The organism is Streptomyces sp. NPDC102360, assembly GCF_044766085.1.
Classification (GTDB): domain Bacteria; phylum Actinomycetota; class Actinomycetes; order Streptomycetales; family Streptomycetaceae; genus Streptomyces.
In genome coordinates, this window is sequence record NZ_JBIWLG010000001.1 from 1308100 (window position 1) to 1422530 (window position 114431).

Annotated in this window: 100 protein-coding genes and 2 pseudogenes (2 of these 102 only partly in view); 61 read left to right on the forward strand and 41 right to left on the reverse strand. The window is 71.3% G+C overall.

Annotation, left to right across the window (positions count from 1 at the left end; translation table 11 throughout):
* On the forward strand, nt 1-40 hold the 3' portion of the coding sequence (locus tag ACIRHA_RS05915) for an aspartate/glutamate racemase family protein (protein ID WP_403840327.1). Its footprint begins 650 nt before the window's first position; only the last 40 of its 690 coding nucleotides appear in the window; its start codon lies off the left edge, out of view; the stop codon is at nt 38-40.
* A 67-nt stretch (nt 41-107) separates the two neighbouring features.
* The gene (locus ACIRHA_RS05920) at nt 108-551 is read left to right on the forward strand and encodes a nitroreductase family deazaflavin-dependent oxidoreductase (RefSeq protein WP_403840329.1); all 444 of its coding nucleotides are present in this window, start codon (nt 108-110) and stop codon (nt 549-551) included.
* A 319-nt stretch (nt 552-870) separates the two neighbouring features.
* On the opposite strand, the gene gndA is transcribed toward ACIRHA_RS05920, so the two are convergent.
* The gene (gene gndA, locus ACIRHA_RS05925; protein WP_403840332.1) at nt 871-2310 is read right to left on the reverse strand and encodes an NADP-dependent phosphogluconate dehydrogenase; all 1440 of its coding nucleotides are present in this window, start codon (nt 2308-2310) and stop codon (nt 871-873) included.
* Between the two features lie 113 nt (nt 2311-2423).
* Between gndA and ACIRHA_RS05930 the strand changes: the two genes are divergently transcribed.
* Nucleotides 2424-3395, forward strand: coding sequence for an acetylxylan esterase (locus tag ACIRHA_RS05930; protein ID WP_403840334.1), 972 nt, complete (start codon nt 2424-2426; stop codon nt 3393-3395).
* Between the two features lie 87 nt (nt 3396-3482).
* Nucleotides 3483-4559 (forward strand): transglycosylase family protein, encoded by a 1077-nt coding sequence (locus ACIRHA_RS05935; RefSeq protein WP_403840336.1) that lies wholly within the window; start codon nt 3483-3485, stop codon nt 4557-4559.
* A gap of 27 nt (nt 4560-4586) precedes the next feature.
* Here the strand turns inward: ACIRHA_RS05935 and ACIRHA_RS05940 are convergent, their stop codons facing one another.
* The gene (locus ACIRHA_RS05940) at nt 4587-5588 is read right to left on the reverse strand and encodes a DMT family transporter (RefSeq protein WP_403840338.1); all 1002 of its coding nucleotides are present in this window, start codon (nt 5586-5588) and stop codon (nt 4587-4589) included.
* A 299-nt stretch (nt 5589-5887) separates the two neighbouring features.
* Between ACIRHA_RS05940 and glgA the strand changes: the two genes are divergently transcribed.
* Both glgA and glgC read left to right on the forward strand, forming a co-directional pair.
* Nucleotides 5888-7045, forward strand: coding sequence for a glycogen synthase (gene glgA / locus ACIRHA_RS05945; RefSeq protein WP_403842120.1), 1158 nt, complete (start codon nt 5888-5890; stop codon nt 7043-7045).
* Nucleotides 7046-7062: 17 nt separating this feature from the next.
* Complete coding sequence (gene glgC, locus ACIRHA_RS05950; RefSeq protein WP_403840341.1) at nt 7063-8280, forward strand: glucose-1-phosphate adenylyltransferase; 1218 nt, start codon at nt 7063-7065, stop codon at nt 8278-8280.
* 3 nt (nt 8281-8283) lie between these two features.
* On the opposite strand, the gene ACIRHA_RS05955 is transcribed toward glgC, so the two are convergent.
* Nucleotides 8284-8907 (reverse strand): TetR/AcrR family transcriptional regulator, encoded by a 624-nt coding sequence (locus ACIRHA_RS05955; protein ID WP_403840343.1) that lies wholly within the window; start codon nt 8905-8907, stop codon nt 8284-8286.
* Nucleotides 8908-9042: 135 nt separating this feature from the next.
* On the opposite strand from ACIRHA_RS05955, the gene ACIRHA_RS05960 reads away from it, so the two are divergent.
* The 5 genes from ACIRHA_RS05960 to ACIRHA_RS05980 all read left to right on the forward strand — a co-directional run bounded on the left by ACIRHA_RS05960 (nt 9043) and on the right by ACIRHA_RS05980 (nt 17698).
* Nucleotides 9043-10593, forward strand: coding sequence for a long-chain fatty acid--CoA ligase (locus ACIRHA_RS05960; RefSeq protein WP_403840345.1), 1551 nt, complete (start codon nt 9043-9045; stop codon nt 10591-10593).
* An 18-nt stretch (nt 10594-10611) separates the two neighbouring features.
* A complete protein-coding gene (locus ACIRHA_RS05965) occupies nt 10612-11811 on the forward strand; it encodes an acyl-CoA dehydrogenase family protein (RefSeq protein WP_403840348.1) in 1200 nt (399 codons plus the stop codon).
* A 66-nt stretch (nt 11812-11877) separates the two neighbouring features.
* Entirely contained in the window at nt 11878-13098 is a 1221-nt protein-coding gene (locus tag ACIRHA_RS05970) for a M20 family metallopeptidase (protein ID WP_403840351.1), read from the forward strand.
* Complete coding sequence (locus tag ACIRHA_RS05975) at nt 13095-14543, forward strand: MFS transporter (RefSeq protein WP_403840354.1); 1449 nt, start codon at nt 13095-13097, stop codon at nt 14541-14543. Before ACIRHA_RS05970 ends, ACIRHA_RS05975 begins: the two co-directional genes overlap by 4 nt.
* Before the next feature lie 35 nt (nt 14544-14578).
* Nucleotides 14579-17698 carry an ATP-binding protein gene (locus tag ACIRHA_RS05980; protein ID WP_403840356.1) on the forward strand — a complete coding sequence of 1040 codons (3120 nt, stop codon included), beginning with the start codon at nt 14579-14581 and terminating at the stop codon, nt 17696-17698.
* Here ACIRHA_RS05980 and ACIRHA_RS05985 read toward each other — a convergent pair.
* Nucleotides 17679-18473 (reverse strand): ABC transporter permease, encoded by a 795-nt coding sequence (locus tag ACIRHA_RS05985; protein ID WP_403840358.1) that lies wholly within the window; start codon nt 18471-18473, stop codon nt 17679-17681. The two genes, ACIRHA_RS05980 and ACIRHA_RS05985, sit on opposite strands and share 20 nt — an antisense overlap.
* Nucleotides 18470-19438 carry an ATP-binding cassette domain-containing protein gene (locus ACIRHA_RS05990; protein ID WP_403840360.1) on the reverse strand — a complete coding sequence of 323 codons (969 nt, stop codon included), beginning with the start codon at nt 19436-19438 and terminating at the stop codon, nt 18470-18472. The genes ACIRHA_RS05985 and ACIRHA_RS05990 overlap by 4 nt, the downstream gene beginning before the upstream one ends.
* Nucleotides 19439-19656: 218 nt before the next feature.
* Here ACIRHA_RS05990 and ACIRHA_RS05995 point away from each other — a divergent pair, with 218 nt between their 5' ends.
* The 4 genes from ACIRHA_RS05995 to ACIRHA_RS06010 all read left to right on the forward strand — a co-directional run bounded on the left by ACIRHA_RS05995 (nt 19657) and on the right by ACIRHA_RS06010 (nt 28091).
* Nucleotides 19657-22329 (forward strand): PA14 domain-containing protein, encoded by a 2673-nt coding sequence (locus ACIRHA_RS05995; protein WP_403840362.1) that lies wholly within the window; start codon nt 19657-19659, stop codon nt 22327-22329.
* Between the two features lie 150 nt (nt 22330-22479).
* A complete protein-coding gene (locus tag ACIRHA_RS06000; RefSeq protein ID WP_403840363.1) occupies nt 22480-24834 on the forward strand; it encodes a GH92 family glycosyl hydrolase in 2355 nt (784 codons plus the stop codon).
* A gap of 177 nt (nt 24835-25011) precedes the next feature.
* Complete coding sequence (locus ACIRHA_RS06005) at nt 25012-26379, forward strand: wax ester/triacylglycerol synthase family O-acyltransferase (RefSeq protein WP_403842122.1); 1368 nt, start codon at nt 25012-25014, stop codon at nt 26377-26379.
* A gap of 167 nt (nt 26380-26546) precedes the next feature.
* The gene (locus ACIRHA_RS06010) at nt 26547-28091 is read left to right on the forward strand and encodes an SDR family NAD(P)-dependent oxidoreductase (RefSeq protein WP_403840366.1); all 1545 of its coding nucleotides are present in this window, start codon (nt 26547-26549) and stop codon (nt 28089-28091) included.
* Nucleotides 28092-28256: 165 nt separating this feature from the next.
* Here ACIRHA_RS06010 and ACIRHA_RS06015 read toward each other — a convergent pair whose 3' ends face one another.
* Nucleotides 28257-29096 (reverse strand): SDR family oxidoreductase, encoded by an 840-nt coding sequence (locus ACIRHA_RS06015; RefSeq protein WP_403840368.1) that lies wholly within the window; start codon nt 29094-29096, stop codon nt 28257-28259.
* Between the two features lie 193 nt (nt 29097-29289).
* Nucleotides 29290-30027 (reverse strand): SDR family NAD(P)-dependent oxidoreductase, encoded by a 738-nt coding sequence (locus ACIRHA_RS06020; protein WP_403840370.1) that lies wholly within the window; start codon nt 30025-30027, stop codon nt 29290-29292.
* A gap of 84 nt (nt 30028-30111) precedes the next feature.
* Between ACIRHA_RS06020 and ACIRHA_RS06025 the strand changes: the two genes are divergently transcribed.
* A complete protein-coding gene (locus tag ACIRHA_RS06025) occupies nt 30112-30747 on the forward strand; it encodes a TetR/AcrR family transcriptional regulator (RefSeq protein WP_403840372.1) in 636 nt (211 codons plus the stop codon).
* Nucleotides 30748-30786: 39 nt separating this feature from the next.
* Here ACIRHA_RS06025 and ACIRHA_RS06030 read toward each other — a convergent pair whose 3' ends face one another.
* Nucleotides 30787-31350 carry an HD domain-containing protein gene (locus ACIRHA_RS06030; protein WP_403840374.1) on the reverse strand — a complete coding sequence of 188 codons (564 nt, stop codon included), beginning with the start codon at nt 31348-31350 and terminating at the stop codon, nt 30787-30789.
* Nucleotides 31351-31480: 130 nt separating this feature from the next.
* Between ACIRHA_RS06030 and ACIRHA_RS06035 the strand changes: the two genes are divergently transcribed.
* From ACIRHA_RS06035 to ACIRHA_RS06050, 4 genes are all read left to right on the forward strand, one after another.
* Nucleotides 31481-31849: a hypothetical protein gene (locus tag ACIRHA_RS06035; protein WP_403840377.1), complete on the forward strand. Its 369-nt coding sequence runs from the start codon at nt 31481-31483 to the stop codon at nt 31847-31849.
* A 59-nt stretch (nt 31850-31908) separates the two neighbouring features.
* Nucleotides 31909-32670, forward strand: coding sequence for a DsbA family protein (locus ACIRHA_RS06040; protein ID WP_403840380.1), 762 nt, complete (start codon nt 31909-31911; stop codon nt 32668-32670).
* Nucleotides 32667-33509 (forward strand): cytochrome c biogenesis CcdA family protein, encoded by an 843-nt coding sequence (locus tag ACIRHA_RS06045; RefSeq protein WP_403840383.1) that lies wholly within the window; start codon nt 32667-32669, stop codon nt 33507-33509. The genes ACIRHA_RS06040 and ACIRHA_RS06045 overlap by 4 nt, the downstream gene beginning before the upstream one ends.
* 469 nt (nt 33510-33978) lie before the next feature.
* Entirely contained in the window at nt 33979-34155 is a 177-nt protein-coding gene (locus tag ACIRHA_RS06050; protein WP_267072111.1) for a hypothetical protein, read from the forward strand.
* 83 nt (nt 34156-34238) lie between these two features.
* Here ACIRHA_RS06050 and ACIRHA_RS06055 read toward each other — a convergent pair whose 3' ends face one another.
* Complete coding sequence (locus ACIRHA_RS06055; RefSeq protein WP_403840386.1) at nt 34239-35882, reverse strand: amidohydrolase; 1644 nt, start codon at nt 35880-35882, stop codon at nt 34239-34241.
* Nucleotides 35883-35941: 59 nt separating this feature from the next.
* Complete coding sequence (locus ACIRHA_RS06060; RefSeq protein WP_403840388.1) at nt 35942-37423, reverse strand: APC family permease; 1482 nt, start codon at nt 37421-37423, stop codon at nt 35942-35944.
* Nucleotides 37424-37572: 149 nt separating this feature from the next.
* Here ACIRHA_RS06060 and ACIRHA_RS06065 point away from each other — a divergent pair, with 149 nt between their 5' ends.
* Complete coding sequence (locus ACIRHA_RS06065) at nt 37573-38283, forward strand: TetR/AcrR family transcriptional regulator (RefSeq protein WP_403842125.1); 711 nt, start codon at nt 37573-37575, stop codon at nt 38281-38283.
* 54 nt (nt 38284-38337) lie between these two features.
* Here the strand turns inward: ACIRHA_RS06065 and ACIRHA_RS06070 are convergent, their stop codons facing one another.
* Entirely contained in the window at nt 38338-39021 is a 684-nt protein-coding gene (locus tag ACIRHA_RS06070; protein WP_403840391.1) for a FadR/GntR family transcriptional regulator, read from the reverse strand.
* Nucleotides 39022-39222: 201 nt separating this feature from the next.
* On the opposite strand from ACIRHA_RS06070, the gene ACIRHA_RS06075 reads away from it, so the two are divergent.
* From ACIRHA_RS06075 to ACIRHA_RS06110, 8 genes are all read left to right on the forward strand, one after another.
* A complete protein-coding gene (locus ACIRHA_RS06075) occupies nt 39223-40353 on the forward strand; it encodes a sugar ABC transporter substrate-binding protein (protein WP_403840394.1) in 1131 nt (376 codons plus the stop codon).
* Nucleotides 40350-41882: a sugar ABC transporter ATP-binding protein gene (locus tag ACIRHA_RS06080; protein ID WP_403840396.1), complete on the forward strand. Its 1533-nt coding sequence runs from the start codon at nt 40350-40352 to the stop codon at nt 41880-41882. The genes ACIRHA_RS06075 and ACIRHA_RS06080 overlap by 4 nt, the downstream gene beginning before the upstream one ends.
* 16 nt (nt 41883-41898) lie before the next feature.
* A complete protein-coding gene (locus ACIRHA_RS06085; RefSeq protein WP_403840398.1) occupies nt 41899-42930 on the forward strand; it encodes an ABC transporter permease in 1032 nt (343 codons plus the stop codon).
* Nucleotides 42931-42992: 62 nt separating this feature from the next.
* Nucleotides 42993-44363, forward strand: a complete 1371-nt coding sequence (locus tag ACIRHA_RS06090) for an L-fuconate dehydratase (RefSeq protein ID WP_403840401.1) — start codon at nt 42993-42995, stop codon at nt 44361-44363.
* A complete protein-coding gene (locus ACIRHA_RS06095) occupies nt 44360-45139 on the forward strand; it encodes an SDR family NAD(P)-dependent oxidoreductase (RefSeq protein WP_403840403.1) in 780 nt (259 codons plus the stop codon). Before ACIRHA_RS06090 ends, ACIRHA_RS06095 begins: the two co-directional genes overlap by 4 nt.
* 5 nt (nt 45140-45144) lie before the next feature.
* On the forward strand, nt 45145-46143 hold the full coding sequence (locus ACIRHA_RS06100; protein WP_403840406.1) for an aldo/keto reductase: 999 nt from the start codon (nt 45145-45147) through the stop codon (nt 46141-46143).
* Complete coding sequence (locus tag ACIRHA_RS06105) at nt 46140-46454, forward strand: L-rhamnose mutarotase (RefSeq protein WP_403840408.1); 315 nt, start codon at nt 46140-46142, stop codon at nt 46452-46454. The genes ACIRHA_RS06100 and ACIRHA_RS06105 overlap by 4 nt, the downstream gene beginning before the upstream one ends.
* A gap of 29 nt (nt 46455-46483) precedes the next feature.
* Nucleotides 46484-47350: an amidohydrolase family protein gene (locus ACIRHA_RS06110; RefSeq protein WP_403840411.1), complete on the forward strand. Its 867-nt coding sequence runs from the start codon at nt 46484-46486 to the stop codon at nt 47348-47350.
* Here ACIRHA_RS06110 and ACIRHA_RS06115 read toward each other — a convergent pair.
* A complete protein-coding gene (locus ACIRHA_RS06115) occupies nt 47311-48720 on the reverse strand; it encodes a lipase maturation factor family protein (RefSeq protein ID WP_403840414.1) in 1410 nt (469 codons plus the stop codon). The two genes, ACIRHA_RS06110 and ACIRHA_RS06115, sit on opposite strands and share 40 nt — an antisense overlap.
* Nucleotides 48721-48795: 75 nt before the next feature.
* Between ACIRHA_RS06115 and ACIRHA_RS06120 the strand changes: the two genes are divergently transcribed.
* Together ACIRHA_RS06120 and ACIRHA_RS06125 are read left to right on the forward strand one after the other, a co-directional pair.
* Nucleotides 48796-50898 carry a SpoIIE family protein phosphatase gene (locus tag ACIRHA_RS06120; protein WP_403840416.1) on the forward strand — a complete coding sequence of 701 codons (2103 nt, stop codon included), beginning with the start codon at nt 48796-48798 and terminating at the stop codon, nt 50896-50898.
* 13 nt (nt 50899-50911) lie between these two features.
* Complete coding sequence (locus tag ACIRHA_RS06125) at nt 50912-51775, forward strand: Fpg/Nei family DNA glycosylase (protein ID WP_403840417.1); 864 nt, start codon at nt 50912-50914, stop codon at nt 51773-51775.
* A gap of 4 nt (nt 51776-51779) precedes the next feature.
* Here ACIRHA_RS06125 and ACIRHA_RS06130 read toward each other — a convergent pair whose 3' ends face one another.
* Entirely contained in the window at nt 51780-52439 is a 660-nt protein-coding gene (locus ACIRHA_RS06130) for a zf-HC2 domain-containing protein (protein WP_403840420.1), read from the reverse strand.
* 79 nt (nt 52440-52518) lie between these two features.
* Between ACIRHA_RS06130 and ACIRHA_RS06135 the strand changes: the two genes are divergently transcribed.
* From ACIRHA_RS06135 to ACIRHA_RS06150, 4 genes are all read left to right on the forward strand, one after another.
* The gene (locus tag ACIRHA_RS06135; RefSeq protein ID WP_403840423.1) at nt 52519-53262 is read left to right on the forward strand and encodes a LytR/AlgR family response regulator transcription factor; all 744 of its coding nucleotides are present in this window, start codon (nt 52519-52521) and stop codon (nt 53260-53262) included.
* A 208-nt stretch (nt 53263-53470) separates the two neighbouring features.
* Nucleotides 53471-53812: a hypothetical protein gene (locus ACIRHA_RS06140; protein ID WP_403842128.1), complete on the forward strand. Its 342-nt coding sequence runs from the start codon at nt 53471-53473 to the stop codon at nt 53810-53812.
* The gene (locus ACIRHA_RS06145; RefSeq protein WP_403840425.1) at nt 53809-55389 is read left to right on the forward strand and encodes a cation acetate symporter; all 1581 of its coding nucleotides are present in this window, start codon (nt 53809-53811) and stop codon (nt 55387-55389) included. Before ACIRHA_RS06140 ends, ACIRHA_RS06145 begins: the two co-directional genes overlap by 4 nt.
* Nucleotides 55386-56579: a sensor histidine kinase gene (locus ACIRHA_RS06150; protein ID WP_403840427.1), complete on the forward strand. Its 1194-nt coding sequence runs from the start codon at nt 55386-55388 to the stop codon at nt 56577-56579. Before ACIRHA_RS06145 ends, ACIRHA_RS06150 begins: the two co-directional genes overlap by 4 nt.
* Before the next feature lie 44 nt (nt 56580-56623).
* Here the strand turns inward: ACIRHA_RS06150 and ACIRHA_RS06155 are convergent, their stop codons facing one another.
* The 4 genes from ACIRHA_RS06155 to ACIRHA_RS06170 all read right to left on the reverse strand — a co-directional run bounded on the left by ACIRHA_RS06155 (nt 56624) and on the right by ACIRHA_RS06170 (nt 59951).
* Nucleotides 56624-57145 (reverse strand): hypothetical protein, encoded by a 522-nt coding sequence (locus tag ACIRHA_RS06155; protein ID WP_403840429.1) that lies wholly within the window; start codon nt 57143-57145, stop codon nt 56624-56626.
* Between the two features lie 147 nt (nt 57146-57292).
* The gene (locus ACIRHA_RS06160; RefSeq protein WP_403840431.1) at nt 57293-57829 is read right to left on the reverse strand and encodes a sigma-70 family RNA polymerase sigma factor; all 537 of its coding nucleotides are present in this window, start codon (nt 57827-57829) and stop codon (nt 57293-57295) included.
* 129 nt (nt 57830-57958) lie between these two features.
* A complete protein-coding gene (locus tag ACIRHA_RS06165; protein WP_403840433.1) occupies nt 57959-59380 on the reverse strand; it encodes an amino acid permease in 1422 nt (473 codons plus the stop codon).
* 109 nt (nt 59381-59489) lie between these two features.
* Complete coding sequence (locus ACIRHA_RS06170) at nt 59490-59951, reverse strand: universal stress protein (RefSeq protein ID WP_403842131.1); 462 nt, start codon at nt 59949-59951, stop codon at nt 59490-59492.
* A 99-nt stretch (nt 59952-60050) separates the two neighbouring features.
* Between ACIRHA_RS06170 and ACIRHA_RS06175 the strand changes: the two genes are divergently transcribed.
* A complete protein-coding gene (locus ACIRHA_RS06175) occupies nt 60051-60875 on the forward strand; it encodes a polysaccharide deacetylase family protein (protein WP_403840436.1) in 825 nt (274 codons plus the stop codon).
* Between the two features lie 21 nt (nt 60876-60896).
* Here the strand turns inward: ACIRHA_RS06175 and ACIRHA_RS06180 are convergent, their stop codons facing one another.
* The 4 genes from ACIRHA_RS06180 to ACIRHA_RS06195 all read right to left on the reverse strand — a co-directional run bounded on the left by ACIRHA_RS06180 (nt 60897) and on the right by ACIRHA_RS06195 (nt 63587).
* The gene (locus tag ACIRHA_RS06180; RefSeq protein WP_403840438.1) at nt 60897-61556 is read right to left on the reverse strand and encodes a class F sortase; all 660 of its coding nucleotides are present in this window, start codon (nt 61554-61556) and stop codon (nt 60897-60899) included.
* Nucleotides 61557-61572: 16 nt separating this feature from the next.
* Nucleotides 61573-62079, reverse strand: a complete 507-nt coding sequence (locus ACIRHA_RS06185) for a hypothetical protein (RefSeq protein ID WP_403840441.1) — start codon at nt 62077-62079, stop codon at nt 61573-61575.
* 158 nt (nt 62080-62237) lie between these two features.
* Complete coding sequence (locus ACIRHA_RS06190) at nt 62238-62999, reverse strand: hypothetical protein (RefSeq protein WP_403840444.1); 762 nt, start codon at nt 62997-62999, stop codon at nt 62238-62240.
* Nucleotides 63000-63026: 27 nt separating this feature from the next.
* Nucleotides 63027-63587 (reverse strand): hypothetical protein, encoded by a 561-nt coding sequence (locus ACIRHA_RS06195; RefSeq protein WP_403840447.1) that lies wholly within the window; start codon nt 63585-63587, stop codon nt 63027-63029.
* 250 nt (nt 63588-63837) lie between these two features.
* Here ACIRHA_RS06195 and ACIRHA_RS06200 point away from each other — a divergent pair, with 250 nt between their 5' ends.
* The 3 genes from ACIRHA_RS06200 (at nt 63838) to ACIRHA_RS06210 (ending at nt 68175) form a co-directional block, all read left to right on the forward strand.
* A complete protein-coding gene (locus ACIRHA_RS06200; RefSeq protein ID WP_403840449.1) occupies nt 63838-64818 on the forward strand; it encodes an SCO0930 family lipoprotein in 981 nt (326 codons plus the stop codon).
* 304 nt (nt 64819-65122) lie between these two features.
* Complete coding sequence (locus ACIRHA_RS06205; protein ID WP_403840451.1) at nt 65123-65938, forward strand: SAM-dependent methyltransferase; 816 nt, start codon at nt 65123-65125, stop codon at nt 65936-65938.
* Between the two features lie 86 nt (nt 65939-66024).
* Nucleotides 66025-68175 (forward strand): putative bifunctional diguanylate cyclase/phosphodiesterase, encoded by a 2151-nt coding sequence (locus ACIRHA_RS06210; RefSeq protein WP_403842134.1) that lies wholly within the window; start codon nt 66025-66027, stop codon nt 68173-68175.
* 146 nt (nt 68176-68321) lie between these two features.
* Here ACIRHA_RS06210 and ACIRHA_RS06215 read toward each other — a convergent pair whose 3' ends face one another.
* A complete protein-coding gene (locus ACIRHA_RS06215) occupies nt 68322-69215 on the reverse strand; it encodes a LysR family transcriptional regulator (protein WP_403840454.1) in 894 nt (297 codons plus the stop codon).
* Nucleotides 69216-69347: 132 nt separating this feature from the next.
* Between ACIRHA_RS06215 and ACIRHA_RS06220 the strand changes: the two genes are divergently transcribed.
* The 5 genes from ACIRHA_RS06220 to ACIRHA_RS06240 all read left to right on the forward strand — a co-directional run bounded on the left by ACIRHA_RS06220 (nt 69348) and on the right by ACIRHA_RS06240 (nt 74604).
* Nucleotides 69348-70019 carry a succinate dehydrogenase gene (locus ACIRHA_RS06220; protein ID WP_403840456.1) on the forward strand — a complete coding sequence of 224 codons (672 nt, stop codon included), beginning with the start codon at nt 69348-69350 and terminating at the stop codon, nt 70017-70019.
* Between the two features lie 5 nt (nt 70020-70024).
* On the forward strand, nt 70025-71983 hold the full coding sequence (locus ACIRHA_RS06225; protein ID WP_403840458.1) for a fumarate reductase/succinate dehydrogenase flavoprotein subunit: 1959 nt from the start codon (nt 70025-70027) through the stop codon (nt 71981-71983).
* Entirely contained in the window at nt 71980-72726 is a 747-nt protein-coding gene (locus tag ACIRHA_RS06230; protein ID WP_351330881.1) for a succinate dehydrogenase/fumarate reductase iron-sulfur subunit, read from the forward strand. The genes ACIRHA_RS06225 and ACIRHA_RS06230 overlap by 4 nt, the downstream gene beginning before the upstream one ends.
* A 271-nt stretch (nt 72727-72997) precedes the next feature.
* Nucleotides 72998-73774 carry a GNAT family N-acetyltransferase gene (locus ACIRHA_RS06235; protein WP_403840460.1) on the forward strand — a complete coding sequence of 259 codons (777 nt, stop codon included), beginning with the start codon at nt 72998-73000 and terminating at the stop codon, nt 73772-73774.
* Nucleotides 73771-74604, forward strand: a complete 834-nt coding sequence (locus ACIRHA_RS06240) for a lysophospholipid acyltransferase family protein (RefSeq protein WP_403840462.1) — start codon at nt 73771-73773, stop codon at nt 74602-74604. Before ACIRHA_RS06235 ends, ACIRHA_RS06240 begins: the two co-directional genes overlap by 4 nt.
* Here ACIRHA_RS06240 and ACIRHA_RS06245 read toward each other — a convergent pair.
* Nucleotides 74577-76952 carry an ATP-binding cassette domain-containing protein gene (locus tag ACIRHA_RS06245; protein ID WP_403840465.1) on the reverse strand — a complete coding sequence of 792 codons (2376 nt, stop codon included), beginning with the start codon at nt 76950-76952 and terminating at the stop codon, nt 74577-74579. The genes ACIRHA_RS06240 and ACIRHA_RS06245 overlap by 28 nt on opposite strands.
* 179 nt (nt 76953-77131) lie before the next feature.
* Here ACIRHA_RS06245 and ACIRHA_RS06250 point away from each other — a divergent pair, with 179 nt between their 5' ends.
* Nucleotides 77132-78754, forward strand: a complete 1623-nt coding sequence (locus tag ACIRHA_RS06250; protein ID WP_403840468.1) for a phosphodiester glycosidase family protein — start codon at nt 77132-77134, stop codon at nt 78752-78754.
* Nucleotides 78755-78827: 73 nt separating this feature from the next.
* The gene (locus ACIRHA_RS06255; RefSeq protein WP_403840471.1) at nt 78828-79817 is read left to right on the forward strand and encodes an alpha/beta hydrolase; all 990 of its coding nucleotides are present in this window, start codon (nt 78828-78830) and stop codon (nt 79815-79817) included.
* Here ACIRHA_RS06255 and ACIRHA_RS06260 read toward each other — a convergent pair.
* Both ACIRHA_RS06260 and ACIRHA_RS06265 read right to left on the reverse strand, forming a co-directional pair.
* Nucleotides 79814-80821: an MsnO8 family LLM class oxidoreductase gene (locus tag ACIRHA_RS06260; RefSeq protein ID WP_403840473.1), complete on the reverse strand. Its 1008-nt coding sequence runs from the start codon at nt 80819-80821 to the stop codon at nt 79814-79816. The genes ACIRHA_RS06255 and ACIRHA_RS06260 overlap by 4 nt on opposite strands.
* A gap of 55 nt (nt 80822-80876) precedes the next feature.
* On the reverse strand, nt 80877-81095 hold the full coding sequence (locus tag ACIRHA_RS06265; RefSeq protein WP_403840475.1) for a dodecin: 219 nt from the start codon (nt 81093-81095) through the stop codon (nt 80877-80879).
* Nucleotides 81096-81252: 157 nt separating this feature from the next.
* On the opposite strand from ACIRHA_RS06265, the gene ACIRHA_RS06270 reads away from it, so the two are divergent.
* Both ACIRHA_RS06270 and ACIRHA_RS06275 read left to right on the forward strand, forming a co-directional pair.
* Nucleotides 81253-81777, forward strand: a complete 525-nt coding sequence (locus tag ACIRHA_RS06270; RefSeq protein ID WP_403840477.1) for a hypothetical protein — start codon at nt 81253-81255, stop codon at nt 81775-81777.
* Between the two features lie 173 nt (nt 81778-81950).
* Nucleotides 81951-83231, forward strand: coding sequence for an extracellular solute-binding protein (locus tag ACIRHA_RS06275; RefSeq protein ID WP_403840479.1), 1281 nt, complete (start codon nt 81951-81953; stop codon nt 83229-83231).
* Between the two features lie 40 nt (nt 83232-83271).
* On the opposite strand, the gene ACIRHA_RS06280 is transcribed toward ACIRHA_RS06275, so the two are convergent.
* The gene (locus ACIRHA_RS06280; protein ID WP_403840481.1) at nt 83272-83859 is read right to left on the reverse strand and encodes a TetR/AcrR family transcriptional regulator; all 588 of its coding nucleotides are present in this window, start codon (nt 83857-83859) and stop codon (nt 83272-83274) included.
* A gap of 137 nt (nt 83860-83996) precedes the next feature.
* Here ACIRHA_RS06280 and ACIRHA_RS06285 point away from each other — a divergent pair, with 137 nt between their 5' ends.
* On the forward strand, nt 83997-84863 hold the full coding sequence (locus ACIRHA_RS06285) for a class I SAM-dependent methyltransferase (protein WP_403840484.1): 867 nt from the start codon (nt 83997-83999) through the stop codon (nt 84861-84863).
* Between the two features lie 20 nt (nt 84864-84883).
* Here the strand turns inward: ACIRHA_RS06285 and egtD are convergent, their stop codons facing one another.
* The 4 genes from egtD to egtA are packed head-to-tail and all read right to left on the reverse strand — an operon-like array spanning nt 84884 to nt 89254.
* A complete protein-coding gene (gene egtD / locus ACIRHA_RS06290; protein ID WP_403840487.1) occupies nt 84884-85858 on the reverse strand; it encodes an L-histidine N(alpha)-methyltransferase in 975 nt (324 codons plus the stop codon).
* Nucleotides 85855-86610, reverse strand: a complete 756-nt coding sequence (gene egtC / locus ACIRHA_RS06295) for an ergothioneine biosynthesis protein EgtC (protein ID WP_403840489.1) — start codon at nt 86608-86610, stop codon at nt 85855-85857. The genes egtD and egtC overlap by 4 nt, the downstream gene beginning before the upstream one ends.
* Nucleotides 86610-87959, reverse strand: coding sequence for an ergothioneine biosynthesis protein EgtB (gene egtB, locus ACIRHA_RS06300; RefSeq protein ID WP_403840491.1), 1350 nt, complete (start codon nt 87957-87959; stop codon nt 86610-86612). The genes egtC and egtB overlap by 1 nt, the downstream gene beginning before the upstream one ends.
* Complete coding sequence (gene egtA / locus ACIRHA_RS06305; RefSeq protein ID WP_403840493.1) at nt 87956-89254, reverse strand: ergothioneine biosynthesis glutamate--cysteine ligase EgtA; 1299 nt, start codon at nt 89252-89254, stop codon at nt 87956-87958. Before egtA ends, egtB begins: the two co-directional genes overlap by 4 nt.
* 307 nt (nt 89255-89561) lie before the next feature.
* On the opposite strand from egtA, the gene ACIRHA_RS06310 reads away from it, so the two are divergent.
* On the forward strand, nt 89562-90422 hold the full coding sequence (locus ACIRHA_RS06310) for a TIGR02452 family protein (RefSeq protein ID WP_403840495.1): 861 nt from the start codon (nt 89562-89564) through the stop codon (nt 90420-90422).
* Here ACIRHA_RS06310 and ACIRHA_RS06315 read toward each other — a convergent pair.
* Nucleotides 90407-90862, reverse strand: coding sequence for a type II toxin-antitoxin system PemK/MazF family toxin (locus tag ACIRHA_RS06315; RefSeq protein WP_403840498.1), 456 nt, complete (start codon nt 90860-90862; stop codon nt 90407-90409). The genes ACIRHA_RS06310 and ACIRHA_RS06315 overlap by 16 nt on opposite strands.
* A gap of 71 nt (nt 90863-90933) precedes the next feature.
* On the opposite strand from ACIRHA_RS06315, the gene ACIRHA_RS06320 reads away from it, so the two are divergent.
* Entirely contained in the window at nt 90934-92004 is a 1071-nt protein-coding gene (locus ACIRHA_RS06320; protein WP_403840500.1) for a glycosyl hydrolase family 18 protein, read from the forward strand.
* A 97-nt stretch (nt 92005-92101) separates the two neighbouring features.
* The gene (locus ACIRHA_RS06325; protein ID WP_403840502.1) at nt 92102-93154 is read left to right on the forward strand and encodes a LacI family DNA-binding transcriptional regulator; all 1053 of its coding nucleotides are present in this window, start codon (nt 92102-92104) and stop codon (nt 93152-93154) included.
* A gap of 93 nt (nt 93155-93247) precedes the next feature.
* On the opposite strand, the gene trxA is transcribed toward ACIRHA_RS06325, so the two are convergent.
* The gene (trxA, locus tag ACIRHA_RS06330) at nt 93248-93661 is read right to left on the reverse strand and encodes a thioredoxin (RefSeq protein WP_403840505.1); all 414 of its coding nucleotides are present in this window, start codon (nt 93659-93661) and stop codon (nt 93248-93250) included.
* A gap of 154 nt (nt 93662-93815) precedes the next feature.
* On the opposite strand from trxA, the gene ACIRHA_RS06335 reads away from it, so the two are divergent.
* Entirely contained in the window at nt 93816-95243 is a 1428-nt protein-coding gene (locus ACIRHA_RS06335) for a dihydrolipoyl dehydrogenase family protein (RefSeq protein WP_403840507.1), read from the forward strand.
* A gap of 84 nt (nt 95244-95327) precedes the next feature.
* On the opposite strand, the gene ACIRHA_RS06340 is transcribed toward ACIRHA_RS06335, so the two are convergent.
* Entirely contained in the window at nt 95328-96713 is a 1386-nt protein-coding gene (locus ACIRHA_RS06340; protein WP_403840509.1) for a glycoside hydrolase family 32 protein, read from the reverse strand.
* A gap of 162 nt (nt 96714-96875) precedes the next feature.
* Between ACIRHA_RS06340 and ACIRHA_RS06345 the strand changes: the two genes are divergently transcribed.
* Both ACIRHA_RS06345 and ACIRHA_RS06350 read left to right on the forward strand, forming a co-directional pair.
* On the forward strand, nt 96876-98210 hold the full coding sequence (locus ACIRHA_RS06345; protein WP_403840511.1) for an oligosaccharide MFS transporter: 1335 nt from the start codon (nt 96876-96878) through the stop codon (nt 98208-98210).
* 76 nt (nt 98211-98286) lie between these two features.
* On the forward strand, nt 98287-99216 hold the full coding sequence (locus ACIRHA_RS06350) for a carbohydrate kinase (protein ID WP_403840514.1): 930 nt from the start codon (nt 98287-98289) through the stop codon (nt 99214-99216).
* 103 nt (nt 99217-99319) lie between these two features.
* On the opposite strand, the gene ACIRHA_RS06355 is transcribed toward ACIRHA_RS06350, so the two are convergent.
* Nucleotides 99320-100354: a LacI family DNA-binding transcriptional regulator gene (locus tag ACIRHA_RS06355; RefSeq protein ID WP_403840517.1), complete on the reverse strand. Its 1035-nt coding sequence runs from the start codon at nt 100352-100354 to the stop codon at nt 99320-99322.
* Nucleotides 100355-100516: 162 nt separating this feature from the next.
* On the opposite strand from ACIRHA_RS06355, the gene ACIRHA_RS06360 reads away from it, so the two are divergent.
* Nucleotides 100517-101584: a LacI family DNA-binding transcriptional regulator gene (locus ACIRHA_RS06360; RefSeq protein ID WP_403842137.1), complete on the forward strand. Its 1068-nt coding sequence runs from the start codon at nt 100517-100519 to the stop codon at nt 101582-101584.
* Nucleotides 101585-101632: 48 nt separating this feature from the next.
* On the opposite strand, the gene ACIRHA_RS06365 is transcribed toward ACIRHA_RS06360, so the two are convergent.
* Genes ACIRHA_RS06365 through ACIRHA_RS06380 form a run of 4 tightly spaced genes read right to left on the reverse strand, consistent with a single transcriptional unit; the run spans nt 101633 to nt 106276 of the window.
* On the reverse strand, nt 101633-103054 hold the full coding sequence (locus tag ACIRHA_RS06365) for a glycoside hydrolase family 32 protein (RefSeq protein WP_403840519.1): 1422 nt from the start codon (nt 103052-103054) through the stop codon (nt 101633-101635).
* Complete coding sequence (locus ACIRHA_RS06370; protein ID WP_403842140.1) at nt 103051-103875, reverse strand: carbohydrate ABC transporter permease; 825 nt, start codon at nt 103873-103875, stop codon at nt 103051-103053. Before ACIRHA_RS06370 ends, ACIRHA_RS06365 begins: the two co-directional genes overlap by 4 nt.
* A gap of 23 nt (nt 103876-103898) precedes the next feature.
* The gene (locus ACIRHA_RS06375) at nt 103899-104843 is read right to left on the reverse strand and encodes a carbohydrate ABC transporter permease (RefSeq protein WP_403840522.1); all 945 of its coding nucleotides are present in this window, start codon (nt 104841-104843) and stop codon (nt 103899-103901) included.
* Nucleotides 104840-106276 carry an extracellular solute-binding protein gene (locus ACIRHA_RS06380; RefSeq protein WP_403840524.1) on the reverse strand — a complete coding sequence of 479 codons (1437 nt, stop codon included), beginning with the start codon at nt 106274-106276 and terminating at the stop codon, nt 104840-104842. The genes ACIRHA_RS06375 and ACIRHA_RS06380 overlap by 4 nt, the downstream gene beginning before the upstream one ends.
* 284 nt (nt 106277-106560) lie before the next feature.
* On the opposite strand from ACIRHA_RS06380, the gene ACIRHA_RS06385 reads away from it, so the two are divergent.
* The gene (locus tag ACIRHA_RS06385) at nt 106561-108114 is read left to right on the forward strand and encodes a glycoside hydrolase family 32 protein (RefSeq protein WP_403840527.1); all 1554 of its coding nucleotides are present in this window, start codon (nt 106561-106563) and stop codon (nt 108112-108114) included.
* Nucleotides 108115-108258: 144 nt separating this feature from the next.
* On the opposite strand, the pseudogene ACIRHA_RS06390 reads toward ACIRHA_RS06385, so the two are convergent.
* Nucleotides 108259-108683 (reverse strand): annotated as a pseudogene (locus tag ACIRHA_RS06390) (DUF1206 domain-containing protein); the annotation flags it as partial.
* A gap of 818 nt (nt 108684-109501) precedes the next feature.
* The gene (locus ACIRHA_RS06395) at nt 109502-110179 is read right to left on the reverse strand and encodes a GntR family transcriptional regulator (RefSeq protein ID WP_403840530.1); all 678 of its coding nucleotides are present in this window, start codon (nt 110177-110179) and stop codon (nt 109502-109504) included.
* 109 nt (nt 110180-110288) lie between these two features.
* On the opposite strand from ACIRHA_RS06395, the gene ACIRHA_RS06400 reads away from it, so the two are divergent.
* From ACIRHA_RS06400 to ACIRHA_RS06415, 4 genes and pseudogenes are all read left to right on the forward strand, one after another.
* A complete protein-coding gene (locus ACIRHA_RS06400) occupies nt 110289-111455 on the forward strand; it encodes a mandelate racemase/muconate lactonizing enzyme family protein (protein ID WP_403840533.1) in 1167 nt (388 codons plus the stop codon).
* A gap of 170 nt (nt 111456-111625) precedes the next feature.
* Complete coding sequence (locus tag ACIRHA_RS06405) at nt 111626-112972, forward strand: cation:dicarboxylate symporter family transporter (RefSeq protein ID WP_403840536.1); 1347 nt, start codon at nt 111626-111628, stop codon at nt 112970-112972.
* Between the two features lie 75 nt (nt 112973-113047).
* Nucleotides 113048-113414 (forward strand): annotated as a pseudogene (locus ACIRHA_RS06410) (NAD-dependent malic enzyme); the annotation flags it as partial.
* Between the two features lie 36 nt (nt 113415-113450).
* Nucleotides 113451-113567, forward strand: coding sequence for a hypothetical protein (locus ACIRHA_RS06415; protein WP_403842142.1), 117 nt, complete (start codon nt 113451-113453; stop codon nt 113565-113567).
* 101 nt (nt 113568-113668) lie between these two features.
* On the opposite strand, the gene ACIRHA_RS06420 is transcribed toward ACIRHA_RS06415, so the two are convergent.
* A protein-coding gene (locus ACIRHA_RS06420) for an alpha/beta fold hydrolase (RefSeq protein ID WP_403840538.1) crosses the window boundary here: on the reverse strand, nt 113669-114431 show its 3' portion. It continues 59 nt past the right edge of the window; the window shows 763 of its 822 coding nt (coding positions 60-822); its start codon lies beyond the right edge, outside the window; it ends in the stop codon at nt 113669-113671.

Below are 114431 nucleotides of genomic sequence, written 5' to 3' on the forward strand. Positions count from 1 at the left end.
CGCCGCCGCCTCGGAATGCGCGGGCGCCAAGAGCGTTTAGGTTGAAGGGAGTTGTCCGAGGCGGTACAGGAGCCCCGGACAGGAATCCCGAACAGGAGGCAGCGCACATGACCGACCATGACACCGAAACCGTCGTCAGCCCCACCGGCTGGGTCGCCGAGCAGGCCCGCACCTACGAGGAGTCCGGCGGCACCAAGGGCACCACCATGCAGGGCGCCCCGTGCCTGCTCCTCGACTACGAGGGCCGCAAGACCGGCCAGTGGCGGCGCACCGTCCTGATCTACGGCACGGACGGTGACGACCAGCTGATCGTGGCCTCGTACGGCGGCTCGGACCGGCATCCGGAGTGGTACCTGAACCTTCAGGCCAACCCCGAGGTCCGGCTGCGCGTGGGCACCGAGCGGTTCGCGGCGCGCGCCGAGACCCTGTCGGCGCAGGACAAGGCGCGGGTGTGGGACTCCCTGGTGGAGCTGTTCCCGCCGTACGCGGAGTACCAGAAGAAGACGAGCCGCGACATTCCCGTCGTACGGCTGCGCCGCACCGACGGCTGAGACCCGGCCGCAGGCGTGGACTCGGCGGGCGTGGGCACGCGAGCCGGGAGACAGTGGAGAGGTCCCCTCCGAACCGTTGGAGGAAGCAACGATGACTCAACCGTTCCCCGATCCCGTCCCGCCGACCCCCACGCCAGGCCCCGGCCCGGGACCCGGTCCCGGGCCCGACCGGCCGGAACCCGGCCCGCTGCCGGACCCGTTCCCGACGCCGGTGCCCGAGCCCACACCGCGGCCCTCGCCGTCCCCGACGCCGCCACTGCCGGACCCGGACCCCGACCCGCACCCGCCGGAGCCCGAGCCGTCACCCGCCTAGCAGGCGCTACGCGTCGACCTCGGAGCGGTCGCCGCCCCACAGCGTGTGGAACGAGCCCTCCCTGTCGACCCTGCGGTACGTGTGCGCGCCGAAGAAGTCCCGCTGCCCCTGCGTGAGCGCGGCCGGCAGGCGCTCGGCGCGCAGCGCGTCGTAGTAGGCGAGCGCCGCCGCGAAACCAGGCGTGGGCACACCCTGCGTGGTCGCCGCGACCAGGACCGAACGCCAGTCGTCCTGCGCCGCGGCGATCTCGTCGGCGAAGCTCTTGTCGGACAGGAGCGAGACCAGGTCCGGCTCCGCCTCGTACGCCGCCGTGATCCGGTCGAGGAACGCGGCGCGGATGATGCAGCCGCCGCGCCAGATCCGGGCCACCGCGCCCGAGTCGATGTTCCAGTCGTACTGCTCGCTGCCGGCGGAGATCTCGTGGAAGCCCTGCGTGTACGACACGATCTTCGAGGCGTACAGGGCCTGTTCGACGCGGTCGGCGAAGGCCGCGGCCTCCGACTCGCTCAGCGTCACGGCCGTGGGCCCCGCCAACTCCCGTGACGCGGTGCGCAGTTCCGCGTGTCCCGACAGGGAGCGCGCGAACACCGCCTCCGCGATGCCGGACACCGGCACGCCCAGGTCGAGCGCGATCTGCACCGTCCAGCGGCCGGTGCCCTTCTGCTCGGCCTGGTCCTGGACGACGTCCACGAAGGGCTTCCCGGTCGCCTCGTCCACGTGCGAGAGGACCTCGGCGGTGATCTCGATCAGATAGGAGTCGAGGCGGCCCGTGTTCCAGGTGCGGAAGATGTCGGCGATCTGCGCGGGGGAGTATCCGGCCACATCGCGCAGCAACTGGTAGGCCTCGCCGATGAGTTGCATGTCGGCGTACTCGATGCCGTTGTGCACCATCTTCACGAAGTGGCCCGCCCCGTCGGGGCCGACGTGCGTCACGCAGGGCGCGCCGTCCTTCGCCTTGGCGGAGATCTTCTCCAGCATCGGGCCCAGGGACTCGTACGACTCGACGCTGCCGCCGGGCATGATGCTCGGCCCGTGCAGCGCGCCCTCCTCGCCGCCGGAGACGCCCGTGCCGACGAAGTGGATGCCCTGCTCGCGCAGCTCCTTCTCGCGGCGCCGGGTGTCCGCGAAGTGCGCGTTGCCGCCATCGATGATCATGTCGCCCGGCTCCATGAGCGGCGCGAACTCCTTGATCACCGCATCGGTCGGCTCGCCCGCCTTCACCATGACGACCAGGCGCCGCGGCCGCTCGAGCGCGGCCACGAACTCCTCGGCGCTCTCGGTCGGTACGAAGATGCCCTCCTCGCCGAACTCCTCGATCAGCGCGTGCGTGCGGGACGCCGTGCGGTTGTGGAGGGCGACCGTGTAGCCGTTGCGGGCGAAGTTCCGGGCGAGGTTGCGCCCCATGACAGCGAGGCCCGTGACACCGATCTGGGCTGTAGTGCTCATGCGTGTCGCTCCTGGATTGGGAAGTTGAAAGATTCTGTTCAGACGGGATGGGGCTCCGGGTTAGGTTTGCCTCCGATCCCCACCGTGGACTCTCTACGAATTTGGAGCCGTGCGTGCCTCATTTCGACCTGTCACTCGACGCGTTGCGCACTTATCAGCCGGAGTTGACGGCCCCCGACGACTTCGACGCCTTCTGGGAGAAGACCCTCGTCGAGGCCAGGGAGCACGACCTGGACGCACGCTTCGAGCCCGTCGACGTCCCGTACACGGCGGTCGACGTGTTCGACGTTACGTACGCGGGCTTCGGCGGGCATCCCGTGAAGGGCTGGCTGGTCCTTCCGGCAGGCACGAACGAGCCGCTTCCGGCCGTCGTCCAGTACATCGGCTACGGCGGCGGCCGCGGCCTTCCGCACACCCACCTGCAGTGGGCGGCCGCCGGGTTCGCGCACTTCGTGATGGACACGCGCGGGCAGGGCAGCGGCGGCAGCGTCGGTGACACCCCCGACCCGGTCGGCTCCACGCCGTCCCAGCCGGGCTTCATGACGAAGGGCATCCAGGACCCGCACGAGTACTACTACCGCCGCGTGTACACGGACGCCGTGCGCGCCGTCGACGCCGTCCGCTCGCACCCGCTCGTGGACGCCTCGCGGGTCGCCGTCATCGGTGGCAGCCAGGGCGGCGGCATCACCATCGCAGTCGCGGGACTCGTGCCGGATCTGCTGGCGGCAGCCCCTGACGTGCCGTTCCTGTGCGACTTCCGGCGCGCGGCCACGCTCACCGAGCGTCACCCGTACCGGGAGATCGCGCTCTACCTGAAGGCGCACATCGGCGAGGACGAGCGCGCCTTCCGCACGCTCTCCTACTTCGACGGCATCAATTTCGCGGCGCGCGCCACGGCGCCGGCGCTGTTCTCCGCCGCCCTGGAGGACCTGACCTGTCCGCCGTCGACGGTCTTCGGCGCGTACAACCACTGGGCGGGCGCCGACAAGTCGATCGAGGTGTACGCGTTCAACGACCACGAGGGCGGCGGCCCCTTCCAGCAGGCCGCACAACTTCGCTGGATTCCTGGGCACTTGAGGGGCTGAATCCCGCCAAAGTGGCTCAGGGCTCTCTTGTCCACCTCCGTAGGAGCGGCTAATTTGCCGCTCCTACGTGTGGCTGAGGGGGCATTCATGGCGTTACGCGGCCGGCACCGCCGGTACCAGCCGAGCCGGGTCAACCGGGCATCGCTCACCGTGACTGTGGGCGGCGTGGGCATGGCCATCCCGATCATCGGCGCGGGCACGGCTCAGGCGGCGGACGCGCACACGTGGAACAAGGTCGCCGCGTGCGAGTCCTCCGGGAACTGGAACATCAACACCGGCAACGGCTTCTTCGGCGGCCTCCAGTTCACCCGCTCCACCTGGGCCGCGTACGGCGGCACCGCCTACGCGGCGCGCGCCGACCTCGCCACGAAGGACCAGCAGATCGCCGTGGCGGAGAAGGTGCTCAAGGGGCAGGGGCCCGGCGCCTGGCCGGTGTGCTCGCAGCGCGCCGGCCTCAGCCACAACGCCGCCGCGCCGGACGTGCGGCCGCAGACCACGCCGCAGTCACGGGCGGGGCGCGCCCAGATGTACCGCGTCATCAGCGGCGACAGCCTCTCCGGCATCGCGGCGGAGCGGTCCGTGAAGGGCGGCTGGCGTGCGCTGTACGCGGCGAACCGCGCCACGATCGGCGCCGACCCGGACCTGATCACCCCTGGGCAGCGCCTCGCGGTGCCGGGGAAGGCGCAGGCCGCGAAGAAGACGGAGAAGAAGGCCGCGAAGCCCGTCGCCAAGAAGGCCGACACGGCGAAGGCCACCACGCACAACGTCGTCGCCCCCGTCGCCGCGTCCCTCGGCACCCCCTACCGCGCCGCCGGTTCCTCCTGGTCGAAGGGGTACCACACGGGCGTCGACTTCGCGGTGCCCACCGGGACCTCCGTGAAGGCCGTCGCCGCCGGACACGTCGTCTCGGCCGGCTGGGGAGGCGCGTACGGCTACGAAGTGGTGATCCGGCACGCCGACGGCAAGTTCAGCCAGTACGGGCACCTGTCCGCGCTGTCCGTGAAGAGCGGCCAGCGCGTGGTGGCGGGCCAGCGCATCGCCCGCTCCGGCTCCACCGGCAACAGCACGGGCCCGCATCTGCACTTCGAGGTGCGGACGGGGCCCGGCTTCGGCAGTGACGTGGACCCGCTGGCGTATCTGCGGGCCCGCGGCGTCAGGATCTGAATCCCGCATCCGGCCCGACAGCAGGCGTCAGGACCGGATGTCCTCGGCCGTCCAGCCCCCGCACGGCGGCTCCTGCCGGGCTCCCGGCGTGCGCGGCGGCAGCGGCACCGAGTCGAGCCCGGCCGGGCTGTCCGGCACCACGGGCGGGATCGCCGGTGACGCTCCGTGCGGGACGGCGGCGACCGAGGTGCCCGCCCGGCGGCCGCGCCCGATGCGCTCCGTCGTCAGCAGGATCAGGCCGCCCGCCGCGACGACACCGCAGCCGAGCGCGAGCACCGTGCCGATCGTGCCGTACCGGAACGATTCGCCGAACATCGTGAGGCCGATGGTCGCCGCCACCACAGGGTTCACGACCGTCGCGGTCGCCAGGGGCGCGGCGAGCCCCGCGCCCCGGTAGGAGGCCTGCGACAGCAGCATCCCGGCCCCGGCCAGGCCGGTGATCGCCAGGAGCGTGGCGAGCTGTTCCAACGGCTGTCCGGTCCAGTTCTCGGTCACGGACTTCGTGAACACCGACGCCATGCCGAACGCGCCGCCGGCCGCCACCGCGAGCAGCACCGCGCGCACCACGGGGTGCCGGTGCGCCACGCGGGCCGTCGACATCAGGGCCAGCACGCCGCCCGCCGTGATCAGGCCGACGAAGAGGCGCTGCGTCCCGTCCAGCGACTGCTCGGTCGTGGAACCGGTCAGCGAGAGCAGTCCCGCGAGCCCGACCGTCGCCATGATCGCGCCGCGCCAGGCCGTCGCCCCGGCCTTGCGGCGCACCAGGAGCGCCGACATCGGCAGCGCGAGCACGATCGTGAGGGCGCCCAGCGGCTGCACGACGCTGAGCGGGCCGAAGGCGAGCGCCGCGACGTGCAGCAACGCGCCCAGCCCGTTCAGTCCGCCTGCGCCCCACCACGCGGGCCGGCGCAGCGGGGCGTACGCCGCCTTGGGCGACGTCGCGGCCACGCGCTCCTGTACGATCGCCCCGCCCGCGTACGCGACGGCGGAGACGAGCGAGAGCAGCACGGAAAGCACCAGGTCGCTCATGTGGCGCCCCTGGGGGTGCGGTGCGGCGCGCGGTCGCTTCTCATACCCTCCACGATCGCTCTTTTCCGCCCTCCGTGTCGTCCGACTTGAGCACGCATTGGGTCCTACTCCCGTTGGAGTAGGCCGCGTCCTGATTCATCCCCAGGGCGGGTGCCCCAGGGACCAGCGGGAGACTCGGGCCCAGTTGGCGTCCGCGCCCTTCCGCAGGGGCCCCTCCATGGGTGACCATGGGGTGCGCTTTAGACCAGCGATCCGGAGCGAGTGTCGCCGACCGACGATTACGGGGGCCGCGCGTGCGTGTGGGACTGCTGACCAGGGAGTACCCGCCGGATGTCTACGGCGGCGCCGGAGTGCACGTCGAGTTCCTGGCGCGCGAGCTGCGCCCCCTCGTCGACCTCGAGGTGCACACATGGGGCGAGGGGACGGCCGACGGTGTGCGCCGGCACCGGGCCTGGCCCACGCTCGACGGGGCGAACGACGCGCTGCGCACCCTCTCCGTGGACCTGTCCATCGCCGCGGCCCTCGAAGGCCGCGAGATCGCGCACTCCCACACCTGGTACACCAACCTGGCCGGGCATCTGGCGGCGCTGCACCTCGGGATCCCGCACGTGCTGACCGCTCACTCCCTGGAGCCGCTGCGCCCCTGGAAGGCGGAGCAGCTGGGCGGCGGTTACGCGCTGTCGGCGTGGGCGGAACGGACCGCGATCGAGGCCGCCGACGGTGTGATCGCGGTGTCGCACGCGATGCGCAAGGACATCCTCGCCTGCTATCCGGCCCTGGAGCCCAAGAAGGTCCGTGTCGTGCACAACGGCATCGACGTCTCGCTCTACCACGCCGACGCGGGCACGGACGTGCTGAGCCGCTACGACATCGACCCGCAGCGCCCCTACATCCTCTTCGTCGGCCGCATCACCCGGCAGAAGGGCGTGCCCCATCTGCTGCGCGCGGCGAAGCAGCTGACGAAGGGCGTGCAGATCATCCTGTGCGCGGGCGCTCCCGACACTCCGGAGGTCGGTCGCGAATTCCGGGAGCTCGTCGACGAGTTGAAGGCCACGCGTGACGGGGTGCGCTGGATCCCGTCCATGCTGCCGCGCACCGATGTCATCCAACTGCTCACGCACGCCTCGGCGTTCGTGTGCCCCTCCGTGTACGAGCCGCTCGGCATCGTCAACCTGGAGGCGATGGCCTGCGGCACCGCCGTGGTCGCCTCGCAGGTCGGCGGCATCCCCGAGGTCGTCGCGGACGGCGAGACGGGGCTGCTCGTCCCGTACGAGGCCGCGGACCCGGAAGGCTTCGAGGCGGGGCTCGCGGACGCCCTGAACCGGGTCGTCGCGGATCCGGACGCGGCGCGGGCTATGGGCGAGGCGGGCAGGGAGCGGGCGGCGGCAGCGTTCGGCTGGGACGCGATCGCCCGGCGCACGGTCGACGTGTACGAGGAGATCCTCAACGGCACATGAATCACAGGGGGGTTGGGATGCGCGGCGGACCTTCGGTGCTCGGGATCGTACTGGCAGGTGGGGAGGGCAAGCGGCTGATGCCGCTCACCGCGGACCGGGCGAAGCCCGCGGTGACCTTCGGCGGCACCTACCGCCTGGTCGACTTCGCCCTGTCCAATCTCGTCAACGGCGACATCCTGCGCATCTGCGTCCTGACGCAGTACAAGTCGCACTCGCTGGACCGGCACGTCACGACCACCTGGCGGATGTCGAGCCTGCTCGGCAACTACGTCACCCCGGTCCCCGCCCAGCAGCGACTCGGTCCGCGCTGGTACTCGGGAAGCGCCGACGCGATCCTCCAGTCCCTCAACCTGGTCCACGACGAACAGCCCGACTACATCGCGGTGTTCGGCGCCGACCACGTGTACCGGATGGATCCGCGGCAGATGCTCGCCCAGCACATCGAGTCGGGCGCGGGCGTCACGGTGGCGGGCATCCGGGTGCCGCGCCGTGAGGCCTCGTCCTTCGGGATCATCACCCCGGCCCGCGACGGCACACGTATCGACGCGTTCCTGGAGAAGCCCACCGACCCGCCGCCGCTGCCCGGCACTCCGAACCAGGTCTTCGCGTCGATGGGCAACTACCTGTTCACCAGCAAGGTCCTCGTCGACGCGCTCCAGACCGACGCCGAGGACGCCAACTCGGCTCATGACATGGGCGGTTCGATCGTCCCGATGCTCACCGAGCGCGGCGTCGCCCAGCTCTACGACTTCGACGGCAACCACGTGCCGGGGGAGACGGACCGCGACCACGGCTACTGGCGCGACGTCGGCACCCTCGACGCCTACTACGAAGCCCATATGGACCTCATCTCGGACACCCCGGTCTTCAACCTCGACAACCGGCGCTGGCCCATCTACACCCACCCCGGCCAGCTGCCGCCCGCCAAGTTCTGCGCGGGCGGCATCGCGAGCGAGTCCATCGTCAGCCCCGGCTGCGTCATCCGCGGCCAGGTCACGCGCTCCGTGCTCTCACCGGGCGTCGTCATCGAGGACGGCGCCGTCGTCCAGGGCTCCGTCCTGCACGACAACGTACGGGTCGGCAGGGGAGCGGTGGTGCGCGGCGCCGTCCTCGACAAGAACGTCGAGGTCCCGGTCGGCGCGACCATCGGTGTCAATCCGAGCCGGGACGCGGAGCTGTACACCGTGTCGAAGACGGGCGTGATCGCGCTGGGCAAGGGGCAGGCGGTGCACTGAGCGCTATGCGGGGTCGGGGGCCGGTGGTTCGCCCTCGAAGCCGTTGGCCCAGTAGCGGCCGCGCAGCGACAGGTCGAGGAGCATCCGCGTCGCCTCCTCCGGGGGCATCGGGCGCGGGTCCTCCTCCAACCACCAGCTCAGTACGGCGAGTTGTTCGCCGACCCAGGCGCGCGCCAGGACGTCGACGCTGATCCGGGGTGAGACCCCCTCGTGCTCCGCGCGGGCCCGGAAGACACCGGCGGTCGCCTCCGTCTGCGCCCGCGTGAACTGGCGCAGCGCCCGGCCGTCGCCCTCACCGCGCAGGATCATCCGGTAGGCGTCCCGCTCCTCGTCGGCGTGCCGGAAGATCTCCAGGGCCGGCTTGCCGGTGAAGCCCGTCTCGGAGGCGCTGACGAGGGGGCGCAGCCGGTCCTGCAGCTCGTCCAGCAGATCGGTCACCACGCGGTCGAGCAGGTCGTCCTTGTCCGTGTAGTGCTTGTAGAAGGTGGCCCGGCCCAGGTCGGCCCGCTCCGTGATGTCCTCCACGGTCACCGTCGCGTAGCCCCGCTCAAGGGACAGCGACACCAGCGCGTCGCGCAACAGGCGTCGGGTGCGGCGTACTCGGCGATCGCCCGCTTCCGGCGGCATGGTCCGACTCCTCTCGCGTCCCCCGGTCGATCTCGGAAGCGTACACCCGATCATTGACACCCCGAAGGTTTGTAGACACGCTGTCTCCAACTGGTCGCCATGGCGATTTGAGCCGACGAGCGTGGGAGCAGCCCGTTGAACCTGGGCACGTACATCACTCGAAGCAGCACCTTCTGGCCGGAACGCGAGGCCCTGATCTGCGGTGAACGCAGGCTGACCTACGGAGAGCTGGAGCGGATCACCAACCGCCTGGCCTCCGCGCTCATCGGGCGCGGACTCGCCCCGGGGCAGGCGGTCGCGACGTACGCGGGCAACTGCGCGCAGGCCGTCGAGACCGAGATGGCCCTGTCCAAGAGCGGCCTCGTGCGGGTGCCGATCAGCCCGCGGCTCTCCGTCGACGAGGTCGCGCACATCCTCGACGACGCCGACGTGCGCGTCCTGTTCGTCGACGGGGAGCGCGTCGAAGCCGCCCGCGCCGCCCTGGAGCGCGCGTCGGTGGACTGCCTCCTGGTCGACTACGGCGACCAAGAGGCCCTCGCCTACGAGGAGTTGCTCGCCGAAGGAGGTGAGGGGGCCGTCGCCGTCGAGGTCGACCAGCATGACGCCGCCGTCCTCAACTTCACCTCCGGCTCCACCGGCAAGCTGAAGGCCGCCGTGCAGACCCACGGCAACCGGCTCGCCAACATGCGCAAGCGCATGATGAGTTCCGACGCCTCACCCGCGACCCGCGAGTGCTACCTCGCCGCCGGACCCATCACGCACGCCCCCGGCATGCCGCTGCTCGCTCTGCTCGCCTCCGGCGCCACCGTCGTCGTCCTGCCGCGCTGGGACGCCGAGTTGTTCCTCGCCGCGGTCGAGACCGAGCGGATCACCTCGACGTTCCTGGTGCCGACCATGCTCGGCATGGTGCTCGCCCACCCGAAGACCGCCACCGCCGACCTGTCCGGCCTCCGGTCCCTGCACATCGGCGGCGCCCCGGTCTCACCGCAGCGGCTGCGCGAGGCCGTCGAGGTGTTCGGGCCGATCGTCATGCAGGGCTACGGCCAGGTCGAGACGACCAGCGGCATCACCGTGCTCACCCGCGAGGACGTCGTCGCGGGCACCACCACCGACCCCGACCTGCTGCTGTCCTGCGGGCGGCCGGTCTTCGACACGGAGATACGCGTGGTCGACGAGGCGGGCGCCGCGCTGCCCGCCGGGAGCATCGGCGAGGTCGTCGCCCGCGGTCCCGACTGCGTGACCGCGTACTGGCACGAAACCGAGTTGTCCGCCGAGACCTTCAAGGACGGCTGGGTGCACACCGGTGACCTGGGATATCTGCGCGAGGACGGCTACCTGTTCATCGTCGACCGCAAGAAAGACATGATCATCTCCGGTGGCTACAACGTGTACTGCAGCGAGGTCGAGGCCGTCCTGTACGCCCATCCCGCCCTCGCCGAGGCGTGTGTCGTCGGTGTGCCCGACGAGAAGTGGGGCGAGGCCGTCAAGGTGGTCGTCGTGCGCAAGCCCGGCGCCGAGGTCAGTGAGGGCGAGGTCATCGACTTCTGCGCCGAACGCCTCGCCCGCGTGAAGAAGCCGCGGTCCGTGGAGTTCGTGGACGCGCTGCCCGTCAACCGCAACGGGAAGATCGACCGCCGCGCCGTCCGCGCGCGCCACTGGGTCGGCGCCGAGCGCCGCGTGCACTGACAGGAGACGAGCACCACCATGACCTTCACCCTCACCCCCACGTACGACGACAATCCCCGGCTCCAGGACCTGGTGGGCCGACTGCGCGAATACCTCGACGGCGAACTCGCCGACTACGAGAGCGAGTTGGGTCTCTCCCCGGAGGGCGGGTACACCCGCGTCCAGCTCGAACCCGTCTGGCGGCGCAGCCGCGCACTCGGCTTCTACGGCATCCACCTGCCGAAGGAGCACGGCGGCCAGGACCTCACGTACACCGAACTCGCGGCCCTGAAGGAGGAGGTGGGTGCCTCCGGGCGGAATTTGCAGCACAGCGTGCTCGGTGACATGGGCGGGCCGCTGCGCGCCGGTTCGATCCTCCAGTACGCCACCGACCGCCAGATCGAGACGTATCTGAAGCCGGTCATCCGCGGCGAACGGGCCTGCTGCTTCTCGCTCACCGAGACCGACGCCGGCTCCGACGTACGCGCCATGAACACCCTCGCCACGCCCGAAGGCGACGGCTGGCGGATCACCGGACACAAGGTGTTCTCCTCCGCAGGGCCGTTCGCCGACTTCTCCGTCCTCATCGCACGGATGGCGCCCGAGCCGGACGCGCCCGAGGACGCCAAGCCGGCGTTCTCCGCGTTCCTCGTCGACCTCGATACCCCCGGCTGCACAGTGCTGCCCGGCGAGACGCCGATGTCCGGCGAGCACATCGAGAGCGACATCGTGCTCGACAACTGCCGTGTCGAACCCGGGCAGTTGCTCGGCAAGGTCGGCGACGGTCTGCGCATCGGGCTCGGCCGCGTCACCACCAACCGGCTGCTGCACTGCCCGACCGTCCTCGGCCAGGCCCGCCGCGCCCTCGCCCTCACCGTCGACTTCGCCCGCACCCGGCAGGTCTTCGGCGCACCGCTCGGCGCGCTCCAGTCCATCCAGCACAAGCTCGCCGACATGGCCACCTCGTACTACGCGGCGCGCAGCATGACGTACGACGCGCTCGCCGATCTCGACGCGGGCAGGGAACCACGTACGGAAGCCTTTATGTGCAAGCTGTTCGTCGCCGAGAACGCCTTCCGGATCGCCGACGAGGCCGTGCAGATCCACGGCAAGGCGGGCCTCGTGCGCGGCGCCGAAGTCGAGTCCATCTTCCGGAAGTTGAGGATGTTCCGCGTGCTCACCGGATCCTCCGAGATCCAGAAGAACGGGATCGCCCGGCAGCTGCTGCTGCCCGGCTGACAGGCGCGGCACCACGGCGCCACCGCACGTTCCGCTGTGCTCACCCCCTCAGGAGGTTGCTCCCGCATGTCGCCCGTAACCGCACCGTCGTACACCGAGCGCGCCCACGACCTGCACCCCGAACTCGTGGCGCTGCGCCGCGCCCTGCACCGCGAACCCGAACTCGGCCTCCACCTCCCCCGCACCCAGGAAAAGATCCTCGCCGCACTGGAAGGACTGCCCCTGGAGATCACCACCGGCAAGGACCTCAGCTCGGTCACCGCCGTCCTGCGCGGCGGCGCGCCCGGCGGCGCCGTCCTCCTGCGCGCCGACATGGACGCCCTGCCCATCACCGAGAACAGCGGAGTCCCCTACGCCTCCGAGCTGCCCGGCGCGATGCACGCCTGCGGCCACGACCTGCACACGGCCGGACTCGTCGGCGCCGCACGGCTGTTGGCCGAACGCCGCGAACACCTCGAGGGCGACGTGGTGTTCATGTTCCAGCCCGGCGAGGAAGGCTTCGGCGGCGCCCGCGTGATGATCGACGAGGGCCTTCTGGACGCGGCCGGAAAGCCACTCGACGCGGCGTACGCGCTGCACGTCGCCGCCGACCGGCTGCCCGGCGGCATGGTCTCCAGCCGGGCCGGCACCGTCACCTCCGCCTCCGACGTGCTGAGCGTGACCGTGCGCGGCCAGGGCGGCCACGGCTCGACCCCGCACGGAGCCAAGGACCCGATCCCCGTGGCCTGCGAGATCGTCACCGCGATCCAGACCTGGGTGACCCGACGCTTCGACATCTTCGACCCGGCCGTCGTCACCGTCGGCACCTTCCACGCGGGCACCCAGCAGAACGTCATCCCCGACACCGCGACGTTCGAGGCCACCGTGCGCAGCTACTCCGAACCCGCGCACGCACGCCTCATCGAGGGCCTGCCCCGCCTGGTGCGCGGCATCGCCGAGGCACACGGCGTCGAGGCCGAGGTGACGTACACCGTGCAGTACCCGGTCACCGTCAACGAGCCGGACGAGACCGGCTTCGCGCTCGACACCGCCCGCGAATTGTTCGGCGCCGAGCAGGTCCACGAATCGCCCAAGCCGGCCAACGGCTCCGAGGACTTCGCCTTCGTCCTCCAGCGCGTGCCCGGCGCAATGCTGCTCGTCGGCGCCGCCCCCGAAGGCGCCGACCCGGCCCGCGCCGCCGTGAACCACTCGCCGCGCGCCGTCTTCGACGACCACGTGCTGCCGCGCCAGGCCGCGCTGCTCGCCGCGCTCGCCGAGGGCCGCCTCGCCCGGGGAGCCGCCGCATGAGCGCACCCACCGCGTCGCCGGCGGGCAATGTGCGCGCCGTGGTCGGCCTGCTCGTCGCCTTCGAGCTGATCAGCGGCTTCCTCCAGGGCGCCGCCGTGCCCCTGGTCCCCGAGATCCAGCACTGGCAGGGCATCGGCACGGGACAGGCCCAGTGGATCACCTCGGTGCAGTACCTGGCCGCCGCCGTCAGCGTTCCGGCACTCGGCCGCCTCGGCGACCTGTACGGACACCGGCGCATGATCCGGATCGCGCTCGGCACCATCGCCGTCGGCGCCCTGCTCGTGGCGTGCGCGCCCAACCTCGGTGTGCTGCTGCTCGGCCGCGCCCTGATGGGTCCCCTCGCCGCCCTCCTTCCGCTGGAGATCGGTCTCGTACGCGACCGGCTCAGCGTCGACGGCGGGCGCCGGGCGGTCGGCCTCCTGGTCGGCTCGCTCACCCTCGGCTCAGTGCTCGGCCACGCGCTGGCCGGACCGCTGCTCGCGCTCCTCGGCGAGTTGCGCCCCACCCTGTTCGCCCTCGCCGCGCTGGCCGTCGCGTGCGTGGCGCTGTCCTTCACCGCGATCCCCGAGTCCCGCACGCGGGCGAGCGGGCGGATGGACTGGTCGGGTGCGGCCCTGCTCGCTGTGGCCCTGGTCCTGCTGCTCGGCACGGTCTCCCGTGGCTCCGGCTGGGGCTGGGCGTCGGCGCCCACACTGGGCGGCCTCGCCGCGGCCGTCGCCCTGCTGTACGTATGGGCCCGCCTCCAACTCCGCAGCCCCGATGCCCTGGTGGACGTGCGCGCCCTCGGCCGCCGCGCGAGCGCCCCGTACTACGCCTCCGGGTTCGCGCTCGGCGCCGTCCTGCTGGGCGGACAGACCGTCGCGGTCAGCTTCATGGCCACTTCACCGGACGGGACCGGCTACGGGTTCGGCCTCGCGGCCTGGCAGATCAGCCTGTGCGGGCTCATTCCGCACCTCATGGCCTTCCTCGGCTCCTCGCTGTGCGCGAACCTCGCGGAACGGATCGGCTACCGCCGCCTGCTCCTGCTCGCGTTCACGCTGCTGACCTGCGGATACGGCGGGCTGATCGCGCTGCACACGGGCCTGGTGCCGTTCACCGTCGCCAACGCCCTGGTGGGCTTCGGCGTCGGCCTCGCGCTCGGCGGGTTGCCCACGGTGATCGTGGAGAGCAGCGCGGCCGACCGCACGGCCAGCGCCACCGCCGTCTACAACAACTTCAAGACACTCGGCGGCAGCGTCGGTGGCGCCGCGTTCGGTGTCGTCCTCGGCGCACTGGTGATCGGCTCGACGAACACCCCGACCTTGTCGGCGTACGTGACGATCTGGAGCTGCGCCGCGGTGGCCTGCCTGGCGGCGGTCGGCATGCAACTCCTGGCACGCCCGCCCCGGTCCACGCCGACGGGGCCCGCGGCCCCGGTCGCGTCGGCCCCGCGCTCGACCGCCTGAGACCCGCACCCCGCGCCCTTGGCTAACCTGCACGGATGACCACCGACCTGACCCTCCTGCCCCGCGTCGCCCACCGCGGGCAGGAGGTCACCGCGCCCCGGCTGCGCGGCCTGCTCGCCCTCCTCGCCGGCGAGCCGCGCACCGGATGCAGTACGGAGCGGCTCGTGGCAGGGCTGTGGCCGAAGGAACTGCCGCAGCGGCCGGGCAAGGCGGTGCAGGTCCTCGTCGCGCGGGCACGGGCCCAGCTGGGCGCCGACGTCATCGTGAGCACGCCGACCGGATACCGGCTCGGCCTCACCGAGGACCAGGTCGACAGCTCCGCGCTGCTGCGGCACGCCGCCGTGTGCGCGGAGCGGGCCAGGGCCGGGGACCACGCCGGCGCGCTGGCCGCGGCCGAGACCGGGCTCGCCCTGTGGGAGGGCGCCCCGGAGGAGGACGGCGACACGGACGATCCCGTGACCGCGCTGCGCGCCGAACGTGCCCCGGTCCGCCGGGACCTCGTCCGCGCGAGAGCCCTCGCACTCGCCCGTCTCGGCCGGTACGCCCAGGCGGCGGGGCCGCTTGCGCAGACCCTCGCGCGGCTGCCGCGCGACGAGGAGGTGCTCGCCGAACTGCTGCGCGCCGAGGCGGCCACGGCGGGCCCGCCCACCGCGCTGGCCCGCTACGAGACGTACCGCCGTGGACTGCGGGAGGAGCTGGGGGCCGACCCCGGAAGCCAACTCCGCGCTGTCCATGACGAGTTGTTGCGTGACGAGCCGTCCGTCGTCCGGCACGGCGTACCCCACGAACCGAACCAGCTCCTCGGCCGCGACCAGGACATCGCCGCGGTGGAGCGGCTGCTGGGCGACGCGCGGGCCGTCACCGTCGTCGGCCCCGGCGGCCTCGGCAAGACCCGGCTCGCGTACGCCGTGACCCGCCGCGCCGGGCAACGCGTCGTGCACGCCGTGCCGTTGGCCGGCGTCACCGCGGACGCGGACATCGCCACGGAGGTGGCCTCCGCGCTCGGCGTGGGGGAGGGGCGGCACGGCGCCGTCGGCGGGCCCGCGCCGGTCGACCCGGTGTCCGGCATCGTCGGGGCCCTCGGCGCCGGACCCGCGCTGCTGGTCCTCGACAACTGCGAGCACGTCGTCGCGGGCGTCGCCGACCTCGTCCAGGCGCTGCTGTCCCGCGCCCGCGAGCTGCGCGTGCTCGCCACCAGCCGGTCGCCGCTGGGGCTCACGTCGGAGGCCGTGTACGCGCTGCCGGAACTGGGGCCCGACACTTCCGCCGAGCTGTTCGTGCAGCGGGCCAGGGCCGCGCGGCCCGGCGTCGACCTGCCTCCGGCCACGGTCGCCGAACTGTGCGGACACCTCGACGGGCTGCCGCTCGCCGTCGAGCTGGCCGCGGCACGGGTGCGGACCCTGTCCGTGCCGGAGATCGCGCGCCGCCTCGGCGACCGCTTCGCCCTGCTGCGCGGCGGCGTGCGCGACGTGCCCGAGCGCCACCGCACCCTGCACGCCGTCGTGGAGTGGAGCTGGAACCTGCTCGCGGACGAGGCCCGCGCCGCCATGCGCACGCTGTCCGTCTTCCCCGGCGGGTTCTCCGCGGACGCGGCGGAACGGGTCCTCGGCGAGAACGCTCTGGTCGTGCTGGAACAGCTCGTCGAGCAGTCGCTGCTGACCGTCGCCGACACACCGGCAGGGGTCCGGTTCCGGATGCTGGAGACCGTACGGGAGTTCAGCGCGGCCCGGTGCGCGGAATCCGGCGAGGAGGAGCGGGCTGTCGGCCAACTCTGCGCCTGGGCGGGGGAGTTCGGTGTCCGTCAGCACGACACACTGCTGGGCCCGCGATCCCCGGACACCCGGGAGCTGATCAAGTCCGAGCAGGACAACCTCGTCGCCGCCCTCCGGTACGCCCTGGCCCGCGGGGAAGGGTCCACCACCGCCGCCGTCACCGCCGTGCTCGCCGCCCTGTGGTCCACCGACTCCGACTTCGCCCGCCTCTCCGCCCTCGCGGCCGACACCGGCGCCCCGCTCTCGCACTACCACCCCGAACCCGAGTACGTCGAAGTGGCCCGAGCCGCGGCCGTGTTGTGCGCGGCGAGCCTCATCGTGGACCACGCCCCGCGTGTCCTGCGCCACCTCGTCACCCTGCGCCGGCTGGCCCCGGCCCCGCCGGACACGCTGCTGCGTGCCATCGCGGTCGTGCTGGTCGCCGTACCCGAGATGCGGCCTCCCGGCTACGACGTCCTGCGCGAACTCTGCGACAGCCAGTACCCGTTGGTCGCCTCCGTCGCCGAGAGCGTCGCCACCTACGTCTGGGAGTACGAGCACGACATCGGCCGCACGCTCGCCTCGGCGCGGCGGGTCGTCGACGTCCTGGGGCCGGTCGACAGCCCGCCCCTGGAGGTCATGGGCCACTCACGGCTGAGCCAGCTCTGCCTGACGACGGGCGACGGCGACGCCGCGTACCGGTACCTCGGGGCGGCCCGCGAGGCACTGCCCCGGTTCGGCGACGAGAACGACTACGTAGGCATCCGCTGGGGCTTCGCGCTCGCCTGCCTGCAGCGCGGGGACCCGGACGAGGCCGAGACCTGGCTGCGGCGGGCGGAAGCCGATGGCACCGCGCAGAAGGACCCCTTCTACAGCCCCGACCTGGGGGTACGCGCCGAGATCGCGCTCGCCCGCGGCGACATAGGGGCCGGGCTCGAACTGTGGCGCCGCGCCGTCGCCCGGCTGCCGGTCGCCGGAGCGCAGTACGACGGAGAGCCGTGGCACGACCCGTGGGCTCTGCAGATCCAGGCGACGGCGGTGACGGCGCACGCGTACGCGGGCCACCTCGCCCCGGTCTCCGACACGGTCGACCGGCTGCGCGCCGTGCTCGCCGGACCGGCCGCCGCCCATGTGGCGCTCCCCGTCCTCGGCACCGTGCTGCACGCGCTCGGCGCGGCCGGGCTCACGGACCGTACCCCCGGAGCCGTACGCACTATCGCCCTGGCCGAACGACTGTGGGTGCTGCGGGACTTCCACCCCACGATGGCGGCGGACCGGGCCAGGCGGGCGGCCGAGGACACCGACCGGGCGGCGTACACCGACGCGGTCGCCGAGTACGCCGCCCTGGGACGCGACGAGCTGCGGGACGCGGCCCGCGCGCCCGCTACACCGGATCGCGGTTGAACAGCGCCCGCGACCAGAAGAACCCGAGCGCGGTCAGGCCCAGGCACCAGGCGACCGCGAGCCACCCGTTGTTACCGATCCCGGTGCCGAGCAGCAGCCCGCGCAGCGTCTCGATGAGCGGAGTGAACGGCTGGTACTCGGCGACCGGCTGGAACCAGCCGGGCATCGCGTCGATGGGCACGAAGGCGCTGGAGATGAACGGGAGGATGATCAGCGGCATCGCGTTGTTGCTGGCCGCCTCGGCGTTCGGACTGGCCAGGCCCATCCCGACGGCCACCCAGCTCAGCGCCACGGCCACCAGCACCGTCAGGCCGAACGCCGCCAGCCACTCCAGGGCCGTCGCGTCCGTGGAACGGAAGCCGACGGCCACCGCCACGGCGCCGACGACCAGCACACCGGCGACCGCCTGCAGCACGCTGCCCACGACATGCCCGATCAGTACGGACCCCCGGTGGATGGCCATCGTACGAAAACGGGCCATGATCCCCTCCGTCATGTCCATCGAGACGGAGATCGCGGTTCCGGCAGGAGTGGCACCGATGGTCATCAGCAGGATGCCCGGCACGAGATAGCCGATGTACGCGGTGCGGTCGGCCGGACCGCCACCGATCCCCGCGCTCATCACGTCGCCGAAGACGTACACGAAGAGCAGCAGCAGAACGATGGGGGTCAGCAGGATGTTCAGGGTGAGCGACGGATAGCGGCGGGCATGCAGGAGGTTACGGCGCAGCATCGTGGACGAGTCGCGCACGGCGAGGGACAGGGGGGTGCTCATCGGGAGGCCTCCTCGGCAAGGGCGGGGCGGTCGGTCAGGGCGAAGAACACGTCGTCGAGGTCGGGGGTGTGCACGGACAGTTCGTCCGCCTCGACGCCGACGGAGTCCAGCCAGTCGAGGACCGAGCGCAGCTCGCGCTGGGTGCCGTCGCTGGGGATCCGCACGGTGAGCGCCTCGTCGTCCGTGGTGACATCGCGCAACGCGGCGAGGGCGGCCCGGTAGCCGGCCGGGTCGGTGAACCGCAGCCGCACATGGCCGCCCGGCACGAGGCGCTTCAGCTCCTCGGCGGAGCCCGTGGCGGCGATCCGACCCTCGCTCAACACGGCGATGCGGTCGGCGAGTTCATCGGCCTCGTCCAGGTACTGCGTGGTGAGGAAGACGGTGACGCCGTCGGCGACCAGGTCGCGGATCGTGCGCCACATCGTGTGGCGGCTGCGCGGGTCGAGCCCGGTCGTCGGCTCGTCGAGGAAGAGGATCCGCGGGGAACCGACCAGCGTCATGGCGATGTCCAGGCGGCGAGTCATCCCGCCGGAGTACGTCGACGCGGGCTTCTTCGCGGCCTCGGTGAGGCCGAAGCGGTCGAGGAGCTCGGCGGCGAGCCGACGGCCCTCGCGCCGGGGCAGATGGTGCAGATCCGCCATGAGGTGCATGTTCTCCTCGCCGGTGATCAGTCCGTCGACGGCCGAGAACTGCCCGGTCACACCGATCGCCGCGCGCACCGCCTGCGGGTCGGCGGCCAGCTCGTGGCCGCCGACGAACAGCTCGCCCGCGTCGGCGGTGACGAGCGTGGAGAGGATCTTGACGGCGGTGGTCTTGCCCGCGCCGTTCGGCCCGAGCAGCGAGAACACGGAGCCGGCCGGTACCGCGAGATCGACGCCGTCGAGGACGGTCTTGTCCCCGTAGGCCTTGCGGAGCCCCTTCGCCGCGATGGCGAGGGGATGAGGTGCCGTTGTCGTGGTGGTCATGCGGCAGAGAGTGCGGCACGGCGGACTCAACCCGGTTTCACCGTGGTTTCAGCCGGGACGGCCGGCCGTGAAGCCGATGGCTCGTTCCCGCGGTCTTGCCGCAGGCGCTCGCCCGTGCTGTGATGCCAACTGCCCGTCCTCTCAACAATGTTCAACGAAGTCCAACGCAATACACCGCAGTTGCACAGACCTGAGCGGCGAGCCGCCACTCTTCCTCGATGCGTCCCAGTACTGGAGGATCCGTGCGCACCAGAAGCCTCAGAAGTCCCGGAGAACCTCGAACCCTCAGACGTCGCGCAAGACACCTGTCCCTCCTCCTCACCGCGGCCCTGGGCCTCAGCGTGCTCGCGGTGGCCCCGTCCGGCGCCGCGGCCACCGCGGACGACGACCCCGTCGTGCCGCACGGCCTGAAGGGCGAGTACTACACCCAGTCCGCCGCCGGAGCCTTCGACTTCGACGAGCTCAAGGCCACCGGCTTCGACCCGCAGATCGACTTCAACAGCCTGGAGTCCCGCCTGTCGTCCGCGACCGGGAAGGCGGACGACGCGAGTGTGCGCTGGACCGGAAAACTGGTGCCGGAGAAGTCCGGGCCGACAACGTTGTCTATGATCGGTGACAACGGCTTCCGGCTGTGGGTCGACAACAAGCTGGTCATCGACCACTGGGTCGACGACTGGGACAAGGAACAGACCTCACAGCCCGTCGAGCTGACCGCGGGCAAGGCGGTCGACATCAAGGTCGAGTACTTCGAGCACTACGGCGGCTCCAACCTGCACCTGCGCTGGACCGAACCCGGCGCGCAGAAGAAGGCCATCCCGTCCTCCGCGTTCCGGCTGCCCGACGACTGGAAGTACGACGGCGCCATCGGCACCACCGTGCTCGGCGACGGACGCACGCTGAAGCTGGACTTCGCGCAGAAGCTCGGCGCGGTCCCCGCGGACGTGGGCGACCACCTGAACGCCGTGATCGGCGGCGCCAAGTGGCCGCTGAGCGGAGTCAAGGCCGACCCGGACGACCCACGGGCCCTCGTCGTCGGCCTCAAGGAACCGGTCGTCGGCAACAAGGACGGCGACGCCTCCGGCCAGGCCGACGTCACGTACGACGGCAAGGGCGGACTGACCGGCAGCGACGGCACGGCCGTCGGCTCCTTCTGGTCCAGCGGCCCCAACCACTCGACGCACGAGCTGAGCACCAAGTGGGGCGACGACGTCACCCCGGCCAACGCCCATCGCGAGTATCCGCGGCCCCAGCTCACCCGCGACAAGTGGAAGAACCTCAACGGCAGTTGGCAGTTCGCGGCAGCCAAGGAGGGTGAGCAGCCGCCGGTCGGCAAGAACCTCGGCGAGAAGATCCTCGTGCCCTACCCGGTCGAGTCCCAGCTCTCCGGCGTCCAGCGCCACGAGGACCGCATGTGGTACCGGCGCACCTTCACCGTGCCCGCCGACTGGAAGGTCGGCGACAAGCAGCGGCTGCGGCTCAACTTCGGTGCCGTGGACTGGAAGTCCGAGATCTACGTGAACGGCACGAAGGTCGCCGATCACAAGGGCGGCTACGACAAGTTCAGCGCCGACGTCTCCGACGCCCTCAAGCCGGGCCGCACCCAGGAACTGATCGTCGGCGTCTACGACCCGACCGACGCGGACAACGCCGAGAACCCGCCGATGGGCAAGCAGCGCCTCGACCCCAGCGGCATCTGGTACACGCCCTCCTCGGGCATCTGGCAGACCGTGTGGATGGAGCCGGTCGCCGCCGACCACGCCACCGACCTGAAGGTGACGCCGAATGTGAAGACGGGCGAAGTGGCCGTGTCCGCCACGGGAGTTCGTGACGGCGTTCCGGTCACGGCGACGGCGTACGCGGACGGCAAGAAGGTCGCCACCGCCACCGGTACCTCCGGCGCGCCGCTCACCCTGAAGATCGCCAAGCCGCATCTGTGGTCGCCCGACGACCCCTTCCTGTACGACCTCAAGGTGAGCGTCGGCGCCGACAGGGTCGGCAGCTACTTCGGGATGCGCTCGATCTCCGTCGAGAAGGTGAACGGCACCCCGCGCACCATGCTCAACGGCAAGCCGATGTTCATGATGGCCACCCTCGACCAGGGCTTCTGGCCGGACGGCCTGCACACCGCGCCCAGCGACGACGCGCTGGCGTACGACCTGAAGATGCACAAGAAGATGGGCTTCAACTCGGTCCGCAAGCACATCAAGGTCGAGCCCGACCGCTGGTTCTACTGGGCCGACAAGCTCGGCCTGATGGTCTGGCAGGACATGCCGGCGATGGAGGCCGGGACGAACCCGTCGACGGCGGCGCGCGCCGAGTACGAGCGCGAGATGAAGACCATGATCGACCAGCACATCAACCACCCCTCGGTCGTCATGTGGGTCACCTTCAACGAGGGCTGGGGCCAGTACGACGAGGGCCGCATCGCCGAGCAGGCGAAGTCCTGGGACCCGACCCGCCTGATCAACGGCCAGTCCGGGCTCAACCTCGGCCGCGACGGCGGCGCCGGCGACATCATGGACGAACACGGCTACCCGAGCCCCGCCCTGCCACCGCACCCCGACGGCGAACGGGCCCTGGTCGCGGGCGAGTACGGCGGCCTCGGCCTCGCGGTGCCGGGCCACGCCTGGTCGGTCCAGCAGTCCTACGTCGACGTGGACCCGGCGACGTACACGGACGACTACCTCAAGAAGCTGGACGAGGTCCACAAGCTGGCCTGCAAGGGCGGCAACGGCGCCGTCTACACGCAGATCTCCGACGTCGAGGGCGAGCTGAACGGCCTGCTCACCTACGACCGCCGGGTCGTCAAGCCGGACGTGAAGCGCGTGCACGACGCCCAGCAGGCGCTGATCCGCGACGCCTCGCAGGACACCGTGGCGAACTGCTCCTGATCCGTACGTCCCTGGGGCGGGCCCGTGCGCACGGGCCCGCCCCTCGTTCCCAGGGCGTCCGGACTCCTGGCGGCCCGCGAAGTCTTGACGGGCCGTCGGGCCGCACGAAGAATGATCGCCCACGCCGACAACGTTGTCGAAGGATGCAGGATGCGTAGACGCACCACAGGAAGACCCGTCCGCCGCACGTTGGGCGTGCTGGCGGCTGCCGCGGCCCTGCTCGGCGCGGGGCTCGCCGCGCCCGCCGCGGCCTCGGCCGCCGCCGAGGGCGGCCAACTCACCGACCTCGTCAACCCGTTCATCGGTACGGAGAACGAGGGCAACACCTATCCGGGCGCCGCCGTGCCCTTCGGGATGGTGCAGTTCTCGCCCGACACCGGGCACAACACCGGCTACGACTACTCGGAGAACCACATCCGAGGGTTCTCCACCGTCCATCTCTCGGGCGTGGGCTGCGGGTTGGGCGGCGATCTGCCGGTGCTGCCGACCGTGGGTGACATCGGGAGCACGGACTACGCGAAGTACGCGGCCGAGTTCAGCCACGACGACGAGAAGGCCTCGCCCGGCTACTACAAGGTGGGCCTGAAGTCGGGTGTGGACGCCGAGTTGAGCGCCACGAAGCGGACCGGGGTGCAGAAGTACACGTTCCCGGCCACCGACAAGGCCAACGTGATGATCAACGCGGGCCAGTCGCTGCACAAGACCGTGCACACCAAGGTCGACATCCTCGACAGCCGGACCGTGCGCACCTCCATCACCGGCAGCGGCTTCTGCCAGGACACCAAGCAGTACACGCTCCACACGATCACCAAATTCGACCGGCCGTTCAAGACGAGCGGCACCTGGAAGGGCGACACCGTCACCGAGGGCTCCAGGTCCTCGGCCGCGGACGCCGAGCGCAACGGCGCGTATCTCCGCTTCGACACCAGCAAGGACCGCACCGTCGAGGCGACCACCGCCATCTCCTACGTGGACGCACACGGCGCGGAACTCAACCTCCGTGCGGAGGGCGGCCGTTCCTTCGACTCCGTGCGCGGCGCGGCGCGGTCCGCGTGGGAGGACCGGCTCGACGATGTCAAGGCGCAGGGCGGCAGCGAGACACTGCGCCGCACCTTCTACTCCTCGCTGTACCGCTCGTTCCTCGCGCCGAACATCGGCAGCGACGTCGACGGCCGCTACACCGGCTGGGACCAGAGGATCCACCGCGCCAAGGGGTTCACGTACTACCAGAACTGGTCGCTCTGGGACACGTACCGCACCCAGGCGCAGCTCCTGTCGCTGCTCGCCCCGCACGAGTCGCGGGACATGGCCCTGTCGGTGATCCGGATCGACAAGGACAGCGGCTGGCTGCCCAAGTGGGGCTACGGAACGGTCGAGACGAACATCATGACCGGCGATCCGGTCACCCCGTTCCTCACCAACGCCTACCAGCAGGGCCTGCTCAAGGGGCATGAGGAGGACGCGTACCGGGCCCTGAAGAAGAACGCCGACGGGGTGCCGCCGGCCGACTCCGCCCCCGTGGGCCGCGAGGCCAACAAGGAGTACCTGGCCGACGGGTTCGCGCCGTACATCAAGGACCGCGAGCACGTGAAGCCCGGTGACTCCGATTACGACCACGGTGCCTCGGCCACCCTGGAGTACGCCCTGTCCGACGCCATGCTCGGCCAGATGGCGAAGGAGCTGGGGCACGACGAGGACGCCGCCCGCTATACCGAGCGGGCGCAGAACTACCGGAAGATCTTCGACGGTTCGACCGGATTCTTCCGTGCGCGCGACGCGTCGGGCGCCTTTACGGGGCCCGACGACCCGGCGAAGAGCGAAGGGTTCCACGAGGGCACGTCCTGGCAGTACCAGTGGCTCGTGCCGCAGGACCTGCCCGGCATGGTCGGCTTGATCGGCGGAAAGGAGGCCGCGAACAAGCGGCTCGACTCGTTCTTCGCGTACGACGAGCTGGTCAAGGACCCGGCCAAGACCGCCCGCGAGGTGTGGGTCAACGGCCCGTACGACTACTACAACGCGGACAAGTACAACCCGCAGAACGAGCCGGACCTGATCGCGCCGTACACCTACCTGTCGACCGGGCAGCCGTGGAAGACCACGGACGTTGTCCACGCGGCACTCACCCTGTTCACCGACACCCCGACCGGGATGACCGGCAATGACGACCTGGGCACGATGTCCGCCTGGAACGTCCTGTCGTCGATCGGGATCTTCCCGGTGCAGCCCGGTACGGACACGTGGAGCCTGTCGACGCCCGTCTTCGAGCGGGTCGACGTCAAGCTCGACCGGCGCTACTACCCGAAGGGCGCGCTGACCGTTCGGGCGCCCGGTACTTCGGAGGGCAACCGGTACATCCAGTCGGCGCGGGCGGACGGTGCCGCGTACGACAAGACGTACCTGACCACAAAGGATCTGCGGGGCCTGCGGAACCTGTCCTTCACCGTCGGCGGCGAGCCGTCGGCATGGGGGACCGGTCCCGACGCGGCGCCGCCGGCCCTCAAGTGACCTAAAAGACACGTCACTTGAGTCGTCTTCTGCGCCACATGAGACCCGCCTCTCCCAGAGGGGCGGGTCTTCATCAGTTGTTAACGCAGAGTGGCATGATCGTACTTGACCGTAATCGACTGCTGGCGATTGACTGCGGGCTCACCGTCGTCGACGCGAGAGCCCTTCATGACCTCTCTGAGTTCGGACTTGCTCGCTCCACTCGACCTGACTTTCTGGAACATCGAGACCGCCGAACACCCCATGCATCTGGGGGCGTTGGGCGTGTTCGAGGCCGACGACCCCGGCGCCGCCCGGCACGCCTTCGAGCTGCTCGCCACCCGCGCCGCGGGCGTGGCGGGCCTGCGCATGCGGATCGCCGGCGTGCTCGTACCGGTCGGCGGCGCGGCCCGCGTGCCGGCCGCCGACTTCGACCCGCTCGACCACGTGTGGCTGGCCGGGCCCGTCGACGACTTCCACGCCGCCGCGGGTGCGCTCATGGAGCGCCCGCTCGACCGCGGCCGCCCGCCGTGGGAGGCGCACGTACTGCCGGCCGCCGACGGCGCGTCGTTCGCCGTGCTCTTCAAGTTCCATCACGCCCTCGCGGACGGGCTCCGCGCCCTGACCCTCGCCGCGGGCGTCATGGACCCCATGGACCTGCCCGCCGGGCGCACCCCGAAGGACGCGCCCGCCGCGCGCCGCGGCCTGCGCCTGCCGTTCCCCGGCCTGCGCGAGATCACGCTCGGTGACCTCGACCCGCGCCGCTACCCCGACCATGTCCGCACGCTGGTCGGCAGCGCCACGCAGGCCGCGTCCATCGGTGCCTCCGTCGCCCGCGCCACCTGGGGCGTACGCACGTCGCCCGCGCTCACCTCGAAGGCCAGCGGCACCCGGCGCACCGCCGGGGTCGTGCTCGACCTCGACGACGTGCACCGCATCCGCAAGACGGTCGGCGGCACGGTGAACGACGTGCTGATCGCCGTGGTCGCCGGAGCCGTGCGGCGCTGGCTCGACGAGCGCGGCGACGGCACCGAGGGCGTCGAGCCCCGCGCCCTCGTCCCGGTCTCCCGGCGCAGGCCCCGCACGGCCCACCCGCAGGGCAACCGGCTCTCCGGCTACCTGGTCCGGCTGCCCGTCGCCGAGCCCGACCCGGTGGAGCGGCTGCGGCTCGTACGGGCCGCCATGAACCGGCGCAAGGACGTCGGTCCCACGCGCGGCGCGGGCGCCGTCGCCCTGCTCGCCGACCATGTGCCGCCGCTCGGCCTCCGCCTGGGCGGCCCCCTCGTCGGCCAGAACGCCCGCCTCCTCTTCGACCTGCTGGTCACGAGCGTCCCGCTGCCCAGCCTCGGCCTGAAACTGGGTGGCTGCCTGCTCACCGAGGTCTTCCCGCTGGCGCCGCTGGCGCAGGGGCAGTCCCTCGCCGTCGCCGTGTCGACGTACCGCGGGCGGGTGCATTACGGGCTCGTCGCCGACGCGAGCGCCGTACCGGATCTCGATGTGCTGGCGCGGGCGGTCCGGGAGGAAGCGGCCGCGCTCGGGGCGGCGTGCGAGAAGGCGGCGAACTGACGGAGCCGCTGGTGCTGACGGCCGTCATTTGGGTCGACGCCGCTCCCGCCAGTATCCTCCGGATCTGGCGGGATCAACCGAGCGACCTGTAAGGTGCCGCCTTTTGGCAGCCGCGCGGCACTCAAGGATTCCTCGCGGCACGAGCGACACGAGGAACAGCAGCGGCGATGACCGTGACAGAGGACAACCAGGCCGCCGAGCCCGCCGAGGCCACGGGGACCCCCGAGGGCACGACAGCCGCCGAGAACGGCGGCGTCGTCGCGTACGGCCCCGGCATCGACCCCGAGCGGCTCGCCGTCTGCCTCAGCGTGCTGGAGGAGCTCGACGAGATCGACGTCGACCACCCCGACGCGATCACCGTCCGCCGCGCCACCGCCGGCATCTACCGGACCGTGAAGCAGCGCCGCCGCCAGGACCGCCGCGCCGCCAAGACCGCCCACGACAAGGCGGTCACCGAGGCCACGGCGACCGGCTCGGCGCAGCGCATCGACGACGAGACCGAGGGCATCCTGCCCTCCTCGCAGACCGAGGAAGGCCGGCTCGCGGGGATACTCCAGCGCCCCCGCTCCTGCTACACCTGCAAGACCCGGTACGTGGAAGTCGACTACTTCTACCATCAGCTCTGTCCCGCCTGCGCCCGCCTGAACCGGACCAAGCGCGACGCCCGCGCCGACCTCTCCGGCAAGCGCGCCCTGCTCACCGGCGGCCGCGCCAAGATCGGCATGTACATCGCGCTGCGCCTGCTGCGCGACGGCGCGCACACCACGATCACCACCCGGTTCCCCAAGGACGCCATCCGCCGCTTCAAGGCGATGGAGGACTCGACGGACTGGATCCACCGCCTGGAGGTCGTCGGCCTCGATCTGCGCGACCCCGGACAGGCAGTCGCCCTCGCCGAGCAGGTCGCCGCCGCGGGCCCGCTCGACATCCTCATCAACAACGCGACGCAGACCGTGCGCCGCCTGCCCTCCGCCTACGCCGCGCTCGTCGACGGCGAGAGCGCGCCGCTGCCCGCGGGAGAGCTGCCGCCGCACCACGTCATCGGCGCCTTCAACTCGGGATCCGTCGACGGCATCGCCGCGCTGCCCATCGGCACGAGCGGCATCGACGCCCAGAAGGTCGCCGACCTGGCGCTCGTCGCGGGCAACGCGAGCGTCGAGCGGCACCTCGACGGCTCCGCGATCGACGCGGGCGGCCTCGTCCCCGACGTCGTCGAGTCCAACACCTGGGTGCAGACCATCGACCAGATCTCCCCGGTCGAGCTGCTCGAGACCCAGCTGTGCAACTACACGTCGCCGTTCATCCTGATCAGCGCGCTGCGCCCGGCCATGTCCGACGCCGCGAAGAAGGCGGAGAGCGGACGCGCGTACGTCGTGAACGTCTCGGCGATGGAGGGCGTCTTCGGCCGCGGCTACAAGGGCGCGGGCCACCCGAACACCAACGCCGCCAAGGCGGCCATGAACATGGTGACGCGCACCAGCGCCCACGAGATGTTCCAGGCCGACGGCATCCTCATGACCTCCGTCGACACCGGCTGGATCACCGACGAGCGCCCGCACTACGACAAGCTGCGCCTCGCCGAGGAGGGCTTCCACGCCCCCCTCGACCTGGTCGACGGCGCGGCCCGCGTCTACGACCCCGTCGTGCGCGGCGAGGCCGGCGACGACGTGTACGGCGTCTTCCTGAAGGACTACGAGCCCGGCAAGTGGTAAAGAGCCTGTGAACAAACCCCCGTCTGCGCTGCGGCGTCCGGCACGCACGCTCGCGGCGTTGCCGAAACGCCCGAGTAGCTCCGCTACTAGAGCGCTCCGGCGCCTTGCGATCGCACGCACCGGACGCCGCAGCGCCCGCCCTTCGGGCGGACGACGGGGGTTTGTTCACAGGCTCTGACGCAGCTGCCGGTGGACGGCATCGTTCGACGCGCCGCCCGCTGAGGCGGCGCGCACCCGCGTACCGCCGTCCACCAGCAGCTCCGCGCCGGTTATCCAGGACGCCTCGTCCGACACCAGCCAGCGCACCGCGCGTGCCACGTCCTCCGGCTCCCCGATCCGCCCGGACGGAAGCCCCGCCGCAGCCGACTCCTCGGCCCGCTCCCACACGAAGCGGGCCATCTCGGTGCGGACGAGGCCGGGGGAGACGGAGTTGACGCGCACCAACGGGCCCATCTCACCCGCCAGTTGAGCGGTGAGGTGCAGCAGCGCCGCCTTGCTGGTGCCGTACGCGCCGACGTTCGGGCCGACATGGCCCGCGCCCTCCGTGCACACGTTGACGACGGCGCCGCCGTGCTCGCTCATCCACGCCCGCCACGCGCACTGCACCAGTCGCAGCGGCGCCTCCACGTTCATCGTGAAGGCCGTGCGCCAGATCTCCGGGTCGGCGTCCATGAGCGGGCCGTAGGGCTGGTTGGTCGCGGCGTTGTTCACGACGATGTCGACCCGCCCGAACTCCGCCATCGCCCGCTCCGTCACCTCCCACAGATGCGCCGGATCGGCCACGGACCCGGGCACCCCCACCGCCTCCGCGCCGCGCGCCCGCAGCGCCGCGACGGCCTCCCGCACCCCGTCCGGATCCCGGGCGGTCACGCACAACAGGGCGCCGTGGTCGGCGAGTTCCTGTGCGATCGCGCGGCCGATGCCGCGCGAGGCGCCGGTCACGACGGCCGCCCTGCCGTCGAGCACACGCGTGTGACCCGTGGGGGCCGTCGAGGACGCAGGCATGCGCGTACGGTCTCACGAGCGACCGGTGGATGACGATGTGTCAGCCGTGCATGGTTCGTGGGTCGTTTGTGGAGGCGGGTCCGGCGCCTGTCCGGCGGATCGTGCGACTGCCGCGTGTCGTGCGGTGTCCCCGACGGGGTGGATGAGCATCCAGCGGGGGCGCGGGATCCGGATGCGCGGCACCGGCCGTCGTTCAGGCCCGGGTGGAGCCGCCGTCCGCGAAGAGTTCGGCGCCGGTGACGAACGACGAGGCGTCCGAAGCCAGGAAGAGGGCGGCCTCGGCGATCTCCTCGGCGTCGGCCAGCCGCCCCAGTGGCACGACGGCCTCGGCGAACGTCTCGACGTCCGGCCCCACGGCGCCCAGCAGGCCCGGGGTTCGCGTAGGTCCAGGGCTGAGCACGTTGACCCGGAATCGGCGCTCCCGGGACTGCCGGGACCAGTTGTGCACGAGGTTGCTCACCGCCGCCTTCGAGGCGCTGTAGACCTCGAGTTGCTCATTGGGCCGCACGCTGTTGCTCGACCCGATGACCAGGACGGAGGCGTTCTCCGCCAGCAGCGGAAGCGCCTTCTGGACGGTGAACAGAGTGCCCTTGATGTTGACGGCGAGCGTCAGGTCGACGTTCGCCTCGGTGTGGGCGCCGAGTGAGGCGTCCGCGGCGAGTCCCGCATTGGCCACCAGCACGTCGATGTGCCCGGCCTCGTCGCGGACTCGCGCGTAGAGCGCGTCCAGGTCGGCCAGGTCCGCGACGTCGGCCCGTACGCCGGTGGCCGCCGGACCCATCTCCTTGACCGCCGCGTCGAGGCGGTCGGCGTCCCGGCCGGTCACGAAGACCCGTGCGCCCTCCCGGATGAAGCGGTGGGCGATGGCCAGCCCGATCCCGCTGGTTCCTCCGGTGATCACGGCCACCTTCTCCTGCAGTACGCCTGACATGTCGAACCCCTTGAGTTGTGGAATCGATCGTCCACAACCTAGGCAGTAATGGACGATCGAGTCAAGAATGGATAGGCTGAGAACATGCCGAGACCACGCGCATTCGACGAACGCCAAGTCCTGAAGCGGGCCCGCGAACAGTTCTGGGCGACCGGCTACGTGGGAACGCGGATGGACGACATCGCCCGGGCGACCGGCCTTGGCAAGGGCAGCCTGTACGGCGCGTTCGGCGACAAGAGCAAGCTGTTCCACCGCGTGTTCGGCGACTGGTGCACCGCGGTGGTCGAGGTGGCCGAGGGGCGGCTGGCGGGTGGCCCGGACGCGGAGGCCCTGGCCCGGCTGTCCGGATACGTGCGCCTCATGGCGGAGTACACCGCCTCCGACACCGAGCGCCGCGGGTGCCTGCTGGCCAAGGGCGCGGCGGAAATGGCCGAGCACGATCCGACGGTCGCCGGGCGGTCGGCCGAGACCATGACGGCGCTGCTGGCCCTGCTGCGGACGGAGATCAGCGCCGCCCAGCGCCACGGCGACATCGACGGCGGCGCGGATCCGGAGCGGTTGGCGGCCCTGCTGCTGACGGTCGTCCGCGGTATCGAGGCGGTGGGCAAGGCCGGCCTCGACCCGCAGACACTGCGCGACATCGCGGACACCGCACTGGCGGTCCTGCCCGAAGGGCCGAACCGCCGCGCGACCGGGCGTGGTCCGGCCCACGAGACCTGACGCGGTGTCGTCAGGGCCACCCGAACCGCTGGGCGGCGCCTACCGCACGTACGAGGCGTGGGCGGCCGCCACGAGTTCGAGCACCGGCCGCCAGTCCTCCAGGTCCCCCGCGTCGAGGCCCACCACCTTGCCCGCGTCGTCCGCCTGCCGCACCGTCACCGCGTCCTCGGCGTGCGGATCCGCCTCGAACGCCGCCACCTCCCACGGCGTCATCGGTCCGCCCTGAACGCCCAGCGTCAGCGCGCTCTGCGCGGACAGCCCGCGTCCCGGCTCGGTCGTCGCCAGATACCGCTTCGCCGGCACATGCAGCTGTACGAGCCGTGCCACCCGCTCGCCGAGCAGCCCGCGCACCGCGTCCGCCGCCCGGTCCGCGTGCCCCGCGTCGTCGCCCGGGCAGAGCAGATGCCCGATGTCGTGGACGAGCCCGGCGACCTGCAACTCCTTGTCGCTGGGCCGGGAGCGGCGCAGCAGCGCCGCCGTCTGCAGCGCGTGATCGTGCAGATCGACGGGGTCCCCGCTGCGGTCCGGGGCGTCCCAGGCGCCCCGACAGGCGTTCAACGAGGCCATCAGCTCCTCGACGGTGCGCAGTTCGACGCGTTCCATGGATGACTCCTCCCGAAGCTCTTCCGCAGCCTGTCCAAAAGCAGACCATGATGAACCGAGGCCGAGCCGACCCACCGGTCAACAGGACGTGAACGCTGTCCCCTTTCGCCCATGGTGCAGAATTGCCCGCATGCGCCGCCTCACCGTTCCCGCTCTCCTGGTGACCTTCCTGGTCACCGTGGTGGGCGCGGCATGGGGCAGCGACTTCCGCGGCGCGCCAGTCGAGCCGGCCCCGGCCCTCGCGTCCGTGCAGCAGCTGTCGTCGCCCGGCGGCACGACCGACTGCGCCCCGCAGGGACAGCACGCCCCCGACAGCCGCCAGGGCGTGCCCACGCGCGGCACGAGCGCCCACGAACTCCTCGCCCCGCTCGCGTACGCGCACGGGCACGGCGCCACCGCCCCGCTCACGGGCATCGTGCCGCCGCCCCCGGCGGGCCGTGGCCCACCGCCGCCCAACGACCCGCCCTCACCGGTCGAACTGTCCGTCCTGCGCGTGTAGATGACACCCCGCCCCACGTGTCATCACGCACTTCTCACGCACGCAAGGACGACTTCGTCATGCCCAAGAACACCACCACCGCCCGCTCCAAGCAGCGCCGCTCCGCCGCGATCGCCGCCGCCGTCGCCGTGGCCGCGATCCTCCTCGGCACCGTCTCGTACACCGCGACCAGGCCCGAGGCCCGTACGGACGTGGCCGACGTGTCCGATGCGCAGGGGGACACCGCCGAGGCCAAGGACGAGCTGACCGACAAGCTCGCGAAGCTCGCCCGGCGCGACGCCAAGGACCCGCTCGCGCAGGGCCGCGCCGACGCGCCCGTGGTCCTCATCGAGTACGCCGACTTCAAGTGCGGCTACTGCGGGAAGTTCGCCCGCGACACCGAACCCGACCTGGTGAAGAAGTACGTCGACGACGGCACGCTGCGCATCGAGTGGCGCAACTTCCCCATCTTCGGCGCCGATTCGCAGTCCGCCGCGCGCGCCGCGTGGGCGGCGGGTCAGCAGGGCCGTTTCTGGCAGTTCCACAAGGCGGCCTACGCCGACGGCGCCAAGGACAAGGGCTTCGGCGCCGACCGCCTCGACGCGCTCGCCCGCGAGGCCGGGGTGAAGGACCTCGACCGGTTCCGCACCGACCGCGAAGGCAAGGCGGCGCAGGCTGCCGTGAAGCAGGACAGCGACGAGGCGTATGCACTCGGTGCCACCTCCACGCCGTCCTTCCTCATCAACGGGCAGCCCCTCGCGGGCGCGCAGCCCGAGGCCGCGTTCGAGCAGGTCATCGAGGCGGCGAAGGCGCAGTCCGGGAAGTCCGGCGGCGACAAGTGAGCGACATCGGCTACTTCGCGGCGTTCCTCGGCGGCCTGCTCGCCCTGCTCAGCCCGTGCAGCGCCCTGCTGCTGCCCGCGTTCTTCGCGTACTCCATCGACAGCCCGACCCGGCTCGTCGCCCGCACCGGCGTCTTCTACCTGGGGCTCGCCACCACCCTGGTCCCGCTCGGCGCGGCCGGCTCGTACGCGGGCCGCTTCTTCTACGGCAACCGTGACCTGCTCGTCTCCATCGGAGGCTGGCTGATCATCGCGCTCGGTGTGCTGCAGATCGCGGGACGCGGCTTCGCCTCGCGCCGCATGTCGGAACTCTCCGGCCGCATCCGCCCCACCAACACGGTGTCGGTGTACGCGCTCGGAGCGGTCTACGGCCTCGCCGGTTTCTGCGCGGGACCGATCCTCGGCAGCGTCCTCACCGTCGCGGCGCTCGGCGGGCACCCGGTGTACGGCGGGGCGCTGCTCGCGGTGTACGCCCTGGGCATGGCCGTGCCGCTGTTCCTGCTCGCCCTGTTGTGGGAACGGTTCGACCTGGGCAAGAAGCGGTGGCTGCGCGGCCGCCCGGTCCGCATCGGCCGTTTCGAGACGCACTCGACGTCGCTCGCCTCCGGCCTGTTCTTCCTGGTGCTCGGGACGCTGTTCCTTGTCTTCGACGGGACGACGGCGCTTCCCGGACTCCTCGACGTCGACAACTCGTTCGCCGCCGAGCAGTGGGCGCGCGGCATCGGCGACCGGGTCCCGGACCTGCTCGTGCTCGTCGCGGCCGTCGTACTGGTGAGCGCGTTCTTCCTCGTACGGGCCCTGCGTGGGCGCGGGGAGGGCGTGCCGTTCGAGAGCGAGTAGCGCCCGGTGGCAGGGGGCGAGTTGACGCCATTCTCCCGCGTCGGCCGCCCCGCCCCACGCGCCTCGGTGACCTCGGGCGACGCCCGGGGTCGCGTCAACACCGCATGGCGACACGCCGCGTTGTCCTGAAGTGCCCCCGTACGAGCGAAAACCTGTCGCGCGGGGTGGGGCGCCCATGGCTGAATGAACGCCGGGCGACCTCCGAAAGACGGAGAGATTCCAGCCCCAGTGAGCGGACCCCCGCTCATATGGTTAGGCTGTAGCCGCACGGTTACCGCAAGTGGGTCCGACACCTTGACCCATGGTGGCCGTACAGGGAGAGACCGAGAACCACGGCCGACCCCACCAGCGACAACCGGCGCCACCGCGCCCGAACTGGCCTTCTACACAAGCCCGATCGGGCGCCGGACCCCGCGCGACGCTGGGCCGGACTGCCGAAGCGGGTTACCCGACACACAAGGAGTGCGCGGTGACACCAGAGAAGACGAATCGCGAACAGAGCCCGAAGGACCGAGCCGAGCGGGCCGGCCGTCGTAGGCCGGAGAAGCTCGGCAGTCTCGACGTGTGGGCGAGGTCGGCGCCGATTCGCCTCGCGGGCTACGAGGACGATTTGGCGGAGCCGCACATTCTGCCCAGCGTGGATTGAGATCGGCGGGACATTTCAAGCCCCGCCGGCGATTGAGGCGCGGGGTCCGGGGCAGAGCCCCGAGACCCCAGCACCGTTGAGGGTCAACGGGAGAACACCCGCTGACCCCCGACGAAGGTCTGCGCGACCCGCGTCGCGCCGATCTCCGTCGCGGCCCCGGCGAACGGGTCCCGGTCCAGGACCACGAGGTCCGCGAGGTGCCCCGCCGCGACGACCCCGGTCTCCGCATCGAGATGGTTCACGTACGCGCTGCCGGAGGTGTACGCCGCGAGAGCGTCGCCGAGACCGATGCGCTGCTCCGGCAGGAACACCGGCGTCCCCGCAGGCGCATCCGCCAACACCCGGTTCACCGCCACATGGATCCCCTGCAACGGATCCGGACTGCTCACCGGCCAGTCGCTGCCCGCCGCAAGCGTCGCCCCGGCCCGCAGCAGCGCCGCGAACGGGTACTGCCACGCCGAGCGCTCCGCCCCGAGGAACGGGATCGTCAGCTCGTCCATCTGCGGCTCGTGCGCGGCCCACAGCGCCTGCATGTTCGCCGTCGCGCCCAGCTCCCGGAACCGGCCGATGTCATCAGGGTGCACCACCTGGAGATGCGCAAGGTGCGGGCGCGTATCCGTCCAGCCATTGGCCTCCCGTGCCGCTTCGACGGCATCGAGTGCCTCGCGGACGGCCCGGTCGCCGAGCGCGTGGAAGTGCACCTGGAAACCGTGGGCGTCCAGTTCGGTCACGTACTTCTTCAGCGCCTCGGGCGGTACGAAGCTGATGCCGCTGTTGTCCGATCGGCAGCCGCAGCCGTCGAGATACGGGCCGAGCAGCGCCGCGGTGCCGTTCTCCGCGACCCCGTCCTGCATGATCTTCACCGTCGTCGAGCGGAGGCGGCCACAGGTGCCGGACTCGCGCCGGGCCAGCAGCTCCTCGATCTGCTCGGTGCCGCGCGCCCGGTCCCACCACAGCGCGCCCACGACACGCGCGGTGAGCCGCCCGTCGTCGGCGCACGCCAGATACGCGTCCGTGGGGTCGGTCAGGTTGGCGTGATCGCCGAGGATGGCGTCCTGCCAGGCCGTGACGCCGACGGAGTGCAGGTACTCCTGGGCGCGGAGCAGCCCCGCGATCTTCTCCTCGCGGGTGACCGGGGGGAGCAGCCGTCCGACGAGGTTCGCGGCGCCCTCCTGGAGCATCCCCGTCGGGGTGCCGTCCCTGTCGCGTTCGATGCGGCCGTCCGAAGGGTCCGGTGTGCGGGCGTCGAGGCCGGCGGCCCGCAGCGCGCGGGAGTTGACCCAGGCGCCGTGGTGGTCGCGGTTGACCAGATACACCGGCCGGTCCGGCACCAGGGCGTCCAGCTCGGCAGCCGTCGGCAGACCGCCCGGGAACGCCTCCATCGCCCAGCCGCCCCCGGTGATCCACTCGACGTCCGGGTGCGCGCTCGCGTACGAGGCGATCCGCTCCCGGTACTCGGCGAGCGTCGTCGCGCCGCTCAGGTCGCACTGGCCCATCTCCATGCCGGCCCCGACGGGGTGCGCGTGCGCGTCCTGGAACCCGGGGATCAGCAACTTCCCTGCCAGGTCGACCACTTCGGTGCGCGGGCCGATCAACTCGCGCACCTCGTCGTGGCCGACGGCGACGATCCGCTCGCCGCGCACCGCGACGGAGGTCGCGCGCGAGCGGGCGGGGGAGCCGGTGTGGACGGGGCCTCCGGTGAAGACGAGGTCGGCGGGTGCGGGCATGATCTCAACTCCTAGTGCATGTGCGGGTGCAGGTGCGGGTGTTACGAGGGGGGTGGCGGTCAGTTGGCCGTCGGTCCGACGAGTTCGACGGCGTCGGCGTCCGTGCCGCGACCGGTCCTGAAGTACGCGGACCGGCGCCCGTACTTGGCGACGGCGGCCATCACCAGACCGGACACCACGATCGCCGCGGGCACCGCCAGCATGAACCAACCGTTGTCCGGCGACAGTTCGAAGTGCTCGCTCATCGTCGCGTACGAGTACGCCAGATACGCCCCGATGCCGAGCAGGGCGAGTGCGCTGACCCCCGGCACGAGGACGGCGCGCACCGCCTCCTGGGGCGCGGTGCGCAGCAGTGAGCGGAAGCGGACCGAGCAGGCGAGGGCCGTGAGGCCGTAGTAGAGGGCGACGGTGAGCCCGATGGAGTTCACGGCGGCGAGGATCATCTCGTTCAACTTCGGTATCGCCAGCGCCAGCAGCGCGACCACGGCTGCGATCGACATCACGACGACGGTGCCCGCGGCCGGCGAACCGTAACGGGGGCTGACCCGCGTCCACACCTGCCCCATCGTGCGGTCCCGGCCCATCGCGAGCAGTCCGCGCGCCGTCGGGATCACGCTGGCCTGCAGGGACGCCACCGCCGAGAAGAGGAGCGCGAGCAGCGGCAGGCTGGCCACCGGTTCGTCGGCGAGCTTCGCGCCGAGGTAGGTGAGAGCTTGCGGGCCCTGCTCGACCAGCTCGTGCAGCGACATCTCGCGCTGGAAGGCCACGGAACCGTAGAGGAACAGCGCGAGCATCGCGAACAGGGCGATCAGGCCGCCGCGCCCCGCGTCGCGCACGTCCTTCGTCTCCTCCGTCACCGTGAACGCCGCGTCCCAGCCCCAGAAGAAGAACACCGCGAGGACCAGTCCCTGCGCGAAGGCCGTGCCGCCATGGATGTCGAACGGGTTGAACCACGACCACTGGAAGGCGTGCGAGCCGGTGACCAGGGACCAGCCGCAGAACCCGAGCAGCACCACGTACTCGAAGACGAGCAGCCAGGCCTGAAGTCGGGTCGCCTTGCGGACGCCGGTGACCGCGGTGACGGTGACGGCGGTGAGCACGAGCAGGCCGACGACGGTCGAAAGCGCCGTCGAGTTCGGATCGAGGCCGAGCCCCAACACCGTATGCAGGTGGGCCTTGTTGGCGAACTGAAGGAAGACCGAGCCCGTCACCGCGCTCGTGTACGCCATGAAGATCAGGGTGCCGACGAGCGTGACCCAGCCCGTGAGGAAGCCCAGCCAGGGACCGAGCGAACGGCCCACCCAGATGTAGCCGCTGCCCATGTTCGGCTCCTGGCGGTTGAGGCGGGCGTAGGCCACCGCGATCCCCAGGATCGGCAAGAACGCCACGAGCAGGACCGCCGGTGCGTGCAGCCCGACCGTCGCGGCGAGGGAACCCATCCCGATGCCGATGCTGGTGGTCGCGGCGGTGCTGGACGCGGCGATGGCGATGCCGTCGACGACGCCGAGGGAGCGGCGCAGACCCGGTGGTTCGCTTCTCATGATCGATCTCCTGACGGCAGGGGAGGCAAGCGGGACAGGGGAGAGGGAGGTGCGTGAGGGGCGGTGACCGCGATCAAATCGGCCTTGTCAGCTTGCGTCAATGGTGTTGTCATAAGGCGGAACTGCTGGACGAGGGAGGGGCGATGGCCATGACGGAAGGGCGGATCCCGGCGGAGCGGCGGCGCCGCAAGCCGACGAAGTCGGGGGTGCTGCTGTCCGAGGATGTGATCGTGGACTGCGCGCTGCGCCTGGTCGGACAGCACGGCGGCGACGCGCTGAGCGTGCGCAGGATCGGGGCCGCCCTGGGCTGCGATCCGAGCGCGCTCTACCGCTATTTCCACAGCACGGACGACCTGCTGCTCGCCGTCTCCGACCGGATCATCGGCGAGGCCATGGACGGCTTCCACCCCGAGCGGATGACCTGGCGCGACGGGCTGCGCGAGTTCGGCCTGCGTATCCACCGCGGGTACCGCGCGCACCTACGGGTGGCGGCGCTCGCGGCGTACCGGGTGACGCGGCGGGCGCACGAGTTCCGGGCCGTCGACGCGGGCATCGGTCTGCTCAGGCGCGCCGGCTTCGGTGCCGAGGACGCGGTGCGCCACTACTCCGCCTTCGTCGACACCGTCCTCGGCCACGCGGCCCTCGACGCCGCGTATCTGGCGCTTCCCGCGGATCGGCGGGAGGCGGACGACCGTGCGTGGACGGGGGAGTACGCGAACCTGTCGGCGGACGCGCACCCCCAACTGGCGGCTACGCGCAAGCACTTGCCGCTGATGGCGGGGAGTTCGTTCGGGGTGGCGCTGGAACTGCTGCTGACGGCACTGGAGGTCGCCGCACAATCAAGCCCCTCCGGCGATTGAGGAGCGGGGTCCGGGGCAGAGCCCCGCGACGTCAACCCCGGTCGGCCTGATCGCTCAGCCCAACTGCCCCCGCAGCCACTCCTCCACCTCACCCACATGCGCCGCCGCCGCAGCCCTCGCCGCCTCCGGATCGTGGGCCGAGAGGGCCCGCAGGATGCGCGCATGCTCGCGGCGGGTGCGTTCGAAGGCGCCCTCCTGCTCGTAGCCGCGCCAGACACGGGCGCGGAAGGTGCGGGAGGACAGGCCCTCCAGGATCGCCGCCATCGTGTCGTTGCCCGCGGCCACGGCGATCGTCCGGTGGAACGCCAGGTCGTGGGAGAGGATCTCCTCCGGGTCGTCGGTCGCCTCCATCGCCGCCAAGTGGTCCTCGACCTCGGCGAGTTGCGCACGGGTGATGCGCGCCGCCGCGAGCGCCGTGGCGGTCGACTCCAGGATGCGGCGCACCTCCAGGAGCTCCACGAGTTGGGGCCCACGCGACAGGTCGGCGACCACGCCGAACGTCTCCAGGAGGTCACCGGCTTCCAACTGCGTGACATAGATGCCGGATCCGTGCCGTGCCTCCAGGGCGCCGAGCACGGTGAGCGCGCGGATCGCCTCCCGCATGGAGCTGCGCGAGATGCCGAGCTGCGCCGCCAGATCCCGCTCGGTGGGCAGCCGTTGGCCCGGCTGGAGCTCGCCGCTGCCGATCATCGCCTTGAGCTGGTCGATGGCCCGCTGGGTGACCGTGGCCTTCTGCATGCCGCGCAGTGTAGCCAGCCAGGTGGTCGGACCACTACGGGGGAAGTCGGACCTCTTCGCGGCACCAGAGGGCGTAAATACCGAGAAAACTTGCCTACGAAGGGTGTTGGGGCACCGAAGTGGTCTGATAAATATCTCGGCGCGGGCCGGAGGGGCGGGGGCCGGCCGCGCCCATGACTTCAGGAGCCGAGGAGCAGTCCGATGACTGGCACGACTGGCACCACGATGGACCCGAAGGGACCGACCGGGAGGAACAGGGCGGCACGCGCCCGCAGTTCCAGAATGCGGGGGCTGGGCGCGATGGCCCTGCTCGGCTGCGCCGCCCTCACCCTCGCCGCCTGCGGCAGCACCAAGGACACCGCGGCCGGCGCGGGCGGTGGGGGCGGAGGCGGCGACGGCAAGGGCAAGGTGGGCGTCGTCCTGCCGCTCCTGACCTCGCCGTTCTGGCAGTCGTACAACGACTACGTGCCGAAGATGGCGAAGTCCGAGGGCGTGGACGCGCTGAAGACCGTCAACTCCAACAGCGACCCCTCGCAGCAGATCACGGACATCAACAACCAGCTCAATCAGGGCGTGAAGGGCCTTGTCGTCGCGCCGCTCGACAGCGCCGCCATCGGCGCCGGGCTCGACCAGGCCGAGCGCAAGGGCGTGCCGGTCGTCGCCGTGGACGTCGCGCCCGACAAGGGCAAGGTCGCCATGGTCGTACGGGCCAACAACGTCGCGTACGGCAAGAAGGCCTGTACGTACCTCGGCGACCACGTGAAGTCCGGCAAGGTCGTCCAGATCATGGGCGACCTCGCGTCGGTGAACGGGCGCGAGCGGTCCAAGGCGTTCCGGGACTGCGTGAAGGAGAAGTATCCGAAGCTGAAGGTCCTGGAGATCCCGGCGAAGTGGGAGTCGGACACCGCCGCCTCCAAGCTCGACACCCTCCTCAACGCCAACCCCGACATCAAGGGGATCTACATGCAGGCGGGCGGCGTCTACCTCGCGCCGACCCTGCAGACCCTCAAGGCCAAGGGGATGCTGGAGAAGGCGGGGTCCGCCAAGCACATCACGATCGTGTCGAACGACGGGATCCCGCAGGAGTTCGACGCCATCCGCAAGGGCCAGATCGACGCGACGGTCTCGCAGCCCGCCGACACGTACGCCAAGTACGGCATGTACTACATCAAGGCGGCGATGCAGGGGAAGAAGTTCAAGCCTGGTCCCACCGACCACGGCTCGAAGATCGTGAAGCTGCCCAGCGGCACCCTTGAGGACCAGCTGCCCGCCCCGCTGGTCACCAAGAAGAACGTCGACGACTCCGAGCTGTGGGGAAACACCGTCAAGTGACCGCCGCCACCCCGCCTTTGGTCGAGGCCCGTGGCATCGTCAAACGCTACGGACCCACGGTCGCCCTCGCCGACGGCCGGCTCACCGTGCACGCGGGCGAGTCGCACGCGCTCGTCGGGCGCAACGGCGCGGGCAAGTCCACGCTCGTCCAGGTCCTCACCGGGTTGCAGGGCGCCGACGCGGGAACGCTCACCTTCGACGGGGAGTCCGCGCCGCCGCTCGGCGACCGGGAGGCGTGGCGCGCCAAGGTCGCCTGCGTCTACCAAAAGCCCACCGTCATACCCGAGTTGAGCGTCGCGGAGAACCTGTTCCTGAACCGGCAGCCGGGTTCCCGGCGCGGCTTCTTCAGCTGGAAGAAGCTCGACGCCGAGGCCGGCGAACTGCTCGACACCTGGAACGTGCGCGTCGACCCCGGCGCGCGCACCGCCGACCTCAAGGTCGAGGACCGGCAAATGGTCGAGATCGCGCGGGCGTTGAGCGGCGGCGCCCGGTTCATCGTGCTCGACGAGCCGACCGCACAGCTCGACAGCCGCGAGATCGAGCGCCTCTTCGCCCGCATGCGGGCCCTCCAGGACTCGGGCGTGACCTTCCTGTTCATCTCGCACCACCTCCAGGAGGTGTACGAGGTGTGCCAGACGGTCACCGTCCTGCGCGACGCACGCTGGATCACCACGGCGCCGGTCTCCGAACTGCCGCGGCCCGCGCTCGTCGAGGCGATGGCGGGGGAGGCGGTCGCGGAACAGGCCGCGGCCGCGGCGGAGGCGGTCGTCGAGCAGGCGGCCGACGACGCGGCCGCGCCCGTCGTGCTCGAAGTCGCGGGGCTCACTTCCGACACGTACGAGGACGTGGACCTGACCGTGCGGCGCGGCGAGGTCGTTGGGCTCGCGGGCTCCAGCGGCAGCGGCAAGATCGCGCTCGCGGAGTCCCTCGCAGGACTGCACACACCCACCTCCGGCGCCGCCCGGCTCGACGGGCGTCCGCTGCCCTTCGGTGATGTGTCCGCCGCACTCGCCGCGGGGGTGGGGTGTGTGCCGCGCGACCGGCACGACCAGGGCCTTGTCACCGGGATGTCCATCGGTGACAACTCCACGCTGTCGGTGCTCGGGCGGCTCGGCCGACGCGGGTTCATCGGCACGGATCGCCGCCGGCGGTTCGCCCGTGAGCTGATCGAGCGGCTCGATATCCATGCGGAGGGGCCCGACCAGCCCGTGTCCGATCTCTCCGGTGGCAATGCGCAGAAGGTGGTGATGGCCCGGGCGCTCGCCTCTGACCCGCGGTTGCTCGTGCTGATCAATCCGACGGCCGGGGTCGATGTGAAGTCCAAGGAGTCGCTGCTGCGGAGGGTCGACAGTGCGCGGGACGACGGTACGGCGGTTCTCGTCGTGTCCGACGAGCTCGACGACCTGCGGCGGTGTGACCGGGTGCTTGTGCTGTTCCACGGTCGCGTCGCCGCGGAGCACCCGGCCGGGTGGGCGGACCATGCGTTGATCGCGTCGATCGAGGGGGTTTCCAGTGACGTCCACCCGTAAAGTTGCGGACACTCCGGTGCCCAGGCCGCGGGGCTCTGCCCCGGACCCCGCTGCTCAAACGCCGCAGGGGCTTGATAGTGCCAAGAACGTCCTCCTCCGCCGCGCACGCGAACTCGCCCTCGTACCCGCCCTGTTGCTCCTCATCGTCCTCGGCGCCGTCCTCAACGACTCGTTCCTCACCGAGCAGAACATCATCACCATCCTCGGCTCATCCGCCGCCCTCGCGATGGTGGTTCTCGCGGAGTCCCTCGTGCTGATCAGCGGCAAGTTCGACCTGTCGCTCGAATCGGTCGTCGGTATCGCGCCCGCCTTCGGCGCCCTGCTCGTCCTGCCCGTCGCGCAGTCCGGGTTCGGCACCGAATTCCCCGTCGCCGTCTCGCTGTTGGCGGTGCTCGTGGCCGGGGCCTGCATCGGTGCCTTCAATGGTGTGCTCGTCGTCAAGCTGAAGCTCAACGCGTTCATCGTGACGCTCGCGATGCTGATCGTGCTGCGCGGACTGCTCGTCGGGGCGACCAAGGGCAAGACGCTGTTCGGGATGCCCGACGCGTTCTTCGCGCTCGCCACCTCCACGTTCCTGCGGGTCCCGATGTCGGTGTGGTTCGCGGCGATCGCGTTCGGCATCGCGGGGCTCGTCCTGAAGTACCACCGCGTGGGTCGTGCCCTGTACGCGATCGGTGGCAACGCCGAGGCCGCGCGCGCCGCAGGCATCCGCGTCGAGCGCGTCATGCTCGGTGTCTTCGTGGTCGCGGGCGTCCTCGCTTCCGTCGGCGGCATCATGCAGACCGGATACGTGGGTGCCATCAGCGCCAACCAGGGCAACAACATGATCTTCACGGTGTTTGCCGCCGCGGTCATCGGAGGCATCAGCCTCGACGGCGGCAAGGGCACCATGTTCGGCGCCCTGACCGGCGTACTGCTGCTCGGTGTCGTACAGAACATGCTGACCCTCGCCCAGGTGCCGTCCTTCTGGATCCAGGCCATCTACGGCGGAATCATCCTGCTCGCCCTCATGGTCGCCCGTGTCACCACCGGCCGCGCCCAGGACTGACCCGCGCCCAGGGCTGGCCCCTGCCCGGGACCGACCTCCGCCCCCGCCCGAAAGGCACCCCGTTGTCCTCGACACCGCCCCGCGTCACCGCCGTCGACACGTACGACATCCGGTTCCCGACCTCCCGGGAGCTGGACGGCTCCGACGCCATGAACCCCGACCCCGACTACTCCGCCGCGTACGTCGTGCTGCGCACCGACGACCCCGACGGACACGAGGGGCACGGCTTCACCTTCACCATCGGGCGCGGCAACGACGTCCAGGTCGCCGCCATCGAGGCCCTGAGCCACCACGTGATCGGCCGCCCGCTCGACGAGCTGTGCGCCGATCCCGGCAGCCTCAGCCGCGACCTGATCGGTGACAGCCAACTGCGCTGGCTCGGGCCCGAGAAGGGCGTGATGCACATGGCGATCGGCGCCGTCGTCAACGCGGCCTGGGACCTCGCCGCCAAGCGCGCCGCCACCCCGCTGTGGCGGCTGCTCGCCGAGGCGGACCCCGAGTGGCTGGTCTCCCAGGTCGACTTCCGCTACATCGCCGACGCCCTCACCCCCGAGGAGGCCCTGGAACTGCTGCGGGCCGGACGGCGGGGTGCCGCCGACCGCACCGCGCGCCTCGTCGAACGCGGCTACCCCGGCTACACCACCTCGCCCGGCTGGCTCGGCTACAGCGACGGGAAGCTCACCCGTCTCGCCCGGCAGGCCGTCGCCGACGGCTTCACCCAGATCAAGCTGAAGGTGGGCGCCGACCTCGACGACGACATCCGCCGCTGCCGCACGGCCCGCGCGGTGGTTGGCCCCGACATCCGCATGGCGATCGACGCCAACCAGCGCTGGAACGTCGGCGACGCTGTCCAATGGACCAACGCCCTCGCCGAGTTCGAGCCGTACTGGGTGGAGGAGCCCACCAGCCCGGACGACATCCTGGGGCACGCGGCCATCCGCCGGGGTGTCGCCCCGGTGAAGGTCGCCACGGGCGAACACGTGCAGAACCGCGTCGTCTTCAAGCAGATGCTCCAGGCCGGCGCCATCGACATCCTGCAGATCGACGCCGCGCGGGTCGGTGGCGTCAACGAGAACCTGGCGATCCTGCTGCTCGCCGCGAAGTTCGGCGTCCCCGTCTGCCCGCACGCGGGCGGTGTCGGTCTGTGCGAACTGGTCCAGCACCTGTCGATGTTCGACTACGTCGCCCTGTCGGGCACCACCGAGGACCGCGTCATCGAGTACGTCGACCATCTGCACGAGCACTTCGTCGACCCGGTCGTCGTCCGCCAGGGCCACTACGCCGCCCCGACGGCCCCCGGCTTCTCCGCCACCATGCACCCCTCGTCCATCGCCGAATTCACCTACCCGGACGGCGAGTTCTGGGCGAAGGACCTCGCGGGCCCTTCCGCACGGGAACAGGGCACCACCGACCCGAACGGAGCCGCAGCATGAGCGATGCCAGCGTCCACAGTGTTCAGGACTTCGCCGGTCTCAAGGCCCTCGTCACCGGCGGCGCCTCCGGCATCGGCCGGGCCACCGCCGAGCTGCTCGCCGCACGCGGCGCCGACGTCGCCGTGCTCGACCGCGACATCACCGACGTGGAGAAGCCGCTGCGCGGGTACGCCGCCGACGTCACGGACGACACCGCCGTGCGCGCCGCCGTGGCCACGGCGACCGGCGACCTCGGTGGCCTCGACGTACTCGTCAACAACGCGGGCATCGGCGCCCAGGGCACCGTCGCCGACAACGACGACGCCGAATGGCACCGGGTCCTCGACGTCAACGTCATCGGGATGGTCCGCGTGGCACGGGCCGCGCTCCCCGCGCTCCGGGACTCGGAGCACGCGGCGATCGTCAACACCTGCTCCATCGCCGCCACGGCGGGACTGCCGCAGCGGGCCCTGTACGCGGCGTCGAAGGGCGCGGTCCTCTCGCTGACGCTCGCCATGGCCGCCGACCACATACGCGAGGGCATCCGCGTCAACTGCGTCAACCCCGGCACCGCCGACACCCCCTGGGTCGGCCGGCTCCTCGACAAGGCGGACGACCCGGCCGCCGAGCGCGCCGCCCTCGAAGCCCGCCAGCCCACCGGACGCCTGGTCTCCGCCGCCGAAGTCGCGGGCGCCATCGCCCACTTGGCGAGCCCGTTGTCCGGGGCGACGACCGGCACGTCCGTCGCGGTGGACGGCGGCATGCAGGGGCTTCGCCTTCGCCCCGTGGACCAGTGATCCGCATGCGTACCAGCACGCTCGGCCGCACCGAAGTCCCGGTCACCGCACTCGGTTTCGGCGGCGCGGGCATCGGCAACCTCTACACTCCAGTCCGCGACGACAAGGCCCACCTAGCCCTGGACGCGGCCTGGGACGCGGGCCTGCGCTACTTCGACACCGCGCCGCACTACGGCCTCGGCCTGTCCGAGCGCCGGATCGGCGCGTATCTGCGCAGCCGGCCCACGGGCTCGTACACCGTGTCCACCAAGGTCGGCAGGCTCCTCGAACCGTACGACGGCGGGGGCGACGACAGTGCCCACGGCTTCGCCGTGCCCGCCACGACGCGTCGCGTGTGGGACTTCAGCGCGGCCGGGGTGCGCCGCTCCATCGAGGAGAGCCTCGGCCGGCTCGGCCTGGACCGCATCGACGTCGTCTACCTCCACGACCCCGACGACCATGCGGAGCAGGCCTTCGGCGAGGCCTATCCCGAGCTGGAGCGGCTGCGCGGCGAAGGGCTCGTCGGTGCCGTCGGCGCGGGCATGAACCAGTCCGCGATGCTCACCCGCTTCGTCCGCGACACCGATGTGAACGTGGTCCTGTGCGCGGGCCGCTACTCCCTGCTCGATCAGCGCGCCCTGAAGGATCTGCTGCCCGCGGCCGCCGAACGCGGCGTCTCCGTCGTCATCGGCGGCGTCTTCAACTCCGGACTGCTCGCCGACCCCCAGCAGGGCGGCACCTTCGACTACGCCCTGGCCCCGCCGGAGGTCGTCTCCCGCGCCCAGCGGCTGAAGGACCTCGCCGAGCGCCACGGCACCACGCTACGGGCCGCAGCCCTCGCGTTCCCGTTCGGGCACCCGGGCGTCACGAGCGTGCTCGTCGGAACCCGCTCCGCGGCCGAAGTCGCCGACACGGCACAGCAGTTCACCTCGAAGGTGCCCGCGGCGTTCTGGCAGGAGGCCCGCGACCAGCGCCTCCTCCCGGCCGACGTACCCGTCCCCTCGGAACAGGAGCCGCACGCGTGAGAATCGCCCTGCACACCAAGGTCCGCGCCGACCGAATAGCCGAGTACGAGACGGCCCACCGCGAAGTGCCGGACGAACTCGTCGCCGCGATCCGTGCGGCGGGCGCGCGGCAGTGGACGATCTGGCGCAGCGGCCTCGACCTGTTCCACGTGATCGAGTGCGAGGACTACGCCCGCATGCTCGCCGAACTCGACAAGCTCCCCGTGAACATCGCCTGGCAGGCCCGCATGGACGCACTCCTCGACGTCGTCCACGACTACTCCGCCGAGGGCGCGGACGCCGGACTGCCCGTCGTGTGGGAGCTGCCATGACACCGGGGAGCGGCGGTACGCTGGAGGACATGCCCACGCCGGGCATCGTCGACGCGCACCACCACGTCTGGGACCTGGCCGTACGCGACCAGGACTGGATCACCGGGCCCGAACTCGCCCCGATCCGCCGCACGTTCACCCTCGACGAGCTGGCCCCCGAGCTGCGGGCGGCGGGTGTCGACGCCACCGTGCTCGTGCAGACGGTGACGGTCGCAGAGGAGACGCCCGAACTCCTGGCGCTCGCCGGGCGCGGCGAACTCGTCGCGGGAGTCGTCGGCTGGACCGACCTGACCCGGCCCGGCGTCCGCGACACCCTGGACAGGCTGCGGGAGCTGCCGGGCGGGCGGCACCTGGTGGGCATCCGGCACCAGGTGCAGGGCGAACCCGACCCCGAGTGGCTGCTCCGTCCCGACGTGCGGCGCGGGCTCGCCGCCGTCGCGGACGCCGGGCTCGTCTACGACCTGGTGGTGCTGCCGCACCAGCTGCCGGCCTGCGCCAAGGCCGCCGCCGAGCACCCCGAACTCACCTTCGTACTCGACCACTTGGGTAAACCGCCGATCGCCTCGGGCGGCCTCGCCCCGTGGCGGGACGACATCCGCGCGCTCGCCGCACTGCCCAACACCGTCTGCAAGCTCTCCGGCATGGTCACCGAGGCCGACCCGTCGGGCTGGACCGTCGAGGACCTGCGGCCGTACGCCGACACGGTCGTCGACGCCTTCGGCTCAGCCCGCGTCATGTTCGGCTCCGACTGGCCGGTGTGCACACTCGCGGCCACGTATCACCAAGTCTTCGACACAGCACGGGAGTTGGTCGGTGGCGTGGACCCGCATGTCTTCGGGGAGACCGCCCGCCGCGTCTACCTCAGCCGCGTCGGCGGCAGGAACTCCCGTACGTAGGTCCGCTCCCACCACGCCCCGGTCTCCCGCAACTCCCGCCACGACGTGAAGCGGTAGCGGTACACGCGCGCCCGGATGTGCACGGGCGGCGCGTCGGCGGGGAAGGGGGAGCGGCGCAGCAGCCTCAGTGTGTCCCGGTCGCCCTCCAGGAGCCGCTCGACCAGCCCCTCGAACCAGGGCCTGGCGTACGCGGGCGAGAGCGCGGCGAACCACATCATCCAGTCGAGCCGCAGATGGTACGGCGCGAACTGGCGCGGCAGGCGGCGCGGATCGCCCGGCTTGCCCTTGAACTCGTAGGCCAGCCAGCCCGATTCGGGGCGCGGCACCTCCTCCGCCGTGCCCTCGATCACGATCTCCTGCCGGACCCGCCCGACCGAGCCGAACGCCCCGTACGTGTTGACCAGGTGCAGGGAGTCGTAGGAGCGGTTCATGGACTGGCGGCGGGAGAGCAGATTGCGCACCGGCCGGTAGCTGAGCGCCGCCACCCCCGCCGTGAGGGCGCTGACCACGATCTCGTACCAGAGCGGGGCCTCGGGAAGCGCCGGTGGTGTGTGCAGGGCGGACAGATCGAGCGCGGAGGTGGCCACGACGATCGCGAGCCAGTTCAGCCACGCGAAGTTGCCCGAGGCGACCAGCCACAGCTGGGTGACGATCATCAGGGCCGCCGCCCAGGTGGCGACCGGCTGCGGCGTGCAGAGCAGGAACGGAACCGCCAGCTGGGTGACGTGGTTGGCCGCGACCTCCACGCGGTGCAGCGGGCGCGGCAGATGGTGGAAGAACCAGCTCAGCGGGTTCGGCATCGGTTGTGTCTCGTGATGGAAGTCGAGGCAGGTCAGCTTCCGCCAGCACTCGTCGCCGCGCAGCTTGATCAGCCCGGCCCCGAATTCAAGCCTGAACAGCACCCAGCGCAGCAGGAACAGCACCAGGACCGGCGGCGCCACCTCGTCGTTCCCGAGGAACACCGCCAGGAAGCCGACCTCCAGGAGCAGCGACTCCCAGCCGAAGCCGTACCAGGTCTGGCCGACGTTCACGATCGACAGATACAGCGCCCACGGCACCAGCCACAGCGGCATCGCCGCCCACAGCGGCAGCAGCCCGTCCACCCCGGCGAGCAGCCCGGCCGCCACCACGGCCCCGCCCCACGCGCACGCGGCGAAGAACCGGTCCGAGTAGTGCAGCCGGAACAGCGACGGCGCCGCCTTCCACGGCACGCGCGCCACGAACCGGGGGATCGGCGTCATCCCGCGCTCCCCGAGCAGCGCCCTGAACTGGAGCGCCGCCGCCACGAACGCCAGGAGGTAGAGCGCCGCGAGGCCCCGCTGGAACACCAGGCGGGCCAGCCAGTAGTCCGAAGCGCCGAACCAGTCCATGCCTCCAGTGTGTGCCCCGTCGTGGGGCAAGGTCACGACGTGCGGGCGAAGGGGGCCCGGCCTAGCGTGGGGCCCATGGGCGAGGGTGTCGGGGGCGGCGCGGAGCCCGGGAGCGCCCCAGGCGGGGAGGGCCCGGAGGACTCCTCGCGGGGTTTTCTGGAGGCGTACGGGCGCGGCCTGCGCATGGGCAGCTTCGACTGGGACCTCGACACCGGCCTCATGGCGATGGACGCCCAGGCCCACGAGGTCTTCGACATCCTTCCGGAGGAATACGACGACCGGCCCGTCACCCTCGGCACGCGGGTTCCGCCCAGCGAGGGCGGTCGGCTCGACGCCCTCGTGTCCCGGGCCCTCAAGAGCGGCGAGGAGACCTACGGAACGTATTTCCGTATCCGCACGCGCGCGGGCGCGATGCGCTGGACCCACACCCGCGGTTACATCCGCCGCGACGACCACGGCCGCCCGCGCCGCATCGTCGGCATCGTCCGCGACGCCACCGACGAGCTGAACGACGCCACCGTGCACGCCGAACGCCAGGCCCGCGAAGCGGCCCGCAGGCGCGAGACCAGCGTCGTCCAGCACACCACCGCCGCGCTCGCCCACGCCCGCACCGTCGAAGAGGTCATCGACGTGCTGCGCGAGACCCACGGCATCGAGCACCTCGGCGCCACCAGCTTCGTGATGGGCCGGGTCAGGGCCGGACGCATCCACCTCCTCGCGGAGGGGCCCAAGGGCAGCTTCGTGCCGGGCACCGGCATCACGCCCGTCGACGCCCCGTATCCCATGAGCGAGGTCGTGCGCACTCTCAAGCCGCGCTTCATCGAGTCGGCCCAGGAGTTCTCCCAGGCGTACCCGGAGCTGTGGCCGCACATCTCCCACCTCGGGATCAGCTCGGCCGCCTACCTGCCGCTCATCGCGCAGGCCCGGCCCATCGGCGCGGTCGGCCTGCTCTACCACGACCGCGAGGGCTTCTCCGAGTCCGAACGCAACGTCCTGGTCGCGCTCGGCAGCAGCATCGCGCAGAGCCTCCAGCGCGCCATGTTCTACGAGCAGGAGAAGGACCTCGCCCAGGGCCTGCAACAGGCCATGCTGCCGCGCACCATCCCCGACGTGCCGGGCGCCGACCTCGCCGTGCGCTACCGCGCGGCCTCCCTCGGCCGGGACATCGGCGGCGACTGGTACGACGTGATCCCGCTGCCCGGCGGCCGCGTCGGCGTGGTCATCGGCGACGTACAGGGACACGACACGCACGCCGCCGCCGTCATGGGACAGCTGCGCATCGTGCTGCGCGCCTACGCCGCCGAGGGCCACACACCCGCCACCGTCATGGCCCGCGCCTCCTCCTTCCTGCACGAACTCGACACCGACCGCTTCGCGACCTGCCTGTACGCGGAGGCCGACCTGTCGACCGGCGTCGTCCAGCTCGTGCGGGCCGGGCACCTCGACCCGCTGCTGCGCCTGCCCGGCGGAAACTGCCGCAGGCTGGCCGTGGAGGGCGGACTCCCGCTCGGCCTGTCCGCCGAGTTCGGGCGCCTCGAGTACCCCGTGACCACCGCCGAACTCGACCCCGGTGAGGCGCTGGTGCTGTGCACCGACGGCCTCGTCGAACAGCCCGGCGCCGACCTCGACGACGGGCTCCAGAGCCTCACCACACTGATCGGAACCGGGCCCGACGACCTCGACGAGCTCGCGAACCGGCTCGTCGCGTCGTGCGAGGAACGCGACGTCGAGGACGACGTCGCGCTGCTCCTCCTGCGCCGCCGCGGCGCGGGCGCGGTGCAGCGCGGCAGCCGGCTCACCGAACACGTGCCGCCGGGCGACCCGGAGGCGCTCGCGGCCGCCCGCCACATGATCCGGCACGCCGTCCGCGCCTGGGGGGCGAAGGAGAACGCCGACGAGATCGAACTCGTCGCCGACGAGATGATCACCAACGCCCTCCTGCACACCGAAGGACCCGCGATCGTCACCCTGCGCGTCCTCACCGGCGCCGACCGGAGACTCAGGGTCGACGTGGAGGACGCCTCCAGCGCCCTGCCGCGCCGCCGGGAGGCGGGCGAGAACGGTGTCTCCGGGCGCGGCCTCCTCCTCGTCGACCAGCTCGCCGACGTGTGGGGCGTGGAGGCACGCGGCGCGGGCAAGTGCGTCTGGTGCGAATTCGTGGTGCCCGCGCGCGAGTGAGAGGCTGGAGGGCATGCCGGAGCTCCCCGAGGTCGACGCGCTCAAGGACTTCCTCACCGAGCACCTGGTGGGACGTGACATCGTGCGCGTCCTGCCGGTCGCGGTGAGCGTCCTGAAGACGTACGACCCGCCGCTCACCGCCCTGGAGGGCCACACGGTCACGGCCGTGGCCCGGCACGGCAAGTTCCTCGACGTGAGCACCGAGGACGGGCCCCACCTGGTCACGCACCTGGCCCGCGCGGGCTGGCTGCAGTGGAAAGAGCGGCTCCCCGACGGCCCGCCGAAACCTGGCAAGGGACCCCTTGCGCTGCGCGTCGCCCTGGAGACCGGCGAGGGCTTCGACCTCACCGAGGCCGGCACCACGAAGAAGCTCGCCGTGTACGTGGTCCGGGACCCCGGCGACGTCCCCGGCATCGCCCGCCTCGGCCCCGACCCCCTCGCGGCCGACTTCGACGAGGCGGTCTTCGCGCGGCTGCTCAAGGGGGAGCGGCGCCAGATCAAGGGCGCCCTGCGCGACCAGTCACTCATCGCGGGCATCGGCAACGCCTACAGCGACGAGATCCTGCACGCCGCCCGCATGTCCCCGTTCAAGCCGACCGCCGGGCTGAGCGCCGACGACGTGCACACCCTGTACGAGGCGACGCGCTCGACACTGACCGAAGCCGTCGAACGTTCCCGTGGGGTCGCCGCCGGGAAGCTCAAGGCCGAGAAGAAGAGCGGGCTTCGCGTGCACGGACGGGCCGGGGAGGCGTGCCCCGTGTGCGGGGACACGGTCCGCGAGGTCAGCTTCAGCGACAGCGCGTTGCAGTACTGCCCGACCTGTCAGACGGGCGGCAAGCTGCTCGCGGACCGTCGGATGTCGCGGCTGCTGAAGTGAGGCCTTAGGAAGAGCGCATCGGGAGTGTCAGGAGCGGTCGCCCGTCCGCCGCCCGCACCTCGAACCGCGCGAGGTCCGCGGGCCGGGCCGCCACTCCGCCGTCCAGCGCCACCGGTTCCCCTCGCACCGTCCACGTCGCCACCGTCTGCTCCGAGCCGTCCCGGCCCACCGCGACCAGCTCGCACACCCGCGGCCCGCCCCGGTCCCGGACGTCCAGGCCCACCTGCGTGCCCCAGTCCCGGTCGTCCGCCGTCACCGTCGCCGCCACACCGCTCCCGGTGTCGTGCCCGCTCAGGGTCGCCGTGTGCCCGGAACCCGCACCGATCCCGGTGAGCATCGCGACGCCCTGCCCCGCCGCCGCGAGCACGAGGACCGCCGCGACGGCCGCACCCCAGAGCCGGCGCCGCGTCCTGCGGTGCAGCGCCCCGAGCCGGTCCACGGCCCGGTCGAGAAAGGTCGGAGCCGGGCGCGCGAGCACCTCCACGCACGGCGGCGTCGCCCGCGCGTACAGCGCCAACGCGCCGGTCGTGGGCGCCAGTTCGCCGACCAGGGACGCGCACGCGGCGCACTCGGGAAGGTGGTCCTCGAAGCGGAAGCGTTCCGCGGGGTCGAGAACCCCCAGCGCGTAGGCGCCTACGTCGCGATGCCGTTCCAGGGGCCACATGCCTTCCTCCGTCTGTCGCCCACCGGTACGCAGGAGGCGGCTGATTCATTCAAGCGACCACGCGATTACACTCCGCCGCATGTTGCGCGCACTGGCCGTCGACGACGAGGAACCCGCCCTCGCCGAACTCCTGTACCTCCTGCGGGCCGACCCGCGGGTGCGCAGCGCCGAGGGCGCCACCGACGCCAACGAGGCGCTGCGCCGCATCGGCCGGGCCCTGGAGGACGGTCCCGGCGGTGACGGGGCGATCGACGTCCTCTTCCTCGACATCCAGATGGCAGGCCTGACAGGCCTCGACGTGGCACGCCTCCTCGCGGGCTTCGCCCGCCCGCCGCTCGTCGTCTTCGTCACCGCCCACGAGGACTTCGCGGTCAAGGCCTTCGACCTGAAGGCCGTCGACTACGTGCTCAAACCGGTGCGCCGCGAGCGCCTCGCGGAGGCCGTGGGCCGGGTCACCGAACGCGTCGCGAGCAGCGCGCCGCCGGCCACCGTCGCCGACCGCATCCCCGTCGAACTCGGCGGCATCACCCGGCTCGTGGCCATCGCCGACATCACCTACGCCGAGGCGCAGGGCGACTACGCACGCCTTCACACGGACGACGGCGTCAGCCACTTGGTGCGGATACCGCTCAGCACCCTGGAGGAACGCTGGCAGGAACTCGGCTTCGTCCGCGTCCACCGCAGCCACCTCGTCGCCCTCCACCGCATCGATGAACTCCGCCTGGACGGCGGCGGAATGACCGTCCGGGTCGGCACAGCCGAAATCGCCGTGAGCCGCCGCCACGCAAGCCGCGTCCGCGAACTCCTGATGCGCAGACCGTGAGCCCCTCAAGCCCGGTGCCGGCAATTCAAGCCCGGTGCCGGTAATTCAAGCCCGGTGCCGGCAATTCAAGCCCCTGCGGCGATTGAGCAGCGGGGTCCGGGGCAGAGCCCCGCGACCGCAACGCCGCCCCACCGCAAGCACCCCCTTCCGCGAACCCACCCCACCTGCCTAAACTCCGCCCGTGTCCGATCACCCGCAACGCGAAACCGTGACCGGCGAACCCCGCCGACCCCCCGGCCCGGCAGGCCCCCGTACGCAGTGGGAGATCGACGAACAAACCACACTGGGCGCCGCCTACGTCCGCTCCCTCATGCGGAGCCAACTCCGCGCCGGCATCACCGCGTTCATGCTCCTCGCCGTCCCCGTCGCCGCCCTCCCGCTCTTCTTCGGCGCCCTGCGCAACGCGCCCGTCCAATGGCTCGTCCTCGGCTTCGGCTGCTACCCGTTCCTCGTGCTGATCGCCTGGTGGTACGTGCGCCGCGCCGAGCGCAACGAACGCGACTTCGCCGACCTCGTACGCGGCCGCCCCGCCGACCACCAAGCGCCGTGAACGAGGCGTACGCGATCCCCGCGGTGGCCGTCGTCGTCCTCGCCACCGTCCTCATCGGCGGCTTCGGCCTGCGCGTCTCCCGCACGACGTCCGACTTCTACGTCGCGTCCCGCACGGTAGGGCCCCGCCTCAACGCCGCGGCGATCAGCGGCGAATACCTCTCGGCCGCCTCCTTCCTCGGCATCGCGGGCCTGCTCCTCATCCACGGCCCGGACATGCTCTGGTACTCGGTCGGATACACGGCCGGCTACCTGGTCCTGCTCGTCTTCGTCGCGGCGCCGCTGCGCCGCTCGGGCGCGTACACGCTGCCCGACTTCGCCGAAGGGCGGCTCGAATCCCGGCAGGTGCGGCGCGTGGTCAGCCTGTTCGTGGTCGGGGCGGGCTGGCTGTACCTGGTGCCCCAACTCCAGGGCGCAGGACTCACGTTGCAAATCCTGACGGGGGCGCCCCGCTGGTTCGGGGCGACGCTCGTCGCCGCGGTCGTGGTGCTCGCGGTCGCGGCGGGCGGCATGCGCTCGATCACCTTCGTCCAGGCCTTCCAGTACTGGCTCAAGCTCACGGCCCTCCTGGTGCCCGCCTTCTTCCTCCTGCTGGCCTGGCGCGGCCACGGCGCCCCGCCGCCGGAGGCCGCGACCCTCGCCCCGCCGTCCGCCGGGGTCGGCGCGGGCCAGCCGCTCGCCACCAGCCGCGCCGACCACCCGCTCTACGCCACATACGGACTGATCATGGCCACGTTCCTCGGCACGATGGGCCTGCCGCACGTCGTCGTCCGCTTCTACACCAGCCCCAACGGCCGCGCGGCCCGCCGTACCACCGTCGTCGTCCTCGCCCTGATCGGCCTCTTCTATCTGCTGCCGCCCGTGTACGGCTGGCTGGGCCGCCTGTACGCGCCCGAACTCACCGCCACCCAGGACGCCGACGCCACCGTGCTGCTGCTGCCGGGGCGCGTCTTCGACGGGGTGGCGGGCGACCTGCTGGGAGCGCTGGTCGCGGGCGGCGCGTTCGCGGCGTTCCTGTCCACCGCGTCGGGGCTGACGATGGCGGTCGCCGGAGTCGTCAGCCAGGACGTGCTGCAGGCGCGCGGCGTACGGCACTTTCGGCTCGCCGTGCTGCTCGCGATCGCGATGCCGCTCGGCGGGGCGCTCCTGGTGGACGGGGTGCCGGTCGCGGACGCGGTCGGCATGGCGTTCGCGGTGTCGGCGTCCTCGTTCTGCCCGCTGCTCATCCTGGGCATCTGGTGGCGCCGCCTCACCCCGCCCGGCGCGCTCGCGGGCCTGTTCCTCGGCGGCGGCTCGGCCCTGGTGGCGGTGACACTGACGGTGGCAGGCCCGGTCACCTCCGGCTGGCTGCACACGCTGCTCGCCTGGCCGGCCGTGTGGTCGGTGCCGGTCGGCTTCCTCGCGATGATCCTCGGGTCCCTGGCCACCCGGGACGCGATCCCGCCGCACACGACGGCGACGATGACGCGGCTGCACCTCCCGGAGTCGCTGGGCGCGGCCGGGCGCGGCCTGGAGGCATTGGGCGACGGCCGGACGCCGCGGGCGCGTGCGGGGGAGACAGGAGGTGGTCCCGAGTGAGCGGCACCGTCACCGCGGTCCTCATCGCCCTGTGCCCCCTCCTGCTGGGCGCCGGGTTCCTGCTCGGGCGGCGCACCGCGCACCCCGACGGGCGCAGCGACGTCGGCACGCCCGTGGAGCGCGCCACGTTCGAGACCCTGCACACCGCCTCGCTCGCCGCGCCCGCGCTGCGCGCGGGCCTCACCGAGGACACCGCCCGCAAGTCCGCGCGCCGCCTGCGCACGCTGCTCGGCACCGACGCCCTCGCCGTCACCAACCGCTCCACGGTCCTCGCCTGGGACGGAGCCGCCGAACACGCCCACGCCGCGCAGGTGATGGACCAGGTCGACACGGTGCTCACGGGAGGACGCAGCGCCGCGTTCGACTGCGGCTGCCCGAACGACGACTGCCCGCTGGGGTGGGCGGTGGCGGCGCCCGTGGTCGCGGACGGGCGGGTGCTCGGGGCCGTCGTCGCCTACGCGGCCCGGGAGTCCGCGGTGCTCGCCCGCGCCACCGACGAGGTCGCCCGCTGGGTCTCGGTCCAGCTCGAACTCGCCGAGCTCGACCGCTCCCGCACCCGCCTCATCGAGGCGGAGATCAAGGCGCTGCGCGCGCAGATATCGCCGCACTTCATCTTCAACTCCCTCGCGGCGATCGCCTCGTTCGTCCGCACGGACCCCGAGTGGGCCCGTGAACTCCTGCTGGAATTCGCCGACTTCACCCGCTACTCCTTCCGCCGCCACGGCGACTTCACCACGCTCGCCGACGAACTCCACTCCATCGACCAGTACCTGGCCCTCGTCCGCGCCCGCTTCGGCGACCGCCTCGCCGTCACCCTGCAGATCGCCCCGGAGGTCCTGCCGGTCACGCTGCCGTTCCTGTGCCTTCAGCCACTCGTCGAGAACGCGGTCAAGCACGGCCTGGAGGGCGCCGCCACCCGCAGCCGCATCTCGATCGGCGCCACCGACGCGGGCGCCGAGGCGGAGGTCGTCATCGAGGACGACGGCGTCGGCATGAACCCCGGCGAACTCCGGGCGATCCTGCGCGGCGAGGGCGGCCAGGGCCACGGCATCGGCCTGTCGAACGTCGACGAACGCCTGCGCCAGGTCTTCGGCGACGCGTACGGCCTGGTGATCGAGACCGCGGAGGGCGCGGGCATGAAGATCACCATCCGGATCCCGAAGTACCGGGCGGGCGTGTACGCGCCGTAGGCCGCCGTCGCGAGCGCCCAGAACAGCGAGCCGGAGCAGCGGGCCTAGAACAGCGAGATCGCCAAGTGGCCCAGCGGTAACCCCAGTTGCCACGCCGGCGTCCACACCTGCGGCCCGTCCTCCTCGTCCGGCACCGGCACCGCGTCCAGGTCGGGGGCGAGCAGCTCGGTCTCCTCCAGCCATCTCCACGCCGCCTCGGCGAGCAGCAGGTCGGGCGAGGGCCGCCGGGCCCGCGCGTCCTGGTCGAGCCGCTCGGTGAAGCGGTCCCGTACCCACGACTGCCACGGCTGGTCGTACGCCGTCAGCGACAGCCAGTTCTCCAGCTGGGACACGACGCGGATCCCGGAGAGTTCGTCGCCCGCGTCGGACAGGAAGATCGTCAGCGCGAGCGCGTCACGGCCCGCCTTGAACTCGAAGGACGTGGGCGGCATCAGGTCGCCCGTCCGCAGCAACTCGTCCGCGATGTACTCCGCGTACAACCACGCCATGGGGACGACGAGTCCGCCGCCCGGCCCACCTCCGGCGCCGGACGTGCCGTCCGTGCCCTCTTCGCTCCCGTACCGCATCGCCTTCCTGCCTTCCTCCGGTCCGCGTGCTGCTTCGGCCCCCGGACCCACCCGTCTCAACTCACCGGGGAGGACAGCGGATTACTCAACCGAGGAATGGGTGTGCGGAGCAAGGCGCTTTACCAATGCTTGACCCGGCCTTCGGTTTCAGCGCAGGTCGGATGCGTAACCCGGAAGGACGCGCCGCAACGCCCGCAACGCGTAGTACGCACGGGACTTGACGGTACCGGGGGGAATGCCGAGCGTGTCCGCGGCCTCCGCCACACTAGCGCCCCTGAAGTAGACCTCGAGCAGGACTGCGCGGTGTTCGGGTGTGAGGGTCGCCACGGCGTCCCGGACGTCGAGAGCGGCCGCCGAACGCTCCGCGTGGTCCGCGCACACGCGCGCGTTCTCCAGAACCGCGTCGCCCACCTCGGCGGGCCGCGAGAGCCGCGCCCTGCGGGCGTCGATGGCGAGCCGCCGCCCGACCGTGAACAGCCAGGGCCGCACCGACTCGTAGCGCGGATCGAGGGCTTCGGGATGCTGCCAGGCGCGTACGTACGTCTCCTGGACCAGGTCCTCCGCGCGCTGGGCGTCACCGTCGCACAGGCGCAGCAGGAACGAGAACAGCGGACCGCCGTGCTCCCGCTGGACCTGGGCGAGGTCCTCCTCCGTCGTCGTGGGTGTCGTGAGCGCCGTCGTCATGGCCGTATGGCAACGCAGCGATCCCCGCGCGCCCAGGGGACGCGCGGGGATCTGCGGCGGGCGGGGCGAAGCCCTCGACGAGCGGTGCGGTGAGCGGGACGGGCGGAGTCCCGACGGGCCAGTGCGGAATCAGTCGGCTGTGCGGGCCAATTCGGACTTCCTGTAGGAGTAGCCGAAGTAGATGACCAGACCGATCAGGAACCACACGGCGAACCGCACCCACGTCTGCCACTGCAGGAACGTGATCAGCCAGATCGAGAAGACGATGCCCACGACGGGCACGAACGGCATGCCCGGTGTGCGGAAGGTGCGCGGCAGCTCCGGCTGACGGTAGCGCAGCACGATGATCGCCACGCAGACCACGACGAACGCCAGCAGGATGCCGATGTTGGTGAGTTCGGCCGCCTCGCCGATCGGCAGGAACCCGGCGATGGCGGCGGAGCAGACACCCACGATCCACGTCACGCGGGTCGGCACGTGCCGCGTCGGGTGGGTCTTCGCGAACCACTTCGGCAGCAGGCCGTCGCGCGACATGGCGAACCACACGCGCGTGACGCCCAGCATGAACGTGAACATCACGGTGAGGATGCCGATGATCGCGCCCACCGCGATGACGTCCGCGAGGCCGCTCAGGCCCACCGACTTGAACGCGGTCGAGAACCCGCTCTCCGGGTCGATGTCCTTGTAGTTCTGCATGCCGGTCAGGACCAGGCAGGCGAGCACGTAAAGGATCATCGAGATGATGAGCGAGTAGATGATCGCCTTCGGCATGTGGCGCTGTGCGTCCTTCGATTCCTCGGCCGCCGTCGACATGGCGTCGTAGCCGAAGACCGCGAAGAAGACCGTGGCGGCGCCGGTGAACGCGCCGCTGACGCCGAACGGGAAGAACGGCGTGTAGTTGTCCGAGTTGATGTGGAAGACGCCGACGCCGATGACGAGCAGCACCACGAGGACCTTGAGCACGACCACGAAGGTCTCGAAGCGGGCCGCGTTCTTCATGCCCATGTTCAGCAGCCACGCGATGAGCAGACACAGGGCGGCGGCGAACAGGTCGACCTTGTGGCCGCCGCCGGTGCCCGGCGCGCCCAGCATCCAGTTGGGCAGGTCGAGCCCCATCTCGCCCAGCAGGAAGCTGAAGTAGCCGGAGATGCCGATCGCGACGACCGCGACGATCGCCGTGTACTCCAGGAGCAGGTCCCAGCCGATGAACCAGCCGACGAGCTCACCGAGCACTGCGTAGCCGTACGTGTACGCGGACCCCGCCTTCGGGATCATCCCGGCGAACTCCGCGTACGACAGGGCGGCCGCCGCGCTCGCGATGCCCGCGATGAGGAACGAGACGAGGACCGCGGGCCCCGCCGTGCCGTTCGCGACGGTGCCGGCGAGGGTGAAGATGCCCGCGCCGATGATGCCGCCGACACCGATCGAGGTGAGCTGCCACAGGCCGAGGGAACGGGTGAGCTTCCCGCCGGACTCCGTGTCCTCGATCTGCTCGATGGGCTTACGGCGCAGTACGCCCTGCCCTCTCGGGATCTTCGGGGGGACGGTCATGAGGACCTCACCTCTTCGCTGCTGCGACGACGGCTGACGGCCGATCATGATGCCCCTGAGACAGCGGGTTCGGAAGACAGCAGCGCCGTAGAGGCACCCGCGGAAATCTTTACGGGACGACCGTGACCGGCCAGCGGCCCGCCTTCACCAGACGTACGGCGACCGAGCCGACGATGCGGTGACCCGCCTGCTCGGACGCGCCGACCACCACCGCGTCCGCCTTCAGCTCATCGGCGGCCGTGACCAGGCCGTTGAACGGGTCGCCGCGGAAGGTGTGGAACTCCCAGCGCACGTCGTATATGCCCTTGACCCGCTCCGTGGCCTCGCGGATGTAGGCGATGAGCCCCTCCGCGATCTCGTCGGTGGTCTCGGCGACGGGCACCCCGAGTGCGGCGCCGCCCGTCATCACGGGCTGCACATAGACCACGGCGAGCAGTGCCCGCTGCCTGCGGGCCAGGCCCCCTGCGTAGGCCGCCGCGCGGAACGAGGAATCGGAGCCGTCGACACCGACGACGATCACTTTCGGTCCGTCGGTGCCACGTTCGAACTGATGAGGCTGCTCTTCGGTCACGCGGCAGAGGTTAACCGAGAAGCCGCCGATCAGGTGCTTTCCCGCGTCCCATCCGGTGGTTCCGTGCACGGCCTCCGCGAGCCGTGTCACGCATTGATCATGACAAAGCATCAGGACGCCACGGGACGGCGCGCGTTGCTGCGCGGCTTCACCGCCGTCGGGCTGGCCGCGCTCACGGGCTGTGCCGACACGGACCGGCAAGGCGCCGCCCCGGCCCCGGCGGGCAGCGCCGCCCGTCCCGTGCGCGAACCGTCCACGTACCGGCTGCGCCCCATGTCCGGACCCGGCGGACCGCGGCGCGCCGCCCCGAAGGTGCGGACCGCGCCCGTCCTGAGGCTGGACACCGAGCCCGGCGATCGCGCCATGGCACTCACCTTCGACGACGGGCCCGACCCCGCGTACACCCCCGAGATCCTGCGGATCCTGCGCGAGCACGACGTGCGCGCGACGTTCCTGGTGTGCGGGGGCAGGGCGCGGGAGAGCCCCGACCTGCTGCGCAGGATGGCAGGCGAAGGCCACGTCATCGGCAACCACACCTGGACGCACCCCCTGCTCCTGAAGCTGGACCGGACGCGGATCCGCGCCGAGATCGAGCGCACCAGCGAGCTTGTCGAGCGGACCATCGGCGAGCCGCCGCTCTGGTTCCGGGCGCCCTACGGAGCGTGGAACCGGAACGTCTTCGAGCTGGGCACCGCACTCGGCATGGAGCCGCTGGCCTGGACCGTGGACTCGCTCGACTGGGACAACCCCGGCGCCCCGACGGTGATCTCGCGGGTGGTGCACCGCGCCGCACCCGGGGTCATCGTGCTGGGCCACGACGCGGGAGGCGACCGCTCCCAGACGCTCACCGCCGTACGCAGCTATCTGCCGCGCCTGCTGGACGCCGGGTACCGGATGACGGTGCCGCGCCCCTACGGGGTGTGACACGACACCAGAGGCATGGCCTCAGCGCGTCGACACCAGGCGGGCGAACGCCACGACATTGCCTTCGTAACCGTCGCGCTTCGAGAAATGGCCGCCACACGTGATGAGCCGCAACTCCGGTGTGCTGTGCGAGCGGTAGACCGTGCGGCCCGGGAAGCGGGACTTCGCGAACACCTCGACCCCGTAGACCCGGAAGACGGCCGTCCTGCCGTCCCTGCGCCGGATCTCCACGTGGTGGCCCTCGCGCAGCGAGCCCAGGCCGTAGAAGACGGCGGGGCCACGCGCGTTGTCGACGTGGCCCACGACGACCGCGGTGCCCCGCTCACCGGGCGCCGCGGCCCCCGTGAACCAGCCCGCCAGATTCGCCTCCTCGGGCGGCGGCGCGTCGATCCAGCCCTCCGCGTCCAGGCCGACCTCCGTCACCGGGGCGTCGACCCGGATCGCCGGGATCCGGACCCGGTCGACCAGCGAGAAGGGCAGCGGACGGGCGGCCTTCGCGCGCGCCGGCTCGGGCGTGCGCCGTTCGGCGGCCGCGGCGGAGGCGGGCTGCGGCGGCCCTTCGTCGAGCTGCCCCGAACCGCTGCGGACGAGCGCGAGCCCGGTGAGCAGCACCAGCGCGAGCACGCCCCACGGGGCACGCCTGCTGGGCCGTTCCTCGTCCGCGAAGCGCCAGTTCGACATGGGGAGGCGCGGCGGGTCAGGCGCTCTTGTCGCCGGTGCGGCGGCGTGCCACGACGTACGCGGTGCCGAGCGCGCCCGCGATCAGGGCGCCACCGAGGGCGACCTCCTGCAGATCGAGCCCTCCGGCGCTGCCACCGATGCCGGCCTTGACGCCCTGGGGCACGGGGCTGGGGGAGGAGTCGGGGCGGCCGGTGGCGATGGTGAGGTCGACCCTGCGGGGCTGGCCGCCGTCACAGGTGTACGTCACGGTGTAGGCGGCGCCTTGTTTCGCGTCCCAGTCGACGGGGACGGTGCGGGGGCCCTCGCCGGGGCCGATCGTGACGGAGTCGAAGATCCCGGCCGACACTTCGGTCTTTCCCTTGCAGCCGCTGGCCGACAGGGTCACCTTGCCGCCCGCGGCGATCGTGGTGGGGGAGATGCTCGGCCGGAACGATCCGGAGTCGTCGGCGACGGCCGAGGGCGCGGTCAGGGTCAGGGCGGTGAGCGAGAGCACGGCGGCGGATGCGGCACGTATCGCGTGCATTGGGGGTTCCTCCGGGATCCACGAGGAGCGGCAGCGGACCGGTTCCGCGCGCCGGGGACAGGCCCCTCGATGCCGGAAACGCTAAGGACACCCCCGTACGGCCGCGATCCGTGTCGTACGAACGGGGCACACATGTGGGCCGGTCAGGTGGCTTCCGCTCAGTGGGCGCCGGGGAACAGCATCAGGAAGGGCTCCGCCGTGGCCGCGACGCCCCGGCTGTACGGGGCGTCGAGGTCCCAGATCAGGAAGAGCAGGAACGCGATCAGCGACGAGAAGAGCCCGGCGAGGACCAGCTCGCGCTTGGTGCGCCTGATCTGCAACGCGAAGATCATGCCGATGGTGACCAGGGCGCCGACGACCAGACCGAACCAGACGACACCCGGCATCGTGGCGCTCGTCGAGTCCGAGCGGGCGCCGCGTGCCTCGTCGGCGGCCGTCACCTGGTCGAGCAGCGGCTGGTAGGCCTGCGCCTGGAAGTCGTTCTTCGGCTCGAAGTCCGTGACGTCCTCGCGCACCTTCTGCAGCAGCGTGTCGCCCTTGGCGGTCAGCTCGCCCTCGTTGCGCATGGAATCCCACTCGGTGGTGACGACATGGCTGACATACCTGTCGACATCCGCGCGAATGTCGTCCCGTACCTCCGCCGGATAGACCCGGACGCGTTCATGGATCTCATGCAGCGCCTGCGCCTCACTGCGTACGTGGTCCTCGGCGGCGCTGCGGCCCTCCCAGACGCCCGCGATGGCGAGGCCGAGGACGATCGCGTAGACCACGCCGATCATCATCGTCATGTACTCGATGACGTCGGGGGTCTCGGACGGGTCGTCGTCATCGCCGATCCTGCGCTGTTGCAGGACCTGGACGACGAGGACGACACCGCAGACCGCGAGCATCGCGAGGGCGAGAACAAGCCATTCCGACATCGACAGCTCCACAAAGGTTCAACAAGTTCAGCGGGGACGCAGCGCGGCGACAGCGAGCACCGCGGGCGCTGTGATGAGCAGGGTGAGCGTGACCAGGGACGGGCCGCCGCGCGGTGGGGCGCGGTGGGCGGTGGGGCGGTAGGCCGGGTAGTGCACCGGCTTCGGGCTTGGCGGCGGGGGCTTCGTATGGGTCGGGGTCGGCGTCGGTTTCGGCTCGGGTTTCGGGGGCGGTTCGGGAGCCGGGGGCGGTGGTGGTGGAGGCGTCGGTGTCGGCGGAGGGGGCGGTGGAGGCGGGGGCGGAGGCGGCGGTGGAGGTGCCGGCTTGGGAGGCGGAGGCTTGGGCGCGGGCTTCTTCGGTGGGGGAGTGCTGGGGCCCGCGCGGCAGACGACGCCGCTGCCGGAGACCGCCACCGCGTCGCCCGACGAGCCGCCGTCCACCGAGGCATACGCGCAGTTGTCGGCCGGGACGGCGACCGGCGCTGCGGTGGCGGCCGCGCTCGGCGCGCCGCACAGCCACGCGGTGGCGAGCACCGCGACGACGCGGGTGACCAGGGCTGACCCGGAGCGCTTGGATGGATGCACGACCATGATCCTGGGCAGCGGCGGGCCCCGGCACGCCGACACGGACCCGGAATGCCCCGATGGTGGGGCGCGGGAGCATTCGGGTTTGCGGGCGTACGCGGGCCTGCTACCGGACCTGTGCCCCAGCGGCACGTCACTGCCGCACCCGAAGAAATCTTCCCCCGCATTGAACACAGCCGTCACCGCCGCGCGTACCTAGGGCCATGTGCGGCCCACCCGGGCTCGCACAACACCCAAGCAATGTGCGGGAGTTGAGATGAAGACCTCCTGGCGGAGCGCCTCGCTCGTAGCGACAGCTGCGGCCCTGCTGGCGCTGACGACGGCGTGCGGTCAGGACCAGGGCGATCAGGCGGCCACGGGCCAGAACGTGGGCAGCGCGGCCGACGCGCAGGGCGGTTACGGGTCCTCCGACGGCTATGGCTCGGGTTCCGACGGCTACGGCTCGTCCGGCAGTACGGACAAGAGCGCGGCCAAGACCAAGTCCGCGGGGCAGCTGGCCTCGTGGGACAGCAAGGAACTCGGCAAGGTGCTCACCGACAGCGACGGTATGACCCTGTACCGCTTCGACAAGGACACCGCCGAGCCGCCCAAGTCGAACTGTGACGCGGCCTGCCTGAAGGCGTGGCCGGCCGTGCCGGCGAGCGGCGCCAAGGCCGCGCCCGGGGTCGACAAGTCCTTGCTCGGCGAGGTCACCGCCGCCGACGGCACGAAGCAGCTGACGGTCGACGGCTGGCCTATGTACCACTACGCGATGGACAAGAAGGCCGGCGACGTCAAGGGCCAGGGCGTGGGCGGCACTTGGTGGGCCGCGGCCCCCGACGGCAAGAAGGCCAACAAGAAGGCCGAGCAGGAGGCCGGAGCCGTGCCCGCCGACCTCGAGGGCCTGTCCACACGCAACGACCCGAAGCTCGGCGAGGTCGTCGTCGACAAGAACGGCATGACGGTCTACCGCTTCCTCAAGGACTCGGCGTGGCCCATCAAGTCGAACTGTGTCGGCGCCTGCGCCGAGAAGTGGCCCGCGCTCGCTCCGGTTGCGAAGAACGACACGAAGAACATTCCACTGAAGGGATACATGGCCTTCACAAGGCCCGACGGAACCAAGCAGCAGACTCTGAACTGCTGGCCCGTCTACACCTTCTCGGGCGACAAAAAGCCAGGTGACACGAACGGGCAGGGCGTAGGAGGTACTTGGTACGCGGCGGCTCCGAATGGAAAGCCGGTAGGCGCTCCGAAGTAACAACCAGGAGGGGCAAGTGCGTTCGGTGAGGCGCTCACAGTAGAGTCGTCAACGGAATTGGCTCGTCGCCGGTCCGTTCCCCGCATGGCCAGGTCAGGCCGTGTGGAGGGAGCGGGCCGGTTCTTTTCGTCGGGGAAGTCGGGGAAAGAGAAGGTTTCGGGATGGTTTCTGATCGTTGCCGTTTGGCACGTGACGGAGGCAGTGACCGGGAACGGATGGTCAATTTCCGTTTTGACTCGCTCCTTTGGCGGTGGATCAGTAGCCTCGGCTCGAACACCGGCACGCCTACGCCATGGAGACCTTGATGCAGCGACCCGCCTGGGCCCCACAGGGCATCGACATCTCGGTGCCCAGTGTGTCCCGTATCTATGACTTCTACCTGGGCGGTTCGCACAACTTCGAGGTCGACAGGGAGGCCGCCCGCAAGGCCATGGAGTTCCTGCCGGGGCTGCCGAAGATCATGCAGGCGAACCGGGCGTTCATGCGCCGGGCCGTGCGGTACGCCGCCGAGGCCAGCATCACGCAGTTCCTCGACATCGGCTCCGGCATCCCCACGTTCGGCAATGTGCACGAGGTGGCCCAGCAGGCGAGCCCCGGGGCGAGCGTGGTGTACGTCGACCACGACCCGGTCGCCGTCGCGCACAGCAGGGCGGTCCTCGAGGACGTCCCGCACACGGGAGTCGTCACGGCGGACCTCCGCAAGCCGCGGGAGATCCTGGAGAGCCCCGAAGTCGCCGAACTGATCGACCTGGAACGGCCGGTGGCGCTGCTCCTCGTCGCCGTACTGCACTTCATCGCGGAGGCCGACGACCCGTACGCGGCCGTGGCCGAACTCGGCGAGGCGCTCGCACCGGGCAGCCTGCTCATTGTGACGCATGCCTCCAATGAGGGCATGCCCATAGAGACGGAGCGGGCGGACGGGATGGTCGACGTCTATCGAAACGATGTCCGCAATCCGCTGATCATGCGGAACCGCGACGAGATCAAACGGTTCTTCAAGGGGTACGAGGTGGTCGAACCGGGCATCGTGGCGATGCCGGTGTGGCGGCCCGACACCGCCCCAGAGGACGAGGACCCGTACACGTTCGCGGGCTATGTGGGAGTGGGGCGCAAGGCGTGACTGCTGCATCCTCCCGGGGCACGAACCCCGGATCCCCGGCCGGAAAAGCCGGCCGGACGGGCAGGTCGGCACGGACTGACGACGGCATCGGCGGTGATGCCTCGGGCGGACCGGAAGACAGAGTGCGCGAGTTCGCCGTGCTCTGGAGCCGGGCGATCTTCCCGGTCACGGCGACCTCGCTGACCCGGCACGAGTTCGAGGCGGAACTCGTGCCGCTCGTGCGCCGGCTGCGCACCGTACTCGGCGCGCGGGCTCTGGACAGCGCGGAGGCGCAGGCCGTCGGAGCGGCCCTGGTCGACGCCCACTGCACCGACCCCGAGGCGCTCACGCAGACCCTCGACGTGGTGGAGACACATCTCGTCCGGCACTGTGGCGACGAAACGCCGTCGGCGGAGCGCGCGGAGGAGCTGCGCTCGCGCTGCTCCCGTATCCAGCACGCGATGGCCGCCGGGTTCGCGGCCGCGCTGCGGGAGCGCACCCGCGCCGAACAGGAGGCCATATCGCGCGCCGCGCTCGACGCCCGCAGCGCCGTCGCCGAGGCCCTGCACGCGAGCGAGGCCAAGTTTCGCGCGGTGTTCCACGGCGCCGCGATCGGCATCGGGATCGCCGACCTCGACGGCACCATCGTCGAGGTCAACGAGACGATGGTGCGGATGTTCGGCGGCAGCAGGCAGCAGCTGCTCAAACGCAAGGCCCACGAGCTGACACACCCCGAGGACGCTCCGCACATCTGGCGCATGTACCACGAGCTGGTGCAGGGAGAGCGCGAGCACTACCGGGTGGACAAGGCCTACTCGCGCCCGGACGGCACCGCCCTGTGGACGAACCTGACGGTCTCGCTGCTGCGCGACGCGGACGGCGCGCCCCAGTACCAGCTGGCGCTCATGGAGGACGTGACCGAGCGCCGCCTGCTGAACCTGCGGCTGCGCTACGAAGCCACCCATGACGCGCTCACCGGGCTCCCCAACCGCACCCTGTTCTTCGAGCGCCTGGAGAAGGTGCTCAGCGCGGGCGGAGGTATGCGCTTCGGCCTGTGCTACCTCGACCTCGACGGCTTCAAGACCATCAACGACAGCCTCGGCCACGCGGCGGGGGACCGGCTCCTCGTCGAGGTCGCGGACCGTCTCCAGGCCTGCGCCACCGGTCCCGGAGAGATGGTCGCGCGGCTCGGCGGCGACGAGTTCGTGGCGCTGACCACCGGCAAGGACACGGAGGCCGAGGTCGACGAACTGGCCGGGCGCATCATGCACGCACTGGCCACCCCCATCCGCATCGACGGGCGCGAGCTGACCGTGCGCGGTTCGGTCGGCATCGTCGAGGGTCCGGCCGCCGAGCGCAGCCCCGCCGAGGTGCTGCGCAGCGCCGACATCACGATGTACCGGGCCAAGTCCGCGGGCGGCAACCGCTACGAGCTGGCCGACCCCGAGGCCGACGCCCGCGCCATCACCCGGCACGGCCTGACGACGGCGCTGCCAGCCGCCCTGGACCGCGGCGAGTTCTTCATCGAGTACCAGCCCCTGGTGCACCTCGGCGACGGCAGTGTGCGCGGCGCCGAGGCCCTGGTCCGCTGGCTGCATCCGCAGCACGGCGTGCTCGGCCCCGACCGCTTCATCCCGCTCGCCGAGCACACCGGTCTGATCGTGCCGCTCGGCCGCTGGGTGCTGGAGGAATCGGTCCGACAGGCGCGGATCTGGCAGGACCGGTACGAGGAGGCGGGCCCGTTCCGCATCAACGTCAACCTGTCCCCGATGCAGCTGACCCACCCCGGCCTGGTGGCGGAGACCGTCGACATCCTGGAGCGCTTCGGCCTCGAACCCGACGCGCTGTGCCTGGAGGTCACGGAGTCGGCGTTGATCGGCGCGGACGACGACCTCCTCAAGCCCCTGCGACGCCTGTCCGAAATGGGCGTCGACATCGCCCTCGACGACTTCGGCACCGGCTACTCGAACCTGGCGAACCTGCGTCGGCTGCCCGTGAACGTCCTCAAACTGGACCGCTCCTTCACCCAGGGCATGCAGCAGTTCCCCGCGGACCCCGTCGACCTGAAGATCGTCGAGGGCATCGTCTCGCTCGCCCACAGCCTCGGCCTGTCGGTCACCGTCGAGGGCGTGGAGACCGGCGCGCAGGCCGAGCAACTCCGCCACCTCGGCTGCGACACCGCCCAAGGCTGGTACTACGCCCGCCCCGGCCCCCCGGACCGCCTCCACGACCTGGCCCTGGCGGACGCGACGGGTTAATCAAGCCCCGCCGGCGCTTGAGGCGCGGGGTCCGGGGCGGAGCCCCGCGTCCGTAACGCCGGTTCGGTAATTTCAGCCCCGCCGGCGCTTGAGGCGCGGGGTCCGGGGCAGAGCCCCGCAACCGCAACCCCGGCCGACCGCACCCCTCACTCCCGCCCCTCGAAGAGCATCCGCTGAAGCTCCCGCGCAGCCCGCGGCGGCGCCACATCCGACCGGTGCGCGAGCGCAATCGTGCGGCTCAGCCCCGGCTTGGCAAGAGCCGTGACCCGCAAATCCGCCCCGGCCCGATGCGCCACCATCCACGGCACCACCGCCACCCCGAGCCCCGCCCGCACAAACCCCAGCACCGCGTCCATCTCCCCGCCCTCCACCGCGAAGTCCGGCTCGAACCCCTCACCCCGGCACGCCGCCACGGTCAGCTCCCGCAGGTCGTACCCGTGCCGGAACATGACGAGCCGCTCGCCCTCCAGGTCGGAGATCCGCACGGACTTCCCACCGCCCCGCCCCGGCGCGGGCGCGTCCTTGGACGACACCACCACCAACTCCTCGCGCAGCAGCTCCACCGTCGTCAGGGCGGGCGCGGGCGCCGGCAGCGGGAGCACGACGAGCGCGAGGTCGAGGGCGCCGCGCGCGAGTTCTCGTACGAGGTCGTGGGAGCCGCCCTCCTCGATCATCAGCTGGATCCCCGGATACCGGTCGTGGAAGGACCTCAGCACGTCCGGCAACAGCCCCGTGCACAGCGACGGAGTGGCACCCAGCCGCACCCGCCCCCGCTTGAGCTGCGCCAGCTCCTGCACCTCGTGCCGCGCGGTGTCCGCGTCGGCGAGGATGCGCCGCGCCAGCGGAAGCAGCGCCTCGCCGGCGTCCGTCAGCGAGATGTTGCCCCGGGCGCGCAGGAAGAGATCGACCCCCAGCTCCCGCTCGAGCGCCCGGATCTGCTGGGACAGCGAAGGCTGGGCGACATGCACCAGCTCGGCGGCGCGGGTGAAGTGCCGGGTCTCCGCGACCGCGACGAAGTACTGAAGCTGCTGGAACTGCATATCGGCCACCATAACCCGTCGATAGCGATTGCCTATCGAAATGAGGCGCACCATGTCTTGGACCGATCGGGCCTTCGGGCTCTAGCGTCTTGACCCATGGCTCTGGCAACGCGGACGGACCGACGGCCGTCCATGCCCCGAACGATCTGGGACAGCTCCGTCGGCAAGAAGACAGTGATGGCGGTGAGCGGCCTCGTCATGCTGCTCTACCTGGTCGCGCACATGATCGGGAACCTCAAAATCTTCTTCGGCCCCGACGAGATGAACCACTACGCCTCCTGGCTGCGCACCATGGGGTCCCCGGTGCTGCACTACGAGTGGGGGCTGTGGATCGCCCGCGTGGTGCTGGTCGTCGCCGTCGTCGCCCACGCCACGTCCGCGTACCAGCTGAGCCGTCGTGGCATGAAGGCGCGCCCCAGCAAGTACGCGCACAAGAAGCCGCGTTCGGACTACGCGACGCGCACCATGCGCTGGGGCGGCATCATCCTCGGCCTGTTCATCGTCTGGCACATCCTCGACCTGACGACCGGCACGGTGCACCCCGGCGGCTACGAGCACCTGCACCCGTACCAGAACGTCATCGACACGTTCTCGACCTGGTACAGCAACGTCATCTACATCGTCGCGATGCTCGCCCTCGGCTTCCACATCCAGCACGGGTTCTGGAGCGCCGCGCAGACCCTCGGTGTCGGCAGCCGCACCCGTGACCGCGTTCTGAAGACCGTCGGCAACGTACTCGCCGTGGTGCTCACGCTCGGCTTCATCGCCGTGCCCGTGGGCGTCATGACCGGATTGGTGAGCTGAGGAACATGACTGTGAACACGCAGTACGCGGAGTACACCACCGGCGAACCGGTCGTCGACACCAAGGCCCCGACGGGCCCGGTCAACGAACGCTGGGACACCCGCCGCTTCGAGGCCAAGCTGGTCAACCCGGCCAACCGCCGCAAGCACACCGTCATCGTCGTCGGCACAGGACTCGCCGGCGGCTCCGCCGGCGCCACGCTGGCCGAACAGGGCTACCACGTAGTCCAGTTCTGCTACCAGGACTCGCCGCGCCGCGCCCACTCGATCGCCGCGCAGGGTGGCATCAACGCCGCGAAGAACTACCGCAACGACGGCGACTCGGTGCACCGCCTCTTCTACGACACCGTCAAGGGCGGCGACTTCCGCGCCCGTGAGTCGAACGTGCACCGCCTGGCGCAGATCTCCGTCGAGATCATCGACCAGTGTGTCGCGCAGGGTGTGCCCTTCGCCCGCGAGTACGGCGGCCTCCTCGACACCCGCTCCTTCGGCGGCGTGCAGGTGTCCCGCACCTTCTACGCCCGTGGCCAGACGGGCCAGCAGCTCCTCCTCGGTGCGTACCAGGCGCTGAGCCGCCAAGTGGCCGCGGGGAACATCGAGTTGCATCCGCGCACCGAGATGCTCGACCTCGTCATCGTGGACGGCAAGGCCCGCGGCATCGTGGCCCGCGACCTGATCACGGGCAAGATCGAGACGTACTTCGCGGACGCCGTGGTGCTCGCCTCCGGCGGCTACGGCAACGTCTTCTACCTGTCGACGAACGCCATGAACTCCAACGCGACGGCCGTCTGGCGCGCCCACCGGCGCGGCGCCTACTTCGCCAACCCCTGCTTCACGCAGATCCACCCGACGTGCATCCCGCGCACCGGCGACCACCAGTCGAAGCTGACGCTGATGTCGGAGTCGCTGCGCAACGACGGCCGTATCTGGGTGCCGAAGGCGAAGGGCGACGACCGCCCGGCGAACAAGATCCCCGAGGACGAGCGCGACTACTACCTGGAGCGCATCTACCCGGCGTTCGGCAACCTCGTGCCCCGTGACATCGCCTCCCGCGCCGCGAAGAACGTGTGCGACGAGGGCAGGGGAGTGGGCCCCGGCGGGCAGGGTGTGTACCTCGACTTCGCCGATGCCATCGAGCGGATGGGCCGCAAGGCCGTCGAGGCCAAGTACGGCAACCTCTTCGACATGTACGCGCGGATCACCGACGAGGACCCGTACAAGACGCCCATGCGGATCTACCCCGCCGTGCACTACACGATGGGCGGACTCTGGGTCGACTACGACCTGCAGACGACCATCCCCGGCCTCTTCGCGATCGGTGAGGCCAACTTCTCCGACCACGGCGCCAACCGGCTCGGCGCCTCCGCGCTGATGCAGGGCCTCGCGGACGGCTACTTCGTCCTGCCGGCCACCATCAACGACTACCTCGCCAAGCACCCGCACACCGACGAGGTGAACGCCGAGCACCCGGCCACCGTCGAGGTCGTGCGCGAGACCGAGGAGCGGCTCGCGAAGCTCCTCGCGGTCGACGGGGACCGCACACCGGACTCCTTCCACCGTGAACTCGGCGAGCTCATGTGGGAGTTCTGCGGCATGGCCCGCACCGACGCCGGCCTGCGCAAGGCCCTCGACCGGATCCCGCAGATCCGCGAGGAGTTCTGGCGCCGCATCAAGGTGCCCGGCGTCGGCGAGGAGTTCAACCAGTCGCTTGAGAAGGCCAACCGCATCATCGACTACATCGAGCTCGCCGAGCTGATGTGCCTCGACGCGCTGCACCGCGCCGAGTCCTGCGGCGGCCACTTCCGTGAGGAGTCGCAGACCCCCGACGGCGAGGCCGCGCGCGTCGACGAGGAGTTCTCCTACGCGGCGGCCTGGGAGTTCACCGGCACCGGCGAAGCCCCCACCCTGCACAAGGAAGACCTGGTCTTCGAGTACGTCCACCCCACTCAGCGGAGCTACGCATGAAGCTCACCCTGCGCGTCTGGCGCCAGAAGAACGCCGACGCCGAAGGCACCATGTCCACGTACGAGGTGGACGGCATCTCCCAGGACATGTCCTTCCTCGAAATGCTGGACACCCTCAACGAGGAGCTCATCCTCAAGGGAGACGACCCGGTCGCCTTCGACCACGACTGCCGCGAGGGCATCTGCGGCGCCTGCTCGCTCGTCATCAACGGCGACGCGCACGGCCCGGAGCGCACCACCACCTGTCAGCTGCACATGCGGTCCTTCAAGGACGGCGACACGATCGACATCGAGCCGTGGCGCGCCTCCGCCTTCCCGGTCGTGAAGGACCTGGTCGTGGACCGCTCGGCCTTCGACCGGATCATCCAGGCAGGCGGCTACATCACGGCCCCGACGGGCGCCGCCCCCGAGGCGCACTCCGTACCCGTTCCCAAGCCCGACGCGGACTTCTCTTTCGAGCACGCCGAGTGCATCGGCTGCGGTGCCTGCGTCGCGGCCTGCCCCAACGGCGCGGCGATGCTGTTCACCTCGGCGAAGATCAACCACCTCAACGTGCTGCCGCAGGGCGCACCCGAGCGCGAGACCCGCGTCCTCGACATGGTGGGGCAGATGGACGAGGAGGGCTTCGGCGGCTGCACCCTCGCCGGCGAGTGCGCGACGGCCTGCCCGAAGGGCATCCCGCTGTTCTCCATCACCAGCATGAACAAGGAGTGGCTGCGCGCGAACCGAAAGGTCAGCCGCTGACCCTTCAATGAACGTCCCGCGAAGAGCGCGGGGTGGGCGGGACCGGACGTGGTGCTCAACCCCCGGTCCCGTCATCGTTTCCGGCCCGCGCCGGGAGTTTCCGGCCCGCGCCGGGCATCAAGGGGGCCCACCCCGGGCATTCAACCTCCCCACATCCGCGCACGACACGCTGGTCACGTACACGCCAACCGGGATCGGAAGAACTGAGGCGGAAGGCCGCACCACGTCGGCCCCCCACCTCCGCCGACAGGCACGTGACCAGGAGTCAGTCATGACCGGCGCACGTACGCTCGACCGTCCCATACGACCCGTCGCCCCCACCCGCTACACCGTCGGCCTTGCCCAGGACGACGCCGACGTCCGCGCCGCCCAACGGCTGCGCCACGATGTCTTCGCTCTCGAAATGGGCGCCCGCCTCGACACCCCGCACCCCGGACTCGACGTCGACATGTTCGATGCTCACTGCGACCATCTGCTGGTGCGGGAGGCGCCCACCGGCCACGTGGTCGGCACCTACCGCCTGCTGCCGCCCGAGCGTGCCGCCGGGGTCGGCCGGCTGTACTCGGAGGGCGAGTTCGACCTGAGGGCACTCGCCCCGATCCGCTCGGACCTCGTCGAGGCCGGCCGCTCCTGCGTGCACCCCGACCACCGCGACGGCGCCGTCATCGGGCTGATCTGGGCGGCCATCGCCCGCTACATGGTCGACCGCGGCCACGAGTGGCTCGCGGGCTGCTGCTCGATCCCGCTCGCCGACGGCGGCGCGCTCGCCGCGGCGACCTGGGACCGGGTGCGCGCCGCACATCTCGCGCCCGAGGAGTACCGGGTGACCCCGCTGCGCGCCTGGCGCCCCGACGACGTCGCCCGCCCCGCCGGACGCACCGCGCTGCCGCCACTGCTGCGCGGCTACACGCGGCTCGGCGCCTGGGTGTGCGGAACACCCGCGCACGACCCCGACTTCGGGGTCGCCGATCTGTACGTACTGCTTTCGATGCGCCGGATGAACGCCCGCTATCTGAACCACTTTCTCTCGCTCGCCCCGGCCCGATGAGCGTCTGGCTGCCCACCGCGCCCTGCTCCAGCGCGTGCGTGCGGGACGAGAGCGCGGGGGTGCGGGTGCCGCGCGCGGTGCTGCGCCTCGCGGCGCTGCTCGCGGTGCTGGTCGTGGGTGTCGTGTTCCTGCCGTTCGGCCGGTGGGTGCCCGCGAGCTGGGTGCGGCTGTTCGCCAGGGCGGTCGTACGTGCCACCGGGGTGCGGCTGCGCCTGACCGGCGCGGCGCCGCCCTCCGGTGGTCTTCTGGTGGTCGCCAACCACATCTCCTGGATGGACATCCCGCTGCTCGCGGCCGTCCGGCCGGCCCGGATGGTGGCCAAGAAGGAGATCAGGCGGTGGCCGGTCGCCGGACTCCTTGCGGCGCGGGCTGGCGTGGTGTTCATCGACCGCGACCGGCTGCGGGCGCTGCCCGGCACGGTGGCCCGACTCGCCGCGGTTCTGGAACGGGGCGGCGCGGTGGCGGTGTTCCCGGAGGGCAGCACGTGGTGCGGCCGGGCCCGGGGGACCTTCCGCCGGGCCGCGTTCCAGGCCGCTCTGGACGCGGGCGTTCCGGTGCAGCCGGTGCGGCTCGGCTACCGCCTGCCGGACGGCACGGTCAGCACCGCACCCGCGTTCGTCGGCGACGACACCCTGTTCGCGGCCTTGTGGCGGGTGGTCTCGGCGCGGCGGATCGTCGCCCACGTCGAGGTCCGCCCGCTGCTCGCCGCGGGCGGCCACGCGGACCGCAGGTCATTGGCCGCGGCCGCGCAGGACGCGTCGGGGAGACGCGCACCGCACGGACCACCTGCACTCACCGACGCTCAGGACCCCAGCGCACGTCGCAGGTAGACCCCGGTCCGGCTCGCGGTCTCGGCGGTCACGGCGGCGGGCGGCCCCGCGACCACGACCCGCCCGCCCTCGGCCCCGCCGCCGGGACCCATGTCGACGACCCAGTCCGCCCCGGCGACCACCGCCATGTCGTGCTCGACCACGACGACGGAGTGCCCGGCGTCGACGAGGCCGTTCAGTTGGCGCATCAGCACCTCCACGTCGGCCGGGTGCAGACCGGTCGTCGGCTCGTCGAGGAGGTACAGGGTGTGCCCGCGCCGTACACGCTGCAACTCGCTGGCCAGCTTGATGCGTTGGGCCTCGCCGCCCGACAGCTCGGTGGCCGGCTGGCCGAGCCGCAGATAGCCCAGGCCGACGTCGAGGAGTGTGCGCAGGCTGCGCAGCACGGGCCGCGCAGCTTCGTCGTCCGCCGCCTCGAAGAACTCCGCCGCCGACTCCACCGTCAGGTCGAGGACCTCGGCGATGTTCCGGCCCCGGTAAGTGACCTGGAGCGTCTCGGGGTTGTAGCGGGCACCCGCGCAGTCCGGGCACGGCGTGTACGTGCTCGGCAGGAACAGCAGCTCGACGCTGACGAAGCCCTCGCCCTGACACGTCTCGCAGCGCCCGCCGGTGACATTGAACGAGAAGCGGCCGACGCCATAACCGCGCGCCTTCGCCTCATCGGTGGCCGCGAACACCTTGCGGACGACGTCGAACAGGCCCGTGTACGTGGCCAGGTTGGAGCGCGGCGTCCGCCCGATCGGCTTCTGGTCGACGACCACGAGCCGGCCGACACCTTCCAGGTCCTCGGTGATCTCGCCGATCAGCGTCGACTTCCCGGACCCGGAGACACCCGTGACGGCGGTGAAGACGCCCAGCGGGAACGCGGCGGTGACCTCACGAAGATTGTGTCGGGTGAGCGGGCCCACCTTCAACCAGCCCTTGGGAGTGCGGACTTGGCGCTCGGCGGCGGGTTCCTCGTCGAAGAGGTAGCGGGCCGTCGCCGACTCCGTGACCTCGCGCAGCCCGTCCACCGGACCGCTGTGCAGCACCCGGCCGCCGTGCTCGCCAGCCTTCGGCCCGACGTCGACCAGCCAGTCGGCGTGCCGCATCACGTCCAGGTGGTGCTCGACCACGAACACGGAGTTGCCGGACGCCTTCAGCCGGTCCAGGACGGTGAGCAGGGACTCGGTGTCGGCCGGGTGGAGTCCGGCCGACGGCTCGTCGAGGACGTACACGACGCCGAACAGCCCCGACCTCAACTGGGTTGCCAGACGCAGCCGTTGGAGCTCACCGGCCGACAAGGTGGGGGTCGGCCGGTCGAGGCTGAGGTAGCCGAGCCCGAGCTCCGTGACCGTGGCGATGCGGGCCCGCAGATCCTCGGTGAGCACGCGCGCCGTCTCGGAGGTGCCGCCCTCGGTGGCGAGGAGACCCGCGAGGTCCGCGAGCGGGACACCGGCGAGCTCCGCGATCGTCCGGCCCGCGAAGGTGACGGCCAGGGCCTCCGCGCGCAGCCGGGAGCCGCCGCAGACCGGGCACGGCGTGCTCTCCAGGAACCGCTCCGCCTTCGCGCGCAGCGACTGGCTCTTGGAGTCCGAGAAGGTCTTGAGCACGTACCGGTTCGCGCTCATGTAGGTGCCCTGGTACGGGCGGTGGATGCGGCCCGCGTCCCGCACCGGATGCACGGTCACCACCGGCTGCTCGTCCGTGAACAGGATCCACTCCCGGTCCGCCCGCGCCAGCTCCCGCCAGGGCCGGTCGACGTCGTACCCGAGCGCGTCGAGGACGTCCCGCAGGTTCTTGCCCTGCCAGGCCCCCGGCCACGCCGCGATGGCCCCCTCGCGGATCGACAGCGAGGGGTCGGGGACCAGCAACTCCTCGGTGGTGCGGTGCACTTGACCGAGGCCGTGACATGAGGGGCAGGCCCCGGCCGCCGTGTTGGACGAGAATGCGTCCGAATCGAGGCGCTCGGCGCCCTCCGGATACGTACCGGCCCGCGAGAACAGCATGCGCAGCGAGTTCGACAGTGTCGTCACGGTGCCGACCGAAGAGCGGGAGGTCGGCGCCGAACGGCTCTGCTGCAGCGACACCGCGGGCGGCAGTCCGCTGATCTCGCCGACCTTCGGCGCGCCCACCTGGTGGATCAGGCGGCGCGCGTACGGGGCGACCGACTCGAAGTAGCGGCGCTGCGCCTCCGCGTAGATCGTGCCGAAGGCGAGCGAGGACTTGCCGGAGCCGGACACGCCCGTGAAGACCGCGAGGACGTCCCGCGGGATGTCCACGTCGACGCCCTGGAGGTTGTGCTCGCGGGCGCCGCGCACCCGCACGAGACCGTCGTGGCGGGGGTCGGTCGAGGTGGGGTGGTGCATGGGGCGGGCTCCCGGTCGTACGGAGGGCTGTGCTCTCACGGTGTCGTACTCCATGATCCACCCACGTCGCGGCAGCGGCGGCACGGCGAACGGCCGATGAATGATGCGCACACGCCTTGACTGGTGGTCATGGGCTCACGCACCGTTACGGAGGTCGTCCTTCGAGCAGTGGGGGGTTCGTGAACGGCAGACTGTTCGGCGTGGGCGCGGCGATGTGCGCTCTCGCCCTCCTGGGTGCGGCACCCGCACCGGCTTCGCCGCCACCGGACCCGTCCGCGCCCCGGCACGGCGGCCTGCCGCTCGGCGCCGCCGATCTGTCCGAGAGGAGGACGACGCGCACGCTGCAGCCGGGCGTGACGCTCACCCGGATCGTGCGCGGCGCGGACGCTCCCGCCATGGCGTGGACGGTGGAGGTCTCCATACCTGGCGGCGCCGGTTCGCCCGATCCGGACGCGCCGCCGACCGCCCTGAAGGACGGGGCCAGCGCCGCCGAACTCGCTTCCGACCTGCGTACGGACGGCTTCGAGGCCCGTTCGGAGAAGGTCACCACGGCGGCGACCGCCGACTACGCGGGCGGAGTCCTCGGCTGGCGGGTCCGGGTCGGCACCTTCCCGACCGAGGCCGCCGCCACCGCCGAACGCACCCGCCTGCGCGCCGCCGGGTACACCGGGTCCGCCTGGTACACCGGCTGGGACGGGAATGCGGGGGACCGCGGACCCTGGCGGGTCGACGTCCTCACCGTCGACCCGAAGAAGTTCGACGGCGGCCTCAAGGCCACGTACGGCCCGGACCTGGAGAACCGCGAGACCGCCGGCGCGCTCGCCGCCGCCGAGGGCGCGACGGCCGGGGTCAACGCGGGCTTCTTCGTCCTCGACCCCAAGGCGGGCGCCCCCGGCGACCCGGCCGGAGTCGGCGTCTACAACGGCCGCCTGCTGAGCGAGGCGGTGAACGGGCGCCCCGGCCTCGTCGTCCACGACTCGGCGCGCGGCACCGGGGTGGAGCGGTTCACCTGGCGGGGGAGCGTCCGCGCCGGCGGGACGAAGCTGCCACTCGACGGCATCGACCGCGTCCCCGGCCTGATCCGCAACTGCGGCGGCACCGCCGACGACACCCCGACCGCCCGGCCACTGCACGACACCACCTGCACCGACCCCGACGAACTCGTCGCGTTCACCCCGGAGTTCGGCGCACAGACACCGAAGGGCGACGGCGCCGAGGCTGTCCTGGACCGGACCGGCCACGTCGTCGAGGTGCGCTCGCCGCGCGGCGGCACCCTGCCCGCCGGAGGCCGCAGCGTCCAGGCCACGGGCGTGTACGCGGCGCAACTGACCGCCCTCGCGAGGACCGGCCAACCCCTGCGCATCCAGAGCGGGTTGAAAGACACCAAGGGGCGGTCCGTCACCGCTTCCCGCTCGACCAGCATCCTCAACGGCGGTCCCGAACTCGTCCGCGACGGCCGCCGCCACGTCACCCCGGCCACCGACGGCATGGTGCAGCCCGGCAATCCGAGCTTCTACTACGGCTGGGTGCACAAGCGGAACCCGCGCACTCTCGCCGGCACGGACGCCGCGGGCCGCACCGTGCTCGTCACCGCCGACGGCCGCGGCACCGGATCCCTCGGCCTGAGCATCAACGAGGCCGCCGACGTCGCCAGGTCCCTCGGCCTGCGGGACGCCATCAACCTCGACGGCGGCGGCTCGACCACGATGGTCGTCGACGGCCAAGTGATCAATGACCCGTCCGACGCGACCGGTGAACGCCCGGTCGGGGACGCCCTGTTGGTGCTCCCCGGCACACACTGACGCAAGCACCGGACGATTCGAGCCGGACGATTCGACCGGGATGATCCGACCCGGATGATCCGAGGGAGCCGCCATGACCGCCGCCCTGACCCTCCGCACCAGACGCCTGCTGCTCGTCCTCGCCGCTCTGCTGCTCACGCTGGGCTCGGCCCCGTCGGCGGTCGCCGCGACGCGGGCCCGGCCCGCCCCCGAGGTCGTCGACGTCACCCAGGTCGCCGACCGCCAGGTGGACCTCTCCGTACGCGCATCGGCCCTGGGCGGCCGCACGGTGAAGGTCCGCCTGCTCACGCCCGACGGCTGGGACCCGGACGACCGCGGCAAGCACTGGCCCACCCTGTGGCTGCTGCACGGCTGCTGCGGTGACTACACGTCCTGGACGAATATGACGGACGTCGCCTCCGTCGAGAGCCTGCGCGACGTCCTCGTCGTGATGCCCGAGGCCGGCTGGAACGGCTGGTACAGCGACTGGTGGAACCACGGCGAGGGTGGCGACCCGGCCTGGGACACCTTCCACACCCGTGACCTGCGCCGCCTCCTGGAGAGCGACTGGGGCGCGGGCTCCCGCCGCGTCGTCGCGGGCCTCTCGATGGGCGGCCAGGGCGCACTCCTGTACGCGGCCCGGCACCCGGGGATGTTCAAGGCGGCCGCGGCCTACTCCGGCTCCGCGCACCCGCTTCTGAACGACGAGTCGACGAGCCGCATCATGGGCTTCTTCGCGGGCCAGGGCAACGACCCCCTGCGCATCTGGGGAGACCCGGTCGCGCAGCGGGACATCTGGGCCGCCCACGACCCGTACTACCTGTCCAAGCGCCTCAAGTCGCTGCCCGTGTACCTCTCCTGCGGCGACGGCACCGCGGGCCCCCTGGACCCGCCGGGCGCCAGCAACGCCCTGGAGGCCGACTTCAACCGCCAGAACCACGCCCTCGCCGCCCAGCTGAAGAAGGCGGGAGCCACACACCTCACCACCAACTTCTACGGTCCCGGCACCCACACCTGGCCGTACTGGCAGCGCGAACTGCACGCGTCGCTGCCGATGCTGCTGCACGGCCTGGGAGTGGACTAGCGGGGCGTCAGGCGCGCGATCCTGGCCAGGCGGCGGAACGACTCCAGCAGGGCTTCACGGTCGTACGTACTGGTCGTCACCAGCACCTCCTGCGCCCCGCTCTCCTTGATCACCATCTCCAGCTCGTCGGTGACCTGCTGCTCCGTGCCCACGATGTGGCCCAGCAGCCCGGACTCGTACAGCTCCCGCTCCTTCTCGGTCATCTCGAAACCCGCGATGCGTTCGACGGGCGGCAGCGGCGGAAACGTGCCGTGTGTGCGCGAGTGCGCCATCGACCAGGCCTCCGGGGCGAGGATGCGGAGCGCCTCCGGCCGGCTGCCCGCCACGGCGACGGTTCCCGAGATCACGACGTACGGCTCGGCGGCCCAGGGGGAGGGGCGGAACTCGGTGCGGTAGCGGTCGATGCCGCGCAGCATCTTCTCGCGGGAGCGGAAGTCGCCGATCACCATCGGCAGACCGGCGCGGGCGGCGATCGAGGCGCCCTCGCCCATCGCGAGCACGAACGGCGGGACGGCCAGGCCCTCGGAGGGGCGGGCGTGCACACCCGTGGGTGAGGTCCCGGTGAAGAACGCCAGGAGTTCGTCGAGCTGCGCCGCGAAGTCGTCGGCGTCGTCCTTGTCCCGGCCGAGCGCCTTGCGGACCCCGCCCGTGAAGCCGACGGAGCGGCCGAGCCCCATGTCGATCCGGCCGGGGAAGAGCGACTCCAGGACCCCGAACTGCTCTGCCACGACCAGGGGCTGGTGGTTGGGCAGCATCACGCCGCCGGTGCCGACGCGGATGGTGCGCGTCGCCGCGGCGACGGCCGCCGCGAGCACCGTCGGCGCGGAACCGGCGACGCCCGGCACACCGTGGTGCTCCGAGACCCACAGCCGGTGATAGCCGAGCCGCTCCAGGTCCTGGGCCAGGGAGACGGTGTCGCGCAGCGCGTCCTGATCGGAGTGGCCCGCACGGGTGCGGGAACGGTCCAGGACGGAGAAGCGGGTCGATTCGATCACGGTGCTCACACCTTGGTTCAACGCCGTGGCGCCCCGGGGATTCCCGGGACCGACCCGTGGAGGCTCAGGATTCGTCGTCCTCCAGGCGGAAACCGACCTTCAGGCCGACCTGCCAGTGCTCGACCTGGCCGTCGACGATCTGCCCTCGGACCTGCGTGACCTCGAACCAGTCGAGGTTGCGCACGGTCTGTGAGGCACGCGCGATCCCATTGCGGACCGCCTCGTCCACGCCTTCGTGAGAGGTGCCGACGATCTCGGTGACGCGATACGTGTGGTTCGACATGGTTCCACCGTGCCCCAGCGCGGCGCGGCCCGCCATCCGTATGACACCACCGCTCACCCCGCGTAGCCGACCCGGGCATCCGGTCATGAATGCTCTCGGCAAGACCAACTGTCCGCGCGCGGCCCGCCCGTGCGCACGTCCGTGAAAGAGGCTCATCTTGACGCACCGCCGACTCACCCGTGCCGCTGTCCTGACCACCCTGACCCTGATGGCCTTCGGGGCCACCGGTGCGGCACAGGCCATCGCGGCGACGGCCGAACCGGCTCCGTGCCACCGCTACCAGGCGACCGTCAACCGGCACCAGGACACGGTCGACGGGCTGAATGCCCGGATCACTCCGGTGGAGGCGCGGATGGAAGCGCTGGAGCACGATTACTCCAGGGCGCACGGCGCGGTGGAGTACCAGTCCACGGTGTACACCGAAGCGCGCGACTGGGTGCGGGAGTTGGAGCGTGAGGACGGGTTCGACCCCAACAGCGCCGACTACCTGAAGGCCGTCAAGGAGCGCGACACGGCCGAGCGCGAGCTCGCGCAGGCGCGGGAGGAGGCGCGTGCGGCCTCCGCGGCGCTGAACGGTGTCGAGGTCGACCCGCAGCTGCTCGCCGAGCGTGCCCGCGCCAAGAAGCTGCTGGGAACAGCCGAGAAGCGGCTCGCCACGTGCCTGGCCAGGCCGGTCGCCTGACCTCGGGCACTTCGCTGGGGGAGGGTCGGGGGTGCCGGGCGCCGCGGAGTCGGTGCCGCACCCCTTGACCCTCCCGTTGGTCTATACCAAACTCCCTGAACACCCGTACGAGCAGTGTGCTCATCCCCCACGCCGGGTCGATCTTCCCTGTCCGCAGGCAGAAAGTGACCCACGTGAACTCCCGCCGCCTTGCCCTGACTTACGGTTCCCTTCTCACCACCGGCGCCCTGCTCACCGGATGCGGAGCCCTGCCGGGCACGGGGGAGGGGAAGGACGCGGTTACCGTGTGGCTGATGCGGGGCAGCGCCTCGGAGGACTTCCTCAAGCGTTTCACCGAGGACTTCGAAGCCCGGCACGGCGACATCACGCTCGACATCCGTATCCAGGACTGGACCGGGATCGGCGCCAAGGTCACCAAGGCGCTCGACGAGGGGCACGGCGGCGAGTCCGGCGCGCCCGACGTCATCGAGGTCGGCAACACCCAGGTCCCGCAGTACGTCGAGGGGGACGGCCTGCTCGACCTCTCCCTGGAGTCGGCGCGCGACCTCGGCATGCACGACTGGCTGCCCGGCCTCGCCGAACCCGGTGTCGACTCATCCCGGCAGTACGGCATCCCCTGGTACGCGGCCAACCGCGTCGTCATCTACGACAAGGACCTCTTCCGGCAGGCGGGCGTCGACGAGCCGCCCACCACGCGCGCCCAATGGCTGGACGTGACGCGGAAGTTGAACTCCGGCGACACTCAGGGCATCTACCTCGCGGGCCAGGACTGGTACACGCTCTCCGGGTTCATCTGGGACGAGGGCGGCCACCTCGCCCAGGAGTCCGCGGGCGTCTGGTCCGGCGCCCTGGCGACCCCCGCGGCGCTGCGCGGCATGGCCTTCTACCGGCAGCTCCAGGCCCTCGGCGGGGGCCCCAAGGACGCCGACGAGGAACACCCGCCGCAGGCCGAGCAGTTCGCCCGCGGCGACATCGCGCAGATCATCTCCGTGCCGGGCGCCACCCAGCGCATCCTCCAGAAGAACCCGGAACTGAAGGGCAAGCTGGGCTACTTCCCGATCCCCGGCAAGACGTCCCGCAGGCCGGGCACGGTGTTCACCGGCGGTTCCGACCTGGTCGTACCGGCGAACACCGACGACCGGAACGGTGCCGTCGAGGTCGTGAAGGCGCTGGCCGGCGGGAAGTGGAACACCGAACTGGCCCGCACCATGAACTACGTGCCGAACAAGACCACCCTCGCCGACGCGGTCGCGGGCGAGCCGGGCGTGGCCGCGATGGCCGTCGGCGCCGCCCACGGCAAGGCGACGCCCGGCTCACCGCTGTGGCCGAACGTGGAGGCCGGCGACAACCCCATCAAGGAGTACATGTCCAAGGTCCTCGCCGGCGGCGACCCGTCGACGGAGGCGGAGCGCGCCTCCCGCGAGATCACCCACCGGCTCGACGAGCGCAATTAGGGCCTGATCCAAACGAGAGGCCCCAGGTGTTCACCATCGACTAGGTCTTGTCCACCAGCGACGCGACCAGGCGCGTCATGGCGGGCCACGGGTCCGGTGCGCCCGGCCAACTGGTCATCAGGAGATGGTGGGCGGTGCCCACGACGGCCAGGGCCACCGTGCCCGCATCCAGGGTCCGTGCCACCCGCCCCAGCTCCTGCTCGGCCTCCAGGTAGGCGGTGACGGCCTCCTGGATCGCCGCGAAGCCGGGCGCCCCGCTCTCCAGGGCCTCGCGGACGCGCAGCGCGGCGGCGGGGCGGGTCATGGCGAGGCCCGAGATGGCGGGGCCGCCGGACTCGAACAGTGCGAGGGCGACGTCGTCGACGTTCCCCGCCACCGTGCCCCGACCGGCGAGCCCCGGCAGTGCCTGCGCCTTCGCCGCGGTCCGTGCGAAGCGGTCGAGGCAGAGCTCGGCCACGAACTCGTCGAGCCCCGCGAAGTGCGTGTGCAGCAGCCCCTTGGCGCAGCCCGCCTCGGTGGTGACGGCCCGGCTGGTGAGCGCGCCCGGCCCGTCCCTCTGCACGACGCGCTCGGCGGCCGCGAACAGGCGCTCGCGTACGTCCGGCGTCGCCACTCCGCGCGGTGACATGGGCCCCTCTTCCGTTCCGGCTCCGCTGCCCGCGAGGGGCACGACCCTTCGGATCGTAGCGGGGATTGCCAGTTTGGGCATGCGCCCATATTGTTTGGGCGTACGCCCATTCTCCGCTCCCACCCGAGGAGGCCCCCGTGCGGGACATCATCAACACAGAGCAGGCGCAGGCGTGGAACGGTCCCGAAGGTGCCCACTGGGCCCGTCACCAGGACCGCTGGAACGCGGTCAACGAGGGCTTCAACGAGCCGCTCCTCGACGCCGCCGCCCTCACGGAGCGCGACCGGGTCCTCGACCTCGGCTGCGGATCGGGCCAGACCACACGCCTCGCCGCGCTCCGGGCGCCTCGGGGGCACGCGCAGGGCCTCGACCTGTCAGGACCGATGCTGGCCGAGGCCCGGACCCGCGCCGAGCAGGAGGGCGTCACCAACGCCTCCTTCACGCAGGGCGACGCGCAGGCGTACCCCTTCGAGGCGGGCGCGTACGACGCGGCGATCAGCCGCTACGGCGTGATGTTCTACGCCGACCCCGAAGCGGCGTTCGCCAACGTCGGCAGGGCACTGCGCCCCGGCGGCCGACTGGCCTTCGTCTGCCCGGCCGACGCGGCGCTCAACGACTGGGTCGCGGCGATGGCGGCGCTGCGCGACATCCTGCCGGTCGGTGACTTCGGGCGGCCGGGGCTGCCCGGCATGTTCTCCCTCGCGTCGCCGGACCGCATCCGCGACGTCCTCACGGCGGCCGGGTTCACCGGCGTCACCGCCAACCAGGCGCAGGCGTACGGGACGTGGGGGAGCAGCGCCGAGGACGCGGCGGAGTTCCTGCTGGGGACGGGCCCCGGCCGCCACCTGATGGAGCATGCCGGCGCGGAGGCGGGGGCCCGCGCCAGCGGCACCCTGACGGACCACCTGCGCGGGTTCGAGGCGGCGGGCGGGGCGGTCCGGCTGCGCAGCACGTGCTGGCTGGTCACGGCGGACCGCCCCGCCGAGCCCTCGGCGGGCTCCTGAGTCGATTCCTCGGCCGGTTCCTAGGGAAGGCCGGCCGACGCCCTGCTCAGTGACAGTGCGAACCTTCCCTCTGCGTCCGTCCACCAGTGGCCCAACTCGAGCCCCACCTCGTGCAGTTCCGCCTTCACGCCCTCCTGGCGGAACTTGGCCGATACCTCCGTGCGGACCTCCTCGCCCGCCGTGAAGTCGACCTCCAGGTCGAGGGCCGGGATCTTCACGGTCTGCGCCGTGGTGGAGCGCAACCGCATCTCGATCCACTCGCACTCGGCGTTCCACAGAGCGACGTGCTCGAACGCCTCGGGACGGAAGTCGGCGCCCAGCTCGCGGTCCATCACGGTCAGCACGTTCTTGTTGAACGCGGCCGTGACGCCCGCCGCGTCGTCGTACGCCGCCACCAGCGTCGCCTCGTCCTTCACCAGGTCCGTGCCGAGGAGGAAGAAGTCGCCCGGCGCCAACAGGCCCCGCACCGCCGTCAGGAACGCGGCCCGCTCCTTGGGCAGCAGGTTGCCGATGGTGCCGCCGAGGAAGGCGACGAGGCGTGGCCCGGGAGTCTCCGGCAGGTCGAACGCGGCCGTGAAGTCCGTGACCATGGCGTGGATGTCGAGCGCGGGCCGCTCGGCGAGGAGGGTGTCCGCCGCGCCGCGCAGCGCGCTCTCGCTCACGTCCACGGGTACGTACGTCGTGAGGTCGGTGAGCGCGTCGAGGAGGTGGCGCGTCTTGTCGGACGAGCCGGAGCCCAGCTCGACGAGCGTGCGCGCACCGGTCGCCGCCGCGATCTCGTGGGCGCGCGTGATGAGGATCTCGCGCTCGGCCCGGGTCGGGTAGTACTCGGGCAACTGGGTGATCTCGTCGAAGAGTTCGCTGCCGCGGGCATCGTAGAACCACTTGGGCGGGAGCGTCTTGGGAGAGCAGGTCAGGCCGTGCAGGACGTCGGACCGGAGCGCGGCGTCGGTCGCGTCCTCGGGCAGGGTGCGGGTCATGCGGAACGGGCTCACGCGGAGGGCTCCTTGAGCGGGGTCAACAGGACGTCGGTGCGGCTCGCGGCCAGCAGGGTGCGGTCGGGGACCTCGATCCAGTGCGGATCGTCGTCGTAGGGCTCGGAGGCGACGACGACGGAACGGCCCGGCTCCGTGCGGTACCAGAGGGTGTCGCCCCAGGCCGTGGCGGTGATCGTCTCACCGTCGGTGAGCAGGAAGTTGAGGCGGGCGGTGGGCGCGGCCTCGGCGACCTCCAGGGTGGTGTCGGCGAGCGCCTGTCCCGCGGCGTCGCCCGCCCGCAGCCGGTGCAGGACGAGCGCCCACAGGAAGGCCGCGTCGCAGCGGGCCTCCATGGAGAGCAGGTCCGTCGGCGGCAGCGTGGGTGTCAGGGAGGTCAGGGACTGCGGCCAGCCCGGCACCGCGCCGTTGTGGCTGAACAGCCAGGGCCCGGTCGCGTACGGGGCCGCTGCCGCCTCCCCGTCCGCCCCGGCGAGCGTCGCGTCGCGAACAGCCGCGAGCAGCGCTCCGGAGCGGACGACGCGGGCCAGGTCCTGGTAGGCCGCGTCGCCCCAGATGGGCCCCGCGCGGCGGTAGCGGGCCGGCACCGGGTCGCCTTCCGTGTACCAACCCACCCCGAAACCATCGGCGTTGACCGTGCCGTGGCGCTGCCTGCGCGGCTCCCACGACTGGCGGAACAGGCTGTGCGAAGGCCGGTCGACGATCTCGCCGAGCGGTACGGGCGGCCCCAGATAGGCCAGGTGACGGCACATCAGGCGCGCTCCTGGGGCTCGGCGTCGCGGGCCGTGCGGAACCCGGAGAAGATCTGCCGCCGGACCGGAAGATCCCAGTTGCGGAACGTGCCCCGGCACGCCACCGCGTCCACGGCGAACGAGCCGCCGCGCAGCACCTTGTGCTCCGGCCCGAAGAACACCTCCGAATACTCGCGGTACGGATACGCCACGAACCCCGGGTAGGGCAGGAAGTCGCTCGACGTCCACTCCCATACGTCACCCATCAACTGCCTTACACCGAGCGGGGATTCGCCCATCGGGTAACTGCCCGCGGCGGCCGGGCGCAGATGGCGCTGGCCCAGGTTGGCGCGCTCCGGCGTCGGGTCCGCGTCGCCCCAGGGGTAGCGCATCGAGCGCCCGGTGGCCGGGTCGTGCCGGGCCGCCTTCTCCCACTCCTCCTCGCTCGGCAGGCGGCGCCCCGCCCACCGGGCGTAGGCGTCGGCCTCGTACCAGCTCACGTGCAGCACCGGCTCGTCCGGCGGTACGGGCTCGGTCACCCCGAACCGCCTGCGCAGCCACTGCCCGCCCTCGCGGCGCCAGAACAGCGGCGCCTGAAGGCCGTGCTCGCACACCGTCGCCCAGCCGGCCGGGTCCCACCAGCGTTCCTGGCGGTAGCCGCCCTCCTCGACGAACTCGATGTACGCGGCGTTCGTCACCGGCGTCGTGTCGATGTGGAACGGCGGCACCAGGCGGGTGTGCGCGGGACGTTCGTTGTCCAGGGCCCACGGCTCGGCCGTCGTGCCCATCGTGAACGGGCCGCCAGGGACGAGCGCCTCGGCGGGTCCGTCGTACGGCCGCGCCAGAGGCTCGGGGGCGGGCGCGGTGAGCGCCGTGCCGCCCCGCCTCAACTGGTGGGTGATCAGCATCGTCTCGTCGTGCTGCTGCTCGTGCTGGGCGATCATCCCGAAGGCGAAGCCCGAGCGCGTCAGACGCTGCGTTCCCTCCGCCTCGAACGAGGCCTTCTCCAGTACGTCGAAGGCCCGGCCGCGGACGTCCGCCGCGTAGCCGCGCGCCTCCTCGGGCGCGAGCAGCGGCAGGCTCGGGCGCTCCGAGCGCGGGTGCTCGAAGGCGTCGTACAGCGGATCGATCTCGGGACGGATCGCCTCCTGGCCCGCGACCGCGCGCAGCAGCCACTGCTCCTCCTGGTTCCCGATGTGCGCGAGATCCCAGACGAGCGGCGACATCAACGGCGAGTGCTGGGCGCGCAGTTCACCCTCGTCGACACAGTTCGTCAGCAGCGTCGTGCGGCGCCGGGCGGCCTCGAGGGCGTCCGCGGCACGGCCACGGAGCGCCTCCGGGTCCGTGGTGACGTTCTCCTCAGCGGTCATGATCGGACGGTCCTCCCCTGGGCGGGTTGTCGTGTGAGCAGATCGAGCACGTCGTCGGCGGGGCAGCGGCCGCGGACGACATAGCGGTGCGTGAAGTCCGCGACCGCCTGTCGGGTGTCCGGGTCCGCGCCGAGCCTCGGCAACGCCTCCAGCGCCGTCGTGAAGCAGGCCGTGGCGGCCTCGCGCAGCTCTGGGTCGGCGAGGCCGAGCCGGGCCGCGTCGCGCCACAGCGGATTGTGCGGGGCGGGCAGCGGACCCGCCCGCTCCGCGAGCGGCTTGACCGCGCGGTACGCGGTCTCGGCGGCCTGCGGATCGTCGAACAGGGCGGTGGTCACGGCGAGCGGCACCAGCCACCCGTCGTCGCCCGACTGCGCGTCGATCATGCGCAGTTCGAGGTGCCCGCGCGGGCGCACGGGCGGGAAGAGGGTGGTCAGGTGGTAGTCGAGATCCGAGCGGGCCGGCGGCCGGGGCGCGCCCGTGCGCGCCCACTCGCGGAAGGTCAGCCCGTCCGGTACCTGCCACGGCCCCTCGGCGGTGCGCACGCACATCACGGGCGCGTCGAGCACGTGCCTCGTCCACGCCTCGCGCGGATCGAAGTCGAGGGGCACGCCGCCGGACCGGCCCACGTCGATCCGCTCCCACAGCAGCTGCCGTGTGGAGCGCCAGCCGGTCGGACGCCCCGACAGCATCGGCGAGTTGGCGAACGCGGCCACCAGGACGGCGCCCAGCAGATGCGCGAGCCGCCAGCGCCTGCCGAGCCCCTGCGGACCCGGCTCCTCGTGCCCCGCGTCCAGACACACCTGCACGGACGCGGACGAGCACATCATGGAGCGCCCGGCGGGCCCGGCCCGGTCGAGCGATGCCTCCAGGGCGTCGTAACGGGGTTGACGGAGAACGCGCCGCGGCGGCAGCCACGGGTCGGTGCCGTGGCCGAAGAGGGCGAGTCCGTGACCGCGGAGCGCGGTGCGGACGGCGGTCAGATCGGCCCGCATGGCCGAGACGCATTCGGGGAGGGAGGCGGCGGGGAGCGAACTGAGTTCCAGCTGCCCGCCGGGTTCCACGGTGAGCGCCGAGCGCAGAGGCAGGGCGCGCAGTGCGACATATGCCGCGTCGAGTCGTTCGGGTGGTAAGGGGAGCCACGGCTTCAGCGGCGGGCGCGGCTCGTGCACGATCCATTCCAGCTCGACCCCGACTTTGCGCGGTGGTCCGGTCTTGAAGCAGATGCCCCGTACCAGGGCCTCCGCCTCGGCCTCGGTGACCACGTCACCGAGCGCCGTACAGTCACCCTCACTCATGGGGGGATTCCTCCTGGTTCGCACGTTCTCCATGGTCCCCGGTGGGGGCCATCCCGTCGATTCGGCCGGGTGCCGACAAACAGGCCCCTTCCGGGCGACGCAGACCCTCCACCCAAGACGGTTCGGGCGGCTCGCACAAGAGTGCCTCTGGACAACCCGGGGACTTTGCCGGGACTTCTCAGGGACTTCCCTGAGACGTCCCCGGACGCGGCGAAAACCTGTTGCCCGAGCGGTCACTGTGCGTACACGATGGATGTATGAACACGACGGGGGAGACCACGGGACCCACTCAAGAAGGTAGGGCCGCGTGAGCGCGCGACTGCGCGAGCTCGCGCGGAGCACGGAGAAGATCGTCGAGTCGGGGGAGTACGCGGACGACGGGGGCCGCGTGGTGACGATCGGCGCCGCGGTGGCGCGGGCGCGGGCGGGCACCAGGATGTTCGGGCCCGACCCGGTGCCCGTGCCACCGATACCGCCGGTGGACGGGACAGATGTCGAGGTCACGGGCGAGAGCAGCCTGGAGGCGGCACGCCGCATGACGGGGGAGCGGCCGCAGCCGGTGGCAGTCCTGAACTTCGCCTCGGCGCGCAACCCGGGAGGCGGCTACCTCAACGGGGCGCAGGCCCAGGAGGAGGCGCTCTGCCGCTGCTCCGCGCTGTACGCCTGCCTCATCGAGGTTCCCGGGTTCTACGCCCACCACCGCGAGCACCGCGACGCCTTCTACAGCGACCGCGTCATCCACGCACCGGCCGTCCCGGTCTTCCGCGACGACCAGGGCCGGCTGCTCGACGCCCCGTTCGAGGCCGGCTTCCTGACGTCACCCGCGCCGAACGCGGGAGTGATCGCACAGCGCACCCCGGAGCGGGTGCACGAGATACCGGCGGCCCTGGCCGTGCGAGCCGAGCGCGTACTGGAGGTCGCGGCGGCCGAGGGGTACCGCAGGCTCGTCCTCGGGGCCTGGGGCTGCGGGGTGTTCCGCAACGATCCGGGGCAGGTGGCCGGGGCGTTCCGCACGCTGCTCGAAGGGCGTTTCGCGCACCACTTCGAGCAGGTCGTGTTCGCCGTTCTCGACCGCACGAAGGACGCGGCCACCCGCTCCGCCTTCGAGCGCGCCTTCGTGCGGGCGGACAACGGGGGGTCTTTCACCGGCTCTCAGCGCCAGCCGTAGCGCTCCCGCAGCCGAAGCACCACCGTGTTGAACCGGCCGCGGTCCAGGGCGCAGGCCTCACGGCGCATCCCCTCATCGTGCACGCGCAGCACCCGGTCCAGGTCCACCCACGAGTCCCGGTCGTCCTTGTCCCAGGGCCCCGAGCCGAGCGCCACCCACTCGCGGTCGCCGTCGTGCCGCTTGCTGGACAGCTGCACCGCCAGCAGGGTGCCGCCCGGCTCCCGGGCCACCACGAGCACCGGGCGGTCCTTGCCGCGCCCGTCGTTCTCCTCGTACGGCACCCAGGTCCACACGATCTCGCCGGGATCCGGGTCGCCGTCGTGCGCGGGCGCGTACTCGGTGCGCACCTTGCCGACCCGGGTCGGCTCGGCCTCCACCGTGGCCGTCGCGCCGCCGCGGCCGGGGTGTTCGTACGCTTGGTCATCCGTGTAGGCAGTCACGCGGGTCACGTTAGACGCCGACCGGCCCAATCCCTGCGGCGGGTACGCCGGATGGGCCGCAGGCTCGCCCCATGAAACGACGCCACAGCACCGCCCTCTGCGTCCTCGCCGGGACCCTCGCCCTCACCGCCGCGGCGCCCACAGGACCCGCCGCGTCCGAAGCCGCGCCGCCGCGCACCGTCTCGGCATGGCTCCCGTACTGGGACCAGGAAGCCGCCTACCAGAACGCCCTCGACCACGCCGCACAGATCCGCACCATCAGCCCCTTCTGGTACGAGACGAAATCCGCGGCCCGCGTCGCGGGCCACACCGGTGCGGGCGAGCGCCGCATCATCAACGGACTGCACGCCCGCGGCATCCAGGTCGTGCCCACGGTCATGGAAACGATGAAGCCGGGCGCCCTGGCCAAGGTCCTGAACAGCCGCAAGTCCCGCACCCGCCACATCGACGCGCTCCTCGACGTCGTCCGCAGCCGCGCCTACGACGGGCTCGACATCGACTACGAGTCGATCGCCGTCGCACCCGACGACAAGTACCGGGCGGTGCGCGCCGGTTACACCGCCTTCGCCACCCAACTCTGCGCGCGCCTGCACGCCTCCGGCAAGAAGTGCTTCCTGACCGTGATGCCCAAGACCCGTTCCACGGGCCGCATCTGGGACTACGAGAGGCTGGGCGCCGCCGCCGACCGCGTACGGATCATGGCGTACAACCTGCACTCCGCGGAGGGCAAGCCGGGACCGCTGGCCTCGCCCCAGTGGTACGACGAGATCCTGTCCCGCGCCACCGCCCAAGTCCCTCGCGCCAAGCTGGAGATGGGTCTGCCCGCGTACGGCTGGAACTGGAAGGTGGGCGGCGGCCGGGGCGGCAAGGAGCGCGCCCGGCACGTCACGTCGAAGTCGGCCGAGGCGCTGCGCCGCAAGGTCGGCGCGCGCTACGCCCTCGACCCGGAGTCCCGCACCCCCCACTTCACGTACAAGGAGGGCAAGGGCAAGAAGGCGACCCGCCGTACCGTCTGGTACCAGGACGCCGCCGGCACCGCCGCACACCTCCCGATCCTGCGGAAATACGGCGTCCGGAACACGGTCCTGTGGGCGCTGAACTTCGAGGACCCGAAACTGTGGAAGACACTCGCGCGGGGCTAGAACCTGTCGCTTGGATCAGGCCCCAGGGCATTGGATCAGGCCCTGGAACAGGGCCGGGCACGGCCGCTGGGCGGCGTCTGCAAGGATGCCGTACGTCATGGTGCAGATACCGAAGCAGCACTCCGCCCAGCCGTCCGCGCCCCACAAGCCCGTGTCCGGCGCCCTGCCGACGAGCGCCGACGTCGCGCGCCTCGCCGGGGTCTCGCGCGCCACCGTCAGCTACGTCCTCAACAACACCAGCGCCGTCCGGATCAGTGAGCCGACCCGGCGGCGCGTCCACGAGGCAGCGAAAGAACTCGGCTACGTCCCGCACGCCGCCGCCCGCAGCCTGCGCGCGGGACACACCAGGATCGTCCTCGTGCCGACCCCCGACGTGCCGATCGGGCCGCTGTACAGCGCTTTCCTCAACGAACTGCAGTGGGCGCTGAGCCGCCTCGACTACACCGTCGTGCAGTACGGCAGCGTGGGCCTCAGCGGCGACGCCGCCGCCCGCGCCTGGGCCGAGCTGCGCCCCGTGGCCGTGCTCGGCCCGGTCGGCATGGGCCCCGACGGCATCGCCGTGCTCCGCCGCTCCGGCGCCCGCGCCGTCATCACGCTCGGCCCGGAGCCCGTCGAGGGCGCGCACGCCCTGCTCACGGACCACCGGCAGGTCGGTCGCGTCGCAGGCGAGCACCTGCTGGCCGGTGGCCACCGGCGCATCGGCGTGGTCATGCCGAAGGAGGCGGGCCTCGACACGTTCGCGGTGCCGCGCCTGGAGGGTGTGCGCGAGGCGGGTGCGGAGGCGGTGTCGCTGCCGCTCGCGTACGACGAGCAGGATGCGGCCCAAGTCGCCGCACAGGTAGCCGACTTGGGGTTGGGTGCCGTGTTCGCGTACAACGACGAATACGCCATGCTGCTGATGCGCGCGTTGCAGGACCTGGGCGTCGACATCCCCGGTGACGTCGCCGTGATGGGCGCCGACGATCTGATGCTGGGCCGGCTGTTGCGCCCCCGCCTGAGCACGGTGCGGCTCGATCTGCCCTCTGGCCGGGAGCTCGCCGAACTGGTGGACCGCCTGGTCAGGGACCCGGAGCAAGACGCCGACCAGGACGCGGATCCGGAACCGCGCGAGGCGCTGGCGGTGACGCTGGTGGCGCGCGAGTCGGCCTGACGCGCTTCTCGTCGACAGAGGGGCAGGCATGCCGCGAGGCGGCCGCCCAATGGGCGACTGCCTCGGGGACAGTCGAGTGACGGGTCAGGAGGTTCAGCCCTCCTGACCCTGGCCCTGGGCCTGGCCCTCCTGCTCGGCCTTCGCCTGCTGCTCGGCGACCGACGCGCGGACCTCGTCCATGTCCAGCTTGCGGGCCTGGCCGATGACGTCCTCGAGCGCCTCCTTCGGCAGCGCGCCCGGCTGCGCGAAGACGGCGACCTGGTCGCGCACGATCATCAGAGTCGGGATCGACTGGATCCCGAAAGCGGCGGCGAGCTCCGGCTGTGCCTCGGTGTCGACCTTGCCGAACACCAGATCCGGATTGGCCTCCGCGGCCTCCTGGTAGACCGGGGCGAACTGCTTGCAGGGCCCGCACCAGTCAGCCCAGAAGTCGATCAGTACGAACTCGTTCTCCGTAACCGTCTGATCGAAGTTCTCCTTGGTCAGCTCCGTGGTGGTGCTGCTCATGGTGTTTTTCCCTCTTCCTGCTTCCGGGGTTCGGGGCGAAGCCGTCGGGGGCAAAGCCGCTGTGCACGCAACAGTCCGGATGTCGGACGTATTCCGCGCTCGTACCCATGTGCTCGGCACGCACACATGGGACCACACTGAGAGACTGGGGCGCATGACGGAAGCCATCGCGTACGACGTCGTAGTGCTGGGAGCGGGACCGGTCGGGGAGAACGTCGCCGACCGCGCGCGAGCGGGCGGTCTGAGCGCCGCCATCGTGGAGAGCGAGCTCGTCGGGGGAGAGTGCTCGTACTGGGCGTGCATGCCCAGCAAGGCGCTGCTCCGCCCGGTGATCGCCCGCGCCGACGCCCGCCGGGTGCCCGGCCTGCGCCAGGCGGTTCAGGGCCCGCTCGACGCCCCGGCGGTCCTCGCGCACCGCGACGACTACACCTCACATTGGAAGGACGACGGCCAGGTCGGCTGGCTGGAGTCCACCGGCATCGACCTGTACCGCGGCCACGGTCGCCTCGACGGACCGCGCAGCGTCACGGTCACCGCCGACGACGGCACGGTGACCACCCTCACGGCACGCCACGCGGTCGCCGTGTGCACGGGAACCCGCGCCGCCCTGCCGCCGCTCCCGGGCCTCGACGCGGTCAAGCCATGGACCAGCCGGGAGGCCACGAGCGCGGACCGGGCGCCCGGCCGCCTCATCGTGGTCGGCGGCGGCGTGGTCGCCACGGAGATGGCCACGGCCTGGCAGGCACTCGGCTCGCAGGTCACGGTGCTCGTACGCGGGGGCGCCCTGCTGGAGCGCATGGAACCGTTCGCGGGCGAGCTGGTCGCGGAGTCGCTGCGGGAGGCGGGCGCGGAGGTCCGCACGGGAGTCTCGGTGGCATCGGTGGACCGCTCGCCCGCCGGCACGGTTACGGCAACCCTCGACGACGGCACGACCCTCGAAGCCGACGAGATCCTCTTCGCGACGGGCCGCGCGCCGCGCACGGAGGACATCGGCCTGGAGACGGTGGGTCTGAAACCCGGTTCCTGGCTGGACGTCGACGACAGCCTCCGCGTCACGAACAGCACCTGGCTCTACGCCGTCGGCGACGCCAACCACCGCGCGCTCCTCACCCACCAGGGCAAGTACCAGGCGCGCATCGCGGGCGCCGCGATCACGGCCCGCGCGCAGGGCGTCCCGCTCCTGGAGACCGACCGCTGGGGCGCCCACGCGGCGACGGCCGACACGTCCGCCGTCCCCCAGGTCGTCTTCACCGACCCCGAGGCCGCGAGCGCGGGCCTCACCCTCGCCGAGGCGGAGGCGGCGGGCCACCGCGTCCGCGCGGTCGACTACGACATGGCGAACGTGGCGGGCTCCGGCCTCTACGCCGACGGCTACCGCGGCACGGCCCGCATGGTGGTCGACCTCGACCGCGAGATCCTCCTGGGCGTCACGTTCGTGGGCCCCGCGGTCGGCGAACTCATCCACTCGGCGACGATCGCCATCGCAGGCGAGGTCCCCCTCGACCGCTTGTGGCACGCGGTGCCGGCGTATCCGACGATCAGCGAGGTGTGGTTGCGGCTGCTGGAGACGTATCGCGGTTGAGTACCGGGTGGTGCCGGCGTGGCTGACATGCCCCCCGCCCACGCCATGAGCGTGCCCGGCCGCGCCGTGTTCCGGCGGGACACCTCAGTGCCGGCTGTCGTACTTCCAGGCCCGCGTCCCCACCTCCGCCGAGCCCCGGACCACCGTCACCTCGTATCGCCCCATGGGAGCGGGATGCACCTTCTCCGTGAGCATCGCCCGCTCGTCGACGAACGCCTCGATCAGCGGGCCGTCCACCAGGACCCGTAGGTGGGACCGTGTGCCGCCGGGCACGGTCGCGATCGCCTCGGATGTCCGGGGCAGCGGATGCGGCGACGTCGCGGGAGTGCCGGTGCGGTCCAGGACGAGCGTCCCGCGGGTCGGGTTCACCCGGAGGGACACCGCCGCGCCGAGGCTCAGGACGATCTCGCTGTCGGGCCGGGCGACCCGTACATCGAGTTCGATCTCGTACGCCGCGGGAAGCTCCGCGCCGACGGGCAGCGGCGTCCCGCGCAGTGCGGTCAACTCGCGGGCGGGGGCGAGCCGCAGGGTGCCGTCCGGGTGTACGCCGATCTCGCGCGGGTGGGTGAGGCAACCCGCCCAGCCCGCGGCCAGGGACTCCTGCTCGGTGCGTGACTCCCAGCTCCAGCCCCACAGCAGGGTGCGGTCGTCCTCGACCAGGGTGGTGGGGGCGTAGAAGTCCCTGCCGTGGTCGAGCATTCCGCCGGTCGCGGGCACGAAGCGCAGGCCGTCACCCGCCGCTCGCAGGTCGCCGACGAGGTACGACGTCGAGTACGTGATGTCGTCGATCCACAGCGAGAGGAGCAGCACCCAGCGGCCGTCGCCCGTCGGCAGCAGTGCTGGGCACTCCCATGCCGTGGCGGGTCCGGCGATCCGGCCCGCCACCGGGTCGGCGGCGTCGACGAGCGAACCGGCGTAGGTCCACTCGGTGAGCGAGTCCACGCGGTAGAGCAGCACGTCCCCGGCCCCGCTCGCCCGGTGTCCCGCGCCGATCAGGGCCCAGCGTTGTCCTTCGTACGAAAAGAGGTACGGGTCGCGGAAGGCGACGAGGTCGAGGCCGGGCGGCGGTCCCGTGACAACCGGCTCGGGCTCGGCCTTCAGCTCGGTGATCAGGTCGTCCGTGGCGCGGGCCAGCATCACCGAGCCGATGCCGTCGTCGCGGTCCATGCCCGTGTAGACGGCGGTGGGCACCCCGTTGTCGACGACCGCGCAGCCGGACCAGGCGCCGCGTCCGTCCCGGCCGCCGGGGGTCGGTGCGAGCGCGATGCCGTGGTCGGTCCAGGTGACCAGGTCGGGGCTCGACGCATGGCCCCAGTGGATGTCGCCCCAGACCGGGGCGCCGGGGTTGTGCTGGAAGAAGAGGTGATAGCGACCGGCGTGGAAGAGCGGCCCGTTGGGGTCGTTGCACCACTGCCCGGCGGCAGGACGTACATGGTGACTCGGGATGTTCCGGTCGTCTGCCTCAGTCATGGTGATGTCACTTTCTTGAAATCGGCCTCTTGCCAACCGGAACCTAACACGTGATAGTTGACCCGCCCTAGCACGTGTAAGGAAAGCGCCGGAACAGTCTGTTCCGGCATCATGAGTCGGCGCTGCGCGGGACACCGCAGTGCCCAGCGCGAGGGAGCGCCCATGACCACCCAGAGCCCGGCCACCGGGAGCCGAGCCGCTCAGAGCCCCGCCGCGACCGCCCCGGGGAGAAGCAGGCGCGGCCTGAACTTCACCCTGATCAGCGCGGCACTCTTCATGTTCTTCGTGACCTGGTCGCTGTCCTGGTCACTGTTCTCCATCTGGCTCACCCAGGACATCGGCCTGAGCGCGGGCCGCAGCTCCCTGGTGGTCAGCGCCAACGCCATCGGCTGCCTGGTGACCATGCCGGTCTACGGCTTCATCCAGGACCGTCTCGGCCTGCGCAAGAACCTCCTGTACTGGATCGGCGGGCTGATGCTGCTCGTCGGCCCGATGTACATCTACGTCTACGGACCGCTCCTGAAGACCCATTTCGCGATCGGCCTGATCGTCGGCTCCGCCTATCTGGCCATGGCGTTCGCGGTCGCCGTCGCCACGCTGGAGAGCTACGCCGAGCGCCTCGGCCGCTTCCACGGCTTCGAGTTCGGCCGGGCCAGGATGTTCGGCTCGCTCGGCTGGGCCGCGGCGACCTTCTTCGCGGGGCGCCTCTTCAACATCGACCCCGACCTGAACTTCTGGGCCGCCTCCGTCGCCGCCGCCGTCTTCCTCGTGCTCCTGGTGGCGATCCGCGTGACGAACGGCCGCCGGGCCGCCGCCGTCGACCACGCCGCTTCGTCCGTCTCGGTCGCCGACGTGAAGTCGCTTCTCGCGTACCCGGCGTTCTGGGGGCTGCTGCTCTTCGTGGTCGCGGTGACGGCGACGTACAACACGTACGACGCGATGTTCCCCTCGTACTTCGCCTCGCTCTTCTCCACCACCGCCGACGGCAACCGCATGTACAGCGACCTCAACTCCGTCCAGGTCTTCCTGGAGGCGGGCGGCATGGCGCTCGCGCCGTTCCTGGTCAACCGGCTGGGGCCGAAGCGGTCGCTGCTCGTCTCCGGCTTCGTCATGGCGACCCGGATCTGTCTGTCCGGCCTGGTCACCGATCCGGTCGCGATCTCCGCGGTGAAACTCCTGCACGCGGTCGAGCTGCCGATCATGCTGATCGCGATCTTCAAGTACATCAACCGGCACTTCGAGCCCCGGCTCTCGTCCTCGATCTACCTCGTCGGCTTCCAGCTGGCGACGCAGATCGGCGCGGCCGTCATCTCCCCGCTCGCGGGTATCGGCTACGACAGCATCGGCTACGCCCACACGTACCTGATCATGTCGGGCTTCGTCGCCGCGTTCACCCTGCTCTCGGTCCGCACCCTGCGGACCGACGGGAAGGGGTTGCCGGAGGCCGTGGCGCCGATGGCCACCACGGAGCAGGCTCACGAACCGGCCAAGGTCTGAGCCCCCGCCCTCTCTGCACGAGCGGCTTCAGCACAAGCAGCTTCAGCACAAGCAGTCTTGCGAAAGGAACACCCCTGTGATCGTCGTCGCCGGTGAGGCATTGATCGACCTGGTGCCGCAGGCCCATGGTGACGTGACCGCGTCCCTGCTGCCCGCGCGCGGTGGTGGCCCGTACAACACGGCCATCGCGCTCGGGCGGCTCGGGGCGGGGGTCTCCTTCTGCTCGCGGATCTCGACGGACGCGTTCGGCACCTCGCTCGTCGAGCGGCTGCGCGCCGAGCGGGTGGGCACCGGACTCATCCAGCGCGGCCCCGAGCCGACCACGCTCGCCCTCGCCTCGATCGACGCGGGCGGCTCGGCCGCGTTCAGCTTCTACGTCGAGGGCAGCGCGGACCGGCTCTTCGAGCTGCCGGGTGAACTGGCCGCCGACACAGGGGCGTTGTCGCTCGGGACATGTTCGCTCATCCTCGAACCGGGGGCGAGCGCGTACGAGGAGCTGATGCGGCGCGAGGCGGGGCGCGGGATCTTCATCGCGCTCGACCCGAACATCAGGGCAGGCCTCATCCCGGACGCGGGCGCCTACCGGGCCCGTTTCAAGAGCTGGCTGCCGTACGTCTCCCTGCTGAAGCTGAGCGAGGAGGATGCGGACTGGCTGGGGTCCGATGTCGAGGGGTGGCTCGCGGCAGGCCCGGCCGCCGTCGTGATCACCCGTGGCGGCGACGGGCTGACGGTCTTCACCCGGGACGGCCGGGAGTTCTCCGTGCCCGGCGAAGGTGTCGACGTCGTGGACACGATCGGCGCGGGCGACACCGTGAATGCCGCGCTGCTGTACGCGCTGTCCGAGCGGGACCTCCTTTCGGCGGGGGCCCTCGCCTCGGTCCCGGGCCGAATGTGGAGGGAGGTGCTCGCCTTCGCCGCCCGCGCGGCGGCGATCACCTGCTCTCGGGCGGGGGCCGAGCCGCCGAACGCGAGTGAGATGCGGACTGCCACCGGGGCCCTTTGTTGATGATGCGGGGCTTTGCGCCGGCGGAGTCGTGGATCAGGGCCGGAGCGGCTCCGCGCGACGAGCCGTCGGCAGCCCGTGGTGGGAGCGTGCTGCTGCGGCTCCTTCAGTGCGCACCTGTCGGCGGGCGGACCGAGTCCCGGGTGACCACGGGGCACGTCAGGCGGCGCGCGGTCTCCCGGGCCACCGGCTCGTCCGCTTCGGAGGCGTCGAGCAGCATGCGGACCGCTGTCGCGCCCATCTCGTGGTGCGGGAGCGCGATGGTCGTCAGGGCGGGGACCAGGTGGCCGGCCACCTGGTCCTGGTCGTCGTAGCCGACCAGCGACAGTTCGGTGGGTACGTCGATGCCCAGGCGGGCCGCGGCGAGCAGCGCGCCCGTGGCCATCCGGTCGTTCGCGCAGACCAGGCCCGTCGGCCGGGCAGGACCGTCGAGCACCTGCATCGCCGCCGCGTACCCCTCGTCGATCTGCCAGCCCGCGCGGAGCACCCACTCCTCGCGGGCGGTGATCCCGGCGGCCCGCAGTCCGTCGCGGAAGCCGCGCGCCCGGTCCGACGCGGCGATGTCACCGGTCGAGCCGCCGAGCAGCGCGATGTCGCGGTGTCCCGCCTCGATGAGCACGTTCACCGCGGAACGGCCGCCCTTGCGCTCGTCCGGCACGACCGAGGCGTACGAACCGGGCTTGCGCGGCAGGCAGTTGGCGAGCACCGCCCGGGACGGGGCGATGCCCTCGGGTACGTCGGTACGGCGCATGGACATCGCCGCGTACACGATCCCGTCCACCCGGCGGGCCCGCAGCTCGGCGACCGCCTCCGCCTCGGCGGCCTGGTCGAGGCGGGACTCCAGGAGCAGCACCTGGTGCCCGCGCGCACGGGCCGCCTCCATCGCGCCGAGCACCAGACGGCCGGCGAACGGGCTCGTCGCGATCTCGTCGCTGAGCAGTCCGATCACCGCGCTGCGCTGCTTGCGCAGCGAGCGCGCCACCTCGTCGGGGCGGTAACCGAGCTGATCGGCGGCCTTCCTGATCCGCGCCTGGGTCTTGGCGGAGAGATTGCCTTCGGCGCGGCCGCTGAAGACGAAGGACACGGCGGCGCGTGACACCCCGGCAAGCTCGGCGACATCGAGGGCGGTGGGGCGGCTCACGTCGTGTCTTCTCCTGATGAGTGGATCGGTGGGTGGCTGCGGGCAACGATCGGCACCGCCAGTATCGCCGGAGCGTGCGGCCGTGTCGGGACGCAGGGGGCGCGGCTAGTCTGACGTGGATCAAGACGGGGCACGCGTGCGGCATCGAAGGGGGCGGGGAACATCGAGAACGCCGACAGCCCGGGCAGGGACGCGGGCAGGTCCGAGCGGCCGACGTCGAAGGACGTCGCGCGTCTCGCCGGTGTCTCGCACACCGCCGTCTCCTTCGTCTTCAACGGCCGGGCCGAAGGCAATCTCTCGCCCGCCACCCAGACGCGCATCCGCAAGGCCGCCGAGCAACTCGGCTACCGGCCCAACGCCGTCGCCCGCGGTCTGCGCCGCCGTCGAACAGCCGTGATCGGCCTGGTCACCGACCACATCGCCTCGTCGCCGTTCGCCGGGGCGCTGCTGCGCGGCGCTATGGAGACCGCCTGGAACCGCGAACACCTGGTGCTCACCGTCGACTCCACCGGCGACCCGGCCAAGGAGGACGCGGCCGTCGCCGAGCTCCTGGACCGGCGGGTGGACGGCATCATCTACGCCGCCATGTCCCTGCGCTCCACCCGTGTCCCCGCGGGTCTGAAGCGCACCTTCGCGGTGCTCGCCAACTGCCTTCCCGGCGACGGTTCGCTGGCCGCGGTGATCCCCGCCGAGCGGGCCGGCGGCCGGGCGGCGGCCAAGCTCCTCCTCGACGCAGGGCATCGCAGAGTCGCCCTGGTCGGCGGGCTCGACGACATCGCGTCGGCGGAGCGCCTGCGCGGATTCCGGGACGCGCTGCGGACGGTGGGGGAGCGCGCCGGCGAGGACCGGATCGTGCGCGGCGGAGGCGAGATCTCCGCCGGCTACGCGGGAGCGATGCGCCTGCTGGACGGGGTGCCCGCCGGGCAGCGCCCCACGGGCATCGTCTGCTACAACGACCGGGTCGCGGCGGGCGTCCTGCACGCAGCGGCCCGGCTCGGCATCGACGTCCCCGGTGAGCTCTCGCTGGTCGGCTACGACGATCAGGAGCACATGGCGGAGTTCCTGGACCCGCCGCTGACCACCGTCGCGCTGCCGCACCGTGCGATGGGGGAGGTGGCGACGGGGCTGCTTCTGGACGCCATCGAGAACGCCACGCCGCCTGCCGTGGAGGTCCGGCGTCTGGAGTGTCCCGTGGTGGTGCGTGACTCGGTGGGGCCGCCTCGTTCGTGAGGGCGCGGAGCGCGGCCCGTCCGCGGGGCGCGCTGTGCCGAGGCCGGTTCACTCGTGCCCCGGCGGTGTCACTTCCCAGCCGGTGGCCTTCGCGCCTTCTCCGGCGACCGTCAGCTCGGCGACGTCGTCCGGGCGCCTGTAGATACGTTCTGTCGCCACCGCGCGGTCCGCCACGAAGAGCTCGAGCAAGGAGCCGTCGACCAGGATGCGGACGTCAAGTCCCGGTGGCGAGGCCGGAGTTGACTTCAGCGTGATCGGTGCCGCGCGGTCGGGTCGTTCGCGGGGCCAGCCGGTGCGGTCCAGCGTCGCCGTGCCCGCCGTCGGGTCGAGCGTCAGCGTCAGCTCCGCGCCCGACGCCGCCCGCAGCAGGGTGACCGTGGTGGAGGCGACGGCGGTGACCTCGATGTCGTACGCGAGAGGGAGTGGCGCCCGGCTGTCCTGCTCCGTCACGAACGGCCGGTGCGCGCGCAGCAGTTGGAGCTCCGGTGCCGGGCTGACGCGTACCGTGCCGTCGGGGTGCGTGCCGACGACCCGTGGCGCCGTCAGGACACCGGACCAGCCGGCATCGTCCACCTCCCGCTGCCCCCGCGCCTCCCAGGACCAGCCCCACAGCAGACTCCGGCCCGCCGCGGTGTCGTGCAGCACGGCCGGCGCGTAGCAGTCCCTGCCCAGATCGAGCGGACCGCCCACGTGAGGCGTAAAGCCGTTCAAGTCACCGTCGCCCGCCGTCGTGAGACGCCCCGTCAGGTACCCCGTCGACACCGGAGTCCCGTCCCACAGCGACACCACCAGTGTCCAGTCGCCGCCGTCCCCCTCGAACAGCTGAGGGCACTCCCAGCCCACCGCGCCGGCGCCGAACGCCTTCTGAGCCACCGGATCGTGTCCATCCACCAGCACTCCGGCGAAGCGCCAGGACGTGAGGTCGTCGCAGTCGTACAGGAGGACCGATGGTGTGCCGTCGGCGTGCCCCGCGCCGACTACCGCCCAGCGGCGCCCGTCGTGCCGGAAGACGAACGGGTCGCGGAACATCGTCACGTCGAGGCCCGGTGGCGGTCCGGGGACGACCGGCTCGGGCAGGGTGTGCCAGGTGGTCAACTCCGGGGAGTCGGGGGATGCCTGGGCCAGGCAGATGGCGCCGAGCCCGGTGTGCGCGTGGTCGATGCCGGTGTAGACGGCGGTGGGGATGCCCGCGTCGGCCACCACACAGCCCGACCAGCAGCCACCCTCGTCCGGGCCGCCCGGTGTCGGGGTGAGCGCGATGGGGTGGTGCTCCCAGTGTGCGAGGTCGGCGCTGGAGACGTGGCCCCAGTGCATGTTCGTGTGCACGGGGGCGTCGGGATTGTGCTGGTAGAAGAGGTGGTAGCGGCCGCGCCAACGGAAGGGCCCATTGGGGTCGTTGATCCAGTTCGCGGGCGGTCTGACCCGGAAGCGCGGGGCGTGGACGTCGGTTTCGAGGCGGGGCGTGCTCAACGGTTCACTCCAGCGGATGTGATGCCCTCGCGCAGCGGGCGCTGGCCGACGGCGAAGACGGCGATGGCGGGGATCATGGAGAGCACGACACCCGCGAGGACCACGGACACGGATCCTGTGCCGAGGTTGCCCTGGAGCGACACCAGGCCGAGCGGCAGCGTGAAGTTCTCGGTCGACGTCTCCAGGATCAGCGGGCGGAAGAACTCGTTCCAGTGGTAGTTGAAGGCGAGGACGCCCACGATGGCCAGGCCGGGCGCGGCCAGTGGCGCGTACACCGAGCGGAAGATCCGCCAGGGTCCCGCACCGTCGATCATCGCCGCCTCGCCGAGGTCCTTGGGCATGCCGAGGAAGTACTGCCGCATCAGGAACGTCCCGAACGCGGTGGGCCAGGCGGGGATGATGAGTCCGAGCAGTGTGTCGGTCAGGCCCATCGACTTCAGGACGAGGAACACAGGGACGATCGTGACCTGCAACGGCACCATCATCGTCGCGAGGACGAGCCCGAACAGAGGTTTCTTGAACCGGAAATCGAGGCGCGCGAAGGCGTATCCGGCGAGCCCCGCGGTGATCATCTGGCCGACCGCGATCAGCGCGGTCACCAGGGTCGAGTTGAGCGCGTACAGCCATACGTCGATCTGCGCGAAGGCCTGACGGTACGCCTCGGTCGTCGGCGCGGACGGAATGAGCTGCGGGGGCAGGTCGAAGGACTCGGCGGGGGTCCGCAGCGAGGTGGACACGGTCCAGATCACCGGACCGAGGGTGAGCAGCGCGACCACGGTCAGGCCGGTGATCCGCGCCCAGGAGGACAGGCCGTACTTCATACGGTTCACAGGGATCACCGGGCTCACTGGTAGTGGACGAATCGCCGGCTGAGCCGGAACTGGAGGGCCGTGACCGCGAGGATCAGGGCGAAGAGCAGCACGCCGACCGCCGAGGCCTCGCCGAACCGCAGCTGCTCGAAGGCGCTCTGGTAGATGACCATCACGACGGTGCGGGTGGAGTCACCGGGCCCGCCGTCGGTCAGGACGTACGGCTGCTCGAAGACCTGAAGGGCGTTGATGATGCCCACCACCGAGGCGACGAGAAGGGTGGGCGAGAGCAGCGGCAGGGTGACGGCGAGGTGCTTGCGGATGCCGGTGGCCCCGTCCAGCGACGCGGCCTCGTGGATCTCCTTGGGGATGTTGTTGAGTCCCCCGATGAAGAGCAGGAAGGAGAAGCCGAACTGCTGCCAGACGTAGACCAGGACGACCGCCGCCATCGCGGAGTTCTCGGAGGTGAGCCAGGGGATCGGGTCGATGCCGACATGGCCGAGCAGCCAGTTGACCACCCCGAACTCCTGGTTGAAGAGATACTTCATGACCACCGAGATGGATGCCGCGGACAGCACGAGCGGGAAGAAGAACGCCGAGCGGAACGCCGAACGCAGCCAGCCGGGCAGCCGGTTGTTGAGCGCCAGCGCGAGGGCGAGCGCGAGCAGCAGCTGCAGAGCGACCGCGAAGAACATGAAGAGGAGGGTGTTGGTGAACGAGACGCGGACCGTGTCGTCGGTGAAGACCTCGCGGTAGTTGTCGGTCCCGGCGAACGTCGGCGGGTCGATGACGTTCCAGTGGAAGAAGCTCAGGACGACGGACCCGACGATCGGTACGACGGTGAAGACGAGGACGCCGATGACGGTCGGCGCGAGGAAGAGCGCGGCCAGGAGGCGTGATCCACGGTCCCGGGCGGTGGGCCGGGGCTCCGGCTTCCCGACGGCGGCCCTAGCCTCTGCCCGTTGCTGGGTGGTTGTCATGCGTCACGCTCCATGGCCTTCTCCAGATCGCCCTGCAGCCGCCGCAGTGCGGGACGCACCCCGCGCGGATCGGCGAGCGCGGTGCCGGTGTGCTTGAGGAGGAGCTGCTCGACCTCGGCGACCTGGGGCGGTGCCGGGATCGGTCCTGTGGTGGGGAACTTGTCGAGGGTGTCGTAGAAGACCTGCCAGTTCGTCGGGCCCGTCTTCGCGTAGCGGTCCGCCTGAGCCATCGAACGACGCGCCGGGGTCGTCTGGTTGGCCACGAAGAGCTCGGCGAGGACGTCCTTGCGCACGGAGTACTTGATGAACTCCCAGGCCGCGTCCTGCTTCTTCGACGTGCGCAGGAGCGCGAAGCCGGCGGCGCCGAACTGGTGGCGCTGGGTGCGCCAGCGGGGGAAGTACTGCACGTCGTACTCCGTGCGCCGCATGCCCGCGTCGTGCAGTCCGCCCGCCCAGAAGCCGCCCGCCGGGGTGACACCGACGCGGCCGGTGGAGAAGACACCGACCAGGTTGTCGCCGTTGCCGCCCTCGGGGCGTGAGCAGAGCCGGTCCTGGATGAGCGAGGCCAGATGGTCGTAGACCTCCTCCACGCGTTCATGAGTGGCCTGCGGGGCGCGCCAGCGGAAACCGCCGCCGCGGCCACGGCGTTGGGCCGCCGGATAGAAGCCGTCCCAGAGCCAGTCGCCGCCGGGCGCCTTGGACTCGGCGAGGATGTTCGTGTCGTTGGCGAACAGCCAGGGGACGACTCCGCCCCACAGACGATTCGTCCAGAAGTACGGCGTGAAGTGCGAGCCGCCGGTGCGTTTCATGTCCCGCAGCAGCGCCGTGAAGTCGTCGCGGGTCCAGTCGGGCGGCGGCAGCTCGGCGCCCGCCTTCTTCAGGACCTCGCTGTTGAGATACATGTCGGCCGCGTTGAACTCGACGGGGAGCTGATAGAGGCTCCCCTCGTACATCATCGACTCGACGAGGGACGGATGGACGTCCGCGAAGTACTCGCGCAGCTCGTCCGCGTCGCGCCGCACCAGGCCGTCGAGCGGGACACCGAGGCGCTGGGCGAAGAGCTGCACGCCCTCGGTGGCGACATAGACGAGGTCGGGTTCGGTGCCCGCGGCGATCTGGGTGAGGATCTTGGCGAAGAAGTCCGACCAGTCGGTGGCCTGGATCGGCAGCAGGCGCAGCTTGATGTCGGGATGCAGCTTCCGGAACCCCTCGCGCAGAGTGCGCTGCGCCGCCGGGTCGAAGGTGGAGCCGAGCGTGGCGACCACCAGCGAGTCGCCGTCCCGGCCGGGGATGTCGGCGCCGGTGAGCCGGTCCCAGCCGGCTGCGGTGCCGGCGAGTGCGGCGGCGCCGGCGCCGTAGCCGCCGTAGCCGCCGTAGCGCAGCAGGGTGCGGCGGGGGAAGGTGCGGTCGGGAGGGTGGGGCGAGTCGGTCATCGGAGGGCCTCACTCGTGACGGGCCTAACTCGTGTTAGTAGACTTCCGTGACCCAGATGATGAGAACCCCGTTACGCCGGTGTCAAGGACCCTGCCGCGCTTGACCTTTAACGAGTTAGGTCTCTTGACCTTTAACGAGTTAGGTCTACAGTCCTGTCCCAGCGTGGACCGGCGCCGACGAGCGAGGTCCCGCCTTGGGCCGCCAGTGTCACGAGCTTGAGTCGCCGGTGTCACGAGCCAGAGCCGCCATGTCAGGAAACGTGTCAGGAAAGGGACGAGTGACGATGCGAGACATGACCAGAAGGACGCTGATCCGGGCCGGAGCCGTGGGCGCGGTGCTGGCCGCGATACCCGCGGGATCGGCGGCCGCCCTGCCCGCCAAGTCCGGTAAGCAGAGCGCGAGTTACCGGGCCGAGTGCCATTTCACGGTCCCCGACCAGTGGAAGAACGACCCGCAGAAGCCGATCTGGATCGACGGCGAGTACCACTACTACTACCTCTACAACGCCGACTATCTGGCCGGAGGCACCTCCACCGGCACGGCCTGGCGCCTGGCCACCAGCACCGACCTGGTCTCGTTCAAGGACCGGGGTATCGCGATCCCCAAGGACACCACCGCCAACGGGGATGTCTGGTCCGGCTCCGCGGTGGTGGACACGGACAACACCGCGGGCTTCGGCGCGGGCGCGGTCGTCGTCCTTGCGACCATGGAGCCGGACGGGACCACCAACGGCCAGGCCCAGTACCTGTGGTACTCCACCGACAAGGGCCGCACCTTCAAGAACCACGGCACCGATCCCGCCGTCCCCAACCCGGGCGTGCAGGACTTCCGCGACCCCAAGGTGATCCGGGACGAGGAGCGCGACCGCTGGGTGATGGTGCTCGCCGAGGGCACCAAGGTCGGCTTCTACCACTCCGCGAACCTCAAGGACTGGACGCACGTCGGCGACTTCGTGAAGGAGGGCATCGGCGTCCTGGAGTGCCCCGACCTGTTCCGCATCACCACGGCCGCCGGCACCGCGAAGTGGGTGCTCGGGGTCAGCGCCAACGGCAAGGCGGCCGGCCTGCCCAACACCTACGCGTACTGGACGGGTGAGTTCGACGGCACCACGTTCACGCCCGACGCGCCGGACCCGCAGTGGCTCGACCACGGCTTCGACTGGTACGGCGCCGTCACCTTCGAGAAGCACGCCGCGAACGGCGCCGTCGACCCGGCCCTCCGCTACGCGATCGGCTGGCTCAACAACTGGGACTACCCCAACACCACCCCGACCATCGACGCCGACGGCTTCAACGGCACGGACTCGATCGTCCGCGAGATCACCCTGCACCGCGCCGCGTCCGGCACCCACTACCTGGCGTCCCGCCCGGTGCAGGCCCTGGACCAGCATGTCTCACGGACCGTCGACCTCGGCGACGTGACCGTCGACGGCCAACTGGTCCTCGACTACACGGGTACGGCGTACGAACTGTCCACCGAGATCACCTGGGACCAGCTGACCGGCGCGGGCGTCCAGCTGCGCAGATCCGCCGACGGCAGCCGGCACATCGACGCGGGCGTGTACGGGGACTACGCCTTCGTGAACCGCCGGGGCGCCGCCAACCCCGACACCTCCGGCAAGTGGCAGGAGAGCAAGAGCCCCTTCGACGCGTCGGCCCACAAGGTCACGCTGCGCGTCCTGGTCGACCGCACCTCGGTCGAGGTGTTCATCGACGACGGCCGGCACACCCACTCGATGGAGGCGTTCCCCTACCTCACGGACACCCGGCTCGCGCTGTTCACGATCGACGGCAAGGCGGTCTTCAGGAACACCGTGATCCGGGAGTTCACCGTCTGAGCGGTAACGAGGACGCGGCGTCCCGCTGCTGAGAGAAGTGGCCCGGTGGCCCTTTCGGTACGGCTCGGGGACACCCCAACTCCGGCCGGTCCTGGCGTCTGTGATCTTGTCGTCGTACGCGCAGTGGGTTCGCCTCTCCGCCGGTCAGGCCTTGCGCCAGCGGGCGTTGGCCCAGGAGAACGCGCCGAAGGCCATGAGGCCGAGCGCGATCAATGCCGGCAGCCAGGGCCCGGCGGGAGTGTCGGTGAAGGCGCGCGGGGTGTCGTCCACGCCCTTGGCCTTGCCGGACTCGGGCCGGATGGCCGCGGCGAAGGCGATGGCGATGGCGATGGCGATGGCGAAGGCGATGGCGATGGCGCCGGCGACGCAGAAGACCGCGCCCCGTGCTGTGCCGCCGAAGGCCCCGTCCGCATCGACCGCCTGACGGGGCCGCCTCGACATCTGGGACATCTTCAGGTGCTTGCGGAACTTGCGCAGGAGGGCCCTGACGGCGAGCGACAGGCCGCTCACGGCCAACGCGGCACCGGCGACCCCAACGGGCCGCCGGGCCAGTCCAGCGCGTTGGCCGTGGTGGCGCTCAGGCCGCACCGTGGCACCCGGGCCGTATCGTGGCACCCGGGCCCGCGTCGATAAGCCGCATACCCCGATCGACGCCGCCCGCGCCCTGGCCGGCACCGGCCCTGACCATCCCGGCGACTGGTCGCCCGTCGAGCGCCGCTTCCGCGACGGGCGCACCGAGACCTGGTGGGCCGCCGACACCCGCCTCGGCGGCTATGGCCCCGATGGCCCCTGCCGCCTGGCGGTGGCCACCACCGACCGGACACTCTGCCCGAGAAGGCCGCCTGGTGCCCGGCCACCAACCTGCCCCACCCCGATACCCAACACGCCGCCACCAGCCCACATCCGCCCGCCGACTTCGCCGAGATCGTCCGTCTCGCCGGGCTGCGGCCCTGGATCGAGCAGAGCTACCAACACATCAAGGACGAACTCGGCTGGGCTGCCTTCCAGGCCCGCTCCGGCCGCGCCATCCGCCGCCACCAGACCCTGGTGAGCTGCGCGTTCTCCTTCTTCTGGGACCAGTGGCTCGCCCCGCCCGGACCGCCGGATGCCACCGCGCCGGATCCCTGCCCGGCCGAGACACCAGAGAGGGGGCTCCGCACCACACCACCAGCCCCAACTTCCTTGCTGGCCCAGGGCGTTACGTGCCGCTGGGGCCGGGCTCACTCCCGCCACGACCCTGCACCGCTGGTGGCACGCATGGACCGACCAGGACCCGCCGCTCGAACTCCAGGCACTCCTCGGCGCCGTCACCACCGGCAGATCCCTTGATCTCTACCGACGGGTTCAACGAACTGCCGGTAGGTAGGACCGTCGAGTAGTCAGGCGCCTATGCGTGGGTCTCGCGGTCCTCGAGAGCGCTGATGGCCGTGGCGGTAAGGCTGTTGGTGATGTGATCGCGCATGAGCTGTGCGGCCTGGTCGGCCTGGCCGTCCACGATGAGGTCGACCAGGCGGCGGTGCTCTTCGTGGTCGCGGGTGCGCGGCTCGTCGCCGGGCGGCAGATCAAGGCCGAGGCGGCGGTAGCGGTCGGACTTGTCCCACAGGTCGTCCAGCATCTTGATCAGCAGATCGTTGCGGGAGGCCCGGTAGAGGGTCTGATGGAAGACGCGGTGGGCGGTGAGGGCGTCCTCGCCCCACTGGCGGGTCACCGGCAGCAGCTGGTCGACCGCCGCGCGCATCGCGGCGATATCCGTCTCCGTGCGCCGCCGCGCGGCCAGTTCGGCGGCCGTGGGGTCCAAGGAGAGGCGCACCTCGAAGAGTTGGCGGGCCTCGTCCGCGGTCATCGTGGACACCCGCACATCCCGATGCGTGTCGACGGTCAGCAGGCCCTCGCTGCTCAGCCGGCGGATCGCCTCGCGCAGCGGCGTGATGCTCATGTTGAGCGAGTCCGCGAGATCGTACTGGGCCAGGCGTGAGCCGGCCGGGAGGCTGCCGTTGAGGATCTGGTCGCGCAGCTCCGCGTAGGCGAGGTCGCTCTTGCTGAGGAACATGTTCTGGCTCGGCATCGCCCTGTGACCGCTCCTTTTCCCGAGGTCCCCACCCTTGACAGCTCCCTTGGGGAAGGTCCAGCCTAACAGCCCTCACATCTTATAAGTTACGAGAAAGGCCGCTGCCGTGAAGATCACCAACGTGTACGAGGGCGTCGTCCCGATCAGCTCCTCGATCCGCAACGCCTGGATCGACTTCTCCTCCATGGACTGCTCGATCGTCGCGATCGAGAGCGACGTCATCCGCGACGGGAAGCCGGTGGTCGGCTACGGCTTCAACTCCAACGGCCGTTACAGCGCGGGGGAGATCCTGCGCCGCCGGGTCCTGCCGCGCCTGATGGCGGCGGAGCCCGGGGGACTCCTGAACGAGGCCGGCGAGCTGGATCCCGCCCGGGCGTGGGAGCTGATGATGCGCAACGAGAAGCCCGGCGGCCACGGCGAGCGCTCGGTCGCGGTCGGCGTCGTGGACATGGCCCTGTTCGACCTGGCCTCGAAGATCGCGGGTCAGCCGCTGTACCGCTACCTCTCCGAACGGCACGGCGACGGCACCCCCGACGCCTCGGTGTTCGTCTACGCCGCCGGCGGCTACTACGCCCCCGGCAAGACCCTCACCGACCTCCAGGCCGAGATGAAGGCCTTCCTCGACCAGGGCTACGACGTCGTCAAGATGAAGATCGGCGGCGCCGACCTCGCCGAGGACCTGCGCCGCATCGAGGCCGTCATCGAGGTCCTGGACGGCGACGGCTCCCGCCTGGCCGTCGACGTCAACGGCCGCTTCGACCTCGCGACCGCCCTTGAGTACGGGCGGGCCATCGAGCCGTACGGCCTGTTCTGGTACGAGGAGATCGGCGACCCGCTCGACTACCACCTCAACGCCACCGTCGCCGAGCACTACAGCGGTTCGATCGCGACCGGCGAGAACCTCTTCTCGCTCCAGGACGCCCGCAACCTGATCCGCTACGGCGGCATGCGCCCCGACCGGGACACCCTGCAGTTCGACCCGGCGCTGTCCTACGGTCTGACCGAGTACCTGCGTATCCAGGACATGCTCAAGCAGCACGGCTGGTCCTCGCGCCGCTGCATCCCGCACGGCGGCCACCAGTTCTCGCTGCACATCGCGGCCGCCCTCAAGCTCGGCGGCAACGAGTCCTACCCGGGCGAGTTCCAGCCCACCGGCGGCTTCGCCGACGACGCCGTCGTCGAGAAGAGCCGCGTCGGCCTCACCGACATCCCCGGTATCGGCTTCGAGGGCAAGGCCGCCTTCCACAAGGTGCTGCGCGCCCTGCACAGCTGAACCTCACCGCACCGCGACCACGCGCCCGCCGCAGGGCGGGCGCCGGCGCGCCGGCGCAGCTCCATCCACGCGCCACGTACGACACCGGGGACCCCGAGCCGCAGTACGCAGTCCCCGGCACCCCCACGGGACAGGGCTACACACGATCGTCGTGCAAGGGAGCACCAACGATGACATCCACTACCGCCACCGACCGACCGCCCCGGTCGAGGCTGGGCCGCCTGCTGCGTGAACTGTGGTTCCAGGTCGTCCTGGCCGCCGTCCTCGGCATCGCCGTGGGACTGGTCGCGCCCGGGTTCGGCGAGGAACTCAAGCCGCTGAACGACTGGTTCATCGCGCTGGTCAAGATGATCGTGATCCCGGTCGTCTTCTGCGTGGTCACCACCGGCATCGCCTCCATGGACAACCTGCGCAAGGCCGGCCGCATCGGCGTGAAGGCGATCGGCTACTTCCTGGTCCTGTCGCTGGTCTCCATGCTGATCGGCCTGGTGGTCGCCAACATCTTCCATCCCGGAACCGGCCTGGACGTCGACCCCTCCACGCTGCGGGCCGACGACGTGCCGGAGACCGCCACCGAACACGCCACCTTCACCGGCTTCATCTCCTCGCTGATCCCCACCTCGCTGCTCGGTGCGATCACGGGCGACGCGATCCTGTCCGCGCTCATGGTCTCCATCGTCTTCGGCGTGGCCCTGAACATGGCCGGCGAGGACGGCGCCCCGCTGACCCGCGGCATCAAGGCCCTCTCCGACGTGGTCTTCCGCATCGTCGGCTGGGTGATGCGCCTGGCCCCGCTGGGCACCTTCGGCGCGCTGGCCACGGTGGTCGCCACGTACGGCGCCGAGAGCCTCAAGCAACTCGCCTACCTGATCATCCTGTTCACCGCGACCTGCGTGCTCTACGTCCTGGTCGTCCTCGGCGCCATCATGAGGGCCTGCCGCATGAACCTGTTCGCCCTCATGCGCTTCCTCAAGGCCGAACTGCTCGTCGCCCTGAGCACCTGCTCCAGCGAGGCCGTCCTGCCGCAGCTGGTCAAGAAGCTGGAGACGCTGGGCGTGGGCCGCCCGGTGGTCGGCATCGTCATCCCCTCCGGGTTCTCGTTCAACCTGGACGGGTCCGCCGTCTACCTCACGATGGCCTCGATGTTCCTGGCCCAGGCCATGGGCATCGACCTGTCCTGGCAGCAGCAACTCGTCATGGTCGGCGTCATGATGCTCACCAGCAAGGGCACCGCCGGCATCGCCGGCGGCGCCTTTATCGTCCTTGCCAGCACCGTCACCGCGGTCGGTCACATCCCGCTGGCCGCGCTCTCACTGATCGTGGGCGTCGACCGGATCCTCAACGAGGGCCGCGTCTTCATCAACGTCCTCGGCAACGCGGTGGCCACCATCGTGATCGGCAAGTGGGAGAACGACTTCGACGCCGACCGCGCGCACGCCGTCCTGCACCCGGACAAGACCACGCCGCCTGCGCCGCCCGCCTCGCGCGACGAGGCCAAGGTCGGCGCCGACAACTGACCCGATCTCCCATCCCCTCACCGGCAGGGGACTGCCAACAGCCTTGCCCCACACATCAAGACAAGGACTGTCCCGATGAGCGCGCCCAGCGTCTCCTACTCGATCACCATCCGGCTCGAAGTCCCCGCTGGCGGCAGCGCCGTCTCGCAACTGACAGCCACCATGGAGGCCCTGGGCGGCTCGGTCACCGCGCTCGACGTCATCTCCTCCGACGCCGACCGCCTCGGACTCGACATCACCGTCGCGGCAACCTCCACCACCCACGCGGACGAGATCGTCGAAGACCTCCGAGGACGCCCGGCGCCTGACCATCAAGCGCAACACCGTCGCGGTCGTCACCGACGGCTCCGCGGTGCTCGGCCTCGGCGACATCGGTCCGATGGCCGCCATACCGGTCATGGAGGGCAAGGCGGCCCTCTTCAAGCGCTTCGCCGACATCGACCCGGTCGACCTCGGTCTGTGGCTGGAACACAACGGCATCCGCCACCAGGACGGCAACACCCGCGACACGATCTTCAGCCCCGCTTGGATTGTCCATCACCTCAGCCATTTCCGAGACGCCAGGGTTGGCCGGGCCCGAGGTCGGCGGGGGTGAGCACGCGCAGGAGTTTGGCGAGGCGGGGCACGTTGGTGAAGCGGCCGGTGTGGTTACGTGCCCGCGACCGCGCCGGAGCGCGAGCGGCACCCCTGCCCGCGCTACCGGGCAGAACCCGGCTCGCCGTGGCCGTCGGCGAAGGCGGTGATGACCTCGGCGAGGGCGTGGGGGCCGGTGAGGAAGGCGTCGTGGGCTTCGCCGGGGATCTGGACGAGGCGGGCGTCGGGCAGGGCCTGGTGCAGGCGGCGGGAGACGTCGGTCAGCCAGCGGGGGCTGAGTTCGCCGATCACGAGGAGCGTCGGGGTGTCGAGGGCGGCGAAGCGGGCGAGGTCATCGCCGAAGCTGTCCATCGCGCGCATCTCGCGGGCCCATGTCGGGGTCATGGAGGCGCGGATGGCCCAAAACGGGGTCTGGCGGAACTCCTCGATGGCCTCGTCGGGGAGCTTCAGGAAGTTCCGCAGCCCGAGGGTGAGGGCCTGGTCGAGGTCGCCGGCCTGAACGGCCTGTTCGAAGGGGGCGAGGGCGTCGCCGCCGACGGGGCCGCCCAGCGGGATCGGGGGCTCGTAGAGGACGAACGCCGCCGGGGGCCGGCCCAGGGCGTGGGCGAGGGTGACCAGTCCGCCGTAGGAGTGGCCCAGCAGGATCGCTTCGGGGCCGGCGAGGTCGAGGACGGCGGCGATGTCGTCGGCCTCCCGCTGGATGGTGTGCTCGTCGTGGTCGCCACTGGCGCCCCGGTCGCGCCGGTCGATCGCGTACGTGGCGAAGCGCGGGGCCAGCAGGTCGGCGAGCACCTGCCAGTCCTGGGCGGCGTTGAGGGCACCCGGGGAGACGACCAGGGGGCGGCCCTGGCCGGTGATCGTGACG

Coding starts and splice junctions, on each gene's coding strand:
- ACIRHA_RS06095 (WP_403840403.1), top strand. CDS start 44,360: ATGAGCGATGCCAGCGTCCACAGTGTTCAGGACTTCGCCGGTCTCAAG.
- ACIRHA_RS06025 (WP_403840372.1), top strand. CDS start 30,112: ATGCCGAGACCACGCGCATTCGACGAACGCCAAGTCCTGAAGCGGGCC.
- ACIRHA_RS06030 (WP_403840374.1), bottom strand. CDS start 31,350: ATGGAACGCGTCGAACTGCGCACCGTCGAGGAGCTGATGGCCTCGTTG.
- ACIRHA_RS05920 (WP_403840329.1), top strand. CDS start 108: ATGACCGACCATGACACCGAAACCGTCGTCAGCCCCACCGGCTGGGTC.
- ACIRHA_RS06065 (WP_403842125.1), top strand. CDS start 37,573: ATGACGGAAGGGCGGATCCCGGCGGAGCGGCGGCGCCGCAAGCCGACG.
- ACIRHA_RS06265 (WP_403840475.1), bottom strand. CDS start 81,095: ATGTCGAACCACACGTATCGCGTCACCGAGATCGTCGGCACCTCTCAC.
- glgC (WP_403840341.1), top strand. CDS start 7,063: ATGCGCGGCGGACCTTCGGTGCTCGGGATCGTACTGGCAGGTGGGGAG.
- ACIRHA_RS06130 (WP_403840420.1), bottom strand. CDS start 52,439: ATGTGGCCCCTGGAACGGCATCGCGACGTAGGCGCCTACGCGCTGGGG.
- ACIRHA_RS06320 (WP_403840500.1), top strand. CDS start 90,934: ATGAAACGACGCCACAGCACCGCCCTCTGCGTCCTCGCCGGGACCCTC.
- ACIRHA_RS06020 (WP_403840370.1), bottom strand. CDS start 30,027: ATGTCAGGCGTACTGCAGGAGAAGGTGGCCGTGATCACCGGAGGAACC.
- ACIRHA_RS05990 (WP_403840360.1), bottom strand. CDS start 19,438: ATGACCACCACGACAACGGCACCTCATCCCCTCGCCATCGCGGCGAAG.
- ACIRHA_RS06135 (WP_403840423.1), top strand. CDS start 52,519: ATGTTGCGCGCACTGGCCGTCGACGACGAGGAACCCGCCCTCGCCGAA.
- egtA (WP_403840493.1), bottom strand. CDS start 89,254: ATGAGTGAGGGTGACTGTACGGCGCTCGGTGACGTGGTCACCGAGGCC.
- ACIRHA_RS06280 (WP_403840481.1), bottom strand. CDS start 83,859: ATGTCACCGCGCGGAGTGGCGACGCCGGACGTACGCGAGCGCCTGTTC.
- ACIRHA_RS06205 (WP_403840451.1), top strand. CDS start 65,123: ATGCAGCGACCCGCCTGGGCCCCACAGGGCATCGACATCTCGGTGCCC.
- egtB (WP_403840491.1), bottom strand. CDS start 87,959: ATGACCGCTGAGGAGAACGTCACCACGGACCCGGAGGCGCTCCGTGGC.
- ACIRHA_RS06070 (WP_403840391.1), bottom strand. CDS start 39,021: ATGCAGAAGGCCACGGTCACCCAGCGGGCCATCGACCAGCTCAAGGCG.
- ACIRHA_RS05955 (WP_403840343.1), bottom strand. CDS start 8,907: ATGCCGCCGGAAGCGGGCGATCGCCGAGTACGCCGCACCCGACGCCTG.
- ACIRHA_RS05985 (WP_403840358.1), bottom strand. CDS start 18,473: ATGAGCACCCCCCTGTCCCTCGCCGTGCGCGACTCGTCCACGATGCTG.
- ACIRHA_RS06335 (WP_403840507.1), top strand. CDS start 93,816: ATGACGGAAGCCATCGCGTACGACGTCGTAGTGCTGGGAGCGGGACCG.
- ACIRHA_RS06215 (WP_403840454.1), bottom strand. CDS start 69,215: ATGCAGTTCCAGCAGCTTCAGTACTTCGTCGCGGTCGCGGAGACCCGG.
- ACIRHA_RS06055 (WP_403840386.1), bottom strand. CDS start 35,882: ATGCCCGCACCCGCCGACCTCGTCTTCACCGGAGGCCCCGTCCACACC.
- egtC (WP_403840489.1), bottom strand. CDS start 86,610: ATGTGCCGTCACCTGGCCTATCTGGGGCCGCCCGTACCGCTCGGCGAG.
- ACIRHA_RS06255 (WP_403840471.1), top strand. CDS start 78,828: ATGACCGCCGCCCTGACCCTCCGCACCAGACGCCTGCTGCTCGTCCTC.
- ACIRHA_RS06235 (WP_403840460.1), top strand. CDS start 72,998: ATGACCGGCGCACGTACGCTCGACCGTCCCATACGACCCGTCGCCCCC.
- ACIRHA_RS06125 (WP_403840417.1), top strand. CDS start 50,912: ATGCCGGAGCTCCCCGAGGTCGACGCGCTCAAGGACTTCCTCACCGAG.
- ACIRHA_RS06345 (WP_403840511.1), top strand. CDS start 96,876: ATGACCACCCAGAGCCCGGCCACCGGGAGCCGAGCCGCTCAGAGCCCC.
- ACIRHA_RS06190 (WP_403840444.1), bottom strand. CDS start 62,999: ATGTCGGAATGGCTTGTTCTCGCCCTCGCGATGCTCGCGGTCTGCGGT.
- ACIRHA_RS06380 (WP_403840524.1), bottom strand. CDS start 106,276: ATGACCGACTCGCCCCACCCTCCCGACCGCACCTTCCCCCGCCGCACC.
- ACIRHA_RS06155 (WP_403840429.1), bottom strand. CDS start 57,145: ATGCGGTACGGGAGCGAAGAGGGCACGGACGGCACGTCCGGCGCCGGA.
- ACIRHA_RS06175 (WP_403840436.1), top strand. CDS start 60,051: ATGACAAAGCATCAGGACGCCACGGGACGGCGCGCGTTGCTGCGCGGC.
- ACIRHA_RS06010 (WP_403840366.1), top strand. CDS start 26,547: ATGACCGTGACAGAGGACAACCAGGCCGCCGAGCCCGCCGAGGCCACG.
- ACIRHA_RS06000 (WP_403840363.1), top strand. CDS start 22,480: ATGCGTAGACGCACCACAGGAAGACCCGTCCGCCGCACGTTGGGCGTG.
- ACIRHA_RS06375 (WP_403840522.1), bottom strand. CDS start 104,843: ATGACAACCACCCAGCAACGGGCAGAGGCTAGGGCCGCCGTCGGGAAG.
- trxA (WP_403840505.1), bottom strand. CDS start 93,661: ATGAGCAGCACCACCACGGAGCTGACCAAGGAGAACTTCGATCAGACG.
- ACIRHA_RS06060 (WP_403840388.1), bottom strand. CDS start 37,423: ATGAGAAGCGAACCACCGGGTCTGCGCCGCTCCCTCGGCGTCGTCGAC.
- ACIRHA_RS06015 (WP_403840368.1), bottom strand. CDS start 29,096: ATGCCTGCGTCCTCGACGGCCCCCACGGGTCACACGCGTGTGCTCGAC.
- ACIRHA_RS06115 (WP_403840414.1), bottom strand. CDS start 48,720: ATGGACTGGTTCGGCGCTTCGGACTACTGGCTGGCCCGCCTGGTGTTC.
- ACIRHA_RS05980 (WP_403840356.1), top strand. CDS start 14,579: ATGACCACCGACCTGACCCTCCTGCCCCGCGTCGCCCACCGCGGGCAG.
- ACIRHA_RS06180 (WP_403840438.1), bottom strand. CDS start 61,556: ATGTCGAACTGGCGCTTCGCGGACGAGGAACGGCCCAGCAGGCGTGCC.
- ACIRHA_RS06395 (WP_403840530.1), bottom strand. CDS start 110,179: ATGCCGAGCCAGAACATGTTCCTCAGCAAGAGCGACCTCGCCTACGCG.
- ACIRHA_RS06165 (WP_403840433.1), bottom strand. CDS start 59,380: ATGACCGTCCCCCCGAAGATCCCGAGAGGGCAGGGCGTACTGCGCCGT.
- ACIRHA_RS06405 (WP_403840536.1), top strand. CDS start 111,626: ATGACATCCACTACCGCCACCGACCGACCGCCCCGGTCGAGGCTGGGC.
- ACIRHA_RS05940 (WP_403840338.1), bottom strand. CDS start 5,588: ATGAGCGACCTGGTGCTTTCCGTGCTGCTCTCGCTCGTCTCCGCCGTC.
- ACIRHA_RS06385 (WP_403840527.1), top strand. CDS start 106,561: ATGCGAGACATGACCAGAAGGACGCTGATCCGGGCCGGAGCCGTGGGC.
- ACIRHA_RS06035 (WP_403840377.1), top strand. CDS start 31,481: ATGCGCCGCCTCACCGTTCCCGCTCTCCTGGTGACCTTCCTGGTCACC.
- ACIRHA_RS06195 (WP_403840447.1), bottom strand. CDS start 63,587: ATGGTCGTGCATCCATCCAAGCGCTCCGGGTCAGCCCTGGTCACCCGC.
- ACIRHA_RS05995 (WP_403840362.1), top strand. CDS start 19,657: ATGCGTCCCAGTACTGGAGGATCCGTGCGCACCAGAAGCCTCAGAAGT.
- ACIRHA_RS06225 (WP_403840458.1), top strand. CDS start 70,025: ATGACTGTGAACACGCAGTACGCGGAGTACACCACCGGCGAACCGGTC.
- ACIRHA_RS06160 (WP_403840431.1), bottom strand. CDS start 57,829: ATGACGACGGCGCTCACGACACCCACGACGACGGAGGAGGACCTCGCC.
- ACIRHA_RS06100 (WP_403840406.1), top strand. CDS start 45,145: ATGCGTACCAGCACGCTCGGCCGCACCGAAGTCCCGGTCACCGCACTC.
- ACIRHA_RS06325 (WP_403840502.1), top strand. CDS start 92,102: ATGGTGCAGATACCGAAGCAGCACTCCGCCCAGCCGTCCGCGCCCCAC.
- ACIRHA_RS06370 (WP_403842140.1), bottom strand. CDS start 103,875: ATGAAGTACGGCCTGTCCTCCTGGGCGCGGATCACCGGCCTGACCGTG.
- ACIRHA_RS05965 (WP_403840348.1), top strand. CDS start 10,612: ATGACCTTCACCCTCACCCCCACGTACGACGACAATCCCCGGCTCCAG.
- ACIRHA_RS06245 (WP_403840465.1), bottom strand. CDS start 76,952: ATGCACCACCCCACCTCGACCGACCCCCGCCACGACGGTCTCGTGCGG.
- ACIRHA_RS05970 (WP_403840351.1), top strand. CDS start 11,878: ATGTCGCCCGTAACCGCACCGTCGTACACCGAGCGCGCCCACGACCTG.
- ACIRHA_RS06040 (WP_403840380.1), top strand. CDS start 31,909: ATGCCCAAGAACACCACCACCGCCCGCTCCAAGCAGCGCCGCTCCGCC.
- ACIRHA_RS06340 (WP_403840509.1), bottom strand. CDS start 96,713: ATGACTGAGGCAGACGACCGGAACATCCCGAGTCACCATGTACGTCCT.
- ACIRHA_RS06220 (WP_403840456.1), top strand. CDS start 69,348: ATGCCCCGAACGATCTGGGACAGCTCCGTCGGCAAGAAGACAGTGATG.
- ACIRHA_RS06110 (WP_403840411.1), top strand. CDS start 46,484: ATGCCCACGCCGGGCATCGTCGACGCGCACCACCACGTCTGGGACCTG.
- ACIRHA_RS05935 (WP_403840336.1), top strand. CDS start 3,483: ATGGCGTTACGCGGCCGGCACCGCCGGTACCAGCCGAGCCGGGTCAAC.
- ACIRHA_RS06075 (WP_403840394.1), top strand. CDS start 39,223: ATGACTGGCACGACTGGCACCACGATGGACCCGAAGGGACCGACCGGG.
- ACIRHA_RS06240 (WP_403840462.1), top strand. CDS start 73,771: ATGAGCGTCTGGCTGCCCACCGCGCCCTGCTCCAGCGCGTGCGTGCGG.
- gndA (WP_403840332.1), bottom strand. CDS start 2,310: ATGAGCACTACAGCCCAGATCGGTGTCACGGGCCTCGCTGTCATGGGG.
- ACIRHA_RS06230 (WP_351330881.1), top strand. CDS start 71,980: ATGAAGCTCACCCTGCGCGTCTGGCGCCAGAAGAACGCCGACGCCGAA.
- ACIRHA_RS06200 (WP_403840449.1), top strand. CDS start 63,838: ATGAAGACCTCCTGGCGGAGCGCCTCGCTCGTAGCGACAGCTGCGGCC.
- ACIRHA_RS06120 (WP_403840416.1), top strand. CDS start 48,796: ATGGGCGAGGGTGTCGGGGGCGGCGCGGAGCCCGGGAGCGCCCCAGGC.
- ACIRHA_RS05975 (WP_403840354.1), top strand. CDS start 13,095: ATGAGCGCACCCACCGCGTCGCCGGCGGGCAATGTGCGCGCCGTGGTC.
- ACIRHA_RS06185 (WP_403840441.1), bottom strand. CDS start 62,079: ATGCACGCGATACGTGCCGCATCCGCCGCCGTGCTCTCGCTCACCGCC.